At 50.7% G+C, this 115,343-nt stretch carries 105 protein-coding genes and 3 tRNA genes (2 of these 108 cut by a window edge); 58 read left to right on the top strand and 50 right to left on the bottom strand.

Translation table 11 applies throughout. From position 1 onward, the window contains the following. Together METH11B_RS0110220 and METH11B_RS26650 are read left to right on the top strand one after the other, a co-directional pair. Positions 1 to 1,729: the 3' portion of a S8 family serine peptidase gene (locus tag METH11B_RS0110220; protein ID WP_081733785.1), read on the top strand. The gene continues 59 nt to the left of window position 1, outside the view; the window shows 1,729 of its 1,788 coding nt (coding positions 60-1,788); the start codon falls outside the window, past its left edge; its stop codon occupies positions 1,727 to 1,729. A gap of 282 nt (positions 1,730 to 2,011) precedes the next feature. Then, positions 2,012 to 2,779 (top strand): HAD family hydrolase, encoded by a 768-nt coding sequence (locus METH11B_RS26650; protein ID WP_036277314.1) that lies wholly within the window; start codon positions 2,012 to 2,014, stop codon positions 2,777 to 2,779. Positions 2,780 to 2,792: 13 nt separating this feature from the next. Here METH11B_RS26650 and METH11B_RS0110210 read toward each other — a convergent pair whose 3' ends face one another. Genes METH11B_RS0110210 through METH11B_RS0110195 form a run of 4 tightly spaced genes read right to left on the bottom strand, consistent with a single transcriptional unit; the run spans position 2,793 to position 6,816 of the window. Continuing rightward, the gene (locus tag METH11B_RS0110210; protein WP_026601952.1) at positions 2,793 to 3,974 is read right to left on the bottom strand and encodes a molybdenum ABC transporter ATP-binding protein; all 1,182 of its coding nucleotides are present in this window, start codon (positions 3,972 to 3,974) and stop codon (positions 2,793 to 2,795) included. Between the two features lie 56 nt (positions 3,975 to 4,030). After that, the gene (locus METH11B_RS0110205; protein ID WP_026601951.1) at positions 4,031 to 4,459 is read right to left on the bottom strand and encodes a TOBE domain-containing protein; all 429 of its coding nucleotides are present in this window, start codon (positions 4,457 to 4,459) and stop codon (positions 4,031 to 4,033) included. A gap of 56 nt (positions 4,460 to 4,515) precedes the next feature. After that, on the bottom strand, positions 4,516 to 5,283 hold the full coding sequence (modA, locus tag METH11B_RS0110200; RefSeq protein WP_026601950.1) for a molybdate ABC transporter substrate-binding protein: 768 nt from the start codon (positions 5,281 to 5,283) through the stop codon (positions 4,516 to 4,518). 36 nt (positions 5,284 to 5,319) lie between these two features. Next, positions 5,320 to 6,816 (bottom strand): alginate export family protein, encoded by a 1,497-nt coding sequence (locus tag METH11B_RS0110195; protein WP_026601949.1) that lies wholly within the window; start codon positions 6,814 to 6,816, stop codon positions 5,320 to 5,322. A 320-nt stretch (positions 6,817 to 7,136) separates the two neighbouring features. Here METH11B_RS0110195 and METH11B_RS0110190 point away from each other — a divergent pair, with 320 nt between their 5' ends. From METH11B_RS0110190 to METH11B_RS0110175, 4 genes are all read left to right on the top strand, one after another. Continuing rightward, entirely contained in the window at positions 7,137 to 7,886 is a 750-nt protein-coding gene (locus METH11B_RS0110190) for a TOBE domain-containing protein (RefSeq protein ID WP_026601948.1), read from the top strand. Between the two features lie 253 nt (positions 7,887 to 8,139). Next, on the top strand, positions 8,140 to 8,715 hold the full coding sequence (locus METH11B_RS0110185) for a hypothetical protein (protein ID WP_026601947.1): 576 nt from the start codon (positions 8,140 to 8,142) through the stop codon (positions 8,713 to 8,715). 36 nt (positions 8,716 to 8,751) lie between these two features. After that, positions 8,752 to 9,060, top strand: a complete 309-nt coding sequence (locus METH11B_RS0110180; RefSeq protein ID WP_020483003.1) for a rhodanese-like domain-containing protein — start codon at positions 8,752 to 8,754, stop codon at positions 9,058 to 9,060. A gap of 10 nt (positions 9,061 to 9,070) precedes the next feature. Further along, on the top strand, positions 9,071 to 9,778 hold the full coding sequence (locus METH11B_RS0110175) for a dinitrogenase iron-molybdenum cofactor biosynthesis protein (RefSeq protein WP_020483002.1): 708 nt from the start codon (positions 9,071 to 9,073) through the stop codon (positions 9,776 to 9,778). Positions 9,779 to 9,880: 102 nt separating this feature from the next. On the opposite strand, the gene METH11B_RS0110170 is transcribed toward METH11B_RS0110175, so the two are convergent. Continuing rightward, complete coding sequence (locus METH11B_RS0110170) at positions 9,881 to 10,528, bottom strand: DUF2959 domain-containing protein (RefSeq protein WP_026601946.1); 648 nt, start codon at positions 10,526 to 10,528, stop codon at positions 9,881 to 9,883. A 380-nt stretch (positions 10,529 to 10,908) separates the two neighbouring features. On the opposite strand from METH11B_RS0110170, the gene METH11B_RS29450 reads away from it, so the two are divergent. Next, entirely contained in the window at positions 10,909 to 11,070 is a 162-nt protein-coding gene (locus tag METH11B_RS29450) for a hypothetical protein (protein ID WP_197026946.1), read from the top strand. 229 nt (positions 11,071 to 11,299) lie between these two features. Here the strand turns inward: METH11B_RS29450 and METH11B_RS0110165 are convergent, their stop codons facing one another. Beyond that, positions 11,300 to 12,610: a replication-associated recombination protein A gene (locus tag METH11B_RS0110165; RefSeq protein WP_036277309.1), complete on the bottom strand. Its 1,311-nt coding sequence runs from the start codon at positions 12,608 to 12,610 to the stop codon at positions 11,300 to 11,302. 88 nt (positions 12,611 to 12,698) lie between these two features. Here METH11B_RS0110165 and accA point away from each other — a divergent pair, with 88 nt between their 5' ends. From accA to METH11B_RS0110080, 17 genes are all read left to right on the top strand, one after another. Further along, the gene (accA, locus tag METH11B_RS0110160) at positions 12,699 to 13,673 is read left to right on the top strand and encodes an acetyl-CoA carboxylase carboxyl transferase subunit alpha (RefSeq protein ID WP_020482998.1); all 975 of its coding nucleotides are present in this window, start codon (positions 12,699 to 12,701) and stop codon (positions 13,671 to 13,673) included. 67 nt (positions 13,674 to 13,740) lie between these two features. Next, on the top strand, positions 13,741 to 15,069 hold the full coding sequence (gene tilS, locus METH11B_RS0110155) for a tRNA lysidine(34) synthetase TilS (protein ID WP_026601944.1): 1,329 nt from the start codon (positions 13,741 to 13,743) through the stop codon (positions 15,067 to 15,069). A 31-nt stretch (positions 15,070 to 15,100) separates the two neighbouring features. Then, positions 15,101 to 15,295, top strand: a complete 195-nt coding sequence (locus METH11B_RS0110150; RefSeq protein WP_026601943.1) for a hypothetical protein — start codon at positions 15,101 to 15,103, stop codon at positions 15,293 to 15,295. A 2-nt stretch (positions 15,296 to 15,297) separates the two neighbouring features. Beyond that, positions 15,298 to 15,495: a hypothetical protein gene (locus METH11B_RS0110145; protein ID WP_020482995.1), complete on the top strand. Its 198-nt coding sequence runs from the start codon at positions 15,298 to 15,300 to the stop codon at positions 15,493 to 15,495. 13 nt (positions 15,496 to 15,508) lie between these two features. Then, the gene (locus METH11B_RS0110140) at positions 15,509 to 16,981 is read left to right on the top strand and encodes a diguanylate cyclase domain-containing protein (RefSeq protein WP_026601942.1); all 1,473 of its coding nucleotides are present in this window, start codon (positions 15,509 to 15,511) and stop codon (positions 16,979 to 16,981) included. 128 nt (positions 16,982 to 17,109) lie between these two features. Continuing rightward, positions 17,110 to 18,738 carry a CTP synthase gene (locus METH11B_RS0110135; protein ID WP_026601941.1) on the top strand — a complete coding sequence of 543 codons (1,629 nt, stop codon included), beginning with the start codon at positions 17,110 to 17,112 and terminating at the stop codon, positions 18,736 to 18,738. A gap of 2 nt (positions 18,739 to 18,740) precedes the next feature. Beyond that, positions 18,741 to 19,574 (top strand): 3-deoxy-8-phosphooctulonate synthase, encoded by an 834-nt coding sequence (kdsA, locus tag METH11B_RS0110130; RefSeq protein ID WP_026601940.1) that lies wholly within the window; start codon positions 18,741 to 18,743, stop codon positions 19,572 to 19,574. A gap of 9 nt (positions 19,575 to 19,583) precedes the next feature. Continuing rightward, entirely contained in the window at positions 19,584 to 20,867 is a 1,284-nt protein-coding gene (eno, locus tag METH11B_RS0110125; RefSeq protein WP_026601939.1) for a phosphopyruvate hydratase, read from the top strand. Positions 20,868 to 20,985: 118 nt separating this feature from the next. Beyond that, positions 20,986 to 21,255, top strand: a complete 270-nt coding sequence (locus tag METH11B_RS26645) for a septum formation initiator family protein (RefSeq protein ID WP_026146944.1) — start codon at positions 20,986 to 20,988, stop codon at positions 21,253 to 21,255. Positions 21,256 to 21,258: 3 nt separating this feature from the next. Further along, entirely contained in the window at positions 21,259 to 21,954 is a 696-nt protein-coding gene (gene ispD / locus METH11B_RS0110115; protein ID WP_026601938.1) for a 2-C-methyl-D-erythritol 4-phosphate cytidylyltransferase, read from the top strand. Beyond that, positions 21,951 to 22,424: a 2-C-methyl-D-erythritol 2,4-cyclodiphosphate synthase gene (ispF, locus tag METH11B_RS0110110; RefSeq protein WP_026601937.1), complete on the top strand. Its 474-nt coding sequence runs from the start codon at positions 21,951 to 21,953 to the stop codon at positions 22,422 to 22,424. The genes ispD and ispF overlap by 4 nt, the downstream gene beginning before the upstream one ends. A 120-nt stretch (positions 22,425 to 22,544) precedes the next feature. Next, the gene (locus METH11B_RS0110105; protein ID WP_026601936.1) at positions 22,545 to 22,856 is read left to right on the top strand and encodes a hypothetical protein; all 312 of its coding nucleotides are present in this window, start codon (positions 22,545 to 22,547) and stop codon (positions 22,854 to 22,856) included. A 173-nt stretch (positions 22,857 to 23,029) separates the two neighbouring features. Continuing rightward, on the top strand, positions 23,030 to 24,067 hold the full coding sequence (gene truD, locus METH11B_RS0110100) for a tRNA pseudouridine(13) synthase TruD (protein WP_026601935.1): 1,038 nt from the start codon (positions 23,030 to 23,032) through the stop codon (positions 24,065 to 24,067). A gap of 110 nt (positions 24,068 to 24,177) precedes the next feature. Further along, positions 24,178 to 26,328: a type I secretion system permease/ATPase gene (locus METH11B_RS0110095; protein WP_026601934.1), complete on the top strand. Its 2,151-nt coding sequence runs from the start codon at positions 24,178 to 24,180 to the stop codon at positions 26,326 to 26,328. A 1-nt stretch (position 26,329) separates the two neighbouring features. Continuing rightward, complete coding sequence (locus METH11B_RS0110090; RefSeq protein ID WP_026601933.1) at positions 26,330 to 27,688, top strand: HlyD family type I secretion periplasmic adaptor subunit; 1,359 nt, start codon at positions 26,330 to 26,332, stop codon at positions 27,686 to 27,688. A 21-nt stretch (positions 27,689 to 27,709) separates the two neighbouring features. Next, positions 27,710 to 28,357, top strand: coding sequence for a response regulator transcription factor (locus METH11B_RS0110085; protein WP_026601932.1), 648 nt, complete (start codon positions 27,710 to 27,712; stop codon positions 28,355 to 28,357). A 32-nt stretch (positions 28,358 to 28,389) separates the two neighbouring features. Next, positions 28,390 to 29,682, top strand: coding sequence for a TolC family outer membrane protein (locus tag METH11B_RS0110080; RefSeq protein WP_026601931.1), 1,293 nt, complete (start codon positions 28,390 to 28,392; stop codon positions 29,680 to 29,682). A gap of 160 nt (positions 29,683 to 29,842) precedes the next feature. Here METH11B_RS0110080 and METH11B_RS0110075 read toward each other — a convergent pair whose 3' ends face one another. From METH11B_RS0110075 to METH11B_RS0110055, 5 genes are read right to left on the bottom strand one after another with little or no spacing between them, the layout of a single operon-like run. Next, positions 29,843 to 30,055 (bottom strand): formate dehydrogenase subunit delta, encoded by a 213-nt coding sequence (locus tag METH11B_RS0110075; protein WP_020482981.1) that lies wholly within the window; start codon positions 30,053 to 30,055, stop codon positions 29,843 to 29,845. A 3-nt stretch (positions 30,056 to 30,058) separates the two neighbouring features. Beyond that, complete coding sequence (gene fdhD / locus METH11B_RS0110070) at positions 30,059 to 30,898, bottom strand: formate dehydrogenase accessory sulfurtransferase FdhD (RefSeq protein WP_026601930.1); 840 nt, start codon at positions 30,896 to 30,898, stop codon at positions 30,059 to 30,061. A 14-nt stretch (positions 30,899 to 30,912) separates the two neighbouring features. Further along, complete coding sequence (fdhF, locus tag METH11B_RS0110065; RefSeq protein ID WP_026601929.1) at positions 30,913 to 33,765, bottom strand: formate dehydrogenase subunit alpha; 2,853 nt, start codon at positions 33,763 to 33,765, stop codon at positions 30,913 to 30,915. A 22-nt stretch (positions 33,766 to 33,787) separates the two neighbouring features. Next, positions 33,788 to 35,332: a formate dehydrogenase beta subunit gene (locus tag METH11B_RS0110060; RefSeq protein WP_026601928.1), complete on the bottom strand. Its 1,545-nt coding sequence runs from the start codon at positions 35,330 to 35,332 to the stop codon at positions 33,788 to 33,790. Beyond that, the gene (locus METH11B_RS0110055) at positions 35,332 to 35,808 is read right to left on the bottom strand and encodes a formate dehydrogenase subunit gamma (RefSeq protein WP_020482977.1); all 477 of its coding nucleotides are present in this window, start codon (positions 35,806 to 35,808) and stop codon (positions 35,332 to 35,334) included. Before METH11B_RS0110055 ends, METH11B_RS0110060 begins: the two co-directional genes overlap by 1 nt. Before the next feature lie 238 nt (positions 35,809 to 36,046). Here METH11B_RS0110055 and METH11B_RS28500 point away from each other — a divergent pair, with 238 nt between their 5' ends. Further along, the gene (locus tag METH11B_RS28500; RefSeq protein WP_081607912.1) at positions 36,047 to 36,238 is read left to right on the top strand and encodes a (2Fe-2S)-binding protein; all 192 of its coding nucleotides are present in this window, start codon (positions 36,047 to 36,049) and stop codon (positions 36,236 to 36,238) included. 86 nt (positions 36,239 to 36,324) lie between these two features. Here METH11B_RS28500 and METH11B_RS0110050 read toward each other — a convergent pair whose 3' ends face one another. From METH11B_RS0110050 to METH11B_RS0110030, 5 genes are read right to left on the bottom strand one after another with little or no spacing between them, the layout of a single operon-like run. Next, entirely contained in the window at positions 36,325 to 37,296 is a 972-nt protein-coding gene (locus tag METH11B_RS0110050) for a peptidylprolyl isomerase (RefSeq protein WP_020482976.1), read from the bottom strand. 14 nt (positions 37,297 to 37,310) lie between these two features. Beyond that, positions 37,311 to 37,574: a BolA family protein gene (locus METH11B_RS0110045; RefSeq protein WP_020482975.1), complete on the bottom strand. Its 264-nt coding sequence runs from the start codon at positions 37,572 to 37,574 to the stop codon at positions 37,311 to 37,313. Then, positions 37,571 to 37,873, bottom strand: a complete 303-nt coding sequence (locus METH11B_RS0110040) for a YciI family protein (RefSeq protein ID WP_026601927.1) — start codon at positions 37,871 to 37,873, stop codon at positions 37,571 to 37,573. Before METH11B_RS0110040 ends, METH11B_RS0110045 begins: the two co-directional genes overlap by 4 nt. After that, entirely contained in the window at positions 37,873 to 38,415 is a 543-nt protein-coding gene (locus METH11B_RS0110035) for a septation protein A (protein WP_026601926.1), read from the bottom strand. The genes METH11B_RS0110040 and METH11B_RS0110035 overlap by 1 nt, the downstream gene beginning before the upstream one ends. 27 nt (positions 38,416 to 38,442) lie before the next feature. Further along, a complete protein-coding gene (locus tag METH11B_RS0110030) occupies positions 38,443 to 38,772 on the bottom strand; it encodes a hypothetical protein (RefSeq protein WP_155931108.1) in 330 nt (109 codons plus the stop codon). A gap of 112 nt (positions 38,773 to 38,884) precedes the next feature. Here METH11B_RS0110030 and METH11B_RS0110025 point away from each other — a divergent pair, with 112 nt between their 5' ends. From METH11B_RS0110025 to METH11B_RS0110010, 4 genes are all read left to right on the top strand, one after another. Beyond that, positions 38,885 to 39,190, top strand: a complete 306-nt coding sequence (locus tag METH11B_RS0110025; RefSeq protein WP_020482971.1) for a DUF1244 domain-containing protein — start codon at positions 38,885 to 38,887, stop codon at positions 39,188 to 39,190. Further along, on the top strand, positions 39,187 to 39,918 hold the full coding sequence (locus METH11B_RS0110020; RefSeq protein ID WP_026601924.1) for a class I SAM-dependent methyltransferase: 732 nt from the start codon (positions 39,187 to 39,189) through the stop codon (positions 39,916 to 39,918). Before METH11B_RS0110025 ends, METH11B_RS0110020 begins: the two co-directional genes overlap by 4 nt. A 62-nt stretch (positions 39,919 to 39,980) precedes the next feature. Then, on the top strand, positions 39,981 to 41,705 hold the full coding sequence (locus METH11B_RS0110015; RefSeq protein ID WP_026601923.1) for an SPOR domain-containing protein: 1,725 nt from the start codon (positions 39,981 to 39,983) through the stop codon (positions 41,703 to 41,705). Positions 41,706 to 41,707: 2 nt separating this feature from the next. Continuing rightward, on the top strand, positions 41,708 to 42,607 hold the full coding sequence (locus tag METH11B_RS0110010; RefSeq protein ID WP_020482968.1) for a 5'-nucleotidase: 900 nt from the start codon (positions 41,708 to 41,710) through the stop codon (positions 42,605 to 42,607). Here the strand turns inward: METH11B_RS0110010 and METH11B_RS0110005 are convergent. Continuing rightward, positions 42,585 to 43,991: a hypothetical protein gene (locus METH11B_RS0110005; RefSeq protein WP_155931107.1), complete on the bottom strand. Its 1,407-nt coding sequence runs from the start codon at positions 43,989 to 43,991 to the stop codon at positions 42,585 to 42,587. The genes METH11B_RS0110010 and METH11B_RS0110005 overlap by 23 nt on opposite strands. 204 nt (positions 43,992 to 44,195) lie before the next feature. Here METH11B_RS0110005 and lnt point away from each other — a divergent pair, with 204 nt between their 5' ends. Beyond that, entirely contained in the window at positions 44,196 to 45,752 is a 1,557-nt protein-coding gene (lnt, locus tag METH11B_RS0109995) for an apolipoprotein N-acyltransferase (protein WP_331280411.1), read from the top strand. A gap of 42 nt (positions 45,753 to 45,794) precedes the next feature. Further along, complete coding sequence (locus METH11B_RS0109990) at positions 45,795 to 47,303, top strand: alkaline phosphatase (RefSeq protein WP_026601920.1); 1,509 nt, start codon at positions 45,795 to 45,797, stop codon at positions 47,301 to 47,303. Positions 47,304 to 48,894: 1,591 nt separating this feature from the next. Here METH11B_RS0109990 and rimI read toward each other — a convergent pair. The 12 genes from rimI to METH11B_RS0109925 form a co-directional block, all read right to left on the bottom strand. Then, positions 48,895 to 49,449 carry a ribosomal protein S18-alanine N-acetyltransferase gene (rimI, locus tag METH11B_RS0109980; RefSeq protein ID WP_020482961.1) on the bottom strand — a complete coding sequence of 185 codons (555 nt, stop codon included), beginning with the start codon at positions 49,447 to 49,449 and terminating at the stop codon, positions 48,895 to 48,897. Next, positions 49,430 to 50,260: a uracil-DNA glycosylase gene (locus METH11B_RS0109975; RefSeq protein ID WP_026601919.1), complete on the bottom strand. Its 831-nt coding sequence runs from the start codon at positions 50,258 to 50,260 to the stop codon at positions 49,430 to 49,432. Before METH11B_RS0109975 ends, rimI begins: the two co-directional genes overlap by 20 nt. 13 nt (positions 50,261 to 50,273) lie before the next feature. After that, a complete protein-coding gene (locus METH11B_RS0109970) occupies positions 50,274 to 51,818 on the bottom strand; it encodes a 2-isopropylmalate synthase (protein WP_026601918.1) in 1,545 nt (514 codons plus the stop codon). 279 nt (positions 51,819 to 52,097) lie between these two features. Continuing rightward, positions 52,098 to 53,069 carry a glycosyltransferase family 2 protein gene (locus METH11B_RS27805; RefSeq protein ID WP_026601917.1) on the bottom strand — a complete coding sequence of 324 codons (972 nt, stop codon included), beginning with the start codon at positions 53,067 to 53,069 and terminating at the stop codon, positions 52,098 to 52,100. 235 nt (positions 53,070 to 53,304) lie between these two features. After that, on the bottom strand, positions 53,305 to 54,174 hold the full coding sequence (locus tag METH11B_RS26635; protein WP_026601916.1) for a hypothetical protein: 870 nt from the start codon (positions 54,172 to 54,174) through the stop codon (positions 53,305 to 53,307). A gap of 170 nt (positions 54,175 to 54,344) precedes the next feature. Beyond that, on the bottom strand, positions 54,345 to 55,229 hold the full coding sequence (locus tag METH11B_RS26630) for a hypothetical protein (RefSeq protein WP_026601915.1): 885 nt from the start codon (positions 55,227 to 55,229) through the stop codon (positions 54,345 to 54,347). Positions 55,230 to 55,501: 272 nt separating this feature from the next. Next, on the bottom strand, positions 55,502 to 56,353 hold the full coding sequence (locus tag METH11B_RS0109950; RefSeq protein WP_026601914.1) for a CHAD domain-containing protein: 852 nt from the start codon (positions 56,351 to 56,353) through the stop codon (positions 55,502 to 55,504). A gap of 3 nt (positions 56,354 to 56,356) precedes the next feature. Further along, a complete protein-coding gene (gene pssA / locus METH11B_RS0109945; RefSeq protein WP_020482954.1) occupies positions 56,357 to 57,097 on the bottom strand; it encodes a CDP-diacylglycerol--serine O-phosphatidyltransferase in 741 nt (246 codons plus the stop codon). Positions 57,098 to 57,181: 84 nt separating this feature from the next. Further along, the gene (locus METH11B_RS0109940) at positions 57,182 to 57,961 is read right to left on the bottom strand and encodes an outer membrane protein OmpK (protein WP_026601913.1); all 780 of its coding nucleotides are present in this window, start codon (positions 57,959 to 57,961) and stop codon (positions 57,182 to 57,184) included. A 67-nt stretch (positions 57,962 to 58,028) separates the two neighbouring features. After that, positions 58,029 to 59,045 (bottom strand): ketol-acid reductoisomerase, encoded by a 1,017-nt coding sequence (ilvC, locus tag METH11B_RS0109935; protein ID WP_026601912.1) that lies wholly within the window; start codon positions 59,043 to 59,045, stop codon positions 58,029 to 58,031. A gap of 32 nt (positions 59,046 to 59,077) precedes the next feature. After that, a complete protein-coding gene (ilvN, locus tag METH11B_RS0109930; protein ID WP_020482951.1) occupies positions 59,078 to 59,569 on the bottom strand; it encodes an acetolactate synthase small subunit in 492 nt (163 codons plus the stop codon). Beyond that, positions 59,569 to 61,305 carry an acetolactate synthase 3 large subunit gene (locus METH11B_RS0109925; RefSeq protein WP_026146943.1) on the bottom strand — a complete coding sequence of 579 codons (1,737 nt, stop codon included), beginning with the start codon at positions 61,303 to 61,305 and terminating at the stop codon, positions 59,569 to 59,571. Before METH11B_RS0109925 ends, ilvN begins: the two co-directional genes overlap by 1 nt. A gap of 153 nt (positions 61,306 to 61,458) precedes the next feature. On the opposite strand from METH11B_RS0109925, the gene METH11B_RS0109915 reads away from it, so the two are divergent. Further along, positions 61,459 to 62,148: a 4'-phosphopantetheinyl transferase family protein gene (locus METH11B_RS0109915; RefSeq protein WP_026601910.1), complete on the top strand. Its 690-nt coding sequence runs from the start codon at positions 61,459 to 61,461 to the stop codon at positions 62,146 to 62,148. A gap of 264 nt (positions 62,149 to 62,412) precedes the next feature. Continuing rightward, positions 62,413 to 62,829 (top strand): hypothetical protein, encoded by a 417-nt coding sequence (locus tag METH11B_RS0109910; protein ID WP_026601909.1) that lies wholly within the window; start codon positions 62,413 to 62,415, stop codon positions 62,827 to 62,829. Here METH11B_RS0109910 and METH11B_RS0109905 read toward each other — a convergent pair. Continuing rightward, the gene (locus METH11B_RS0109905; RefSeq protein ID WP_026601908.1) at positions 62,826 to 63,533 is read right to left on the bottom strand and encodes a response regulator; all 708 of its coding nucleotides are present in this window, start codon (positions 63,531 to 63,533) and stop codon (positions 62,826 to 62,828) included. The two genes, METH11B_RS0109910 and METH11B_RS0109905, sit on opposite strands and share 4 nt — an antisense overlap. Beyond that, positions 63,530 to 64,882, bottom strand: coding sequence for a sensor histidine kinase (locus tag METH11B_RS0109900; protein WP_026601907.1), 1,353 nt, complete (start codon positions 64,880 to 64,882; stop codon positions 63,530 to 63,532). The genes METH11B_RS0109905 and METH11B_RS0109900 overlap by 4 nt, the downstream gene beginning before the upstream one ends. Positions 64,883 to 65,076: 194 nt before the next feature. On the opposite strand from METH11B_RS0109900, the gene METH11B_RS0109895 reads away from it, so the two are divergent. Both METH11B_RS0109895 and METH11B_RS0109890 read left to right on the top strand, forming a co-directional pair. Next, positions 65,077 to 65,529, top strand: a complete 453-nt coding sequence (locus METH11B_RS0109895; protein WP_026601906.1) for an SRPBCC family protein — start codon at positions 65,077 to 65,079, stop codon at positions 65,527 to 65,529. Beyond that, positions 65,526 to 66,038: a DUF2380 domain-containing protein gene (locus METH11B_RS0109890; protein WP_036275779.1), complete on the top strand. Its 513-nt coding sequence runs from the start codon at positions 65,526 to 65,528 to the stop codon at positions 66,036 to 66,038. Before METH11B_RS0109895 ends, METH11B_RS0109890 begins: the two co-directional genes overlap by 4 nt. Before the next feature lie 71 nt (positions 66,039 to 66,109). Here the strand turns inward: METH11B_RS0109890 and rpsI are convergent, their stop codons facing one another. The 8 genes from rpsI to def all read right to left on the bottom strand — a co-directional run bounded on the left by rpsI (position 66,110) and on the right by def (position 73,788). Further along, the gene (gene rpsI, locus METH11B_RS0109885) at positions 66,110 to 66,499 is read right to left on the bottom strand and encodes a 30S ribosomal protein S9 (protein ID WP_020482942.1); all 390 of its coding nucleotides are present in this window, start codon (positions 66,497 to 66,499) and stop codon (positions 66,110 to 66,112) included. A gap of 15 nt (positions 66,500 to 66,514) precedes the next feature. Then, a complete protein-coding gene (rplM, locus tag METH11B_RS0109880) occupies positions 66,515 to 66,943 on the bottom strand; it encodes a 50S ribosomal protein L13 (protein ID WP_026601904.1) in 429 nt (142 codons plus the stop codon). A 73-nt stretch (positions 66,944 to 67,016) separates the two neighbouring features. After that, positions 67,017 to 68,378: a sigma-54-dependent transcriptional regulator gene (locus tag METH11B_RS0109875; RefSeq protein WP_026601903.1), complete on the bottom strand. Its 1,362-nt coding sequence runs from the start codon at positions 68,376 to 68,378 to the stop codon at positions 67,017 to 67,019. Further along, entirely contained in the window at positions 68,375 to 70,531 is a 2,157-nt protein-coding gene (locus METH11B_RS0109870) for a sensor histidine kinase (protein WP_026601902.1), read from the bottom strand. The genes METH11B_RS0109875 and METH11B_RS0109870 overlap by 4 nt, the downstream gene beginning before the upstream one ends. Further along, positions 70,513 to 71,040 (bottom strand): DUF4390 domain-containing protein, encoded by a 528-nt coding sequence (locus tag METH11B_RS0109865; RefSeq protein ID WP_026601901.1) that lies wholly within the window; start codon positions 71,038 to 71,040, stop codon positions 70,513 to 70,515. Before METH11B_RS0109865 ends, METH11B_RS0109870 begins: the two co-directional genes overlap by 19 nt. A 13-nt stretch (positions 71,041 to 71,053) precedes the next feature. Further along, on the bottom strand, positions 71,054 to 72,349 hold the full coding sequence (gene rsmB / locus METH11B_RS0109860) for a 16S rRNA (cytosine(967)-C(5))-methyltransferase RsmB (protein WP_026601900.1): 1,296 nt from the start codon (positions 72,347 to 72,349) through the stop codon (positions 71,054 to 71,056). Further along, positions 72,346 to 73,272, bottom strand: coding sequence for a methionyl-tRNA formyltransferase (fmt, locus tag METH11B_RS0109855; protein ID WP_026601899.1), 927 nt, complete (start codon positions 73,270 to 73,272; stop codon positions 72,346 to 72,348). Before fmt ends, rsmB begins: the two co-directional genes overlap by 4 nt. A gap of 12 nt (positions 73,273 to 73,284) precedes the next feature. Continuing rightward, the gene (gene def / locus METH11B_RS0109850; protein ID WP_020482935.1) at positions 73,285 to 73,788 is read right to left on the bottom strand and encodes a peptide deformylase; all 504 of its coding nucleotides are present in this window, start codon (positions 73,786 to 73,788) and stop codon (positions 73,285 to 73,287) included. 282 nt (positions 73,789 to 74,070) lie between these two features. On the opposite strand from def, the gene METH11B_RS0109845 reads away from it, so the two are divergent. Genes METH11B_RS0109845 through topA form a run of 4 tightly spaced genes read left to right on the top strand, consistent with a single transcriptional unit; the run spans position 74,071 to position 79,070 of the window. Next, positions 74,071 to 75,102 carry a LysM peptidoglycan-binding domain-containing protein gene (locus METH11B_RS0109845; protein WP_026601898.1) on the top strand — a complete coding sequence of 344 codons (1,032 nt, stop codon included), beginning with the start codon at positions 74,071 to 74,073 and terminating at the stop codon, positions 75,100 to 75,102. Between the two features lie 56 nt (positions 75,103 to 75,158). Next, a complete protein-coding gene (dprA, locus tag METH11B_RS0109840) occupies positions 75,159 to 76,256 on the top strand; it encodes a DNA-processing protein DprA (protein ID WP_026601897.1) in 1,098 nt (365 codons plus the stop codon). 8 nt (positions 76,257 to 76,264) lie between these two features. Continuing rightward, positions 76,265 to 76,732, top strand: a complete 468-nt coding sequence (locus METH11B_RS0109835; RefSeq protein ID WP_020482932.1) for a DUF494 family protein — start codon at positions 76,265 to 76,267, stop codon at positions 76,730 to 76,732. A 16-nt stretch (positions 76,733 to 76,748) separates the two neighbouring features. Continuing rightward, on the top strand, positions 76,749 to 79,070 hold the full coding sequence (gene topA / locus METH11B_RS0109830; RefSeq protein WP_026601896.1) for a type I DNA topoisomerase: 2,322 nt from the start codon (positions 76,749 to 76,751) through the stop codon (positions 79,068 to 79,070). Between the two features lie 2 nt (positions 79,071 to 79,072). Here the strand turns inward: topA and METH11B_RS26625 are convergent, their stop codons facing one another. Continuing rightward, entirely contained in the window at positions 79,073 to 79,531 is a 459-nt protein-coding gene (locus METH11B_RS26625; RefSeq protein ID WP_026601895.1) for a DUF192 domain-containing protein, read from the bottom strand. A gap of 69 nt (positions 79,532 to 79,600) precedes the next feature. On the opposite strand from METH11B_RS26625, the gene METH11B_RS0109820 reads away from it, so the two are divergent. From METH11B_RS0109820 to METH11B_RS0109715, 19 genes are all read left to right on the top strand, one after another. Then, positions 79,601 to 79,684, top strand: a tRNA-Leu gene (locus tag METH11B_RS0109820). A gap of 108 nt (positions 79,685 to 79,792) precedes the next feature. Beyond that, positions 79,793 to 81,088 (top strand): trigger factor, encoded by a 1,296-nt coding sequence (gene tig, locus METH11B_RS0109815; protein WP_036275775.1) that lies wholly within the window; start codon positions 79,793 to 79,795, stop codon positions 81,086 to 81,088. 46 nt (positions 81,089 to 81,134) lie between these two features. After that, the gene (clpP, locus tag METH11B_RS0109810) at positions 81,135 to 81,740 is read left to right on the top strand and encodes an ATP-dependent Clp endopeptidase proteolytic subunit ClpP (protein ID WP_197027017.1); all 606 of its coding nucleotides are present in this window, start codon (positions 81,135 to 81,137) and stop codon (positions 81,738 to 81,740) included. Positions 81,741 to 81,843: 103 nt separating this feature from the next. Beyond that, positions 81,844 to 83,121, top strand: a complete 1,278-nt coding sequence (gene clpX, locus METH11B_RS0109805) for an ATP-dependent Clp protease ATP-binding subunit ClpX (RefSeq protein WP_020482927.1) — start codon at positions 81,844 to 81,846, stop codon at positions 83,119 to 83,121. 174 nt (positions 83,122 to 83,295) lie between these two features. Continuing rightward, the gene (lon, locus tag METH11B_RS0109800; protein WP_026601893.1) at positions 83,296 to 85,713 is read left to right on the top strand and encodes an endopeptidase La; all 2,418 of its coding nucleotides are present in this window, start codon (positions 83,296 to 83,298) and stop codon (positions 85,711 to 85,713) included. Between the two features lie 207 nt (positions 85,714 to 85,920). Further along, the gene (locus METH11B_RS0109795; RefSeq protein WP_020482925.1) at positions 85,921 to 86,193 is read left to right on the top strand and encodes an HU family DNA-binding protein; all 273 of its coding nucleotides are present in this window, start codon (positions 85,921 to 85,923) and stop codon (positions 86,191 to 86,193) included. A gap of 13 nt (positions 86,194 to 86,206) precedes the next feature. Then, positions 86,207 to 86,282, top strand: a tRNA-Val gene (locus tag METH11B_RS0109790). A gap of 6 nt (positions 86,283 to 86,288) precedes the next feature. Beyond that, positions 86,289 to 86,365 (top strand) — tRNA-Asp (locus tag METH11B_RS0109785). 98 nt (positions 86,366 to 86,463) lie between these two features. Beyond that, a complete protein-coding gene (locus METH11B_RS0109780; RefSeq protein WP_036275772.1) occupies positions 86,464 to 88,332 on the top strand; it encodes a SurA N-terminal domain-containing protein in 1,869 nt (622 codons plus the stop codon). A gap of 360 nt (positions 88,333 to 88,692) precedes the next feature. Next, a complete protein-coding gene (fabV, locus tag METH11B_RS0109775) occupies positions 88,693 to 89,883 on the top strand; it encodes an enoyl-ACP reductase FabV (RefSeq protein WP_036275769.1) in 1,191 nt (396 codons plus the stop codon). A 157-nt stretch (positions 89,884 to 90,040) separates the two neighbouring features. Further along, positions 90,041 to 91,897 (top strand): peptide-binding protein, encoded by a 1,857-nt coding sequence (locus METH11B_RS0109770; protein ID WP_026601890.1) that lies wholly within the window; start codon positions 90,041 to 90,043, stop codon positions 91,895 to 91,897. Positions 91,898 to 91,912: 15 nt separating this feature from the next. Next, positions 91,913 to 92,989, top strand: a complete 1,077-nt coding sequence (locus METH11B_RS0109765; RefSeq protein WP_026601889.1) for an ABC transporter permease — start codon at positions 91,913 to 91,915, stop codon at positions 92,987 to 92,989. Further along, positions 92,982 to 94,163, top strand: coding sequence for an ABC transporter permease (locus METH11B_RS0109760; protein ID WP_026601888.1), 1,182 nt, complete (start codon positions 92,982 to 92,984; stop codon positions 94,161 to 94,163). Before METH11B_RS0109765 ends, METH11B_RS0109760 begins: the two co-directional genes overlap by 8 nt. Next, positions 94,160 to 96,133: an ABC transporter ATP-binding protein gene (locus METH11B_RS0109755; RefSeq protein WP_026601887.1), complete on the top strand. Its 1,974-nt coding sequence runs from the start codon at positions 94,160 to 94,162 to the stop codon at positions 96,131 to 96,133. Before METH11B_RS0109760 ends, METH11B_RS0109755 begins: the two co-directional genes overlap by 4 nt. A gap of 33 nt (positions 96,134 to 96,166) precedes the next feature. Further along, the gene (locus tag METH11B_RS0109750) at positions 96,167 to 96,646 is read left to right on the top strand and encodes a hypothetical protein (RefSeq protein WP_026601886.1); all 480 of its coding nucleotides are present in this window, start codon (positions 96,167 to 96,169) and stop codon (positions 96,644 to 96,646) included. A 445-nt stretch (positions 96,647 to 97,091) separates the two neighbouring features. After that, positions 97,092 to 97,415: a hypothetical protein gene (locus METH11B_RS0109745; RefSeq protein ID WP_026601885.1), complete on the top strand. Its 324-nt coding sequence runs from the start codon at positions 97,092 to 97,094 to the stop codon at positions 97,413 to 97,415. 594 nt (positions 97,416 to 98,009) lie between these two features. After that, complete coding sequence (locus METH11B_RS0109735; RefSeq protein ID WP_026601883.1) at positions 98,010 to 98,333, top strand: hypothetical protein; 324 nt, start codon at positions 98,010 to 98,012, stop codon at positions 98,331 to 98,333. Between the two features lie 1,091 nt (positions 98,334 to 99,424). Next, positions 99,425 to 99,613 (top strand): transposase, encoded by a 189-nt coding sequence (locus METH11B_RS30165; protein ID WP_081733784.1) that lies wholly within the window; start codon positions 99,425 to 99,427, stop codon positions 99,611 to 99,613. A 131-nt stretch (positions 99,614 to 99,744) separates the two neighbouring features. Then, entirely contained in the window at positions 99,745 to 100,824 is a 1,080-nt protein-coding gene (locus METH11B_RS0109715; protein ID WP_081733783.1) for an acyltransferase family protein, read from the top strand. Positions 100,825 to 101,414: 590 nt separating this feature from the next. Here METH11B_RS0109715 and METH11B_RS0109710 read toward each other — a convergent pair. The 10 genes from METH11B_RS0109710 to METH11B_RS0109665 all read right to left on the bottom strand — a co-directional run. Beyond that, positions 101,415 to 102,809, bottom strand: coding sequence for a sigma-54-dependent transcriptional regulator (locus METH11B_RS0109710; protein WP_036277287.1), 1,395 nt, complete (start codon positions 102,807 to 102,809; stop codon positions 101,415 to 101,417). 91 nt (positions 102,810 to 102,900) lie between these two features. Further along, positions 102,901 to 104,325, bottom strand: a complete 1,425-nt coding sequence (locus METH11B_RS0109705) for a sensor histidine kinase (RefSeq protein ID WP_026601878.1) — start codon at positions 104,323 to 104,325, stop codon at positions 102,901 to 102,903. 61 nt (positions 104,326 to 104,386) lie between these two features. Continuing rightward, on the bottom strand, positions 104,387 to 105,355 hold the full coding sequence (locus METH11B_RS0109700; protein ID WP_020482915.1) for a PIG-L deacetylase family protein: 969 nt from the start codon (positions 105,353 to 105,355) through the stop codon (positions 104,387 to 104,389). Between the two features lie 135 nt (positions 105,356 to 105,490). After that, the gene (gene mprF, locus METH11B_RS0109695; protein ID WP_026601877.1) at positions 105,491 to 108,073 is read right to left on the bottom strand and encodes a bifunctional lysylphosphatidylglycerol flippase/synthetase MprF; all 2,583 of its coding nucleotides are present in this window, start codon (positions 108,071 to 108,073) and stop codon (positions 105,491 to 105,493) included. A 24-nt stretch (positions 108,074 to 108,097) separates the two neighbouring features. Continuing rightward, positions 108,098 to 109,450 carry a virulence factor family protein gene (locus tag METH11B_RS0109690; protein WP_036277285.1) on the bottom strand — a complete coding sequence of 451 codons (1,353 nt, stop codon included), beginning with the start codon at positions 109,448 to 109,450 and terminating at the stop codon, positions 108,098 to 108,100. Between the two features lie 37 nt (positions 109,451 to 109,487). Then, complete coding sequence (locus METH11B_RS0109685) at positions 109,488 to 110,363, bottom strand: alpha/beta fold hydrolase (RefSeq protein WP_026601875.1); 876 nt, start codon at positions 110,361 to 110,363, stop codon at positions 109,488 to 109,490. A 68-nt stretch (positions 110,364 to 110,431) separates the two neighbouring features. Further along, on the bottom strand, positions 110,432 to 110,809 hold the full coding sequence (locus METH11B_RS0109680; protein WP_020482911.1) for a hypothetical protein: 378 nt from the start codon (positions 110,807 to 110,809) through the stop codon (positions 110,432 to 110,434). Positions 110,810 to 110,848: 39 nt separating this feature from the next. Continuing rightward, on the bottom strand, positions 110,849 to 112,312 hold the full coding sequence (locus METH11B_RS0109675; RefSeq protein ID WP_231499608.1) for a carbohydrate porin: 1,464 nt from the start codon (positions 112,310 to 112,312) through the stop codon (positions 110,849 to 110,851). A 5-nt stretch (positions 112,313 to 112,317) separates the two neighbouring features. Next, positions 112,318 to 112,644: a P-II family nitrogen regulator gene (locus tag METH11B_RS0109670; RefSeq protein WP_020482909.1), complete on the bottom strand. Its 327-nt coding sequence runs from the start codon at positions 112,642 to 112,644 to the stop codon at positions 112,318 to 112,320. A gap of 9 nt (positions 112,645 to 112,653) precedes the next feature. Continuing rightward, positions 112,654 to 115,343, bottom strand: partial view of an efflux RND transporter permease subunit gene (locus METH11B_RS0109665; RefSeq protein WP_026601873.1) — the 3' portion only. 379 nt of this gene lie beyond the right edge of the window; the window shows 2,690 of its 3,069 coding nt (coding positions 380-3,069); its start codon lies beyond the right edge, outside the window; it ends in the stop codon at positions 112,654 to 112,656.

The raw sequence follows: 115,343 nt of genomic DNA, 5'->3' as shown, positions 1-115,343 counted from the left end.
TTATGGGCAAGCATTTTCTAATACTGCAACCAATTTGCCGGCCGGCAAAGCTTGGAAATTCGGACAGATATTAGTCCAGCCCAAAGCTGGATTGCCTGACGCCGAGTTTAAAAAAATTCTACGTTTCAATGGCAGTGGTATTGCTGAAAAAATCGGTAGTTCGGCTATTCATATCATTAATGTCCCTGAAAATGCTGAGGCTGCTGTGGTGCGAGCCTTGTCAAAAAATCCCCATATCGAGTTTGCTGAATTGGATATGGCTGTGCCACTAAGTGCGGTTCCCAACGATCCACAGTTTGCCAATGCTTGGCATCTATCAAAAATTCAGAGCCCTAACGCATGGGATGTATCAAAAGCAGATGGAATTACCATTGCCATTCTTGATAGCGGGGTGGATGGTTCACATCCCGATTTAGCGGCACATATGGTGCCTGGCTGGAATGCGGTAGATAGTGGTTCGGTCACTGCTGATGTCAATGGACATGGTACCGCCGTAGCGGGTGCCGCCGCTGCTGTTACCAACAATGCCAGTGGTGTGGCAGGCGTAGCGTGGAACGCCAAAATCATGCCGATCAGAATTACCAATGATGCCAGTGGTTATGCATATTGGAGTGACGTAGCACGAGGCTTGAACTGGGCCGCAGATAATGGTGCCGACGTCGCTAACCTTAGCTACGCCGCAAGCGATAGCGCCACGGTAGCTTCAGCTGCCCAATACATGCGCAGTAAAGGCGGTTTGGTATTGGTGGCTGCCGGCAATGATGGTTTGGACCCTGGGCTTGCAGATAGCGTAAATCTGATTGCTGTTTCCGCTACAGATACTAACGATGTGAAAGCAAGCTTCTCGAATTTCGGTAAATACATTGATGTTGCCGCACCGGGCGTATCCATCGCGACGACCAATAAAGGCGGCACTTATGCTGCTTGGTACGGTACTTCGCTCGCCACTCCTGTTGCCGCTGGTGTTGTCGCACTGATTCAGGCGGCGAATCCGAAACTTACGCCTGACAATGTCGAGAAAATATTGAAAAGTTCTGCCGATAAGGTGTCCGGTGTTAATTTTGACTTGAACTACGGCTATGGGCGAATCAACGCGGCTAATGCAATAAAGACAGCTATCAATACCATTTCGGTGGATACTCAGGCACCGACAGCGGTTATTACGTCGCCAAGTGCCGGTAGTGTGGTTAGTGGATTGGCCTCTGTAGCGGTGTCCGCTAGTGATAATGTGTCCGTCAGCCAAGTCTCGCTGTTTGCCAATGGCAAGCTGGTCGGAACCGACGGTGTCGCGCCTTATCAATTTAGTTGGGATACCGGTAGTCTAGCCAATGGCAACGTTAGCTTAACTGCTGCCGCAATCGATTCGGCTGGAAATACTGGTTCATCTGCTGTCGTGACTGTCAGCGTACAGAATCAAAATGCTACCGGCGGCACTACTGGCAATACAGCCACTGCTGATTTGATCGCACCCACGGTTAATATTTCTACCCCAGTGAACGGCGCTAAAGTCAGTGGTTTGGTCGCGGTTTCTGTTGCGGCAAAAGATAATGTCGCAGTTGCCAAGGTGCAGATTTATATCGATACGAAGTTGGTTGCTTCCACGACCAGCAGTAGTTTGAGTTATAACTGGAACGCCAAAAAAATCTCAGCAGGCAACCATGTTATCAAAGTGATTGCAACGGATACATCGGGTAATTCAGGCGTTGTCAGTATACAAGTGACTAAATAAGCTTATCCGTCAGTAGATTCGTATCGCGTACTTCCGGCGCAATATTTGCTCAAACTGCTGGCATACAGCAAAATCGACACGGTCCAGAATCGGACCAGTCCAAGGCGAGCGCTGGTAGTTTCGCAACTATATACGCATTATAGTCTGCGCGGTGTTGACTCTAGTTTCGATTATTGCGAGTGGCGCGATTCCCGCCGGGTTTTGCGATGCAATCCAGATTATCCGCCGCTTCATCCGTTACAATACCGCCCATTTCCCGTGACTCCGGATACCCCTATTTCAATGAACGATTCAATTATTTATGCGCTGGATTTTGATGGCGTTGTCTGCGACAGTGCGATTGAAACCGCGATCACCGGCTGGAAAGCCGGCACTACTATTTGGAAAGACATGCCTGACGAGGTACCTCAGGCTATCGTTGAGCAGTTTCGCGAAGTGCGGCCGATTATCGAGACGGGGTACGAAGCGATTCTGATTATCCGCCTCATGTATTTGGGCAAGAGTACTGCCGCTATTTACGCCAACTACGCCGCTAAAGTGCAAAGGATGCTGGACGAAATCCATTTAAGCATCGACGATTTGAAAAAGCTGTTCGGCGAAACCCGTGACAATTGGATTGCCAGTGATCGTGCCGATTGGATAGCCAAAAATCCCTTGTATCCCGGTGTTGCCGAAAAGCTGCGTGACTTGGGACAACGGCATTTTTGGTGCGTGATTACCACCAAACAAGAGCGCTTCGTGAAGGAAATCCTTAGTGCCAACCAGATTGAATTGGCCGATGAACGAATTTTCGGGATGGACCGCAAACTCGGCAAACCGGAAATCCTGAAAGGTTTAAAAGCCCGGCATCCGGGCCAGCCGATTTATTTTACCGAGGATCGCCTGCCTGCTCTGGAAGGTGTAAAAAAACACCCGGAGTTGGCCGATGTGAAATTATTCTTCGCGCTATGGGGTTATAACCTTGCCGCAGACCACGCCGTTGCAGCCGCGCAAGCAATCGTACTACAGCAGTTAGACACTTTTCTCAGCGACAGTTTGGGCGCCGTATAGGCGGATACCGAGTTCAGTAACGGTATTCCAAAACACGGCTGGTGTCGGCGCCGGCATGGTTCAAATAGTAGTAGCCGTCACCGTGGCTGACGATGCGTTGGTAGGGTAGGGTGTCCAGTTCGGCCAGATAGACGATGGCGTGAGTTTTAATCAGGCAATACACCACGTCGCCTTCCCGCAACGCCATACTCTGGCAGGCCCCCGGCGTAATTTCCACCAATAAGGTCCCACCACAATCGACTTGCACGATCAGGCTTTCGCCGCTAGGGATGATTGCGCAGATCCGGCCTTTTAGCTGATTCTGAATGGAGATGCCGTCGATGTAGGCCCGAGACAGGGCGATGTCGTTGGCGCGGATCGATACCTGGCTCTGGCTGCCGATTGCAAACTGCGGGCGTAGCGGCAAGGCCAGCGGCAGACCGAAACTATCCGCCATACTGCAACCTGCCTGGACATCGTGATTGCGAATACTGATCGGCAGGATGTTGTCGATTTGGCGGATACCCAGATAGCGCAAGATACCTTGTTGTTTAGCCACTTCGCGCAAAGAGCCGCTGCGCAGCACCTGGCCGTGTTCCAGCACAATCAACTGGTCGGTCAATTCCAGAATTTCGCCCAGCGACTGGCTGGCATACAGTGCCGGCAAACCGAATTCGTCTTGCAGGCGTTTCAAAATCGGTAGTAGTTGCGAACGGTAACCGTGGCCGATGGCGGCGAAAGTCTCGTCAAGCAATAACAACTTCGGCGATTTCAGCAGCGAACGGGCCAGCGCCACCCGCTGGCGTTCACCAACCGATAACCGTTCGATAGGCTGATCCAGATTGGCGCCCAGTTCCAGTAAATTGATTAAATAGTCCGGTTTGAACAGTCGGCGCTGTTTGAGGGTGCGGTAATAGGCGGCGGTTAGATTGTCGCGCACGGTTTCCGTGGCGTCGGCGCAATCGCTCTGCAATACCGCGCCTATCGGCCGTTGTTCGCGCGGCATCACGATACCTTTACGGCTATCGAACAAGATTTTGCCGTCCAGCGCAATATGTCCGCTTTGCGGCTGGATGGTGCCGGCGATCAGCCCCAGTAAGGTGCTTTTACCTGCGCCGGATTGTCCGAACAGGCCGACGCTGATGTCGCCGACCGATAATTGCGTGCTGAGGTCGAAATGACCGCGACGCAGTTTGACATTCATTTCCAGCAGCATGACCACCTCCGGTGGTTAAAGTCGACCCGGTCTGGTTGGCCGGGCCGATCACGATATTAACCCTGCACGCCGAGAATCACCGCGCCGGCTTTGAATACCGCGGTGGCAGTTTGGCCTTTGCGTAGCCCCAAGGTTTCCACGCTATCGTTGGTGACAGTAGCGGCGATTTTGTCGCCGCCGGGCAGGGCAATATCCACTTCAGTGTTCACAGCGCCCGCCTTAACGTCAGTGACCGTACCTTCCAATTGGTTACGCGCCGAAATCCGATAACCGCCGAAATCGGTGACGACGATGACTTGCGGCGCTTTTACCAACACGATGACTTTCTTGCCGGTTTCTATCGCCAAGGTTTCGACGGAGTCTTTGGTAATCGAGGCGACGATGGTTTCGCCACCTTTCAAACCGACATGCACTTCGGCGTTGACTGCGCCGATGGTGACTTCCGTGACGGTGCCGGAAAATTGGTTACGTGCGCTTGCTTTCATGATAATTCCTCTTGATTGGATGGGAGCGCCCTTAACATAAAGGGTTTGAATAAACGTTAATTTGCTGCGGGTAAGGCATAGCCATATTTTTCTATGATGGCCAAAGCCGGCGGCGTTTTCAGAAAAGCCAGCAAAGCTTGCGCGGCCGGATTTTCGGCACCGGTTTTCAGCAATACCGCGTCTTGCAGGATCGGGCTATGCAGGTTTTCCGGCACGATCCAGCCGGAGCCCGCGCCGACTTTGCCGTTGTTGATCACTTGCGATAAGGCCACAAAACCCAGTTCGGCATTGCCGGTACTGACAAATTGATGAGTTTGAGCGATGTTTTCGCCTTGTACGAACAAAGGTTGCAGTTTTTCCAATAGGCCTTGGTTTTTCAGGACCTCCACCGCCGCCGCACCGTAGGGCGCCAGTTTAGGGTCCGCCAAGGCCAGATGCTTGAAGTCGCCCTTGCTCAAGATTTTGCCTTGCTCGTCGACATAGCCGGGGTTGCCGGACCACAGTACCAATTTGCCGATGGCATAGGTAAACCGGCTACCGGCCACGGCCAAACCTGATTGCTCCAGTTTTAACGGGCTTTTATCGTCAGCCGATAAAAACACTTCAAACGGTGCCCCGTTCTCAAATTGGGCGACGAATTTGCCGGACGAACCGAACGACAGCTTGGCACTATGGCCGCTAGCTTTCTCGAACGCCTCAGCGATCTCGGTCATGGGTTTGGTAAAGTTGGCGGCGACCGCAACCAGCGTAGTCTCGGCCTGCGCAAACGCGCTCGACAAAAGCGATAAAGCTAAAATTATCCGATTTAAAGCGATAAACGACATGCTATTTCTCCTGAATGATAAGCTGATCGGTAGCGGCTAAAACCGTAATTGGCTCTGCACGTAAACATAATCGACGTCGTCTTTAATAGTCGGTGCCGACGGCGCTCTTTTTGCAAATTCGCCCTTGAACAAATGCGCCCAGCCGGTTTCGAAATTCAAACTGCTGTTAAAATCCCAACGCGCGGTCAATTCCAATTGTTGACCGACGAAATCACCGCTCCGACCGCCGGTATCTTGCAAACTGGCCGTGGTCCAACTGTCTCTGTCCGATGCCAGCCAATAAAAACGGTGACTCAGTCCAAGCTGCACATCGTTGCGCGGCGCGGCAGCGATGCGGTAGCCGGGCGTACTGATATTGCTGCGGGCGAACGCGCCATACATACCGGTCGCGCCGAACTCGAAGCGTCGGGCACCGTACAAGGTGTCGAAGCGCTGGTCTTGATTGTTGTTAGGGTTTTCATCCCCGCTGGCATAGTCGTATTCCAACGCGAAACGCGGAGACCAAGGGGCGTCGAAGGTATAGCCGACATCGGCGTGCTGGTACCAGGCGGCGTGCTCCAAATCGCGGCCATTGCTGGCGGCAGTACTGGAACGGACGGTGCCTAGCTGGCCGATGGTTTCGGTTTGAAAGTCGAAATTGGCCTTCTTGGGCTTCAGATAAAAGCGCACGCCGGGTGTGAAGTAGCGGCGATTCCGGGTGGGATTGCGGATGCTGTCGCCTTCGTCGAGATGGTATAGATAAACTTCGCTATTGATATTCCAGGCCAAGTTGTAAAGCTCCAAGAACCCGCCGGAAAACCAAGTGTGGGTATCTTCCTCGTCGAACTCGTGGACCTCGTTCAGAATGTCCGCAGCGGCGGTCGGATAGCGGTTGACCGGCATGGTCACAAAGCCGGTAAATTGCCAAGAATCGTAGTCCAACAGCCTCAGCTTTATTCCGGTAAAGCTGTTGATATCGTTGCGCATCGCATTGCGGGCAATTAAGCGGCGACTGCCCAGATTTAGCGTTTGCCGGCCGGCCACAATTTCAGCGCCGATACCGCTGTAAAACAGATTTTGATCTGCCCACGCGGCGTAACCTTGAATGAAGTCCGCAGTGTCGGCGTGGGTGTTATTTACGCCGGAACCGCTATCGGCGCCCAGCGCGCGGGCATCCAGAAACTCGGTACCGAGCCTTAACTTGCCCAGATTGGCTTGCAGCCACAAATCGGTTTGCAAGGCAATCTGTTGATCGCCGCCTCTGCCGTTGGCTTTAAAGCTGCCGTCCATAGTCTCATAGCGGGTGCGCTGTTCCAGTGAGGCGGATAGCCACTTTGGCAAATTCAGCGTGTCATGTAGATTCCAGACCGGCTTTTCGAATTTATCGTTGCCCAGCAGGGCATCCGGCATCTGACTGGAAAAGGCGGCCATGGGTGGCTTGCTGTAGGTTTTATTTTCCGCGGCCTCGCTAGCGTCAATGTAAAGATTATTCGCTGTGATCGCACTCAGTGCCGTGAGAAAAGATGCTTTGCGATAACGGTTTTTGGGGGCCATGTTTCACCTATTAAGCCGGTTAAATGCGCTGGGTTTATGATAATGTCCTGGCTTTTGTCTGATTTTGCTATGGTGTTTCATTCCTGCCAGGGAGTGTTGGCAGTCTACTTTTCGTTATGTACGAAAGTAAATAACGAAAAACAAAAATAACTTATTTCAATTGGGGAAATAATGGTAGTCGGCAGTTTATTTTTTAAATAGGCCATTAAAAAATTAGATAGATAAATTGAATAATGTCTACAGCAGAGAAAAATCCAAACAGACCAGAGCCTCCTTGGCTTGAAGGCGAATTACGCCTAGCCGGCATATTGGACAATCGCATGATTAGCTTGCTACGGGCAATAGAACAAAGCGGTTCGATCAATCAAGCGGCCAAGCAGGCCGGATTAAGTTACAAGGGCGCATGGCAAATGATAGAGCGGGCAAATAATTTGGCTCCCAAGGTTTTAATAGCCACTGCGACGGGTGGCAGCAAGGGCGGGGGGACCACGCTAACAGCGGCGGGTTTATCCTTACTGAAGTTATTCACCCGCCTAGAGGATCAGCATCGCGCCCTTTTGCAGCAACTGAATCAAAGCTTGATCGACGATCCGGATGTAATGCTTTTGTTGAAACGACAGGTGATCAAAACCAGTGCCAGAAACCAGCTGTCCGGAACGATTGCCAGGATCAACTCTGGTTCGGTAAACGCCGAAGTGTTTGTGTCTTTGAAGGGTGGAGAGCAAGTAGTTGCCAGCGTGCCGCTGGCAACGCTTGTAAACTTGGAGCTTAAGGTAGGCGGCGACGCAGTGGTGCTGGTCAATGCGCCGGACATTTTGGTATTGGCTGATGATGGTGGATTGCATCTGTTTTCGGCGCGGAATCGTCTGGCTGGCCGCGTGATTCGCATTCATTTTGATGGAGTGGATTCTGAAGTGATCATCCAGCTACCCAGCGGCGAAACTATTGCCGCGACTATTACTCAAGCGAGTGCCGAGGTTCTTGCGCTAAAACCAGGCGTCAATGCGGCAGCGGTATTTAAGAGCAATGCCGTAATCCTGGCTGCACTGATGCCTGCCGGTGACTGTTAGCTAGCCCGATAAAAATTTCGTTATAAATCCTACAAATCTTAAATAAGCATCATTCGATAATTGTCGTGTTTACTACATTGTCGGGCTGTGCCGCTGCCAAACGGCATATTTCTACGAACTATTCTCATCAAAAAACCAAGTAAAAACCTTATCAACCATGGCTTTGATGTGGTTTTAGTCGTCCTGGCAAGTGTTTTGCTTGCAAGCTGTTAACTACTTTTCATTCATTACCTTTCATTGGGGATTTAAGCAAATGCTACTTGAAAAATACGACAGCCAAGGGCTTTTATGGATTACCACCTTAGTCGGCAAAACCAGCACTGCCGGGCTTTCCGCGTTTCGCGGCGACTTGGTGTTAGTGGAAGGTGAGTTGCGTGAAGGGTCGACGAATATCCGTGACCGGAAAACCCCGGAGATGGTGATTAATCAATCAGCGATATTGGCCGATGCCGACAAGATTTTGTTCATCAACGGCCTGTTTTTCCAATTGGAAGACTTGCCGGTATTTGTCGAAAAATATAAAGAAGCGTTGACCCCGGAAACCGTCACCCTGTTTTACGTGCAAAACATCGCTAAGCCGATGCAAATCGTTTTAGATGGCGTTGTTTTCAATTTATTGCCGCATCAGGAAGGTATGATCTGGAACTTGATGTTGGAAGAGCTATATATCGAAAAATCCGATCTGAAGGGCCAGTCCGGCGAAGACAAGGTAATCACCGCATACGAGGCGGCTAAGGGCTATAAAATCAAAGCCGAGCCTATTAGTCTGGAGGCTGCTCTGTCGCAAACTATCGAAGTTAAGAAAGATTTAGCCGGTGGGCCGGTTTAGGGTTGGCGTCTTGAGCCTGGTGAGGGTGTTAGTGCTATGAAAAATTTCAAAACTATCTCCACGGCCGATTCCGAACAGCTAATTGCGGAGCAGCAACCGATGATTCTGGATTGTCGCGATCTTAAGGATTACCGGGCTGGGCATATTGAAAATGCCATGCATGTCCACGAGCAATTACGCGATTCGTTGCTGAAAAAAGCCGACAAGGCCAAGCCTTTGCTGATCTATTGCTATTACGGGCATGCCAGCGAGCATTTGGCTGAAATGTTCGGTGATTTCGGTTTTCAACAAGTCTACAGCTTGGCCGGCGGCTATGCCGACTGGAAAGAACAGCACAAACTTTAAGGGTGACGCTATGGAACAATTATCACGAGATCTGGCTTTGCGTATCGCATTGGCTTCGCGGATTTTGCCGGGAGTGGATGTGCCGAAGTTGATCGGTGTGTTGCACGAGAAAGTCGGCTCGCCGCTGGACGACGAGAAACTGAAGTCGATTACTGTCACCAACCTGAAGACCGGCATCGGTAGTCTGGATGGCGAGGAAGACGGCGAAGATATCGGCATCGGTCTGGAAAACATCAAGCTGGCGGTCAGGTATTTGTGGGGCGAGGAAGAGGAAGACGAAGGTCTGCCGGAGATTATGCCTTACAAAGACGGCGATATTCCGGAATCGATTCGGGTGGCGATTGCCTCCAATAGCGGTCAGCTATTGAATGGGCATTTTGGTTCCTGCATTCGGTTTTTGGTCTATCAATTGTCCAAAAGCGATATGCGCTTGATCGACATTCGCTCTACTGTGGAAGCCGATAGTGCGGAAGACAGAAATCTGTTCCGGGCTAATATGATCAAGGATTGCCATGTGCTGTTCGTGCAATCCATCGGCGGACCGGCGGCCGCGAAAGTGATACGTGCGGATATTTATCCGATCAAGGAACCCGATGTTATCGACGCGGTGGAGAAACTCACCGAGTTTCAGAAAGTGTTCGATGCCGCGCCGCCTTGGATGGCGAAAGCCCTCGGTAAAAGTGCCGAGGAGCGGAAGCGGTTTGCTCATCAGGAATAAGATTCGAAAATCGTGCATCTTACCCTCTCCGTTGAGAGGGTAAGTTTTCGGTTCTAAAATTGTCTGCCTTTGCTTTAATCAGAATAGCTTGGTGGAGAAGCGCTATTGCTTTTCCATAGTCTTGATAAACCCGTCCGCCTCATTAATCGATTTTTCCATTTCCACTACCAAGGCCGATACATCGGATTTAACCGAGTCCAACTGGCCTTTTAGCGAGGCGATGGCTTGAGCATTCAGGTTGTGTTTTAGATAGAGCACCTGATCGCGAAACACGCTGAGCACTGGCTCGATTTTGGTTTCGGCTTTGCGCATTGCCTCAATCAGTTGTTGATAGTGCGCTTTGGTGGCTGTCAATTTTTGCTGACTATTCCGTCTTAGCGAGGCATTACTGTATTGGCTTAGTTCGGTTTCCCATTCGCTGAACAGTGCGCTGGAGACGTCTTCTATGTCGGCGATGCGTTTGTTAACTTCCTCGGCCTTTTTCACGCTGGCCTCATATTCACCGTTAAGTTTGTTGTAGGTGGCTTCCAAATCGCCGCCCTTAAAATTAGTCATCACGGTGAATTGTTCGAGTGCCGATTTAAATTGTTGCTTGGTTTCTTCCTGGGTATCGCGGGCTTTTTCCACGCGATGCACCATCACTTCACGTTTAGGGATGCCGATTTTCTCCAGGCCGCTGTAATACGCGCTGGAACAGGCGGCTAAGCCAAACGTCAACAAAAACAACATAAAACGCGAACTGTATTTCATAAAAGCTCCTTGGATGGGTGAGCGCATTATAAGCTGGAGTCGGTGTAGTTCAACTTGGCTTGGTCGCTGGGTTCTTGGCAGGTAGACAGCGCGCGAGCATTCGATTGTGAATAGATTCACATATTCGGCATTGGGTTTTAAAACGCAATAAACATAGACAAGCAAACTCCAGAGTTAATCAGGGTTACAGCGGATATCAATAATATCTAAAGTTAAATAATGCGAGTGCTATTCAAAATTTATCTATTGCCAGTGGCGGATGATCCGATTTTGAGTTTTACTTAAGCCACGTTTTCGAACAGGGCTTTGAAGAAGTTTTGGGATGATTTAAAAAATTATTAACAGTTTTAATTATTATTTTTTTATATTAGGTGGCGCAAATGAACGAATTAAAAAAAGACATGTTTATTGGTTCTGTATCGTTTTTAGGTATAGTCGCTTTTGTTTCAGGACAGTTTATATTGTCAACAATGATGTTTGGGGTGGCAGCAGTATGGAGCACGATTTTATTAAATAATCGTGCGCAAGCAGTTAAGAGTTGAAAGTTTTCTCCTATAGTCAGAGACTTGCAAACGATCTTCCATCATGCGTTTGCTTCCATGCTCCCATAGATTCCTTGGTTTATGGGAGTTTTTTTTGCCCGCTACCATAAGCGCAGAGCGAATCAGTTAATTCCGCTATCTATATATTCCAGTTATAATCGAGTTTTTAATGGTGTTTTGCTGTAGTTAAAATTATAGCCGCCAAAAGATTGCATCCAGTTTTCAATTCTTATAATTTCCGCAGGAAATTCAGTTTCTCTTTTATTTTTATTTCCAAACCACGTTCCGCCGGAAAATAATACTGCCGGGCTTTTAACGATTCCGGGAAATAGTTTTCGCCGGCGGCATAAGCATTTTTTTCGTCATGGGCGTAGCGATAGTCCGCACCGTGTCCCAGTTCCTTCATTAATTTGGTTGGCGCATTGCGTAAATGGATGGGTACTTCCAGCGAGCCGCAGTTGCGAGCGTCCGCCATGGCGGCTTTGTAGGCCACGTAAACCGCATTGCTTTTCGGCGCGCAGGCCAGGTAAACGATGGCTTGCGCCAGCGATAGTTCGCCTTCGGGGCTGCCCAGCCGCTCGTAAGCGTTGGTAGCATTCAACGCCAATTCCAGGCCTCTCGGGTCGGCGTTGCCTATGTCTTCGGATGCCATCCGAATAACTCGGCGGGCGATATACAAAGGATCGCAGCCGCCGTCCAGCATTCTGGCAAACCAGTACAGCGCGGCGTCCGGGTCGGTGCCACGTACCGATTTATGTAAGGCAGAGATTTGATCGTAGAAAATATCGCCGCCCTTGTCGAAGCGATTGGCATGGCCCAGCAGCACTTCGTCCAATACTTCGCGATTCACGGTTTCCCGGCCGTCGATGTTTTCCGCCAGATCGGCGGCGATTTGCAGGATGTTTAAACAGCGGCGGGCGTCGCCGTCGGCGGCTTTGGCGATCATGGTCAACACATCCGCGTCGATCTGCAAATTGCGGCTACCCAGTCCGCGTTCTGAGTCAGTCAATGCATTATTTAACAAGGCCTCCAGATCTTTGGTCTCGATGCTGCGCATCACGTAGACCCGCAGTCGGGACAGTAAGGCGTTATTCAACTCGAACGAAGGATTCTCTGTGGTGGCGCCGAATAAAATAATCGCGCCGCTTTCGATGGGGGCCAACAGCGAATCCTGTTGGCTTTTGGAAAAGCGGTGAATCTCGTCGATAAACACCACCGTATTCAGATTGCGGCTCTGTTTGACTTCTTCCGCCTCGGCTACCGCCGCCCTGATTTCTTTCACGCCGGCCATCACCGCCGACAATTCGATGAAATGGCAATGCGCGCTGGCGGCGATGATTTTGGCCAAAGTGGTTTTTCCGACTCCGGGTGGCCCCCAAAATACCAGCGAGTGCGGCACGCCTTGTTCGATAGCCACGCGCAGCGATTTGCCTTTGCCGAGCAGATGCTGCTGACCGATGAAATCGTCCAGCGTAGTTGGCCGCATTCTGGCCGCAAGCGGCGCATAGGCGGTATTATCAAAGGCGGTAGCATTCTTCATTTGCAGGGGCTCGGTAAAACAAATAGGCAATGACGGCATTTTTCATTAGAATTGCCGGCCATTTTATTGATTCTAATGCCGGATTGACATGGATTTAAAATTCTTAGATTTCGAACAGCCGATTGCCGAACTCCAGGCCAAGATAGAAGAGCTGCGTAAGGTAGAGCTGGACAACAATTTCGACATTTCCGAAACCTTGAAGCAACTCGAACAGAAATGCGAGAGTTTGACCGAAAGTATTTTCGCGGATTTGTCGGACTGGCAAATATCGCAATTATCCCGCCACCCTGGCCGGCCGTACACCTTGGATTATATTGATCTGATATTCACAGAATTCCACGAGCTGCATGGCGACCGCTCCTATGCCGACGATCCGGCGATAGTCTGCGGGATGGCGCGTTTGCTGGGACAGCCGGTGGTGGTGATCGGGCATCAGAAGGGCCGGGATACCAAGGAAAAAATTTATCGTAATTTCGGCATGCCGCGTCCGGAAGGTTATCGCAAAGCTTTACGCGTGATGAAGTTAGCCGAGCGTTTCAAGCTGCCTATCATCTGTTTGATCGATACTCCGGGCGCTTATCCGGGTATCGGCGCCGAAGAACGCGGTCAAAGTGAGGCTATCGCCCGTAATCTGTTCGAAATGTCCAAACTCCGCACGCCTATTATTTGCACCGTGATCGGCGAGGGTGGTTCTGGTGGGGCGTTGGCTATTGGTGTGGGTGATAGATTATTAATGCTGGAATACAGTACATACGCGGTTATCTCTCCGGAAGGTTGTGCCTCGATTCTATGGAAAAGCGCCGATAAAGCCCAGTTGGCGGCGGAAGCGATGGGGATAACCTCGGACCGCGTACGTGAGCAAGGTTTTCTGGATGAAGTGATTCGCGAGCCAGTGGGTGGCGGTCATCGCAATTTCGAAAAAATTGCCGCCAATTTGCAGGACGCATTGTCCAGGCACCTTAACGATCTTCAGCAACAGGCGGAAAACATGGATTTACTGCTGGAGAGACGTTATCAGCGCATTATGCGTTTTGGTTCGTACATCGAAGAGCCGGTTAAATAAAACTGTCAGTCATAATTAGTTGATCAACAAAAGGCCGAGTCAAATCGGCCTTTTTTGTGAGTAAACCATGCCCGATCTCAATCCGCAGACTATTGCTGCTCTATTGCCTGCCACGTGCCGGAAAGTGTTCGTCGCCTATAGCGGCGGTTTAGACTCGACTGTGCTGCTGGATTTATGCGTGGGCTTGCCGGCGCTCGCCGGCAAGGTCATCGCCGTTTATGTCGATCACGGCTTGCAAGCTGAGTCAGCGGGATGGGGCGAACATTGTCGCCGGCAAGCAGAAAGCTTAAGTGTGGATTTTGAATTGTTAACGGTAGATGCGCGGGCCTGTAACGGCGAAAGCCCGGAAGCTGCGGCCCGCGAAGCGCGCTATCGGGCGCTGCGGCAACTATTAGCTGTCGACGATATTATCCTGCTGGCCCAGCACCGCGAAGATCAGATGGAAACCTTACTGCTGCAATTGTTTCGAGGCGCCGGCGTGTCAGGCTTGGCCGGCATGCCGATTTCCAGTGCGTTTGGGAACGGACAACTGCTGCGGCCACTATTGGATGTGGCTAAGGTCGATATCCAGCGCTATGCGCAACAGCGCGGTTTGCAATGGGTGGAAGATCCCAGCAATCAAAGCAGCGATTTCGACCGCAATTACCTGCGTAACGAAATTCTGCCGGTGTTGAAACAGCGCTGGCCGGCGCTGGATAAAACGGTTGCGCGTTCGGCTAAGCTCTGCGGCGACGCGGCGCAGATGATAGAGGCTTGGGCGAAGCAGAACTTGCCGGCGGCTTTCCATCCCACCGATGGCAGTTTCGATATCGCCGATTTATCAGCGATCACGGCGACGCAGCTGAACTGTCTTTTGCGGCACTGGTTGGGATGCATGGGATTGAAGCCGCCGAGTCAGGCGGTGTTGCAAACGCTAGTCAATCAGTTAATGGGCGGACGTGCCGATGCATTGCCGCAAATTTATATTCAAGGCCATTCCATCCGCAAATATCGGCAAAAATTGTATTGCATCCCCGAGCTCAATCTACGAAAGGACACTGAAGCAAAGTGCTGGGCGCAAGAACAGGAGCAAATATCTTTAAGCAATGGCTATGTGTTGCGTAGAAATTCAGCATCGGTCGGGTTATCTAAAGATTTATGGCAGAATGCAATAGTGACGGTGGAGCCACGGCGCGGCGGCGAAAAGCTTAAATTGCCTGGTCGGGTCGGTCATCATGGTTTAAAAAAACTCTACCAGGAAGCAGGGGTTCCGCCTTGGGAAAGAGATATTCGGCCATTGATTTATTTGGATGGTAGTCTGGCTGCGGTAGCAGGCTTATGGATTGCGGAATGGGCTTGGCTTAGTGCGGTGGACGCTTGTTACCAGTTGGATTGGCGCGCATCCGAAAGCATGTAATGATAGCTAACGAAAACCGATAGGAGGTGTCATGTTGATGTTTCCCGAGATACTCCAGGCCATGATCGTGGGCATGATGATCGCGATTCCGGCGATCTTGATCTATAAAAAAGCCGGTCTAAATCCGGCGTGGGCGGCATTGGTGTTTTTGCCGGTCTTTGGATTGCTGATCGTGTTTCTGCAACTGGCTTTCAAAGAATGGCCGAATGCAAAAAAGGAGGGCTAGTCATGGAACTATTTTTCGTGTTGTTGCCGGCATTCATGCTCTTTTGCCTTTGGCTGGGCTATCGAATTTTGGAAAAAGCCGGATTCGACGGGCGCTGGACGCTGGTTTTGTTGGTGCCGGTGCTTAATGTCATCATGATTTGGGTGTTTGCATTTAGCTCGTGGCCCAAGTTACAAAATGGCGTAGACCAGGGTTTTTAAGCGGCATCCTGAAATGACCGAAAAGACCCGCGGCAAACTTCCGGCGATTTTCATTCCGGTGGTGTTATTCATCGTGTTTGATGCGGTGGCGCTGGGGCTTAATTTTTGGATTTCCGCAAAGCTGGAAAAGAGCGCGGTGGCTATTAATTTATCCGGCCGCCAACGCATGTTGTCGCAGCGGATGACCAAATCTTTGCTGATGTTGCATGTCGTGCAAACCAATACGGAAAAGCTCAGCGCTTTTAGCGAATTTTCCAATGCTGTCGACTTGTTCGATAAAACCTTAGGTGGTTTTTTGCAAGGCGGTATGACCAGTAGCGGTGATGGCAAACCGGTTTATCTGGCCGCCGCCGATGCCCCCAATACGCAAATGATTATCGGCTCGGCGTCCCAGCTCTGGACGCTGATTCACAAACGCCTATCGCCGGTTGAACAGGGCGGTGCCGGGGTTGATGCCGAGATTTTGCGGCCGGCACTGAATGCTTTGTTGATGCATAACTCGCAATTGCTGGGTTTGATGAATGAGCTGACTACCGCATTGGAGCAGAACGCCACCAAGGAAGTGTTTTATCTGCGCAGCTTGCAAGCCAGTTTGCTGTTACTGGCATTGCTGAATTTTGCCTTGGTCTGCAAGCGCTTGCTGGCGCAAATCAAGCAATCGCAGGGCAATGTGCAGGCCTTGCGCAATATCATCGATTCCATCGAGACCGGTATCGTGTTGTATGGTCGTGACGAATGTGTACGTTCCGCCAATAAGACTGCCAATCAGTTGTTCGGATATAGCGATCAGGCTTTGATCGGCAAGCCTTTAAAAGAATTGATTATTGCGGACAATGTCCGAATGCTGGGGTTGCGGCGCGACAACTCCACCTTTGTTGCGAAAATCAACACCCAAACTCTGTTCGAATTTAACGATCAAATCAGTATGTGTACGATTACCGATGTCAGCGAACAGGAGCGCAAGGAAAAGCAGTTAATGTATCTGGCGTTTCACGATCAGCTCACCGGTTTACCCAATCGCGGTTTGTTGGTCGAGCGTTTACGGCAAGACTTACTGCGCGCTAAGCGCGATTCGACATTTTTGGCAGTATTGTTTCTGGACTTGGACGGTTTCAAGATTGTGAACGATGAAATGGGCCACGATGCCGGAGATGAGTTATTGCAAGCCGTGGCCCGGCGTTTCGAGCAATGTTGCCGTGAAGTCGATACGGTTGCGCGCTTGGGCGGCGATGAGTTCGTATTCGTGCTGACCTCTTTACACTCGGTGTTGGCGGCTAAGCAAGTCGCGCAAAATGTGTTGAAAGCTATCAATCAAGTATTTTTAATTCATGGAAAGACCGTCAAAATTGGGGCCAGTATCGGCATTGCCATGTATCCCACCGATCATTCCGAAGCTGAATTGTTGATTAAATGTGCCGACGATGCGATGTATTTGGCCAAGCAACGCGGCAAAAATCAGTTGGTGTTTACTGCCGAATGTCGTTGATGTTTTTCAATTATCGAGATCCCAGCTCAGCTTGCTTTGGCAATTAAAAAGGCAATTGCACCATAAAACTGTTAGAATTTGCCGCTTTTCGACCCCCTTGCTATTGCTTAACAGGGCGCCAAACGTTCATGACAAAATTCATATTCATCACCGGCGGAGTGGTTTCATCCTTGGGAAAAGGGATAGCCGCTTCATCGTTGGCAGCCATCTTGGAAGATCGCGGCCTCAAAGTCACTCTCACCAAGCTCGATCCCTACATCAATGTCGACCCCGGCACCATGAGCCCGTTTCAGCACGGCGAGGTGTTCGTGACCGAGGATGGCGCGGAAACCGATCTGGACTTAGGCCATTACGAGCGGTTTTTAAAAACCACGATGGCCAAGAAAAACAACTTCACCACTGGCCAAGTTTACGAGCAAGTCTTGCGCAACGAGCGCAAAGGCGAGTATCTGGGCGCGACGGTGCAGGTCATTCCGCATATTACTGACGAAATCAAACGCCGTGTTTATGCCAGTGCCGAAGGCACTGATGTGGCCTTGATCGAAGTCGGCGGTACCGTAGGCGACATCGAATCCTTGCCGTTTCTGGAGTCCATCCGGCAGATGGGCGTGGAGTTAGGCCGCGACCGGGCTGTATTTATCCACCTGACTTTGGTGCCTTACATCAAGTCGGCCGGCGAGATTAAAACCAAACCGACGCAGCATTCGGTAAAAGAACTGCGCACCATCGGTATCCAGCCGGATATTCTGATTTGTCGTTCCGAACAACCGATCCCGGCCAGCGAACGCAAAAAAATCGCCTTGTTTACCAATGTCAACGAAAAAGCGGTTATTTCCGCGATTGACGCCGACACCATTTATCGCATCCCGCTATTGTTGCGCGAGCAAGGTTTGGACGACATCGTCGTAGCCCAGTTACGTTTGGATGTGCCGCCAGCTGACTTGTCGGCTTGGGAGAAAGTGGTCGATGGCCTCACTCACCCGACCGATGAAGTCAATATCGCCATCGTCGGCAAATATGTTGACCACACCGATGCTTACAAATCCTTGAACGAGGCTTTGATTCACGCCGGTATCCACACCCGCCACAAAGTACAGATCACTTATATCGACTCTGAAACCATCGAAGCTGAAGGCACCGCAAAGCTGAAAGACGTCGATGCGATTCTGGTACCCGGTGGTTTTGGCGAGCGCGGTGTGGAAGGCAAAATTTCCACGGTGCGTTTCGCCCGCGAGAACAAAATTCCTTATCTGGGCATTTGCTTGGGCATGCAGTCCGCAGTGATCGAGTTCGCCCGCGATGTGGTCGGTTTGGAAGGCGCGCACAGTACAGAATTTCTGCCGAATAGCCCGCATCCCATTATCGGTTTGATTACGGAATGGATGGATGAAGCAGGACAATTAAACGTGCGTGACGAAGATTCCGACATCGGCGGCACCATGCGCTTGGGCGCGCAAAAATGCCGTTTAAAATCCGATTCGTTGGCATTCGAGTTGTATCAGAAAGACGTGATTACCGAGCGCCATCGTCACCGTTACGAATTCAACAATCAGTATTTGAAACAGTTGGAAGCCGCCGGCATGCGCTTCTCCGGTAAATCACTGGATGGCCGCTTAGTGGAAATTATCGAGCTGCCGGATCACCCCTGGTTTTTGGCTTGCCAGTTCCATCCCGAATTTACCTCGACACCGCGTAACGGTCATCCGTTGTTTTCAGGCTTTGTGGAAGCGGCCGCCAAACACAAGAAACAAGGTTAAACATGCAATTATGTAATTTCGAAGTCGGCCTGGATAAGCCGTTTTTCCTGATCGCCGGCACCTGTGTGATCGAAAGCGAACAAATGACCATGGATACCGCCGGTAAATTGAAAGAAATAGCCGACGAGTTGAATATTCCGTTTATCTACAAATCCTCGTTCGACAAAGCCAACCGTTCTTCATTGGGAAGTTTTCGCGGTCCGGGTCTGGAAAAAGGTTTGCAGATCCTGGAAAAAGTGAAGCAACAATTGCATGTGCCGGTTTTGACCGACGTCCATGAAGATACACCGCTAGAAGAAGTTGCGGCGGTGGTCGATGTGCTGCAAACACCGGCGTTTTTGTGCCGCCAGACCAATTTCATCCAAAGCGTCGCCGCTTTGGGCAAGCCGGTGAATATCAAAAAAGGCCAGTTTTTAGCGCCGTGGGATATGGCCAATGTCGCTGCTAAAGCCAAAGCCACCGGCAATCAGCAAATCATGGTTTGCGAGCGCGGCGTGTCGTTTGGCTATAATAATTTGGTTTCGGATATGCGTTCGTTGGCTGTGATGCGCGACACCGGTTGCCCGGTGGTATTCGACGCCACTCATTCCGTGCAGTTACCGGGCGGGCAAGGCAATGTTTCCGGCGGTCAGCGCGAGCATGTGCCTGTTTTAGCGAGGGCGGCAGTGGCAGTGGGCATTGCCGGACTTTTCATGGAATCGCATCCCAAACCGGAAGAAGCGTTGAGCGACGGCCCCAACTCCTGGCCTTTGCACCGCATGAAAGAATTATTGGAAATGTTAGTAACGATAGACCGGGCTGTTAAATCCACCAGCCTGATTGAAACCACTCTATAGGGCAAAATAATGGCAAGAATAGTAGACGTAAAGGCAAGAGAAGTTCTGGATTCACGCGGTAACCCGACCGTTGAAGCGGAAGTGTATTTGGCATCCGGCATCATCGGTAGTGCGATGGTGCCCTCCGGCGCATCCACCGGCGAACGCGAAGCGATCGAATTACGCGACGGTGACAAAGCTCGGTATTTGGGTAAAGGTGTATTGAACGCCGTTAACTTCGTCAACACCGAAATTCGCGAAGCGGTCGTCGGTATGGATGCCAACAACCAAGCCGCGTTGGACGAAAAAATGATTGCCTTGGACGGCACCCCAAGCAAAAGCCGCATTGGTGCCAATGCCATCTTGGGCGTTTCCATGGCTGCCGCGCGCGCTGCTGCACAAGAAGCCGGTGTACCGTTGTACAAATTCCTGAACAAATCCGGCGAATTTATTTTGCCTGTACCGATGATGAACATCATCAACGGCGGTTCGCATGCTGATAACAGCGTTGATTTGCAAGAGTTCATGATTCTGCCTGTCGGCGCGCCAACCTTTCGCGAAGCGATCCGTTACGGTGCGGAAGTATTCCACAACCTGGCTAAAGTATTGAAAAGCCGCGGTTTAGCGACCACTGTGGGCGACGAAGGCGGCTTTGCGCCTAACTTGTCTTCCAACGAAGAAGCCATCGAAGTGATCCTGGAAGCGATTGAAAAAGCCGGTTACAAAGCGGGCGTTGACATCTATCTGGGTATGGACGCTGCTGCTTCAGAATATTTCGATGACGGTAAATACGTGTTGTCTGCGGAAAATCGCAGTTTCAACTCCACAGAAATGGTCGATTTCCTGGCAGCGTGGGTTGATAAGTACCCCATTATCTCCATCGAAGACGGTCTGGACGAAAACGATTGGGACGGCTGGAAATATCAAACCGAAAAATTGGGCGGCAAAATCCAGTTGGTCGGTGACGATTTGTTCGTGACCAACCCTGCTATCCTGAAAGAAGGTATCGAGAAAGGCATCGCTAACTCCATCCTGATCAAAGTCAACCAAATCGGTACCTTGACCGAAACCCTGGCGGCTATCGATATGGCTGCTGCTGCCGGCTACAGCGCGGTAGTTTCTCACCGTTCCGGCGAAACCGAAGACACCACCATCGCCGACTTGGTGGTCGCGACCGGCACCGGCCAAATCAAAACCGGTTCATTGAGCCGTTCCGATCGTGTTGCCAAATACAACCGTCTGATGAAAATCGAAGACGAGTTGGGCGACAAAGCCAAATACGCCGGCCGCAGCGCGTTTAAAATGCTGAAATAAAAAGCGTAGGTTGGGTTAGCCCTAAGCGGTAGCGAAGGGCGTAACCCAACGCGTTGGCATTAAATGTTGGGTTACGCTCTGATAGAGCTAACCCAACCTACATTGTTGAGAATTCGCTATAAAAACGCTCATCGCCATCATCATCCTATTAATCGTTCACTTCCAGTATCGGTTGTGGCTAGGTGATGCCAGCGTCTCGCAGATTAGCGATTATCGGGAACGTCTCGACACCCTGACCAAGGAAGCCCAGGAAAAAAAGGAACGCAACGATTCCCTGTATGCCGAGGTGCTGGATTTGCGCCGTGGCTTGGAAACCATCGAAGAGCGTGCCCGCTATGAATTGGGCATGATCAAGGAAAACGAAACCTTCTTTCAAGTGCTTGAGTAGAGCATGAATCAAATTCTTAGATGCTGGGCGGTAGTCCCGGCAGCCGGCGTCGGCAAACGTATGCAAGCCGACCGCCCTAAACAATATCTACCGCTGGCCGGCAAAACCGTCATTGAACATACCTTAAATCGCTTATTGCAATCCGGTGCGTTTCAAGCCGTGGCTGTCGCTATATCGATTGAAGATCCGTATTGGCCGGAATTAGACGTATCCAAACATCCTGATGTGATTACCGCACCGGGCGGCAAGGAGCGGGCTGACTCGGTGCTGTCGGCGCTGAAAGCTTTGCAGGGCCAAGCCGCCGAGGACGATTGGGTGCTGGTGCATGACGCCGCACGACCCTGTCTGACGGCTTCTGATATTCATCTGCAAATCGACACGCTCAAAAACGATGAGGTCGGCGGCATTCTGGCGCTGTCTTCACACGACACGCTGAAACACGTCGACGGCGACACCATTACCGCAACGATAGACCGCAAACATGTCTGGCGGGCGTTGACGCCACAAATGTTCAAATACGGCATGCTGCGCGACGCTTTGCAGCAAACCGAAGGCAATCCGGCCGTTACCGACGAGGCCAGTGCATTGGAATTGTTGGGCTACAAACCCAAAATCGTCGAAGGCCGACCCGACAACATCAAAATCACCCGGCCCGAAGATCTGGCGCTGGCGCAATTCTACATGGAGCAACAAGCATGATCCGAGTCGGTCAAGGTTACGACGTCCACCGTTTCAACGACGGCGATCACATCATATTGGGCGGTGTGAAAATCCCCTATGAAAGAGGTTTGGAAGCCCATTCCGACGGCGATGTGGTGCTGCATGCCTTGGCTGATGCAATTCTCGGCGCGGCAGCGTTGGGCGACATCGGCAAGCATTTTCCGGATACCGACCCCGAATTCAAGGGTGCCGACAGCCGGGTATTGCTACGCCACGTCTACAAAATTGTCCAGGAAAAAGGTTACAAGCTGGTTAACGCCGATGTCACTATCATCGCCCAGGCACCGAAAATGCTGCCGCACGTGCCGGCTATGCGTGCCAATATCGCTGCCGACTTGGCCGTGGATGTCGATTTCATCAATGTCAAAGCTACCACGACTGAAAAATTAGGCTTCGAAGGCCGCAAGGAAGGCATCGCGGTGCAGGCGGTGGTGTTGATAGAGAAATAAAAACGTTGCCAGCGTTAGATCACGAGCGATACCGCGATACTCGACCATCTAGTGTAATCTTGAAAATTGCACCATACGGCATCGATTAGGATTACTGTCTTTAGTATTGATGCTCGGTAAATGAATGAATTGACAATGAGTCTAAATGACACAATAAGCGAATTTATCGCCTATGGCTTTGAGCGTCATGGCGTAGGATTCGGAATTGTTCTTTTTGGCACCGCTATGCTTATTAGTTCCGGGATGATTCCTTGGTTAAGCGACAGGCAAAAAAGAGGAGTCAGAGGGTATTTAGACGCTCAAAATGACTCACGCCCGCCAACCAAGGAGGAAGAGTTTTATCACTCGAATTTTCTTACGTTTAAAGCCGGTATTTTCATTGTTGCCTTAGACGTTTTTTTTATCCTTTTTCAACCGAAGCTAATTTTCTGAACCTATGGATTGAAAGCGATAATCCATGTAGGTCATGGTGCGAGTAGCGTTCCCTGACAATTTCACATTCGGAATGTCACCTCACCACTCGGCAACCGTTCCTGCGTTGCTCTACCTCCTGCATCCATGCAGTCGTATCGCGGCAACATGACCTACGATATTTTATAAGCCTTATGACAGATTTTAATTTACCCGAATGGCCCTACGCGTACGGCGGACCCTCAGGTACCGGAGATATCAAAACCGAGCCCGAGGATTTCGTAGTCGAAGAAGTTCTATCGTTCGAGCCGGAAGGCAGCGGCGAGCATATATTCCTGCATATCGAAAAAATCGGTGAAAACACCGAATATGTCGCGCGGCAGCTGGCTCGTCATGTCGGGGTCAGGCAGCGAGATGTCAGCTATGCTGGTCTTAAGGATAGACACGGCCGAACGCGGCAATGGTTTAGTGTGTGGTTGCCGGGTAAGGACGATCCGGATTGGTCAGCTATCGAAACCGAGCATTTGCAAGTGTTGCAAACGGTCCGCCACGCCCGAAAACTAAAGCGCGGTGTTTTGGCGGGCAATCGATTTAACTTGCTGATCCGAAATTGGACGGGCGACCAAGAAAGCACCGAAAAGCAACTGCAGCAGATTAAAGCCCAAGGCTTTCCCAATTACTTCGGACCGCAACGTTTCGGTCATCAAGGCCAAAATATCAATCGCGCGCTGGCCATGTTTGCCGGTGCCAAGGTCAAGCGGGAACAACGCTCTTTGTATTTATCGGCAGCGCGCTCGTATTTGTTCAATCTGATCTTGGCGCAGCGCGTCGAGCAAGCGAATTGGCATCAAGCATTGAATGGCGATGTATTCAAGCTTGACGGCAGTAATAGCTGTTTTACCGGCGATAGCGACGACGCCAGTCTGTCGGCTCGCGTCGAACAGGGTGATATTCATCCCACCGGGACCATGTGGGGCCGTGGCGGTAAGATTGCCACAGCTGAGGCTGGTGCGATAGAAGACGCCGTGATTGCCGCTAACGCATCCATAGCCGACGGATTGCTTGCGTTTGATCTGGAAGCTGATCGACGCGCTTTACGCACATTGCCGCAAGATCTGGAGTGGCAGTGGCTGGATAATCAACTCAAGTTGAGCTTCAATTTGCCCGCCGGTAGCTATGCCACCGCCTTGTTACGGGAAATAATTGGCGGTGCATCTGGTGCCGGTGATTGAATTTGCTTTGATAAAAATGCTTTTTGGGTTGTAATCGCATCAATTTATAATACTTAAGTACAATAGCGCCTAAAGCGTTATAAAAATCATAACTTCTACTTACATCCTACATGCCTGATAGCGGCCAGATATCCGGACCAGCAGATTCCACGTTTGACGATCCTCTATTGTTGGCTTTGCTATCGGTCTGCAAGTTGTTACATATTCCGCAAACTGCAACGGCCTTGGTAGCCGGACTGCCCTTGGTCGAGAATAGATTGACGCCCGGTTTGTTCGTGCGCGCCGCTGAACGCGCTGGTTTGACCAGCCGCTTGTTGCGCAGACCCTTAGAGAAAATTTCCAATTTGGTATTGCCGGCAGTGCTGTTGCTGAAAGACGGTAATGCCTGTGTATTGCTTGCCAAGAGCGGTGAAAACTATACGGTAGTGTTGCCGGAAACCGATAGCGGCGAGAAGACCGTTAGCGCTGCGGAGTTGCAAGCTAGTTACAGCGGTTCGGCTTTTTTCGTGCAGTTGCAGCACCGCTTTGACGGGCGCACTGCGGAATCGGCTGTACCGAAGGTCAAACATTGGTTTTGGGACGTGCTTTATAAGTCCTGGCCTATCTATGCGGAAGTGCTGGCGGCCTCGTTATTAATCAATCTGTTCGCTTTGGCCGCGCCCTTGTTTTTCATGAATGTTTATGATCGCGTGGTACCGAATCACGCGCTGGAAACGTTGTGGGTACTGACTATAGGTGTGCTGATCGTGTTTGGTTTCGAATTGGCGATGAAGCTGCTACGAAGCTATTTTATCGATGCAGCCGGCAAACGCGCCGATATTATTTTGTCGGCGAATATTTTCGAAAAACTGATGAATATTCGTATGGAAGCCCGGCCGCCATCGGTGGGTGCTTTTGCAAACAACTTAAGCGAATTCGAATCCTTTCGTGAATTTTTGACCTCGGCAACGCTGGTGACACTGATCGATTTGCCGTTTTTGTTTTTGTTTTTACTGATCATTTATAGTGTCGGCGGCAATTTGGCCTTGATTCCATTGGCGATTTTACCGTTAGCAATGTTGATTGGTATCGCCTTGCAGGCGCCATTGAAAAACACGATCAACGCCATGTTCAAATTCGGCGGTGAAAAAAATGCCACGCTGGTGGAAGCGTTGTCCAATCTGGAAACGATCAAAACGGCCGGCGCGGAAGGACAATTGCAGCGCCGTTGGGAACAGAATGTCGGCGAAATCGCCCGGCTGGGCTTAAAGTCGCGGTTTTATGCCGGCTTGACCGTCAATTTGACCGCATTTTTGCAGCAATTGGCATCGGTGTTGGTGGTGGTGGCCGGCGTCTACCGGATTACTGATGGTGATTTGACGACAGGCGGCTTGGTGGCTTGCACCATGCTGACCTCGCGGGCCTTGGCTCCGGTCGGGCAGGTCGCGGCACTATTGACCCGTTACCATCAGGCGGTGACCGCCCTGGGGTCGTTTAACCGAATGATGGCTCTACCGGTGGAACGCGAGAACGGCAAGGACTATTTGCATAGACCGCGCTTTAACGGCGAGATTGAGTTCAAGCAGGTTCGCTTCAGCTATCCGCAGCAGCCGGTCAAGGCCTTGGATGGCATATCGTTTAAAATCAAGGCCGGCGAGCGCGTGGGTTTTATCGGCCGAATAGGTTCCGGCAAGAGCACGCTGGAAAAATTGATGCTGGGTTTGTACCAGGCTCAAGAAGGTTCGATCTTGATAGACGGCACCGATATTCGCCAAATCGATCCTTCCGATTTACGCCGGCAAATCGGCTATGTGCCGCAAGATATTTCCTTAATGTTCGGTAGCGTGAAGGACAATATCGTTTTGGGTTCGCGCTACGCCGATGATGCTGCGGTGTTAAAGGCGGCGGCGATTGCCGGCGTCGATCAGTTCGTCAGTAAACATCCCGCCGGTTTTGATTTGCAAGTGGGCGAGCGCGGCGCATCCTTGTCGGGTGGGCAACGGCAAAGTATTGCGCTGGCCAGAGCCTTGCTGTTGTCGCCGTCGATTTTTATTATGGACGAGCCGACTAATGCGATGGACAACAGTAGCGAAGAAGCCTTTAAACAGCGGTTTGCCGCGCAATTGGGGCAACAGACTCTGATACTGGTCACGCATCGCATGTCGCTGCTCAGCTTGGTGGACAGGCTGATCGTGATGGACGGCGGGCATATGGTCGCAGACGGCCCCAAGGAACATGTGCTGGAAGCCTTGCGCCAAGGACAGATCAAGGTGGCTATCTAATATGTTGAAAAAAATAGCCGAGTGGCGCGCCGAGCATCGGTATCGAGCCGAAGATCAGCGTTTTTTAAGCGACGTCAACGCCGCTAATCTTTACGAATTACCCTTGCAAAGCCATTTGATCCTGTGGTTTGCCGCGGCTTTTGTTGCGGCATCCTTGGTTTGGGCCGGGTTTGCCAGCTTGGATGAGGTTACGCGCGGCGAAGGTAAAACCATACCCTCCAGTCAAGTGCAGGTGGTGCAGAACCTGGAGGGCGGTATCGTTTCGGAAATATTGGTGCAAGAAGGTCAATTGGTGGACAAGGATCAGGTTTTGCTGCAACTCGATCAAGTCCGTTTTGCTTCCTCGTTTAAAGAAGCCAAGTTAAAGTATTACGAGTTGTTGGCAAATACCGCGCGCTTGAATGCCGAAATTAACGGCACGCCTTTGGCAATTCCGGAAGAGGTTATGAAGAATGCACCGCAAATCGCCGACAACGTCAGGCAATTGCTGGTTTCCAAGCAGAACGAAATAAGATCGAATAGCGACATTTTTGCCGAGCAGGTGCGGCAGAAAGAGCAGGAAATTATCGAAATTCAGTCGAAAAGCGACCAATTGGCGCGTAGCTACAAACTTTTGCAGGACGAAGTAAAGATGTCCGAACCGTTGGTGGCTGATGGGGCTATGTCGCAAGTTGAATTACTGCGCTTACAACGTGCTGCTAATGATTTGAAAGGCGACTTGAATTCCGCAAATTTGGCGATGCCGCGGCTACGTTCGTCATTGGACGAAGCGCGCAACAAATTGGCGGAGATCAAGATTCGCTATAAAACCGAAGCGTTGAAAGAATTGAACGAAGTGAAGGCGGAACTGGATCGCACATCCGAATCTGCTGTAGCTTTGGAAGATAGAGTTAGCCGTACCAGAGTGCTGTCGCCGGTAAAAGGCACGGTAAAGCGCATCAAAGTGGCTACGGTGGGCGGTGTCATTCAACCCGGCATGGATTTGCTGGAAATCGTGCCTTTGGAAGATCAGCTGTTGATTGAAGCGAAAATTCGGCCGGCGGACATTGCTTTTCTTCGCCCTGGGCAGAAAGCTGTGGTAAAACTAAGCGCTTATGATTTTTCGATCTACGGTGGCCTGGAGGCCTCTTTGGAACACATCAGCGCCGACAGCATACCCGGCGAGAAGAAAGATGAGGACAGTTACTATTTGATTCGTTTGCGCACCGCTAAAAACTACCTGGAAAAGGGCGGCGAACGTTTGGAAATTATTGCCGGGATGACCGCGGAAGTTGATATTTTAACCGGAAAAAAAACAGTGCTTGATTACCTCTTGAAGCCGATATTGAAAGCCAGGGATAGGGCTTTAAGAGAACGATAACTCATAACAACAATTACATTTGTGGCTAACATACTGATTTATTCCAATAATCCTCAGCTGACGGCGCAGTGGACTCATGCGCTGATCGCGGGATATAACGTTAGTATGCTGCACAGTATCCGCAGCGAATATACCGCCGATGCAGTGATTTTCGATGCAAAAAAACTGGATGACGATGCCGGTTTGTTAACGGTTTTTGCCAACAAAAAAGTCCGTTTCCTGGTCATCGGCTCCGATTGGCCGGAACATAAGCAGATCGAGGTGCTGATTAACGGTGCCGCCGGCTATTGCGAACAGTCCGAAGCATCGGAGCTTTTAATGCGTGCGGTAGCTTGTATTTTGGCGGGTGATATTTGGATTCGTCGGGCCTTGGTGCCCAAGGTCATTGGTGTGTTGACCAGTGCCAGACGTACACAACTTACGCCTAGTACCGTCGATACCGAACTAAAGCTAAAGCAACTGGCCAGTTTATCCGCGCGCGAAGTGGAAGTGGCGGACATGATACGGCAGGGTGAAAGTAATAAGCGTATTGCTTTTGCTATGAATATTTCCGAGCGGACTGTAAAAGCGCATTTATCGTCGATTTTTAGGAAACTGCATGTCGACGACCGCTTAAGACTAGCCATATTGTTAAAAGAAATCGACCAATATCAGAGAGGAATGTCATGAGAGTCAGCAGGAGTTTGAGTTTAGGAATAGCCATGCATTTGGCCTGTGTATCAAGCAGTCAGGCGTTGAGTTTGCAAGAATCTATTCAGAAAGTGTTGGATGAAAATCCCAAAATCCAAGCTGCCAAATCAGAACGCCGCGCAGTTGAAGAGGAAATCGGTCAAGCCAAGGCCGGTTATTTTCCAACTGTGGATGTCACAGCCGGCATCGGCTGGGAAGAATCGAATAACCCTACCACCCGTGGCCGCGGTGACGGATCGGTTTTTTATCATAGAGAGGAAGGGGCGATTCTGGCCAGGCAAATGTTGTTTGATGGTCTGGCTACTCCGAATGAAGTGGAGAGGCAGGAAGCTCGGACCGACTCTCGGGCTTACACAGTATTCGGCCAGTCGGAAATAACCGCGCTCGATGGTGTTGAAGCCTATATTAAGGTGTTGCGGCGTCAGGAGTTGTTGAATCTGGCTAAGGAAAATCTGCAACGCCATCAAGGTACCAACGATCAAATCAAACTGCGTAGCGAACGCGGCGTCGGCAAACGGGCGGATGTCGACCAGTCAATGGGCAGGGTAGCCTTGGCGGAAAAGAACGTGTTGTCCGAAATCGGTAATTTGAAAGATGCCGAGACCAGTTTCTTGCGAGTCATCGGCATATTGCCGGAAGGTATTCAACCGATTCAATCGCCGGGAACCGCGCTACCCCAATCGCTGGATCAAGCGATAGAAGAAGCGTTAGCCGATCATCCCATTCTGAAATCTGCTAATTCAGATATCGATTCGGCATTTGCCCAACATGCTACGGCTATGGCCCCCTATTTTCCGCGTTTTGATATTGAGGCCGGCGCCAGTCATAACTACAACTTAGACGGTATCCGCGGCACCAATTCCGATATGACGGCAATGTTACGTATGCGCTATAACATTTTTAACGGCGGCAAGGATATAGCTCGCCGCGAGCAAACCGCGCAGTTAATCAATCAGGCCAAGGATATTCGCGATAATACGCATAGGCAGGTGATTGAAAGTATGCGTTTGTCTTGGGTCGCTCATCAAACCGTGAAGAGCCAGTTGGAGTTTTTTAAACAACACGTCGATTCCAGCGAAAAGACCATCAGTGCTTATCAGCAGCAGTTCAATATTGGTCAACGGACCTTATTAGATTTGCTGGATACCTTCAACGAGGCTTATATTGCTAAAAGCTCGTATATCAATGCTAAATACGATGAGCTGTTTTCGCAATTTCGAATTTTAGCGAGCAAGGGCCAACTGAATAAATATTTGGGTACGACTTTGCCATCCGAAGTTCAACCGCTTAGTTCCGCTGACTAAGGCGCTCAATCATTAATAGTTAAGGCTATGTAGAGATTTAGACTTCCCCCAAATGGGATCCTATTGGGGGGGAAGTTATCAATTAGGCTGATGACCAGTTTAGAGCGATGGTCGATAAACTGATTCAATAAGTACGAGTAACCGATGCATTAGCCCAGAGTTACTTGGCAATACGCAATACGGCTTCCGACACTATTTCCATTAACTCTTTACCACCTTGTTGCACATATTCGACAATCGCTTTACGCATGCGCGGTTCCCAAAAGTTTCGGATATGTTGTTCAACGCCCTTAATGGCCAATTCCCGGTCGGGTTCGGATTTGAAAAAAGCGCCAATGTTGTTGGCCATTTTAATGAGGTTATGGTTATCCATGTTTTATGCGGCTGATTCTTGGTAATGTTGTAAACGATGAGGGTGAGTGTAGATCATATGATTTTCGTGGCGGGCGAAGCCAACCAGGGTCAGTCCGCACTCTTCCGCCAATTGAATTGCTAACGCGGTAGGTGCCGAGATGGCTGCCAGCAAGGTGATGCCAACACTGGCCGCTTTTTGTACCATTTCATAACTGGCGCGGCTGGTCACCAGCAGCCAGCCATTTTCAAAATCGCAGTTGGCCTTGGCTAATGAACCGATCAGTTTATCCAGTGCATTATGACGGCCGACATCTTCCCTTACAGTAACGATGCCGCGTTCCGGGTGCAGCCACGCTGCCGCATGGACCGCACCGGTCAGCATATTCAGAGATTGCTTTTGCGCCATATCGGCGAAACCGCTGCTTAATAGCGCTGCATTCAGCGCTAAACCTTGCCCCACATGATGGGGACGCCGAATGGCTTGCTCCAGGGTGGTGGCTCCGCACAAACCGCAACCGGTTCTGCCGGTCATGTTTTTTCCCTTGCCGTGCAGTTTCTCAAAACGCTTTTCAGGAATCGTCATTCTAACTTCCACTCCTTTGGAGCGTTGTACGACGCGTACCGACTGCAATTCCGACGTATGGCCGATGATTTCTTCGGTCAGACTGAAGCCCAATGCAAAATCTTCTAGATTGAGAGGGGTCGTCAGCATCACCACGTGCGGAATGGTGTTGTAAACCAACACCACCGGCACTTCTTCAGCGACATAATCCTCTTTCGCGGTGTGAACTGGGCCGCGCCAGCTATCGAACGTACCGGTTCGATAGCTGGTCCAGCCCAGTTCGCTTGAGACTGCATCCATAAGGCGGTTGCTACTTACTCGTTGACCGCGATGCGGTTTTCCAGTAGAGACAACTGATTGTCGGAAAAGTCTTGGTATTCCTGTTGCCATGCCGAAGTTTGTGCAACTTTGGCGACATGTACAGCGGTGACTTTGTATTCCGGACAGTTGGTTGCCCAGTCCGAGTTATCGGTGGTGATGACGTTAGCGCCTGAATGTGGGAAATGGAACGTGGTGTAAACCACGCCAGGCTGCATGCGATCAGTAATCAAAGCGCGCAACACGGTTTCCCCGGAACGGCTTTTCACGCCGCACCAGTCGCCATCGCTAATACCCAGTACTTCAGCATCGTGTGGATGCAATTCCAGACGATCTTCCTCGTGCCAGGCGACGTTTTCCGTGCGGCGAGTTTGGGCACCGACGTTGTATTGCGACAAGATCCGGCCGGTAGTCAGAATCAACGGATATTTGCTGCTGGTACGTTCTTCGGTAGCGACATATTCGGTTAGCATGAAGCGGCCTTTACCGCGCACGAAGTGGTCGGCGTGCATAATCGGCGTGCCATCGGGTGTTTCGTCATTGCAAGGCCACTGTATGCTGCCCATTTCGTCGATTTTTTCGTAACTGACACCGGCGAATTGCGGTGTCAGCGCCGCGATTTCGGCCATGATTTCCGAAGGATGGCTGTAATTCATCGGATAACCCAGGGCGTTCGACAAATCCTGGGTTACTTCCCAGTCTTCCTTGCCACCCAGCGGGGTCATCACTTTACGAACCGGCGAAATCCGGCGTTCAGCATTGGTAAACGTGCCGTTCTTTTCCAGGAACGAGGAGCCTGGTAAAAACACGTGAGCAAATTTAGCGGTTTCGTTCAGGAAAATGTCTTGTACGACCAAGCATTCCAATTCACGTAGCGCGTGATGTACGTGGGTGATATCAGGATCGGATTGAGCGATGTCTTCGCCTTGTACGTACAAGCCTTTGAAACTACCGTCGATAGCGGCGGCAAACATATTCGGGATACGTAAGCCGGGTTCTGAGGACAGCGCCACGTTCCAAGCAGTTTCAAACTGAACGCGAGTTTGCGAGTCGGAAACATGGCGGTAGCCGACAAACTCGTGCGGGAACGAACCCATATCGCAAGAGCCTTGGACATTGTTTTGTCCGCGTAGCGGGTTGACGCCAACCCCATCGCGGCCAATGTTACCGGTTGCCATTGCCAGATTAGCGATACCGATAACTGTTGTTGAACCTTGGCTATGTTCGGTCACACCCAAGCCGTAATAGATCGCGCCATTACCGCCCGTTGCGTACAAGCGAGCCGCTGCGCGCATGGTTTCGGCGGGTACGCCGGTTAATTCGGCGACGGCCTCAGGTGAATGTTGGGGCAGCGCAACAAAGGTTTTCCATTTATTGAACGACTCAATATCGCAGCGTTCCAGTGCGAATTTTTCATCCGCCAAGCCTTCGGTGACAATGACGTGAGCCAATGCGGTGACAACCGCAACATTGGTGCCGGGGCGAAGTTTCAGATGGTAGTCGGCTTTCACATGTGGGCTATTGCTAACCAAATCGATACTGCGCGGATCGACCACGATCAGTTTCGCGCCTTGGCGTAAGCGGCGTTTCATCATCGAACCGAAAACCGGGTGGCCGTCAGTCGGATTGGCGCCGATTACCATAATCACATCGGACTGCATCACCGAGTCAAAGGTTTGGGTGCCGGATGATTCGCCAAAAGTGCTTTTCAAGCCGTAGCCGGTCGGCGAATGGCAAACGCGGGCACAGGTATCGACATTGTTGTTACCGAAGCCGGCACGGATTAATTTTTGCACCAGATAGGTTTCTTCGTTAGTGCAACGCGAAGAGGTAATGCCGCCGATTGAGTCTTTGCCGTATTTGGCTTGGATCCCCTTCAATTTGGTGGCGGCAAAACTGATCGCTTCTTCCCAACTGACTTCGCGCCAAGGATCGGAAATGTTTTCCCGTACCATAGGGGTGGTGATACGGTCTTTGTGCGTGGCATAACCGAATGCAAATCGGCCTTTGACGCAAGAGTGGCCGTGATTGGCTTGGCCGTTTTTATCCGGCACCATGCGTACCAGTTGTTCGCCTTTCATTTCGGCTTTGAATGAGCAACCGACACCGCAATAGGCGCAGGTGGTGATGGTGCTATGTTCCGGAACACCGTGGTCGATTACCGATTTTTCCATCAGTGTCGCGGTGGGGCAGGCTTGCACGCAAGCGCCGCAGGATACGCATTCGGATTCCATGAATGGCTGATTTTGCCCTGGAGAGACTTTGGAATCGAAGCCGCGGCCGTCGATGGTCAATGCGAAGGTACCTTGTACCTCTTCGCAGGCACGGACGCATCGTGAACAAACGATACATTTTGCCGGGTCGAAGCTGAAATAGGGGTTGCTGGTGTCTTTTTCGGAATCCAGATGATTCTCGCCGTCGAAACCGTAACGCACTTCGCGCAAGCCGACTTGGCCGACGGTATCCTGCAATTCGCAATCGCCGTTGGCGGCGCAGGTTAAACAGTCTAAAGGATGATCGGAGATGTATAGTTCGGCAATGCCGCGTCTGATGCTGGCTAGCTTGTCGTTCTGGGTACATACCTTCATGCCTTCTGCCACCGGGGTAGTACAGGAAGCCGGATAGCCGCGCGCACCTTCGATTTGCACCAGGCACATCCGACAAGAACCGAACGGATCCAGGCTATCGGTGGCGCACAATTTAGGAATGCTGATCCCCGCTTCGGCGGCGGCGCGCATCACGGAACTGCCGGCATTGACAGTGACCTTGTGGCCGTCGATTTCCAGAGTGACTTGATTTGCAGACGAACTTGCGGGAGTTCCGTAATCTATTTCGTTATTGTCAGACATGTTTATCTCCTGGTAATCGCGATCAGGCTTTGGCGGATTGTAAGCCAAAGTCTTCAGGGAAATGATTCAGCGCGCTTAACACCGGGAAAGGTGTCATGCCGCCCATTGCACACAAAGATCCGTAAGTCATGGTGTCGCATAAATCGCGCAACAACACGGTGTTTTTATCCTTTTGCACGCCCTCGACGATACGGTCTATTACTTCGACGCCACGTGTTGATCCTATCCGGCAAGGTGTGCATTTGCCGCAGGATTCTTCCACACAAAATTCCATTGCATAACGCGCCATGTCGGCCATGTTGACGGTATCGTCATGAACCACTATGCCGCCATGACCCAATACCGCTGAAATGGCCGCGAAGGCTTCGTAATCCAGCGGTGTATCGAACTGGCTCTCATGCAAATAAGCGCCCAGCGGTCCGCCGACCTGTACCGCGCGTATCGGTCGGCCGCTCGCTGAGCCGCCGCCGTAATCGTAAAGCAGCTCGCGCAAGGTCATGCCGAAAGCGACCTCAAACAGACCGGGGTGCTTGATATTTCCAGCCAGTTGCAGAGGTAGCGTACCGCGTGAACGGCCCATGCCGTAGTTTTTATAATATTCGCCGCCTTTGTCCAGAATCACAGGAATCGAGGCCAGCGAAATGACATTGTTGACGATGGTAGGTTTACCGAACAGGCCGACGATAGCGGGGAGTGGTGGCTTAAAACGTACCAATCCACGTTTACCTTCCAGGCTTTCCAACAGGGAAGTTTCTTCGCCGCAAATATAGGCTCCGGCGCCGCTGCGTACTTCCAGGTGGAACGTTTTTCCGCTGTTTTGGATGTTTTCGCCCAAATAACCGTTTTTGTACGCCGCTTCGATAGCTTGATTCAGCGCAATCTTAGCGTGTGGGTATTCGACGCGCAGATAGATATAACCTTGAGTAGCTCCCACCGCGAGGCCGGCTATGGTCATGCCTTCGATCAAAACGAAGGGGTCGCCTTCCATGATCATTCTGTCGGAAAATGTACCAGAGTCGCCTTCATCAGCGTTACAGACAATGTATTTTTGATCTGCCGGGGCGTTTAGCACTGTGTTCCATTTGATGCCGGTCGGAAACGCGGCGCCGCCACGACCACGCAGGCCCGAGTCAGTGACCTGTTTGACGATTTCGGTGGCTTGCAAAGCCAACGCATTTTTCAGGCCACGGTATCCATCGTGAGCCAAGTAGTCGTCGATGTTGACCGGGTCTGTTAGGCCGACGCGGGCGAAGGTAAGACGATTTTGATTTTTGAAATAAGCTATTTCTTCAATGTTGCCTAAATAAAGCGGATGTTGCTTGCCATCCAGCAGCCCGGCATCGAGTAAAGGTGCCACATCTTCCACTTGCACGGGGCCATAGGCAACTCTGCCTTGGCTGGTTTCGACTTCGACGAGGGGCTCCAGCCAGAACAATCCGCGAGAGCCGTTGCGGACGATTTCAGCTGATAAGCCTTTGCTGCTAGCTTGCTGTTCCAATGCCTTGGCAACTTGTTCAGCACCCAGGGAAAGTGCGGTGGAATCACGGGAAATAAATACGCGTGTCATTATTTGGCACCTTTATAAGTGGCTAGCAAACGATCAAATTTTTCAGTTGTGACGCGACCCATCACCTCGTCGTCTATGGTAATTGATGGCGAACAAGCGCAGTTACCTAAACAATAAACAGGTTCTAGTGAAAAAATTCCGTCAGCTGTGGTTTCGTGAAAGTCGATGCCAAGCTGTTGTTTAACATGGGTTTCCAGCGCTTTACCGTTCATTGCTTGGCATGATTCGGCCCGACAAATTCGTATTGTGTGCTCTCCGGGCGGAGTCTCCCGAAAGTAATGATAAAAACTAATAACCCCGTGGACTTCCGCTTGGGAAAGATTGAGCGACTTGGCAATGTCTACTACGGCGGCCGGCGGGATGTAGCCCAGAGTGTCCTGAATACCATGCAAAATAGGCAACAGATTACCCGGCATTGCTTGATGAGTGTTCAGTATTTCCAACACGGTGGGTTTTTGGGTTTGATAGTCTTGCATCATTGGCTCTGTAATAAATGACGAAAAGGTTATCGTCCTATTTAATCATGAACAAACCTGGGTTTGCAATTCGGGTTCGTGCCTGAATCCCGCGTATTTCCTAAGCAAAGCAAGGTAATTGCAACATCCGACTCTGATTAGTTTGGGAAGTTCGCGTGGAAAAAATGTGATGGTGGATGCTTTACTTTTAAATGATAATTGTTATCATTAATGCGCATATGAATTAAGTGAGGGTGTTATGTACGTATGTGTGTGTAAAGCGGTCACCGATAGACAGGTTACGCAGGCAATCAGTCAAGGTGTATGTAATCGCAGACAGCTGATGCAGTGCACGGGTGCGGGTGGTGTATGTGGAAAATGCACGGCCAGTATTAAAGCTTTACTGGATGAAAATACGCAGAATCGGAAGATGCAAGCTCAAGCGGCATAGTTATTTAGTTAGCTGAGCTTATAGGGATATAAGACGTATGTTGCAAAAAAACAGGGCGGTTGGACCGCCCTGTTCTGTATGGCGCGTTATTTAGCTGTAGCCGCTGGTTCGGTGGGTTTTACGTCTGCGTTTGGTGCGGCGCTGGCTGGTTCGGCCGGAGTGGCCTCAGCAGCAGGTGCTGGTGCAGCCTGATCAGCCGGTTGAGCCTCTTCTTGCTTTGGTGGTGTCGGCGGCAGTAAGACTTCAACTTTGGCGTTTTTGCGCAAATTTTCGATCATGGCTTGCGCTTTTTGGCGCTGTAACATTGGGCGAATTTGTTCTTTAACTGAATCAAACGGCGGTGGTGTTAGCGCTCTGGACTCTTCGCGCAGGATCACATGCCAGCCAAACTGAGTTTGCACGGGTTGTTTGCTGAATTTGCCGTTTTCCAGCGCAACCACGGCTTCAGAGAAGGGCGGGACCATGCGATCAGCGGTAAACCAACCTAAATCTCCACCTTCGGAGCCCATCGGGTCGATGGAATGTTTTTTAGCCAGCGCGGTAAAATCGCCGCCTTTTTCCAGTTCTGCGATCAGTTTTTTTGCTTCGTCTTCGGTTTTAACCAAAATGTGGCGGGCCTTGTATTCGCTGCCCATATTAGCCATTTTGGAGTCGTATTCCGCTTTGATTTCTTCGTCGGTGACTGGGTTGGCTTTCAGGTAGTCTTGTAGGGCCGCTTGCGACAATAAGGAGTTTCTAACGGTCGCCATCCGTTCGATGACTTCCGGCGATTTATCCAGTTGTTTTTGTACGGCTTGCTGAATCAACAATTCGCGTTGAATCAGTTCTTCCAATAGCTGTTCTTTTGGGAAGGTTTGGCCTTGGCTGCGTTCTGCAATTTCTTTTTCCAAGGTTTCCAAGGTTTTCTTGCTGATATAGGTGCCGTTAACCGAAGCAACCGCGTCCTCTTTGCTGACAGTCGGTGCCGCTGGTGCGGACGCTTCCTTGGCTTTTTCTTCGAAGCAACCGGGTAACAGTACGCTACTGGCTAGTATCAGGGGAATAAGTTTCAGTTTCATCTTAAGAATTTCCTTTAGCTGTTTTCAGAGGGGGTTAAAGCGTTAATGCCCAGGGCATGGATTTCATCCTTCATCATGTCGCCCAAGGCCTGATAAACCAGCTGATGTCTTTGCACCAGGGATTTACCTTCAAATTGAGTGGATATGAGAGTGACATGGAAATGACCGCCACCTTTGTTACCGGCGTGGCCGGCGTGTGCGGCGCTATGGTCGATGATTTCGATTAATTCTGGCTTAAAAGCTTCTTCCAGCTTCTGTCTGATATGGTCGGCTGTCATTGGGGAAATACTTGTTTGAAAGGTTTAACGGTAACACGAGCATATACGCCCGCGGAGATATAAGGGTCGGCATTGGCCCAGTCTTGGGCGTCCTGCCGACTGGCAAACTCGGCAACAATCAGGCTGCCGCTAAATCCGGCATCGCCGGGGTTTTCGCTATCTATCGCAGGATGCGGCCCGGCCAATACCAAGCGGCCTTGGTTTTGCAATATAGTTAATCGTTCCAGATGCTGCGGACGGGCGGCCAAACGATTGCTCAGGCTGTCCGCGACATCTTCGGCCATGATGGCATACAACATTACTCTTTAGCCTCTGGTGCGGGAATAAACTTATACAAGAACACTATTTGTACGGCAATAAAAATAAGCATCAGGCCGGGAACGCCGAAAGTTTTAAAACTGACCCAGTCGTCGGTGCTGTAGTTCGCCATCACGTATAAATTTAAACAGCCGACCCCGATAAAAAACATGGACCAGCTCAGGTTAAGGCGTTTCCAGATACGATCCGGCAATTCGAGGTTTGCGCCCATCATGCGTTCTATAAAAGTTTTTTTGCCGACGAATTGGCTGACCAAAAATGCACCGCCGAACAGCCACTCAATAATGGTTAGTTTCCACTTAATGAATTGCTCGTCCTGTAAATATAGTGTCGCACCACCCATGACCAAAATTAATCCCAGTGTAATCCACTGCATGGTTTCCACTTTGCGATAGAGCAGCCAATAGCTGATGACCTGCACAACCGTGGCGGCGATTACGACGGCAGTGGCAATGTAAATGTCGTACAGTTTGTACGCGACAAAGAATAGAACGATAGGGAAAAACTCTAAAAGCGGTTTCATGATTGACGTTTAAAGATGGGAGGGAGGTTAGACGTAAAGATCGATACCGGAAATGATCTCGGCAACCCGGTTTTGGGCGGGTTGATTGCGGTTTTCTGTGTAGGCGTTCAATGCTTTCAAGGTACGCGAATTACTTGGTTGGTCGTTATTGCTTACTGTCAGCCCGTTGTCCGCCAAAGCGGCCTTGATTTGAGCGGTTGACGAGGTTTTAGGTAAATCAGGATTCTGCCGAGGTATCCCGGTCTCGTCGCTATTAGGCTTTTGCTTTTGTTCAAGATTATTATCCGGCCGTACGGCTCTCGGCTGGTTATAGCCGACCGGATAAAAAGCCAAGGATGAACTGTGTATTGTGTTCACAAAGCGCGATTAGAGCCCAAGTATCAATTACTTCATTGTAGAATCTTTGGGTGCAATTGTACATGAGCCTAACGGCTTTGCTGCTAAAATGCCGGTTTTAAAGGAGGATTTCATGATTCAGTCCAATAACGTCGAGCTGGAAGCGGCGGCTTTCAGGCAACTACTAGCCCATTTACAACAGCATACCGAAGTGCAGAATATCGAACTGATGGTGCTCGCTGATTTTTGCCGGAATTGCCTGGCTAAATGGTATGCAGCCGCCGCCGCAGAACGCGCAATCGACATTGATTACGAGCAAGCACGGCAGATTGTCTACGGCATGCCTTACAGCGAATGGAAAGATAAATATCAACGCGAAGCCACTCCGGAGCAACTGGCAGCGTACGACGCAAAACAAAAACTGAAAGCGCAATCATGACGGAAGAAAAACCCTTCGATGCGATGTTCTCCAGCGTGATTGGTCAAGAATATCAAATGCTCAACTTGATATGCCCATTTGCGACGGAAATGAGCCGCTTAGTTGGTGAAATGGTTGGCGATTACTGTGAAAAGCAGAGCGCTCCCCAGACAGTGGTTGAACTTGGTGGCGGTACTGGTATCACTACGTTGGCGATCCTGTCTGCCGCGGATAACCTAAGTATATTAAGTGTCGATAACGAACCCACTATGCAAAATCAGGCGAAGCAGAGTTTGCGGGACTGGGTCGCAGCAGGCAGATTGTGTTTTTCCGGCGAGGACGCCTTGACGGCATTACAAGCATTGGCGAGCGACAGTGTCGATATTTTGGCGTCGGCATATACTTTGCATAATTTCCATTGCGATTACCGCCGTCAAGTGTTGGTCGAAATATATCGGGTGTTAAAGCCGGGTGGAAAATTCGTCAACGGCGACCGTTATGCCTTGGATGATGTCAGCGCGCATACCCGCAGCATTCAGCAAGAAGTTGGCGGTTATTTTAAGGTGTTGACCGAAATCAACCGATTGGATTTACTCGAGCATTGGATAGTCCATCTGTTTAACGACGAGTCGGAAAATCATGTCATGCGCGAATCCGTCGCGTTGGCGCAGATGGCTAAGGCCGGTTTTCGGGACATTGATTTGCAGCAACGCATGGAGGTCAATGCCTTGGTAACTGCGCTTAAATGACACCTTACGGTGCTTGCGAATCAGCATTTGCTGAACTATGTGCGGCTTAAACGAGAAAAAACATGGCTGAATCGACTGGTAGTAAAAACAAAAAAACCTTGGATGCGTTCGCCGACGATCTGGATGCCATGCTGAATATTGGCGACCCCTCCGAACAACAGGTTGGCAAAATAGATGATGACGAAGCCATTGACCGTTTGCTGGTGGGCGACGAGACATTCGAGCCTGAGGCGCAACAGGAGATTGACGAGTTCGCGGATATCGATGAATTGCTGAGTGCGAATGAGCCTAAGGCAGTATCGAGTTTAGCCGACGATATTGATGAGTTTGGCGACGATTTCAACGCCGACATCGGCATTAATCCCGGACGCGAGCAGCAAGTTATCGACGATGAGTTTGCCGATATCGTCGATGCCGAAAATCAGGGGAACCCTTTAGATTTGCCGGTTGATGATGTATTTGAAGAAGTAGCGGAGTTAGAGCGGGTCGGTCAAATCGACGATTTCCCCGAAGACACCCCGGTCGCCGCAGTGGGTTTGGCGGAAACTGCGGTGGACGAGCTGGAGAATATGGCCGAAATAGACGAGTTTTCCGATGATGCCGAGTTGGCTGGCGGCAATGCCGATTTTCTGATTGCGGATTTCGATATTTCGGCTGATGACGAATATGCACCGTCGGCACCGCCAATCGTCGATGATTTTGCCGATTTGGAAGAACCCGATAACAGCGTCCAAGCAAGTGCGCCGGAACCGGAGCCGGATTTGGATCAGATATTTGCGGCAGCGGTCAGTGAGCAAAATAACGAGGAAGAATTAGTTGTCGTCCAGAGCAATGAGCCCGAAATAGCGCCGATTGCCGACGCGGTCGAGCAAGTTCAAGCGGCCCCAGTTCCGCCTATACAAGTCATCGATCATAGTAGCGAAATTGCCGCGTTGAATCGGAATATCGTCGACCTCAAAAAGCATCAGCAGCAGATGCGCCACGATCTGACCGAGGCGGCGGGTAAAAATGAGCTGCTTGGTTGTTTGGATAGTCTGGAAAGCGTACAGACCGAACAGAAGAAAACCAAGCGGGCCTTGGATGCCTTGGCGGCTAAAAAGCCGGTAGCTGCCTATGTGGCCAATGGCATCGCAGTGGCGGCGCTGCTGATCGGTACCGGATTAGGAATACAAGGCATGATCGCCAAGTCGCAAGTCGGCGAGTTGGTCACCATTATTGGAAAATTACAGGAACAAGTGAATGCTGCGCCTGCCAGCGATGCAGCGGACAAGGAAATGTTGCGCAAACAGTTAGACGAGTTGACGGTGAGCAATGGCGTGATGGCCACTCAGATTGCGGAATTAAGTAAGGCGGGGCATGCTGATACTGGTGCGGCAAAAGCGAACGGCGATCAGGCCAAGCCTTCTGCCGAAATCGGCAGCCAGATCATGCAAATCGGCGCTGCGATAGAAGCTTTGCAGAACAAGGTGAGCGCCTTGGAAAAAGGTCGAGCGGTAGCTGCTGCGCCGGCCCCTAAGCCGGAGAAGAAAAAGCCGGTACCGGTCGAGGAAAATTGGGCGGTCAATTTAATAGCGTTTAAACAGGATTGGTATGCCAAGAGCAAGGCCCAAGAGTTTGCGGGCAAAGGCGTGCCGGCCAAGGTAGTCAAAACCGAATCCAAGGGCGAAAACTGGTATCGTTTGTTTGTGGACGGTTTTAAAACCCAGTACGAAGCGGCGGCTTATGCGGCGAAAATCAAGAAAACCCTTAATCTCGATTCGGTGTGGGTTACCCGCAATAAAGAATAGCCATGGATAATCAGAAACTTGTGGTTGCAGTATCGTCCAGAGCCTTATTCAATCTGGATGAATCGCATGCGATTTTCGAAACCCAGGGCAAGGAAGCCTTTTGTCGTTATCAGATTGAGCACGAAAACGAAATTCTGCCGCCGGGTTTTGGATTTTCCTTGGTGAAGAAGTTTCTGGATATTAACAAAGCTTTTCCCGGGGCGCCGTTGGTGGAGATTATCCTGCTGTCGCAAAATAGCGCGGATACCGGTTTGCGTATCTTTAACTCGATTAATCATTACGAACTGGCGATTAGCCGGGCGGCGTTTACTAGCGGCGTTTCGCCTTACGAATATATTCCGGCTTTTGGCGCGCATTTGTTTTTGTCGGCCAATGGCGAGGATGTCAGAAAAGCTCTGGCTGCCGGTTATGCTGCTGCGACCATCGTCTCCGGCGCCGTAGCCAATCCGTCGCCGCAGTTGCGGATTGCTTTTGATGGCGATGCGGTGCTGTTTTCCGATGAATCGGAGCGGATTTATCAACAACACGGTTTGGCGGCTTTTGCCGCCAATGAGCGCAACGAGGCGCATAAGCCCTTGTCCGACGGACCGTTGAAAGAGTTTTTAAGTGCTTTGCACCGCATTCAAACCCATTTCGATCAAGATTTGTCGCCGATTCGCACCGCCTTGGTCACCGCACGCGCCGCACCTGCTCACGAGCGGGTCGTTAGAACCTTGCGGGCTTGGGGAATTAGAATTGATGAAGCCTTGTTTTTAGGCGGCATGCCCAAGGGGGCGTTTTTAAAAGCGTTCGGGGCTGATATTTTCTTCGATGATCAAAAAGGCCATTGCGATTCCGCAGAGTCCCATCAAATCGCTGCCGCCCACGTCCCGCATGGCGTCACAAATCAACACCGACCTTGAAGCGCACTAACCAAGGGGTGCTTTCCACGCAAGCTTTCAAATACAAGGTGTTGCCGTACAGCAGATTGATTTTACTGCCTACCGTGTATTTGCCGTTGGCTAACAACACCTCGGGGTGCTCGGTTTCCATCCCGATGACTATGGCTTTCTGGCTGTTGCTGTCGCCGGCATTTTCGATGTCGTGGATTGTAATGTTGCCGATAATGGGTTCCAGCAAAATTAGTGTTACATCTTCATATAGCGTTTGCTGGCGAACTATCACCACTTTGGCGGGCTGCTGCTCGCGACACAGTAAGCCAATATCACCGGTTGAACAATTGGGCGCGGGGCTTTCCGCCACCAGGAATTGTTTGCTGACGTTGCGTAGCAGACTCAGACTAGTGCCGTGTTCGGGGAAACTGACAATGCTAGCATTGAGCGGTTTGTAGAAACTTTTTTCATGTTCCAATGGCACTAGAGACATATCGCGGGCCAGGGACCTACCGCGCGACAATTGCGAGCTAAGGTTCATGATTTTCGATAATTTTTCTTCGCCTTGCAGATGGGCGCTGACCGCAACGAAGCCCTCGAGTAAGTGTGCAGGCATCGGCGGGCCGATTGCCACCGATGCGAAAATATTGCTGTATCCTGTCAAGTGCAAAGCCAGTTTGGTCTGCATGTTTGAATTCAGTTCGGTCTCGATTTCGCCAAGTTGCAAGGCATGGCCGAGTCTCAGGCAGCTGATGTGCACGGAGCCGCGCGGCAATGTACTGTTCGTGCGCGGTATTGGACTTGGTTCGCTGCCCAGATTCCAAAAAAAACCGCTATCCGGATTGGCAGTTTTGCTGAGCTCCAGGCGATCTTGATGCCGATTAACCAACTGAAATAATTGACTGATTTCAGTTGTTGAGTATTGGTTGGGTTTGCTGAGTGCAAACAATACGTTGCGTTTAACGACTGCTTCAATGGTGCTTTGTAACTTAAACTCCTGAAGTTTGGAAGAGATCGGTTTTTTTAACAGTTGCAGTTCAACAGCTATGGTGTAAAGCAGGCCGCTTTTTTTCCACAAGGTTGTAGACGGCATTTCGTAAAACAGCGCCGTGCTGCGCAGACAGTACCCAACGAGTTGCAAGGCATAAAATATCGCTTGTTGGTTCAGCAATGTATCGAGTTGTTTGGTCTCGACAGTACGACAAAAAGCCAGGCTCAAATGTCTGAGTAACTGGATGGCTAGTTTCGCAATTTTCAGCGCTTTGGTGTTGGTGGCTAGGTCTGTTTCGGAACGCGCCGCGTTGGTTAAACCATTGGATAAATGCAATGTCAGTGGCGTTAAATTGACGAGTATCGGCAACACGTTTGCGGCTGGGGCGTTGCTGCGAGTCAGTTGTTTAAGGACCAGATTCAACTGATTTGCAGCGTTCGCCGCCGGCAACGCGCTTAATGAATTTATCCATGCGCCGAGGGACTCCGTTGACAGCTCAAAAGGCAGTGATGCGTTATCGGTCATGTACTTGCGAGTTAAGTTGTGTTGAAAACATTACCTCAGTTTAGTTCAGATTGGCGGCTAAAGGCAGCTGCCAATTTTACGAAACCCCGGCGGCTGCATAAAATGCCGATTCCATCGAATAAACACAGCAGAGTAATGACGCGAATATTGAATTGTAAATGGGAACTTGCCGCACCGGTTTTTGGGATATTGCTCACCATGGCCTTTGCTCCATACGATTATGCCTACGCCGCAATCGGTGCATTAGTTTTCATTTACTGGGTTTGGCAGCGGCAGATGCCGAAGAGGGCGGTGCTTAGTGGTTATTTGTTCGGTTTGGGTTTGTTCGGTTCAGGTATTTGGTGGACGTATATCAGTATTCACGATTTTGGCGGCGGCGACCCGTATAGCTCGATAGCGCTGACGGCTTTGCTGGTAGCAGTTTGGGCTTTGTTCCCGGCCTTGACCGGCTGGTTTATCGCCAAAACCTCGATGTGGTCCGGGGCATGGCTACGTATAACGGCTGCCGCTGTCGCTTGGGTGGCGGTCGAGTATTTTCGCGGTTATTGGTTGTTGAATGGTTTTCCCTGGCTGCAAATTGCCTACAGCCAACTGTCTACGCCTTTGGCTGGTTATGCCCCACTGACCGGGGTTTATGGGGTCGGGTTTTTGTTGGCTGTATCGGCTTTTTCGTTAGTCGAGATATTGCGTGGCAAATTGCCGGCATTGCCGGGGCTGCTGGTTTTAGGATTAATTTGGGCGGGCGGTGGCTATTTGCGAACCGTGTCGTGGACTCAAGCCGCTGGCGCGCCGATCAAGGTAACATTGGTGCAAGGCAATATTGGCCAGGATCAGAAATGGCAAAAAAATCAGAAACTCAACACGCTCAGACTTTATCAAGAGCTCACAGAACAGCATTGGGATTCTGATGTAATCATCTGGCCGGAAACCTCGATTCCGGCCTTTCTATCGCAAGTGAAAGAGTTCTACATCGATCCTCTGCAAACTGCCGCGCAAGCGCATGGAGTTGATTTGGTTGTTGGGCTACCCAGCAGCGGGCAGGGTAAGGAGTATTACAACAGCGTCATGACCTTGGGCGAAAATCAAGCCCTTTACCACAAAAATCACCTACTGCCTTTTGGCGAATATTTACCGCTTCAGCCGTTATCGGGCTGGGTATTGGATAAATTGCAAATACCTCTGGGCGATTTCGCTGCCGGTGGCGACCGGCAAACGTTGTTGACGGCGGGCGGTCATGCGTTTGTCACTACTATTTGTTATGAAGATGCCTTCGGCGAGTTGGTTGCCAGGCAGGTTGCGGATGCCGGCTACATCGTCAATATGACCAACGACGCCTGGTTCGGCGATTCGTCGCAGCCGCATCAACACATGCAAATGGCGCAAATGCGGGCGCTGGAAACCGGCCGCTATTTGGCACGAGCCACCAATACTGGTGTGACCGGGTTTGTAGGTCCGGACGGTGCATTACGTAAGCAGGCGCCTTTGTTTACTACGACTACTTTAACCGATTATATAGTGCCGATGCGTGGTCTTACGCCTTACGTCATCTTGGGTGATAAAGGTTTTTTCGGGGTGTTGGCCGTATTGCTGCTGGTGACGTATGTCTGGCATCGCAAGTTCGGTGCGGGTATTTCCAAACAAGGCGTTGAAGCCGTTTAGAACTGTGGCGATTGATTTAGAAAACATTCCTCAGAAGTACTTATGATCCCTACGCGCTGTAAATCCGCAATCCTGATTGGCACACTGGCCTTTGCGGTCGGAACATCCCAGGCTGAACCTGCTTTAGAAACGCCTGCATTCTGGTTGGAATCTGGGCAAAACCGCATCAAGGCCGCTGAGCAACTTAAAGCCAATAAAGCATTCGCCAAAAACGTGATTCTATTTGTCGGCGACGGTATGGGCATCGCGACTATTACCGCGGCGCGTATTCTGGAGGGGCAGCGTAAACCGGGCAATCGTGGCGGAGAGGAGAACTCATTGAGTTTCGAAGCTGCGCCGTATGTGGCGTTATCGAAAACCTACAGCGCCAATCAGCAAACCCCGGATTCCGCGCCGACCATGTCAGCCATCATCACTGGTGTGAAAACCAACGATGGCGAATTGTCGGTGGGGATGCAGGTGGCACGCCGGGAAAAAAGCGCAGATGTCATCAATACCTACAAGGTGAAAACCTTACTGGAACAGGCCGAGGAAAAAGGTCTATCGACTGGCGTGGTTTCTACTGCCCGAGTCACGCATGCCACTCCGGCTGCTTGTTACGCCCATACCTCTGAACGCGATTGGGAGTCTGATGCGCAAGTTCCTGAGGGCGCCACAGTTCCCGATATTGCCAAGCAACTCCTGGAGTTCGAATACGGTAACGGCCTGGAAGTGGCTTTGGGTGGCGGGCGTAGCATGTTTTTGCCCGAAACGACGCCGGACCCGGAAGATAGTGACAAGTTTGGTAGCCGCAAAGACGGTGTTGATTTGACCCAGCGTTGGCTAGCCCAATATCCGCAATCCGCCTACGTTTACAACAAAGCCGGCTTCGACGCCATAGACTCTAAGCAAACCGAGCATTTGCTGGGACTGTTCGAGCTTTCGCACATGGAATACGAACATGACCGGCTTGGCGACAAGGGTGGAGAGCCGTCTTTGACCGAGATGACCGAAAAAGCCATAGATATATTGTCGAAAAATAAAAAAGGCTATGTGCTGATGGTGGAGGCGGGCCGTATCGATCATGCCCATCACGCCGGTAATGCCTATAGAGCCTTGACGGAAACAATCGAGCTATCTAATGCGGTGCGCAAGGCGCTGGAAAAAACCAATCCTGTAGATACTTTAATCGTCGTTACCGCCGACCATAGCCATACCTTTACTATCGCCGGCTACCCGCAACGCGGAAATCCTATCATGGGCTTGGTAAAACAAACTGGCGAAACCGGTTTTGCCAAGGACAGCAACGGTCTGCCGTACGCTACGCTGGGATATGCCAATGGCCCGGGCTATCGAGGCCAAAACGGCCGTCCGGATCTAAGCGTTGTCGATACTGCGCATCCCGATTTTCTGCAGGAAGCCGTCGTCCCGCTGGGTAGCGAAACGCACGGTGCCGAAGATGTGGCGATTTTCGCGTTTGGCCCCAAAGCGCATTTATTTCATGGAGTACAAGAGCAAAGTTACATCTATCAGGTGATGGCGCATGCTTTGAAGTTTAAGGCCGGGCGGTAAAATCTCACCAATTGTGAATATAGGGGTCTCAGCGCAAATTTAAGCTAAAGATAAGGCATTAAGACCGTGGTACTTGTTAAGCGTACGAACCGAGCTATGTCGGCAAATTTAAAAATTCATGGCAAATTACCGTTTGGCCGGATTTGCTTGGGCCATTAATAATGAAATCTTAATTTGCACATAATCTAGATTTAAGGAAGTTTGAATAAAGTAACGACACACAAATCTAGCTTAGACGGTTATAAGGAAAAAATTATGGACAATATAAAAGCGATACCAATAGCCAGCCATGCCGACAGCAATTATTGTGACCACCCGACCTTGACCATGGAATTCGCCTACGGGTCGCCAACCGGGAGTTTCATCTGTATGGAATGCGGGCGACTGTTATCTAAATCGACGGTCCGACAGGCAGCATTCGTCCCAAATGCTGTGCCAATAAAAACCATGCAGCCGTTAAGATTGCCCGTGTTTATAGTTTAGATACGCTCACGAGAAAACCACAATCACAAAAAAGCCGGGTTCTGTTCCCGGCTCTGCTTATCTAAATGACAATTCAGTGAGTTTTTGAAAGTTAATTATTCTGATTTAGTTGAATTGAATAGGCTTATCTTCCGATCTGAACGTCACGCCATGCCTCAACGGCGAACTCCGCCAATTCTTTGATTATTCCAACTATGAATAACGCAAGACCATAAGTAAGTCCGGCGAGTATCAGCACTGCTAGTATTTTCATAAGACCTCCCAAAAGCTATCGGCTGGTCCGATTCTGCCACCTTTTTTCTAAAACTCAACAGTGTTTTGGTCGCTCTCGTAGACGGTGTGCTTCTAAAAAAATAGACAAAATCTTCCAAAACAGAATCTTGATTCACTTTCTTAAAGTCAATTAAATGTTATCGATTTTGTCATTTGAACTGCCATATCTTGGTGGTGTCTCTGTGTTCGCGCAATCGAAGGATTTGTTCATCAGCTTGAATGGGTTGCCAGATTAGCCCTTTGCAGTGGCGGATCGCCGTATTGGACAAAGATAAGCGATCTTTTCCGTTACTGACCAAAAATGTCAGGTGACTGTCACTTATGGCAATACTGCGCTGACAAAAAATAGTCTTATCTACGCAGATCGTTCGAAGAGGCGAAGGCCATTCCGTGTTCAGAAAATGGTGTGTTATTTGCTTTGTAACTATTGCCAAATGCTAGCGACATACATTCCGGTACAGCCAGATACTCGTTTGACCAGTGTTTGTAAGCTAACGAATTCAATTGTTTATGAGACTTGAACAAGTTTTTGCTTTTATAGATAAACTGCACATTAGGGAATTACGATGATAACTAAATTCGGCAAATCCAACTCGCTTAAAACCCGTGATGCTGGTTTTCAAGCAAACCCAATATATCTTTACGAAATTGACCTAAGGGTCCAAACAGCAAATTGGTTGAAGCAAGGGCCTCAGCAATTGCAAAATAGAGTGAAAAAGTATCCGGTTTTATAACTTGGTAAACGCCCGATGTACTGCTCTAATCGGGTCAGTTACCGTCTCTAAGGAATAGTTGGCGGGATAATTGAGGCCGACAGGGAATAGACATAATCCGGCTACAGCATAGGAACCAGATCCAACGCAAACATAATTGCGTCCTCGCGACCATTTTTCGCCGGATAATAATTCTTACGGGTGCCGATTTCGCGAAAGCCGGTTTGTCGGTACAAATTGATGGCGCCAGGATTGCTGGGGCGCACCTCGAGGAATATTTTCTCGGCGCGAGGCCTGGCGTATTCAATTAAGTGTTCCAACATTTTGCGGCCGGCTCCCTGCCTTTGAAAGACAGGGTTGACGCTGATGTTCATAATGTGTGCTTCGCCAGCCGCAACATTGATGATGCAGTAGCCTACTATGTTGTCATCCGGCGCTTCGCAAACCCAACTGGTGTAAGTCATCGTGCGGAAACAATCTTTAAATATCCCTTCCGACCAAGGGAATTCGTAATTTAACTCTTCGATCTTCAGGACGCTAGCCAAATCGGCATGGTCCATTTTGCGCATGCGCATTAAGTCTTTGCTATCTACCGAATCGGGAAACACCTTGGCGTAAAACTCACGGTCCGCATCGTAAATCACAGCATCTTTCAATTTATGTAACAGTTTCCACATGGTTCAATTTTTCTAGTTTTTGATAGACCGACAGTGCAAATTGCAAGTCGCTCCAGGCCTTGGCTTTTTCCAGCAATGAACGTAATAAGTAAGCCGGGTGGTGAATGACAATTAAAGGGATGTTGTGCAACTGATGCTGGACCCCTCGCAATTTTGCCAGAGGTTGTTGCGTGTCGAGCAAATTTTGTGCGGCAATGCGGCCTACAGCCAAAATAATTTTTGGCTGTATCAATTCAATTTGCTGCTGTAAAAAATTTTTACAAGCGGCAACTTCCTCTGTTTGCGGATCGCGGTTGTTCGGCGGTCGACATTTCAGCATATTGGCGATGTAGACTTCTTCGCGCTTTAAGCCAATTGCCCGCAGCATTTCGGTTAAAAGTTGGCCAGCCTTGCCGACGAATGGCTCGCCTTGTAAATCTTCGTTCTGCCCTGGCGCTTCGCCGATCAGCATCCAGGTTGCTTGCTTATTGCCGACACCGAATACGGTTTGGGTGCGGGTTTTACACAGCGAGCAGGCTTGGCACAAAGAAACCTCGTGTTGCAAGTCTCTCCATATTTGATCGTTGGCGTGGGATGATGGCGATGAAACGGAATGTCGCGGAGTTTCGGCATTAACGGTTTCGATGACGCTTGATACCGTTTGCTTGGAGAACACATCTTGCCGGCCTTCAGGTTGTTCAAGCCGTTCTACGTTTTCGACTGGATTTTCAAGATAAACGGCCGCTCGCGGAATGACGACAGGTTGATGCCTAGGTAGCCAGACATCAATGCCCATCGCTTCCAAATATTGCAAGCGGGTCGCGTTATCCATGGTGGCTCAACAATCAGACATCGCCTTTTTGCGGATGCTGACGTTGGTCGGGTGTTTGCAGTTTGTTAACCGCGTTAATGTAAGCCTTGGCCGAGGCGATCACGATGTCGGTGTCGGCTCCGGAACCATTAACGATACGGCCGGCATTTTCCAGTCTCACTGTTACTTCACCTTGAGCATCCGTGCCGGTGGTGATGTTGTTAACCGAGTACAGCGCTAAAGTCGCTCCGGTTTTCACCAAGCTTTCTATCGCTTTCAGGCTTGCATCCACCGCACCGCCGCCTTGTCCGCTGCCGGTTACTTCTTTACCGTCGACGCGTATCGTGACGGTGGCGTTAGGTACTTCGCCGGTTTCTGAACACACTTTTAAAGCTACCAACTTGATATGCTCGTCTTCCGCTTCGAAACCTTGTTCAGAAATCAAGGCCTGCAAGTCTTCGTCGAAAATATCGTGTTTTTTGTCTGCGAGTTGTTTGAATCTGAAAAATGCGTCGTTCAAATCCGCTTCGCCGGCAAAGTCTACGCCCAGCTCCGCCATCCGGGTTTTGAACGCGTTACGTCCGGAATGTTTGCCCAATACCATGCGGTTGGTGGTCCAACCCACATCCTCGGCGCGCATGATTTCGTAAGTCTCCCGGTTTTTCAATACACCGTCTTGATGAATCCCTGATTCGTGGGCAAAGGCGTTCGCGCCGACGATGGCCTTGTTAGGCTGCACCGGAAAGCCGGTAATGGATGACACGAGCTTTGAGCAGGTGACAATCTCACGCGCATCCAAGCCGGTATCGCAACCAAAGAAATCCTGCCGGGTGCGCACGGCCATCACGATTTCTTCTAAAGAGGCATTGCCGGCGCGTTCGCCCAAACCGTTGATGGTGCATTCCACCTGCCGAGCGCCATTCATTACCGCGGACAAGGAATTGGCAACCGCCAAGCCCAAATCGTTGTGGCAATGTACCGAGAAGATAGCCTTGTCGGAATTGGGAATGCGTTTGATCAAATTGGCAATGGTCGCGCCGAATTGCTGAGGCATGCTGTAGCCGACCGTATCCGGGATATTAAGCGTCGTCGCTCCGGCATCGATCACTGCTTCCAAGATACGGCACAAGAAATCTTCTTCCGAGCGGCCGGCGTCTTCTGGGGAGAATTCGACGTTGTCGGTGTATTGACGGGCACGCTTCACCGCCCGAACTGCGTATTCGATCACCTGATCAGGCTGCATATTCAACTTCTTTTGCATATGGATCGGCGAGGTGGCGATAAACGTATGGATTCGCGAGCTTTTCGCGCCTTTCAAGGCTTCGCCGGCTCTGTCGATGTCTTTATCCAAGGCCCGTGCCAAACCGCAAACTGTGCTGTCTTTGATTGCATCCGCCACTGCTTGGACGGCTTCGAAATCGCCTTGGCTGGCTGCCGGGAACCCCGCTTCGATCACATCAACTTTCATCCGCTCCAGCGCACGGGCGATGCGGACTTTTTCATCGCGGGTCATGGAGGCGCCAGGGCTTTGCTCGCCGTCGCGCAAAGTAGTGTCGAATATAATTAATTTATCTTTCATGAGAACTCCGATCATGAAATGTTCGGCGCTGAGGCCGAGAAACAGAAAAGGGTTGTATTATTTAGATGAGGATAGAGTGTGCCCCTCAGGGCAGCAATCTTAAAGACAGGCCGAACAACCGTGTGCCAATGGCTGGCATGGGAGCTAAATTTTTATGATAAACGATTATCTGATTGTTCATGGCTGGAAACTATACTTGATTGCCGACTGACGCTCAAGTTTGCGATGCTGTGGTGTAAGCTATTTTACCTTTTTGTTTCGTTCAGAGGTCTGAGCAGGTTACTTTTGTTCTTTAGAGCATAAACTTAATCCCCAGCTATATATAGCATGCGCTAAAAACTTAATCTGAAGAAAGTGAATGCCGTATCGGAAACTAGTCAGCATGGTTCTAACCGCTAGTAAACCCTGGTTTTGATTGATGTACTCCCAACTCAAATCTTGAGCGGATTGGATGTAGTTGAGCCTGATCAGTTTAGCTAGATCAGGTCTGACATTCCGCTTAATCAGTTGTTTTTTTATTTCCAGATTGGATAAAGAGTGATCCACCCGGCGGCGGGGCTGAGACGAGTATCCCTGGCCGGCGCTGCGTTGCAGGTACAAACCCTCTGTCACTAATCCGCATTGGCCATTCAGCGCAGCACGCAAAGCCCAATCGCAATCCCAAAGTAGGCAATCTTCTTGATATAGGCCGATTTGCATAACCTGTTCCCTGGCTGCTACCGGTCGTTGAAACGCCATAGGGACCCGTTTTAGTAAAGCTTTGAATAGACGGTCTGCGTCAAATTCCAGCAGGGTTTCCGTAACCTGCGTTCCAGCCAGATCTGCCAATATTTTGTTCATGGCGTCAGTGTAGGATTCGTGCGTCCATTTTGAATTTGGGCCGAACCAGGCGACGCTCATGAACAGCGTGTTAATTTCTGGATGTTTTTGTAAAGTTGAAACAGCTTTTTCTAAATAAGTCGGCGCGTAAAGGTCATCGTCGTCCAGAAACGCAATATATTTGCCAGAAGCGGCTTTGATGCCGGTGTTTTTCGCTGCGGCTCCCCCCAAAGAGCTTGGGTGCCGCAAAACTTTAACCTTCGTTCCGAATTTTTTCTGGAGTTGGGCGGGGTTTACCGGAGGGGTTGAGCAGTCGTCAATGACAATGGCCTCCCAATCCGCTAAAGTCTGATTGACTACGCTGCTTATGGCTTCGTCCAAAAGGTCGGGGCGGTTGTGGGTAGGTATGATAACGGTAACTAAGCAGCTCATAGCGTTGATTAGGCCGATTAAATTACAAAAGGTTTATCGGAGATATTATGATGCATAAGATGAATCAAATTAATGTTGGCAGTTTTGGCTATTGTAACTTTAAGTCGGTGATTCTGTCGCTTATTATGTTTAAGTAGTATCGCATAGTGCCAGTAAGATAAATAGGTTGTTGGAACTAATGGGAGTTAAGAGGTACTTTGTTCGAGAAATGAAAACAGATAGGCACTACGATAAATTAGACGGATTTTTGAGGAAGCTTTATTTTTGAGTAATTTTTAACAATAGTGCAGGCTTCTCGGAAGTTTAGGTGCTGTTTTGTTGAAAGATATTCGTTCATTAGCACGGATTCTTTTGCAGTAGAATACGCAGCGCCCTGCGGTCTTAGGCTATGCTGTACAGGAGTCGCATCGATAATTCCCATGGTTTTTCCCGATGAACTCACCTTTATTGGCCAAACGAGGTCATATCCCCATCCCATTGGGCTTTCAAGATCAAACGGTAGTAATTCATTTACAATTGATTTATGCATGCTAAATAGCGGGCCAATTTCAACAAAATGTGTTTCGCGTGCATTTAGCCAAGGCCTGGAAACAACAAATGTATTATCAGCTGTACTGGTTCTTGTGCGGGCGGGTTGAGCCAAACAAAAGTTTAAATGCTGTTGCCATCCGATAAAAGCATCGAGAAAGTTATCGTCAACAAAAATGTCGTCATCGGTAAAGACAAGATAATCGTATTTGCTTATGTCAACCTCTTCTAGAATTTCATTTAATATCGTAAATTTTGGTTTAAGCTCAAATATCTGCTTAACCAGCATTAGGTTGGCATGGTTTTTATATTCGGTTTCGTTGGCTTTTGGAGAGTTTTTAGGGTTCAATGATACCCAGATTTGATCAACAGCACATGCTGTTGATTGATTAAACGCATTTATCAGGTGATTAAATGTGTTTTCTCTGTATTCTAAATATATTCCTAAAATTAGTACCTTCGGTTTGTTTTTAGGCGCATGTTGTATTTTTAGTGGTTTATGATGGGTAGGGTACCGCATCAATATTTGGGAAATTTTGATTTTTAAATAGCATTTAATTTCGTTTAAATAGTTCACGAATAATTCCTTGGGCCGTCAGCTAGTTGCGAAATGCTATTCTGAAGGAGGTTAGCCGAGCTAAGTTTTCAATTGGAGAAAGGAAAATTATATTCTTATTGAATAAGATCCTTTGCGCTGGTTTGGATAGCCAGCATTTCGCATTATTCCGCCATTGCTGAATTGCGGACTTAAAATATTTTTCGCCTATGAATATCCCAATAAAAGCGCTTCAGGCGCATGAAATAAAAGGGGTAGAACAGAAATGTTTTGCAGCGGATTAACGGAGCTGAGATTAGAGTAAGCCAGTCTTCTAAGGCTTCAGGCCATAATAGTCCCAAGCTTCTGACACCACCCGGCGGCATCTCGATGCCGCGCTCGCGCTTAAATTCCTGCCAAATCTCTATGCCTTTATTGACCGGCTCCACTTGATCTATTTTTCGCGGTTTTTGTTCCAGCCATTCGTCCGGATTTACGCAAGGTACTGAATCAATTACCGCCACTCCGGTTTCGCGCTCTTCATCAGTCAGAAGGTGTAAATACCACCAATCAGTTCCGAAGGCTATTAAACCCGGGTCGTAAGTTGCCATAAAGCGATCCAGAATAGGTTTAGAGAACAATGGCACGCAGTTTTCCACGAAATTGGTAAGCCTCGCAAACCTGAAATGGTTTGCTTTTGTGACTTCATGGCTTATTTTGCCGACGCTCAAGAAACCAGGTTGTAGCAAGACGAGCTTGTAGCGTTCTAAAATTCGGAATAACTGGCTAATTTGGTTGGCGCTTAATTCTATATCGTCGTCAAGTACGAATATTGCCCGATAGTGGTTGAGTAGCTCTCCCCAGCAGTTATATATATCATGTAGATTTGGATATTTGCCGCCTTTTCGCTCGTTGTAAAAATCAGCAACGCTCCGGTGATAATCGCTTTCGCCTTCGTATTGAGTAACCCATAAGTCGAAATTTTTTTTGCCCGTGACCCATTTTTTAATATTGGATCGGTGACCGGCTGAGGTGTAAACCAGATAGGGTGACGACGGAACACCAATTTTTGGTGAGTTTCTATCATCTGATGCCATTGAAACCGCCTCTAATATTTCGTAATGCCACGTTATGAACTTTTTCTTGTTGATTTTGAGTGTTTAAGTTTGACGGAGTTAGTTTTCTCGGCAGCCGCTGATTGTCCTGAGGCAATGATAAAATATAAATCCAATTGATAGTAGATTTAATGGCTCGCACTATTTGTCCAGCCACATTGTCTTTCAATGGCTTACTAGAAAATTCTTTATTTCTGGCAAATCAGCTTGCCATTGGTGCCAATAAGTACATCGACAATGAGTATAGCTAGTTTCTAAGCGGATTCAAAAACCCAGTTTCTGTCATTTTGGGTCGCATGCCGAAACGTCAAAATCTCCGAACAGCATGTCATAAATGAGTCGATCATCTCTTGTTGTTGCCGTCGATAATACTGCTCTATTGCGGTGGGTATCTGATGTTGAAAAAATAGCTCAAGTGTTTGCAACATTACCACAGAGTTTTGAATATCGCCCATGCGATTTAACTGGCTTTTCAGCAGGCTTAAGTCCGTTTCAGTCACGGCGGAATCAATGGATTGCGTTGCGAAAAGCGTGTAGCGCAATTTCTTAACGGCGATGCGTAGATGATGAATACTGGCAGGAATGGCGGGGTCCAGTGCTTCATAGCGATTTATCACCATGCCATAAATATCGTCAATGGCGCTTGATACGGCCAGTTCAAGATCGATGTCGGCGGTTTGAGTTTTGAAGTATTTGCCAGCTTTTTTCAGCTTGCGCCGCAGTTTTGGTTGGTACAAGCTGGCAATGAACGACTGGTTTTCCAGCAATAAGCGCTGTTCGCAGCGATGCATGTGCGCTAAAAACGGCTCTAGCTCGGGAAGGATAGGCAGGGACTTGGCTGATTCGAACAGCATCACCTGAGTGTCGCGCAGTTGGTCGAAGCCGTCGAGCTGTTTTTTCAGGGATTTGCGAATTCTTAGCAGCGTGGTCTGCGGTGCCAGGGTTTGCAGCAATTCGATCAGCGCCAGTAAGCGCCGGGTACTGACACGTAATTCGTGGACGTTATCTTCGTTGGCGCTTTGGCGGCAGGCTTTCAACCGTTTGCGATATTGGCGCCAGTGTCTTTCCAAGGCGTCGAGCAACAGTTTGCCGCCAGTATTTTGCATCCGCTAACTTTTACGACTTTGCAGCTTACGTTTGCGCAAAACCAAGGTGACGATGGGGCCGGATACGGCATAGCCGACCGATAACAGAAACAGCATCCGCTGCGGTTGCGCCAAGATGAAGCTGATGACCAGCATCGCGATGATGGCAACGATGAATGGCACTTTGTTTTTAAAATCGATTTCCTTGAAGCTGGAGTAGCGGAAATTGCTTACCATCAGCAAGCCGGTGCTGATGGTAGTCAGCAATACCAAGTATTTGATATTTTCCACGTCGTAACCATTCTCCACGCAGAACCATAAGCCGCCGGCTAAAATAGCTGCCGCCGCTGGGCTTGGTAGGCCTTGAAAGTAGCGTTTATCGGCCACCTCGACTTGCGTATTAAAGCGTGCCAGCCGCAACGCGCCGCCGGCCATGTGCACAAACGCGGCGAACAGGCCCGCTTGGCCCATGCTGGATAGGGTCCAAAGATACATCACAATAGCCGGAGCGGCGCCAAACGACACCATGTCGGACAAGCTGTCATATTGCACGCCGAATTCGCTTTGGGTGTTAGTCAGGCGGGCAACTCGGCCGTCCAGTCCATCGAGCACCATCGCGATGAACATGGAAATTGCCGCTGTTTCGAAGCGGCCGTTAATCGCTGACGTGATCGCATAAAATCCGGCAAACATGGCGCCTGTGGTGAACAGATTGGGCAGTAGGTAAATGCCACGATGACGCGTAAGCGGTTGCTTCTTGATCATAATGTGTCTACAAAGGTTGAAAAGTTGGCGGCATTGTACATGCTGAATATGACAGCTGCTTAACTAAATACCGGGCAATTGGCATCAAAATTTCCACAAAAGCAAGGCTTGCGGCACGTTGTCGTGCAGGCCTTTAATGCCGTATTTATTGTGCCAGTATTGATATTCGATGCCCAGATACAGATGGCTACGATTGCCCCATAAGTCGCCAATATCGAGTCTTAGCTGCGGTTGAGCCAAAGCTTGGCGAGAGGTACCGTGGTTGCGGCCGATGAAATCGGCAAAGCCTTCGAAACTCCACTTCGTGCCGACGATCTCGAAAGGCAGTTTCCACACTGGCGTGATTTGCCAGGATGTGCCTATGTCTGCTGTTTCGGTAACGCGTTGGCGCAAAAAGTCCACATTGAAATAGTCAAAACCTGGCAGATTGAAATCAAGGGTAATGCCGTACAGCCACGCCCGAAAACCACTGCGTTGGCTGTTCATATTTTCGCCCAGGTTAATGCCGCCAGTAACGCCAAAATCCTTGAATATGCCGTATGACAGGTCCAAGCCGGTGATTTTGCCGAGACTGAAAGTACTATAGGCTTCGCCGTAGAGATTGGTTTGCGCGGCTTGGCCGGATTCGGTAAACAGCGTATCCATGAAGAAGAAGTTGCGGCCGTAAGCCCAGCCGTGGGCGTGGGTGACGGTGGTAATGGACTGGCTGACGTCGTTGGGGTTGAAAGGTTCCTGGTAGTTGCCGCCATGCAGATATTGAATCTCACTGTTGCTCCACTGCAAGAATTCAGCGGAGCAGGGTAGTGCCAAGGTCGCAATTATGATGCCGAGATAAAGCTGGTTGAAGCGAGAATGATCAGGCATTTGGCAAAATCCTACGGGCAAAAAAAAAGCCCATCGTATAGATGGGCTTTAATCCTAGCCGATAAGCTTAGTTTTTGCTTTTATCGACGATTTGATTGGCTTTAATCCAAGGCATCATGCCCCGCAATTTGGCGCCAACGACTTCGATAGGATGCTCTGCATTCAGGCGGCGTCTGGCAGTCATCTCAGGGTAGCCGGTTTGGCCTTCCAGGATAAATTGCTTGGCGTATTTACCTTGTTGAATGTCTTCCAGGGCTTGTTTCATCGCCCAACGGCTTTCTTCGTTGATCACTTTCGGGCCGGTGACGTATTCGCCATATTCCGCGTTGTTGGAGATCGAGTAGTTCATGTTGGCGATGCCGCCTTCGTACATCAAGTCTACGATCAGTTTCAATTCGTGTAAGCACTCGAAATAGGCCATTTCAGGTGGGTAGCCCGCTTCGGTCAGTGTCTCAAAACCGGCTTTGACCAGTTCCACCGCGCCGCCGCACAATACCGCTTGTTCGCCGAACAAATCGGTTTCGGTTTCGTCGCGGAAGGTGGTTTCGATAATGCCGGACCGGCCGCCACCGATAGCCGATGCGTATGACAAGCAGATGGCTTTAGCCATACCGGACGCATCTTGATGAATCGCGATCAAATCGGGAATACCGCCGCCTTTGACGAATTCTGAACGCACGGTGTGGCCTGGCGCTTTGGGGGCGATCATGATCACGTCCAGGTCTTTACGAGGCACGACTTGGTTATACAAAATTGCGAAACCGTGCGCGAATGCTAGAGCAGCGCCTTCTTTGATGTTTGGCTCGATTTCTTCTTTGTACAGTTTGGATTGAAACTCGTCTGGGGTCAGAATCATCACCACGTCGGCGCCGGCGATGGCTTCTGGTACGTCTTTTACAGTCAAGCCGCTGGCTTGAGCTTTGGCGACTGACGCTGAATTGGCACGCAAGCCGACGACGACGTCAACGCCTGAGTCTTTCAGGTTGTTGGCGTGCGCGTGGCCTTGTGAGCCATAGCCGATGATGGCTACTTTTTTGCTTCTGATAACAGAAAGGTCGGCGTCTTTATCGTAATAAACTTGCATAGGTTTTCTCGTTGCTGGGTAAATAATAAATGTTACAGGTGTAAGCCTTTTTCGCCGCGGGAGATGCCGGTCGGGCCGGAGCGCACCACTTCGATGATGCTGCCTTCTTCAAAGCCGTGAATAAAAGCGTCCAGTTTGCTGGATTGGCCGGTCATTTCCACCACATAGCTGTTGGCGGTGACGTCGATAATCTTGCCGCGGAAAATGTCGACCATGCGTTTCACTTCCTCGCGCGTGTCGTGGCTGGTTTTGATTTTCACCAGCATCAATTCCCTTTCTATATGCGCCGATTCCGCCAAATCGATCAATTTCACCACGTCGATCAACTTATTCAGCTGCTTGGTGATTTGTTCGATGATCTCGTCGCTGCCGCTGGTGACCAATGTCATCCGCGACAGACTTGGGTCTTCGGTCGGCGCTACGGTCAAGGACTCAATGTTATAGCCGCGCGCGGAAAACAAGCCCGCCACGCGCGACAACGCGCCGGATTCGTTTTCGATCAGGATAGAAATGATGTGCCTCATTATGACAACTCCCTGTCTACCGGGGTGCCGGGTGCGACGCGCAATTTCATGTCGTGATGGCCTTTGCCTGCTTCAATCATAGGGTAAACGTTTTCGGTACGGTCGGTGATGAAATCCAGGAATACCGTTCTGTCTTTCAAGGCGAACGCATGTTCCAGGGCGCCGCGCACGTCTTCGGGTTTTTCGATCAGCATGCCGACATGGCCGTAGGCTTCTGCCAGTTTGACGAAGTCGGGGATGGTATCCATATACGATTGCGAATAACGGCTCTCGTAGGAAAACTCCTGCCATTGCCGCACCATACCCATGTAGCGGTTATTCAGGTTGATAATCTTCACCGGCGCATGGTATTGCAAGGCCGTGGACAGTTCCTGAATACACATCTGGATGCTGGCTTCGCCGGTAATACAGGCGACATTGGCTTCCGGAAACGCCAATTTCACACCAATTGCAGCCGGCAAGCCAAAGCCCATCGTGCCCAAGCCACCGGAGTTGATCCAGCGCCGAGGTTTATCGAAGTGATAATACTGCGCTGCATACATCTGGTGCTGACCAACGTCTGATGTCACATAGGCTTCGCCATGAGTGACCTGATACAGCTGTTCCACCACATATTGCGGTTTAATTACCTTGCTGTTGCGGTCGTATTCCAGGCAATGTACATCGCGCCAGCTTTGAATCAGCTGCCACCAGGATTCCAATGCCGATTTGGATGGTTTGATTTTGCTGTCTTTGATCAGCTCCAGCATCTGTTCCAACACCGGTTTTACATCGCCAACAATCGGCACGTCCACTTTAACGGTCTTGGATATGGAGGCCGGATCGACGTCGATATGGATAATCTTCGCGTATGGACAAAACTCAGCCAACTTACCGGTCACTCGGTCGTCAAACCGCGCGCCGACCGCCAGAATGACGTCACTCTCGTGCATCGCCATATTGGCTTCGTAAGTACCATGCATGCCCAGCATGCCGACAAATTGTTTGTCGGTAGCTGGATAGCCACCCAAGCCCATCAAGGTATTTGTGATCGGATAACCCAGCAATTGGGTCAATTCGGTCAGCTCTTTATGCGCTTCACCGAGAATCACGCCACCGCCGGAATAAATCATCGGCCTTTGCGCGGTCAGCAACATTTCTACCGCCCGCTTGATCTGGCCCTTATGACCTGTCACCACGGGGTTATAAGAACGCATGCTGATCTTTTTTGGATACTTATAGGGCACCTTGATGTTCGGATCGGTCATGTCCTTGGGTACGTCGACCAACACTGGGCCAGGACGACCGGTGGTCGCCACGTAAAAGGCCTTTTTCATGGTTTCGGCCAGGTCGTTGACGTCTTTGACCAGGAAGTTATGCTTAACGCAGGGCCGGGTAATACCCACCGTATCGACTTCCTGGAACGCATCGCTGCCTATCACCGGCGACGGCACTTGTCCCGAGATGATCACCATCGGAATCGAATCCATATAGGCTGTGGCAATGCCGGTGACGGCATTGGTTGCTCCTGGTCCCGAGGTCACCAGCACCACGCCGGGTTTGCCGGTCGCGCGCGCATAGGCGTCAGCTGCATGGGCCGCCGCTTGCTCGTGTCTGACCAGGATATGTTTCACTTCGTCTTGATGGAAAATGGCATCATAGATGTGCAATACAGAGCCACCCGGATAGCCAAATACAAATTCGACACCTTCATCTTTAAGACATTGGACAAGTATATGTCCGCCACTGAGTTCCAATTTTACGTCCTCAAAAAACTAATCGATCGGGGAAATGCAGATTTTACAAAAAAGGTTGGATAAGCTACTGTTTTTGACCCTTTTCGTCAAGGAAAACCAAGGGTTTTGCTTGGGATTGTTAGTAAATAGATAGGTTTATACAGTAAGAGAGAAATGGTGAAACAGTATTTTGTCGATGTTTGGCATGGGGATATGCGCGTACCGGCAACGGCGTTGCGACAATTGACCGGATTGTTGACAGATGACGAGAGATGCAAAGCAGAGGTATTCAAGTCAGCCTTATTGCTGGACCGTTACCTTGCGGTGCGCGGTTTTTTGCGGCAAATTCTGGCTGGCTATCTTGATGTAGAGCCATCTTCCCTGGTGTTCGAAACAGGGCATTATGGCAAGCCTGCTTTGATTGGCGGTGCGCTACATTTTAACCTTTCGCATAGTGCCGATACTTTATTATTAGCGGTTGCAGATTTCGCCGATATTGGTGTCGATATCGAGACCTGTAGGCCGCGGCAGCGTCTCGATAGGCTGGCGGAGCGTTGTTTTTCCCATCAAGAATATCAGGATTGGTGCCAATTGTCGGTGGATGCTCGGTTGGAGGTGTTTTACCGACTATGGACCAAAAAAGAGGCTTTCGTCAAAGCGGTGGGTAGGGGAATTGCTTTGGGAATAGAACAATGCGAATTTCAATTGGAAAAGGGCGGGCAGTTGCTAGCCATTCCGCCAGAATACGGTTCGGCAAACACTTGGCTGGTTCACGAATTAGACGTTGATGATGCTAGTCGCGCGGCGCTAGTCACGCCGGCATGTTATTACAATTTGCGGCTGTTAGCGCTGCCAATAGATTGAGTTTTTCGCATCAATGAGTGGTCCGGCTTTTGCGTTTAGTCCATTGTCGCGTCTATCGTTGTTGGGTATGCTGATTATGTGGGCTTTACAACAAATACCCGTTCCAACTCTTAATGCCGCCAACTCAATTTTTAGTAACGCATTGCCCTTGATTTGTCATTAACCGTTGATTGTCGGCCTGACTTGAGCTTCTTAACTGTAAAGCTGGATATTGGAATGGTATTTGCTGAGTAGACTAAAAACGGGTTACTTAGAGAGGTTGATATGACTATACACATTGCATCCATGATGCCGGACCGCGCGCTTGACGAGAGTGTCATCGCCAAAGCCATTATCAAAACCGCCGTCGATTTGGCAAGGTTCCGCGAGGAGCCGATTCAAAAACGGGCGCCGATTCTGGATTTGATATTTTTATTACCCAGCCGCCAGGAAAAAGCCGATTTCGAAGGTTTGCGTTTGCATTCGTTTGATAAAGCCTCGCAGACGTTGCGGATAGAATGTGCCGTACCGGAGAAAATGGTGGCATCCACTCACGCTGAGCGCTTTGTGGTCGCGGTGATCATGGACGCCATCGACGCCGCTGCCGAGTTTTTCACCGAGCAGCGCATATTGTTTGACGCGGCGGGCCATTTGGCGTTGGCGGAAGCGCTGGAGGCACGCGAACAATATGCGATCAATTAATTGATAAGTGGGTTGGTCACTGGTGCGAGGGTGGCTTGCGCCGGATCCGCCAAGTCCAGCAAGCTAAGCACATTGAGTTTGATTGCTAACCGGGTTAACTCGATGTCGCTGTTCACCCCCAGCTTGTTTTTGATCAGGTAATGACAGTTGGCAACGGTTTTAGGGCTGATATTCAAGGTTTTGGCAATGGCGCCCTGGCTGTTGGCTTCGACCAGCAGTCGCAGAATTTCGAATTCTCTGGCCGTTAAACTATTCAGCGCCGTGGATTCATTGCCGAGTTTTTCCAACGCCAACGCTTGGGCGATGTCGGTGCTGAGCGTATGCCTGCGAAGGTAGATGTCCCGTATCGCCTGCAACAGCAGATCCGGTGCACTGCTTTTCGTGACATAACCCAAGGCGCCGGCGCGGCAGGCTTGGCGGGCAAAGCTGGGATTTTGATGCATGCTGAATACCAGTATCCTGGCTTTGTTGTCGCGCTGTTTGATTCGTCCTATCAATTCCAGGCCGCTTAAGCCGGGCATGGTTAAATCGGTAACCACCACGTCGGGTTGGCATTCCTTGTAGAGGCGATAAGCGTCGACGCCGTTCGCAGCTTCAGCAATGACCTTCAGGTCCGCTTGTTTGCTGATTAAGGAACGGTAGCCTTCCCGGACTATGGCGTGATCGTCTACCAGCAAAATATTGATAGTGGTTTGCTTATTCATTCGGCGCTCTCCGGCTGCTCGATTGGCAAGCGGGCTTGGATTATCAAGCCATGCGGCTTGGCCAGGTGCAAAGAAAATTGGCCGTTTAAGGCGGCTACGCGTTCACGCATGCCCAGCAAACCTATGCCATGGTGTGCAGCAAACGGCAAAGCGATGGCGTTGCCGTCGTCTTGTATGGTAATCGATGCCTGAGTGCCGTCGACTGTTAGGGTAATAACGGCTTGGCTGGCAGAGGCATGTTTGGCGATATTACTGACGGCTTCCTGGGTGATGCGAAACAGACTGATCGCCAGCGGCTCCGTCAGCATTCTGCAATCGCCGTTGATGTGCAGGCTGTAGTGCGTTTTACCTAGACCGTTCCAGCTAGTTATCAGGCTACGCAGGCTGGCGTCCAGGCCTAATTCTTCCAATTCCGTCGGTCGTAAGCGCGTCAATAAGCCACGCAAGCTGTTTTGCATGGCTTGCGTAAATCGGGAGATTTGTTCAGCTTCTGTGACTAGCTCCGGGCATCGTTGTTGGGCGGTTTGGGAGATGCCGGCCGCAACGGCGTGGATTGCAGTCAGACATTGGCCTAATTCGTCGTGAAGTTCTCGCGCCAGATAGCGGCGTTCCTCTTCTTGCAAGTTCATCAACATCACTGCCAGTTTTTGCCGTTCCGCTAAGAGTTGTTGCTGGTTTTCGGCGAGTCGGTTGATTGCTGTCGCGGTTTGTCGCCATTCGAGTAAGTCGAAATTGGGTAGCCGGAACGCCAAATCGCCCGAGCTGAGCCGGTTTAGTCCTTCCACAATAGCCTGAGCCGGGAGCAGGGCGCGGCTGACGGCTAAATAAACCAGCAGGCAAACCGTCGTGATGGTTGCTGCCGACAATGCCAGTAAATCCCGGGCATCATCCCAAGCGCGGGCTATCGACAATTCGGCGCTAACCGAAACCGTTAATACCCCGTAAACCTGGCTGTCGTAGGTTATCGGCCGTTGCCAGTCGAATTCCGGCCCGAAAAGTCGTCGGTATAGCTCCGCAAAATGCTTGGGATAGTGATGAGTGGATAGGTCGATGCCTTTGCAGTAGTTACGCATCGTTTCGCCGTCATTGGCCAGATAACTGGCGCAAATGCCCGGCTCGCTGCCGGTCTGTTTCCATAAATCAAAATCCGGGAAGGGATTGGTCAGTTTTTCCCCGGCACTTACTTTCAATAATTGAAACTCCAGTTGTTTGCCTAGCGCGGCCAAGGTGCTTTGCGCTTGCGCTGCCGATTGTTGCGCGCTGCGCTGCAATACATACGTCAGCGTGGCCAATAAACACAGTAAGGCTACCGCCGTAATGCGGGTTAACAAATACAGTTTTAGATTCATGATCGGTTCGTCGCGCGCTGAAAAGCCGGTGACGGCAGTTTGGCAGGCATTTTAGATAGTTGAGTTGATGCTGAATAGCTTGATGGTAAGACCCGGGCAATTTGCCCGAGTTATTCGGGCAAATTTCGGCTTACCGCTGGCGGCTGCTTGCTTAAGCTGAGATTTTCTAAATCAGCTTAATTGGGAGATCAAAGATGCTTAAAAAAGTGACAGTCAGCAGAACCATGTCTATATCGGCGGAAACAGTATGGGCGGCGATAGCCGGTATCGGCGGTCTGGAACGATGGTTTCCAGTGATTGCCGCTTGTCGTGTGATAGGAAATGGCGTCGGGGCCACACGAATTTTGATTTTGGCAGCGGGCGGGGAAATGACTGACAGGATTGAGCTAATCGATCATGATTGCCGGCGATTTCAATACAACCGCATCGAATCGCCGTTTGCGGTGAGTCATTATTTGGGAACTGTGGCGGTTGGGGAGACGGTTGATGGCGGTAGCGTGGTGGAGTGGGTGGTGGATATTGAAGCGGAGGCTGAAAGCCAAGATCTGCTTGAGTTTGTGCGTCAGGCTATAAGCGACGGCGTGGCTGGATTGGAGCGGGATTTGCTGGCTTCAGCGGCGTCACGTTCGGCGTCGGAGGCTTTATGACTAGCGTTCACTCCATCAAATGTATGTCATTGGCTGCGGCTATTTTCTCCACGCCGGCCAATGCCGTGCCGCAGATAGCGGTTTTGGGTTTCGAATTGAATGACATAACGTCGCTGCCGAACACGCCGGAGGAAATAACCCGCACTTCGAGCATGGCGCCTTTGTTGATGGAAGCCTTGAGTCGGTCAGGTAATTATCAAATCAGAGTTGTCGATGCGGATAGTCAGAAAGTCGCTAACGCTAGTTTCGGTTATTTGTTCCGATTTCACGATTTGGCAGCGGACTTGGGTCGGCGGCAGGGGGCGGATTGGGTGCTGGTCAGTCAGCACAGCAAACCGAGCTTTTTATTTTCGTATCTGTGGGTTTATCTGGTCGACGTGAAGCAACGGGCGGCGGTAGCGCGTTACGATATCGAGTTGAAGGGTAATCATCAGAAAGTCACCCAGCATGGTATCGATACGTTGGCTGGAAAGATCAGGGCTACGCTTGCCGCGTATAGCGTTAAGTAGTTTGGCGGTTGCGACAGGCACAAAAAAAGCCGCTTTGCAGCGGCTTTTTTTTGTTCCCAATAAAGGAACGCTTAACGTTTTGAGTATTGAGGACGTTTTCTGGCTTTGTGCAGACCGACTTTCTTACGTTCAACTTCACGAGCGTCGCGAGTGACGTAACCGGCTTTTCTCAGTGACGGTCTCAAGGTTTCGTCGAAAACCATCAGTGCACGGGTCAGACCGTGACGGATCGCGCCAGCTTGGCCTGATGGGCCGCCGCCGGTAACGATAATGTTGATGTCGAAATCACCGGTTTTGCCCAACAACTCCAAAGGTTGTCTGGCAATCATTTCGTCAGTCTTGCGGCCGAAATATTGTTCAACAGGTTGTTTGTTGATAGTGAATTTTCCTGAACCGATGGTGGCGTAGACGCGAGCGATTGCGCTTTTGCGACGACCTGTTCCGTAGTATTGAGCTGCCATAAACTATCTACCTGCTTAGAATTCTAAAACTTTAGGTTGCTGAGATTGATGATTATGCTCAGAACCTGCGTAAACTTTCAATTTTTTGAACATGGCGCGACCCAATGGATTTTTGGGCAGCATGCCTTGTACGGCGGTGGTGATGATTCTGTCCGGGAAAGTTTGTCTTAACTTACCCAAAGAAGCTGACTTCATGTTACCGACATAACCAGTGTGGTGGTAGTACATTTTGTCTTTTTCTTTGTTGCCGGTAACGCCGATTTTTTCGGCGTTGATGACGATGATGTAATCGCCGGTGTCAACGTGTGGTGTGAATTCGGGTTTGTGTTTTCCGCGAAGACGTCGTGCAATTTCAGTAGCAAGGCGACCTAATGTCTTTCCTTCTGCATCAATCACGTACCAATCGCGCTTAACTTCTGCGGGCTTTGCACTAAATGTTTTCATCTTTGCTTTTTAGTCTGTTGAGGCTATAAAAACCGTGAATTGTACTTAATAGGGGCGTTAACTTCAAGTCAAATTAAAGCTTAATTTTCAGGGAATGGAGTTTTCGGTACAAATGTGTACGCTCCATACCGATCGCTGATGCCAGCTTGGCGACGCTGCCGCCGGTTTTTTCGAAATGATATTCCAGGTAGGATTTTTCAAAATGGTCGCGGGCTTCCTTCAGCGGCAAATTGAAAAACTCCGGTACATTCAGGCCCAGCTTGGGTTGCTCGGCGATCGATCCCAGTGCGGTTTTGACCTCGTCCAACTCAATGTCGTCGCCCGCGCCTAGTATCATCAGACGCTGTACCAAGTTACGCAGTTCGCGCACATTACCCGGCCAGCTGTAATTACGCAAATAATTTTGCGCTGCCATCGAGAAACGTCGGAACGGCAGCTTTTCTTGGGTAACGAAATGATCGACGTAAAAATTCAATAAGCTGGGTACGTCTTCACTGTGTTCGCGAAGCGGCGGAATCTCCAGCGTCACCACATTCAGCAAATAATATAAATCCTGACGGAAGCGGCCGCTGTTGACTTCTTCTTCCAAAGACATGCGGGTAGACGCGACTACGCGCACATCGACGCGCACAGCCTGACTGCCGCCAACCCGCAGGAACGAGCTGGATTCCAGCGCGCTAAGCAAGCGAGTTTGAGTTTCCGGATCCATGCCTCCGATTTCGCCCAGAAATAGCGTGCCGCGATGGGCTTGTTCCAACAAGCCGCGATAAACCCGGCCATTATCTTCGCGGCCGAAAAATTCCACCGCCGAGTTTTCCGGCGAAATACTGCCAACCGATACATCGACGAACGATCCATCGCGCCGCGAACTATTATTGTGTAGGTAGCGGGCGAACATTTCCTTGCCGACCCCGGCTTCACCAACAAATAACACGCGGGCATCGTGTTGCGCCAAGCGTTTTAACTTGTCTTTGGTGCGTTCCACTACTGCGCTTTTGCCGACCGGGTCCACGCCTATCATCAGCTGTTGTTTCAAGCCGGCGTTCTCGCGCTGTAAGGAACTGGTCTCCAGCGCGCGTTCGACGATCAACAATAACTTAGCCAGCGATAGCGGTTTTTCCAGAAAGTCGTAAGCGCCAAGCCGAGTTGCTTCCACCGCCGATTCCACCGAGGCATGCCCGGACATCATGATCACCGGACATAGTGCGTCGTCTTCGCTAACCCATTCCCGCAGCAGGGTGATGCCGTCGCTGTCGGGCATCCAGATGTCCAGCAGGATCAGATTAGGCGGGCGCTGATTTTTCAGGGCTTTGGCTTCCGTGGCGTTTTCCGCCATGGCGACATCGTAGCCTTCATCCTCAAGAATTTCGGACACCAACTGACGAATGTCCTGCTCGTCATCGACCACCAAAATGTACGGTGCTTGCTTATTCATTTAAAGTTCCCAAATTCAAAAACCGGCAGCTGGAGTAAAAACCCCGCGCCGCCATTATAAGACGTATCCACCCAAATCACCCCGCCATGTTCTTCGACGATCTTTTTGACGATGGCCAAGCCCAAACCGGTACCTTTGGCTTTGCTGGTCACATAGGGGTCGAAAATGGTTTCAAGCTGTTCCGCGTTCAGGCCGTTGCCGTTATCGTAGATGCCCAATTCGACATAGTCGGTGTTATTGCGGCTGACTTTGGCGATTTTGATCTCGATGCGGCAGGGGGCCGTGGTGGCCTCTTGGGCGTTTTTTATCAGATTGTGTAGTACTTGGCGCAGGCTGACCGGATCGGCTTCGACCAGTACTCTGTTGCTGGCGAATGCCGTGCTGAAAATGATGCCGGACGGCAGGTATAAGGCCATGACTTCCTGAATCAGATCGACCAGATTGATTTTTTCCACCTGTTTCTTGGATGGGCGGGCGTACTCGGAAAAATCGTCCACCATCCGCTTCATCGCTTCCACTTGCTGGACGATGGTGCGGGTGCCGCGTTGCAGAAATTCGGCGGAACCGTCCTGTAATTCCTTGGATAGCTTGTGCTGCAAGCGTTCGGCCGACAGCTGGATCGGCGTCAACGGGTTTTTGATCTCATGCGCCAGACGTCGCGCCACTTCGCCCCAGGCTGCGTTTTTTTGCGCCTGAATCAGGTCGGTGACGTCGTCGAATACCACGACCGCGCCGGTTCGGGCACCGTGCTGCGAGAACAGCGGCGTACCTCGGCACAACAACTCCTGGCGGCCGTTGGGGCCGAGAAACACGATGCGTTGCTCCCAGATGTCGTCGGCTTTTTCCAGCAAGCTTTGGATCGCGTTCAATACCTCGGCCAGTTCGCTGTGCATGGTCGCCAGGGTTGGCAACGTCTCCCCAACAAAATGGCTGACCGGGATGTGCAGAATCCGGTAGGCGGCTTGATTGGCGGTACGGATGTAAAAGGCCGCGTCGAAACTGATTACGCCGGCGGTCAGATTGGCGAGTATGGTTTCCAAATAGGCGCGCTGGTTTTCCACCTCCAGGCCGGCTGCACGGGTTTCGTCACGGGAGCGGGCGATACGGCGGGTCATCTGGTTGAAGGATTCCACCAGGAAACCCAGGTCGTCCTGATTCATTACCGGCAGCTGCTGTTGATAATCGCCATCGGCGACTGCTTGCGTACCTTTTACCAATTCTTTTACTGGCGCGACGATGTTGCGGATACTGATAAACGCTACCCAAATGGCCGCCAGCAGGCTGAGCAGTAACACCAGCAACAGGATCAACGAGAAGCTGGTTTTCAGCGAGTCGCGCAGGAAATTCATCTCCTGATAACGAATGAAGGCAAACTCTATCGAGTCGGCCAGGTCGGTCACCCGCACCGGAATCGGAAACAGCACTTGCAAAAACCGGCTTTGATCGGCTTCGATAGCGACGATGATGCGTACCAGCATTTCATCGTTATCGCCGGGGTCGAAAGCAAAATATTCCTTATTCTGCCTCAGCAGCAGCCAGATTTGCTCGTCGGGCAGATGCGGCAAAATATCGCTGGGATTGACGCTGCTGGACGCTAATACCCGACCTTGATTGGAAAATACCGCAATTTCCAGCGCCCCAGAATCTGCCCACAGCGAGCCGACTTCCATGGCAATCAAGGCTTCCGATTTGTCGCGGAGTTGATCGGCCATTTGCTTGGTTTGCTTGATATGCCAGTTCATGCGTTGATTCAGTGAGGATTGGCTCAACTCCAAGGCATCGTCCATGGCCCGGTCGATTTCAACGTTAAACCAGCTGTCTATGCCTTGATGCAGGAATTGCACGGAGAAATAAAACACGATGGCCGCTGGCGCCAAGGCCAGCAAGACGAACAAGGACACCATGCGCGTGGTCAGTCGAGAGCCGGCCTCCTTTTTCTTTAATTCCCGCACCAACGAATAGGCGTTGAACGCGACCAAACCCAGCAAAATCACCGATCCCAGCGTATTGATGACCAATAGCCAGGAATACATTTCGCCGAGTTCCGATGATTCCTGGGTGGCGCTGCTCATCAATTGCAGCGATAGCAATACGAAGCCGAACAGCAGAATAATGGTGGCGCTGGCCGGTAATTTTATTTTTGAATGGGCCATGTGTGCCAGGCGCTAGAAAGAAACCAGTGGTTATCCAGATAGGCGACCGGACGCAGCGGTATCGGTAGCTGCTCGCGGTTGAATTGAGTTTTTACCGCCAGCAGGTAAGGTGTGCCGGCTGTCACGCGTTCGGCGGGAATTGGTGTGCTGTCATGCACGGCCGCCATGAAATTCATTGCGGCGCTCAAGGTTAAAAACATTTCGCTGCGATCGAACGGGGTTTGCACCACATATTGATTCAGCAAGGCATGGAATTGCAGGCTGTACGTCAGTTTGTGTTTATGGATTATCGTGTCCCACAACGCGCCGGGCTGGCGTAGTTCTATCGTTACGTCCCAGGTTAAGCGCACACCTTTGTGCAGCGCTTCCTTGGCAGTCGGGCTGAGCCGATAATCGATATGAGCATGCACGTCATAACCGCCATCGACATGTTCCAAATCGGCATATTCGATGCGCGCGGAATAATCCCCGGCTTCAGCCACGCCTGGCGCAATTTGCAGGCAGATCATCAATGCCCAGCACCTAATCGGCTTTATGAAGCTTGGCATAATAAAAGCCATCCATTTGCCGGTCGCCAGTGATGATTTGCCGGCCGTGTGGCCGCGCAATGCTCCAGTGCGCGTCGATATGAATTTCGCTGGCGTCAGTGTGTTCGGCAAGGAATGCGGCGATTTGCGCTTCGTTTTCCTGTTTCAATACAGAGCAGGTGGCGTAGAGCAAGATGCCGCCAGGTTTCAGCAGCTGCCAGGCGTTAGCAAGTATCCTGGCTTGCAGAGCTTGCAAAGCGGCAATGTCGTCCGCGCGGCGCAGCAACTTGATGTCGGGATGGCGGCGGATCACACCGAAGCCGGAGCAGGGGGCGTCCAGCAGTATCCGATCAAATTGGCGGTTGTTAGCCCACGACGCCGACTCACTGGCGTCGGCGGCCAAGGTCTCGGCGTGCAAGTTTAAACGCTGTAAATTGTCGGTCACCCGTTGCAGACGCTGTTGATCGATATCGACCGCCAGCAGTCCGGCCAAGGCCGGTTGGCGCTCCAGAATGGCGGCGGTTTTGCCGCCCGGCGCGGCACATAAATCCAGCACCTGCTGACCAGGAAGCGCGTCGAGCAGTTCCGCCGCCAGTTGCGCGGCCGTGTCTTGTACCGATACGCGGCCTTGGCTAAAGCCCGGCAATTGCTCGACGGCCAAGGCTTGGTCCAGCCTGATCGCGGTTTCGCAGCAGTCTACCAATTGCGCAGCGATACCTTGCGCTGTCAGATCGTCTACGTAGGCGGCTCGGCTACCTTGCAGCAGATTGACGCGCAAAGCCATCGGCGGCGCTTGATCGTTGGCGTGCAGGATTTTTTCGTAATGTTCCGGCCAGTCGTGCCTGAGCAAATCAATCATCCAGCCCGGATGATTGTAGCGGGCCTGACTGTCCGCGGTACAGGCTTGTTGCAAGGTTTCGGCGTCGCGTAAATATTGTCTGAGTATCGCGTTAACCAAGGACTTGGCCCAGGGTTTGTGGCTGGTGGCGGCTACAGTTTCCGAAACGGCGGCGTGCGATTTAACCCGCATGTGTTGCAGTTGATACAAGCCGATTAGCAGTAAGGCTTTAATGTCGCCGTCTTTTTGCTTGAGCGGTTTGCTGAGCAGGCGGCCCAGCATAAAATCCAATGCGTAATAATGACGGATTACCCCATAGCACAAGGCTTGGACGAAAGCCCGGTCTTTGATGTCCTTGATTTTGGGTAGGCCATGTTCCAGGGCGGCGGTCAGCGATTGGCCGTCGCTGAGGACGTGCGCGAGAATCTGTGCAGAGCAGCCGCGCAGATTCATAGGCCTAGGATGACGCGGTCGGCCGTATGGGCATTCATAAAATCTTTGCCGGCGATGCGTTTACCGCCGGGAAGTTGTACTTCCAGTAGGCGCAGCACGCCGTTACCGGTCGCTACGTCCAGAGCGTGTTCTGCGCAACTGATGGTGCCGGGGGCTTGCTCAGCGGTTTTATCGAGCACCTGGCTGCGCCAGACGCGCAACACTTGGCCTTGATAGAGAGTTTGTGCCACCGGCCAGGCGTTCAGGCCACGTACTTGACGATCCAGTTGTACAGCGGAGTTTTGCCAGTCCAAGTTCGATTCCTGCTTTTCCAGTTTGTGGGCGTAAGTGACTAGGGACTCGTCTTGCGGTTCGGCTTGCAGCGACCCATTGGCTATCTGCTCGACCACTTTAACCAGCCCTTCGGCGCCCATGTGCGCCAATTGATCGTGCAGGCTGCTGGAGGTGGCGTCGGCACTGATTGGGCATTCGGCTTTATAAAGCATGTCGCCGGCATCGAGTTTTTTTACTACTTTCATGATGGTGATGCCGGTTTTAGCGTCGCCCGCCATAACGGCACGGTGAATCGGCGCCGCGCCGCGCCAACGCGGCAGTAACGAGCCATGAACATTAATGCAGCCCTGCTTGGGAATGTCCAATACCGCTTGCGGCAAAATAAGGCCGTAAGCCACGACGACCATTAAATCAGCATTGAGCGACGCTAATTGCGCAATCGATTCGGGGCTTTTGAAGTTTTCCGGCTGATAAACCGGGATATTGGCGGATATGGCCAGTGCCTTGATCGGGCTGGCGGTCAGCTTGCGGCCGCGTCCGGCTGGCCTGTCGGGCTGAGTATAAACCGCACAGACTTGATGCCGCGAATCCAGCAGGGCCTGCAAGGTGGGAACCGCAAAATCCGGCGTACCGGCAAACACGATTTTCATGAGATGTCCTGATTAGCCCTGCGACTTGTGAATTTTATCCAGCTTGGCTTTAATGCGGTTGCGTTTGAAGGCCGAGAGATAATCGACGAATAACTTGCCTTCCAGATGATCCATTTCGTGTTGAATGCACACCGCCAGTAATTCGCTGGCCTCCAATTCAAAACTTTCGCCGTCGCGGTTTAGCGCCTTGACTTTAATATGTTCGGCGCGGCTGACTTTTTCGAAAAAGCCGGGTACCGACAGGCAACCTTCCTCGGATTCTTCAACACCGTCGCGCTCGATGATTTGTGGGTTGATCAGGCAGATCGGTTCGTCTTTGTTCTCGCTGACGTCCATCACTATAACGCGTTTATGCACGTTTACCTGAGTTGCGGCCAAGCCTACTCCCTTGGCGGCATACATGGTCTCGATCATGTTGTCGACCAAGGTCTTGATGCCGTCATCGACTGTGTCCACCTCGGCGGCGACCGTCCGCAGCCGTTTATCGGGAAACTCCAGAATTGTAAGAATACTCACCCATTACTCCACTTGCTAACTGTAATAGTGGGATTTTATCCGAAATTGCCCAGGGTTTGAACGTGAAGACTAAATAGGGCTGGGTTTAGGTTGGATCGGCTCGTGCTGGCATAATGCCCGAATTAATCTAAACTGTGCGGCAAATCGATGGTTGGTTTTTTACGCATTTGTTTCAATTTGGGCTAAGCGGCATGCACCAGATATTGACGCTTGCCGATTTTGCGTTTGGGCGCTTCGTCCGGCGGATTTTGAACGGTTTTATAAGCTCTGGCAGGATAAATTATGTTTTTTCGCGCGATACTGGGAATACTAATACCACTGGTTTTTGCCGCAGTGGCTTGGGCCGATGAGCTGAAAATAAACCCCAATCATCCCGATCAGTACACGGTTGTTAAAGGTGATACTTTGTGGGACATTTCCGGGAAGTTTTTACAGCACCCTTGGGAATGGCCGCAGCTATGGCATAACAATCCGCAAATCAAGGATCCGCATTGGATATACCCGGGCGACACTTTGTACTTTTCTTATGTAAACGGCGTGCCGCGTCTGAGTTTGTCGCCGGACGGCAATGACGAAAAACTGTTGCCGCGAGTGCGCGAGTCGGAGATTGATCAAGCCATTAGAATGATCCCCAGCGATGCCATCGTGCAATTCTTGAATTCGCCGAAAGTCGTAACAGCGGAAGAGTTGCAGCACGCACCTTATGTCATCGGGTTTGTCGGCGAACATTTGATCGCCGGCGCCGGAGACGGGGTTTACGTCAGGGCCATCGAAAACCCATCCGGCTTGGGGTATACCATTTATCGAGCAGGCAAGGCCTATGTCAGTCCGGTTACCAAGGAAATTTTAGGTTACGAAGCGCAATACATTGCTGATACCACGCTACAGGAACCGGGTGATCCGGCCACCTTGCTGATTAATAAATCCGATATGGAAATTCAACGCGGCGACCGCTTGATGCCTACTTCGGAGGGAGAGTTAGCTTTAAATTATTTTCCAAGGCCGCCTAAACATCAGGTGGTGGGCAGCATCATTCAAGTGAAGGGCGGCGTGTCGCAGATCGGTCAACACGATGTAGTGGTCATTGACAAAGGTACTGCCGACGGTTTGGAGGTGGGGCACACCTTGGATGTGTATCGTAAAGGGCATGTCATCGTTGATAGGTATCAATCTCAGGAAGCGGTGGCGGTGAAAATGCCGGACGAGCTAGCTGGTGTGTTGATGGTGTTTCGGCCGTTCGAACGCGTCAGCTATGCGTTGGTGATGCAGGCAACTGCCGCGATGCATACGTTGGATAGAGTGCAGACGCCCTAATGGGATATCTGTCATCAGCAGGCTTTAACTCGCTCTGGATTGCCGTTTAAGCTGTTTTGGAATCCGCACTCAATCCGCAAATCAAGTACTGGCTGGCGATGCTGCGTAGTCCCGGCGTCGGCAGTCAGGCCATTCAGCGCTTGCTGGCGCATTTTGAGCCCGAGCAGATATTCTCCGCGTCGCGAGCCACTTTAACTGGCTTGGGTTTCAGCGAGAAATTGATCGACGCTCTGCAAAAACCGGATTGGCAAAAGGTCGAAGACGACATTCGCTGGTTGGAGCAAGCCGGTAATTATGCATTGACCTTGGACGATGCCGACTATCCGGCGCAACTGCGAGAAATCGCCAATCCCCCGCCGATATTATTTGTCAAAGGCAATCCAGCCTTACTGCAAGAGCCGCAATTGGCAATGGTCGGTAGTCGCAATCCGTCGCCGGTTGGTATCAGCACCGCAATTCAATTTGCCGAAGCTTTAGCCGAGGCCGGCTTTACCGTGACTAGCGGTTTGGCTTTGGGAATTGATGCTGCCAGTCACCAAGGTGCGTTAAACGTAAACGGGCAGACCATAGCCGTGGCGGGTACTGGGTTGGATCGAGTTTATCCGGCTTGTCATAAACAGCTGGCTACGCAAATTGTCGAACATGGCGCCTTGGTTTCGGAGTTTCCGCCGGGTACCAATGCCAAAGCCAATCACTTTCCCCGGCGAAACCGAATCATTAGTGGTTTGTGCGTCGGCTTGTTGGTGGTGGAGGCGGCCCAGCAAAGTGGGTCGTTGATTACCGCGCGTTTGGCGCTTGAGCAAAATCGGGAAGTTTTTGCGATTCCCGGCTCGATTCATAACCCTTTGGCGCGCGGTTGCAATGCATTAATTCGCCAGGGAGCTAAATTAGTCGAAACCGCACAAGATATTTTTGAGGAATTAGGTCATTATAATCAAAGGTATATGCGAGCCGAGTCGGAATTGCCGCAGACTTCGCTTGACCTGGAGCAGCAAAATCTATTGAAATTGATTCCGTACAGTCCCACAACGGTCGATACTCTGGTGCAAGATAGCGGTTGGTCCGCGGAAGAAGTTTCCTCGACGCTGCTGGTGTTGGAGTTACAAGGCTACATTGCCGCGCTTGCCGGTGGTGGCTACCTCCGAGTCAAATAAAGGTTCTAATGAAAGAAGATATTTTCGATGTGCTCATTTATCTGTTTGAAAATTATCTGGATGGCGACAGCGATAACTATCCGGATACTGCCGTCATTGCCAGCGAGTTGCTGGATGCGGGTTTTCAGCAGCCTGATGTCAATAAGGCGTTCGATTGGCTGGAGTCTTTAGCCGAAATTGAGAGCATCACACCGGCGGTTTCATCGTCGTTCCGCATTTTTAGCGGTCAGGAAATCTCCGTGTTCGACATGGAGTGCCGGAATTTCTTGATGTATCTTGAGCACAGCGGCATCTTGACGCCGATCAATCGCGAGATCGCTATTGATCGGGCGATGGCCTTGAAAGACGAAAATATTACTCTGGATAAATTGAAATGGATTGTATTGATGGTGTTATTAAGTCAACCCGGCGATAGCGCCGCTTTCTCCCGAATGGAAGACATAGTTTACGATTTGATACCTACTTCTTTACATTGATTTTTCTACGGACAGCATGAGCAAAAGTTTAGTCATTGTAGAGTCACCGGCAAAATGCAAAACCATAGAAAAGTATCTGGGTAAGGACTTCCAGGTATTGGCTTCCTACGGCCACGTCCGAGATTTGATTCCCAAAGAGGGAGCTGTAGATCCGGAAAACGGTTTTGCGATGAAATACCAGGTGATTGATCGCAACCAACGCCATCTGCAAGAGATAGGCAAAGCTATCAAAAACGTCGATACCCTTTATTTGGCGACTGACCCGGATAGGGAGGGTGAGGCGATTTCCTGGCATGTTTTCGAGCATCTGAAAGAAAAAAAGCTGTTAAAAGACAAGGAAGTGCTGCGGGTGGTGTTTCATGAGATCACCAAAAAAGCTGTTACTGAGGCTATCGCCCATCCCACCGAGTTATCTAATAATCTGGTCAACGCTCAACAGGCGCGGCGGGCTTTAGACTATTTGGTTGGTTTTAATCTATCGCCGTTGCTATGGAAGAAAATCCGCCGCGGCTTATCCGCTGGTCGCGTGCAAAGCCCTGCGTTGCGGATGATCGTCGAACGTGAGATGGAGATCGAGGCGTTCAAGACCCGCGAATACTGGTCGCATACCGCTGAAGCCAGTGCGCAAGGGCTGCCGTTTAAAGCCAAATTAACGCATTTCAATGGTGAAAAGCTGAATCAGTTCAGTTTTACCGATGAAGTGCAGGCCAATCAAGTCAAACAAAGCTTGCTGGATGCCGCCGACGGTCAGTTGATCGTTGCCAAGCTGGAGAAAAAGCAACGCAGCAAAAATCCGGCGCCGCCGTTCATCACTTCGACTTTACAACAGGAGGCAGCTCGCAAACTGGGTTTTACCACCAAACGGACGATGATGGTGGCGCAACAGTTATACGAAGGCATTGATCTGGGCGGCGAAACCGTTGGTTTGATTTCGTATATGCGTACCGATTCGGTCAATCTGGCTGAAGAAGCATTGGCCGATATTCGCGCGCTGATCGCCGAAAAATACGGTGCCGATGATGTGCCCAAAGAACCGCGCCGTTTCAAGACCAAATCTAAAAACGCTCAGGAAGCGCACGAAGCGATACGTCCGACTTCGGTGCAACGCTTGCCTGAGCAGGTGAAAAATCGGCTCAGTGCGGAGCAATTCAAACTCTACGATTTGATCTGGAAACGCACCGTAGCTTGCCAGATGATCCACGCCACCTTGAATCAAGTGGCTGTCGATCTGAATTGCGGTAGCGATAAAAACGTATTTCGCGCGACCGGTTCCACGGTGACTAATCCCGGCTTCATGAAGGTGTATCTGGAAGGTGTGGACGATAGCAAGGAAGCGGCGGACGATCAGGACAGTCTGTTGCCGCCGATGGAAGAAGGGCGGCCGGTGGTGTTGAATGAGATTGCAGCCACCCAGCATTTTACCGAGCCGCCACCTCGCTACAGCGAGGCGAGTCTGGTCAAAGCCCTGGAAGAGCATGGCATTGGCCGTCCCTCCACCTACGCGACGATTATCTCGACCTTGCAAAACCGCGAATATGTGACCATCGATAACAAGCGGTTTTATCCGACTGATGTCGGGCGTATCGTCAACAAATTCTTAACCGAGCATTTTACCAAATACGTCGATTACAATTTTACCGCCAACCTCGAAGACGAGTTGGATGCGGTGTCGCGCGGAGAGAAGGACTGGATTCCGTTGATGGACGACTTTTGGCGGCCGTTCACGCAGTTGATCAGCGAGAAAGAAGAAAGTGTACAACGCAAGGATGTCACGCAGGAAAGCATAGACGAGCAGTGCCCGGAATGCGGCAGTCCGCTATCGATTCGCCTGGGTCGGAATGGCCGCTTTATCGGCTGTACCAATTATCCGACCTGTTCCTACACTCGAAATTTGGGTGATGACAACGCCGGTGCCGCATCGGCCGAGCCGGAGGTGGTGGAAGGGAGAGTGTGTCCCAAGTGCGAGTCGACGCTGGTTATAAAGACTGGCAAGTATGGAAAATTTGTCGGCTGTAGTGGATATCCGAAATGTAAGCACATCGAACCTTTGGAAAAGCCTTCCGATACCGGGGTTGAATGTCCGCAGTGCAAGAGCGGAGCGATCCTAAAACGCAAGGCGCGTAGTGGGAAAATTTTTTATTCCTGCTCGGAATATCCGAAATGCGATTATGCCTTGTGGGACGCGCCGGTCAAGGAAAGTTGCCCGGACTGCAACTGGCCGATTCTGACCTTAAAAACCACCAAGCGCCGCGGCACCGAAAAAGTCTGTCCGCAGAAAGAGTGCAAATACGCCACGCCTTACGAGGGTGATCCAGATGACGCAAACGGACCGGCTTGAGTCTAGGGAAGTGCCACTGTTTGCCCGACCTGGATTGCGTGTTTCTCGATAAAGCCCGCTGGCAGTTCCAGTATGTATCTGGCCGCTACTCTGGAATCGTAAATCCGGCACGGATCTCTGGGGCAGGGCTGTAAATTTTTTAACAGCCCTGCAATCCGGCCGTCTCCGGTTAAAAACACCACATCCAAAGCCAGTAAGGTATTTTTCATCCACACTGCGCGCTGAGTCTGATCTGGATACACAAAAAGCATGCCCTGGTTTTCGGCAAGTGTCTGGCGAAACATCAGTCCGTGTTCGCGTTCGCTTTCGTTAGCGGCGATGGCCGCGTAGACGATACGTTGTTGAGCTACAAATGTGATTGGGTTGTTGAAGTCTGTAAACGCGTCTGCTGAAGCCCCAGCGCTGTTGAGTGCCGCAAGAAAAGCAATTCCGAAAATTGTGCGGGAAAGATAAGAGTGCATACGGAGTGTCAGTAATATAAGGTTGTCTTTGAGAGTGCGGCTGATTATAATGCCGCGTTCAATTATTTAGCGAGCGTGGCGAAATTGGTAGACGCGCTGGATTTAGGTTCCAGTGGTAACCCCGTGGGAGTTCGAGTCTCCCCGCTCGCACCATATCCTGCGTTATTCGTAACGATACGACCTTAAGTTCCCCAGATCTAAACATCGCCGGCCGGTCTCCCAAAATATAAAACCGTATTTTTAATTTTTTGAGGTAATGCAATGCAAGTTTCTGTCGAGAAGACATCAGAGTTAAGCCGAAAAATGACTGTTAGCATTCCTGATGCCGTGGTTCAGGAGAAAATGGAAACTCGCTTTAAAAAACTCGCTCGCGAAGTCAAAGTGGATGGATTCCGTCCGGGTAAAGTGCCGGCGAGCATGGTGAAAAAGCTGTACGCCGATAGAGTTAGAAACGAAGTAACCGGCGACTTGATTCAATCGACTTATTTTGAAGCGCTGCAACAACAGGATTTGAACCCTGCCGGTCATCCGCATATCCAGCCTACCGAGAAAGCCGAGGGTTTTGAATACATCGCCGAGTTTGAAGTCTATCCGGAGATCGTACTGGATAGTGTTAGCGAATTGAAAGTGGACCGTCCTTTTGCAACTGTGGAACAGGCCGATGTCGATAACATGATCGAAAAACTGCGTCAGCAAAAGAAAACCTGGAACACTGTCGAGCGCGCTTCGCAGGATGCTGACCGGGTAACCATTCATTTCTCCGGCGTGGCCGATGGCGAGAATTTTACCGACGGTAAGGTCGAAAATTACCAGGTGGAAATCGGCGGCAAACAAATGATTCCCGGTTTCGAAGACGAATTGAAAGGCTTGGTCGCCGGTGCGAGCAAAACCTTTTCTGTGACGTTCCCAGAGCAATACAACAGCGAAAAATTAGCCGGTAAAGTTGCCGAATTTGAGATCGAGTTGGTTAAAGTCGAAGAGCCGGTTTTGCCTGTCGTCGATGCGGAATTTATCAAGGCTTATGGTGTTGAAGACGGCGAAGCGGCAAGTTTCCGTAGCGATGTTCGGGCTAACATGGAGAGAGAGCTGAACCAAGGTCTGAAAAACAAGTTAAAAAATGCAGTGATGGATGCCTTATACGAAAACATCGTGATAGCGATGCCTAACGCGTTGATCGATCAAGAAATTCAAGCGTTGATGAAACCTTATGCCGAACGCGCGAAAAACATGCGTTTGAAATTGGAAGACCTGAACTTGCCTAGGGATGCATTTGAAGGTCAGGCCAAGCGCCGCGTGGCCTTGGGCTTGATTTTGGGTGAAATCATTCAAAAGAATGACATCAAGGTCGATGCCGATAAAGTTCGTGCGGTAATTGATGACATGGCGAAGAGTTATGAGCGCCCCGAAGACGTTGTGAACTGGTATTATGCCGACAAGGCTAGGCTGAATGATGTGCAGCAGATGGTTTTAGAAGATCAAGCTGTTGCATGGATTGTCAGCCAGGCTAAAATCACCGATGTAACAGTTGGTTTTGATGATGTCATGGAAAAACAGTAACGAATGAGGGCTAAACGTGTTTAACCAAAATGTGATGAGCGAAATGATGGCGCCGCAAGCGGCGGGCGGTCTAGTGCCTATAGTGGTTGAACAAACAGCCCGTGGGGAAAGATCGTTCGATATTTATTCCCGTTTGCTGAAAGAGCGGGTAATTTTTCTAGTTGGCCAAGTGGAAGATTACTCGGCGAATCTGGTGGTAGCGCAATTGCTATTCTTGGAATCTGAAAATCCGGATAAAGATATTCACTTGTATATCAACTCTCCCGGCGGCTCGGTGACAGCAGGTATGTCGATCTACGATACCATGCAATTTATCAAGCCGGATGTCAGCACCATGTGCATCGGTCAGGCCGCCAGTATGGGGGCTCTATTATTGGCGGGCGGTGCGCAGGGCAAGCGCTATTGTTTGCCTCATTCCAGGGTGATGATTCATCAACCTTTGGGTGGTTTTCAAGGCCAAGCATCGGATTTTGATATTCACGCTCGGGAGATTTTGGCTATTCGTGATCGATTGAATAAAATCCTGGCTCATCATACCGGGCAACCGTTGGAAAAAATTCAGCAAGATACGGATCGAGATAACTTTCTGAGTTCTCAGCAAGCGGTTGATTACGGTTTGATCGACAAAGTATTAACTAGTCGTATTGCCTGATAAGTGTCGCGTCGCTTCGTCAAGAGTGCGATGTGATTTGAATGTTGGTTTTTGATATATTTCATCGCCATGACGAGGCAATGTATCACGGTGGAGTCTGTCTATGAGTAGAGACAAGAAAGGTAAAGACGATGAAAAACTTCTTTACTGTTCTTTTTGCGGTAAAAGTCAAAATGAAGTCAGGAAACTGATTGCAGGTCCATCCGTTTATGTTTGCGACGAATGTGTGGAATTGTGCAACGACATTATCAGAGATGAGTTGCTGGAAGATGAAATGTCCGTGGCCGGCGGTGCGCTGCCTAAGCCGAAGGAAATCAAGCAAGAGTTGGATGGTTATGTTATCGGTCAGGAAAATGCCAAAAAAATTCTGGCCGTAGCTGTGTACAATCATTACAAGCGCTTGCGCAGCAACAGCAAAAAGAACGAAGTCGAGTTGGCGAAAAGCAATATCTTGCTGATCGGGCCTACCGGTTCCGGTAAAACCTTGTTAGCGGAAACATTGGCTAGATTGCTGGATGTGCCTTTCACCATAGCAGACGCCACCACACTGACCGAGGCCGGTTATGTCGGTGAAGATGTTGAAAACATCATTTTGAAGATTCTGCAAAAGTGCGATTACGATGTGGAAAAAGCGGAGACAGGTATCGTTTATATCGACGAAATCGATAAAATCTCCCGCAAATCCGATAATCCGTCCATTACTCGCGACGTGTCCGGAGAAGGTGTGCAGCAGGCCTTGCTGAAGCTTATCGAAGGCACTGTTGCTTCTGTCCCGCCGCAAGGCGGTCGCAAGCACCCACAGCAGGATTTTTTGCAGGTTAATACTGCGAATATCTTGTTTATCGTCGGGGGAGCCTTTGCTGGTTTGGATAAGGTGATTAAACATCGCACCGAGAAGGGCGGCATCGGTTTTTCTGCGGAAGTTAAAACCAAAGACGACAAACGTAATGTCGGCGAGATCTTTGCCGATGTGCGTTCCGAGGATTTGATTAAATACGGATTGATTCCGGAGTTTGTCGGTCGTCTGCCGGTTATCGCCACGCTGGACGAGTTGGATGAAGCGGCGTTGATTCAAATTTTGACACAGCCCAAAAATGCTTTGATCAAGCAGTACAAGCATTTGTTTGAAATGGAAGGTGCGGAGCTGGAGTTTAGGGATGATTCGTTGGCGGCGATTGCCCGCAAATCCATGGAACGAAAAACCGGTGCCAGAGGTTTGCGTACGATAGTCGAGAACGTGTTGTTGGATACCATGTACGAATTGCCGTCCAACGATAAAATATCGAAAGTCGTGATTGATGAGAACGTCATTTTAGGTAATTCTGAGCCCATTTTGGTTTACGAAGCTGAGCAAAAGCTGGTGGCTTCCGACGCTTCTTAAGTATGGGGCTTTGAGGTATCCTCGCGTTCTCGCGGAGAAATAATCAAATTGAAGGGGGCTTTTTCAATAAAGCCCCCTTTTTTTTGCCTGAAATTAAAGATACTTGTTTTCTGGGAGTTCATCCTCATATAGGATGACATCCAATGTTTTGAGCTGCTCAAGGGAGCAAATGAAATGACCGAGTTAAAAACCAAAGATGAATTAATTCCTGTCTTGCCGTTACGGGACGTGGTGGTCTATCCGCATATGGTGATTCCATTGTTTGTCGGTAGAGGCATGTCGATTGATGCCCTTGATGCCGCCATAAAACAAGACAAGCAAGTGTTGTTGATTGCCCAGAAGCAGGCCGATGTCGATGAACCGGGTTTTGATGACTTATACAGGGTCGGGACCTTGGCCAACATCCTGCAATTATTGAAACTGCCGGACGGTACTGTGAAAGTGTTGGTTGAAGGCAGTCAGCGTTGCTCCGTAACAAAATACCAAGAAGTTGATAATTATTGCGCGGCCAGCGTGGTCGAGTTGAGCGACGAATTAAATATCTCCGAACAGGAAGCGGAAGTTTTGCAGCGAACCGCGATTAACTCGTTCGATCAGTATGTAAAATTGAATAATAAAATTCCGCCTGAAGTGCTTAATTCACTAGCGGGTATCGACGACCCAAGCCGCTTAGCCGACACCATGGCCGCACATATGGCCCTGAAGGTTGAAGAAAAACAGCTGATGCTGGAAATGGTCGATGTCGCCAAACGGCTGGAAAATTTGATGACGTTGATGGAAGGCGAAGTCGATATTCTGGAGATGGAAAAGAAAATTCGCGGCCGCGTTAAAAAGCAGATGGAAAAAAATCAGCGCGAATACTATTTGAATGAGCAAATGAAGGCTATTCAAAAAGAGCTGGGCGAGATGGACGAAGCCAGCAACGAGATTGAAGAACTGGAGCGAAAAATTGCCGCTGCCGGTATGTCCGCCGAAGCCAAAACCAAAGCTACGGCCGAGCTGAATAAGTTGAAAATGATGTCACCGATGTCGGCGGAAGCGACAGTGGTGCGCAATTATATTGATTGGATGGTCAATGTGCCTTGGAAAAAGAAAACCAAGGTTAGGCACGATTTAAAAGTTGCCGAAGAGGTGTTGGAAGCCGAACATTACGGGCTGGACAAGGTAAAAGAGCGGATACTCGAATACCTTGCCGTTCAACAACGCGTTAAAGCGTTGAAAGGGCCTATTCTGTGTTTGGTCGGTCCTCCGGGGGTTGGTAAAACCTCTCTTGGCCAGTCGATTGCACGGGCTACCAACCGCAAGTACGTACGGATGGCTTTAGGCGGGGTTAGAGATGAAGCGGAAATTCGCGGGCATAGGCGTACCTATATCGGCTCTATGCCCGGTAAAATCCTGCAAAATCTGTCGAAAATCAAAACCCGTAACCCCATGTTCTTGCTGGACGAGATCGACAAAATGGCTGCGGATTTTCGCGGTGATCCCGCTTCTGCGCTGTTGGAAGTGCTGGATCCCGAGCAAAACCATACCTTCTCCGATCATTATTTAGAAGTCGATTTCGATTTGTCCGATGTCATGTTCGTAGCTACCGCGAATACCATGAATATCCCGCCTGCCTTGATGGACAGGATGGAAATTATTCGTTTGGCCGGATATACCGAAGATGAAAAAATTAATATCGCCATGCGTTTCTTAATTCCGAAACAGATTAAAAACAACGGTTTGGCGGAATCGGAAATTAATATCTCCGAAGCAGCGGTTAAGGATATTGTCAGATACTACACACGTGAAGCGGGTGTGCGCGGACTGGAGCGGGAAATCTCGAAAATTTGCCGGAAAGTCGTGAAAGATCTGTTGTTGAAGTCCCGTAAAAGCCGCATCGCTGTTACGGAAAAAACTTTGGATAAATATCTGGGTGTCAGGCGGTTTAGTTATGGTATCGCCGAGGACAATGATCAAATTGGTCAAGTGACAGGTTTGGCATGGACCGAAGTCGGTGGTGAGTTGCTGACGATAGAAACCGCGGTAATGCCGGGTAAGGGCAAGCAGCTAGCGACAGGTAAGCTGGGTGACGTGATGAAAGAGTCTATCGAGGCTGCCGTTACGGTAGTCAGGAGTCGTGCCAATATCTTGGGTATCGACAGCGATGTGTTTCAGAAAAATGACATTCACATTCATGTACCGGAAGGCGCGACACCAAAAGATGGGCCTAGTGCCGGTATTGGCATGTGTACCGCGATTATTTCCGCGCTGACCAAAATTCCGGTACGGGCTGATGTGGCGATGACCGGTGAGATCACCCTGCGCGGTGAAGTGTTGCCGATTGGCGGACTGAAAGAAAAGCTGCTGGCGGCGCATCGCGGCGGCATTGCGACAGTGGTGATTCCGGCGGAAAACGAAAAGGATCTCGCCGAGATCCCCGAAAACATCAAACGCAATTTGGCGATTAAGTGTGTCCGTTGGATAGATGAAGTGTTGGAGTTAGCTCTACAGCATATGCCGACCCCAATTGCAGCGATTCCAGTGGCTGAAATAACTGAAACTGCCGCCAGTAAGGCAGAGGTAAAAAAGCCGGGTGTTGTTGCCCATTAAAAGTCGAGTCGGGTCGGCGGAAACCATCAGTGTCGTGGCTTCCGCGGACTTCAGTGCTTGACATCGCTTGCAGGCGATTGATATAAATGTCGGCCTCTCGCACCAGGAGAGGCTGTAAATCGGGTTGGTGGAAAACCGGTTAGCGGGCAAATTCAAACATTTGTTTGCTGAGCATAATTAATACAACGACATCCTAAGGGGAAATAAATGAATAAATCGGAACTTATCGATGCAATCGCCAGTGCGTCCCAGTTAACTAAAGCTGATGCAGGTCGTGCTTTAGATGGTTTTATCAAAGCAGTAGAAGATGCTTTAAAACAAGGCGATTCCGTTGCCTTGGTTGGCTTCGGCACATTCGATGTTAAAGAAAGAGCAGAGCGTAAAGGCCGCAATCCGCAAACCGGTGAAGAGATTACTATTAAAGCCGCGAAAATTCCTTCATTTAAAGCTGGCAAATCTTTAAAAGATGCTGTAAACTAGCCGCTCTTTAGTCGGGTGCTTAGCTCAGCTGGGAGAGCATCGCCCTTACAAGGCGAGGGTCGGGGGTTCGAACCCCTCAGCACCCACCAGACTTTGGAGCGGTAGTTCAGTTGGTTAGAATACCGGCCTGTCACGCCGGGGGTCGCGGGTTCGAGCCCCGTCCGCTCCGCCAAAACAGAAACCTCGGGCCGTATGGTCCGAGGTTTTTTTTTGCCTGTTAATTTTATGGCCTGAAGCATTCGGGTTTAATACTGTTTAAGGACAGCGTTTATGCTTTTAGAGATTAGAGAAAAGGTGCATGGTCTGTTTGCATCGATCATATTGATTTTGATTTGTGTGCTTTTCGGATTGTGGGGCATCCAAAACTATCTTGGCGGCGGTAAAGAAGCGCCAGTGGTGTCTGTCGGAGATAAGGAGTTTTTTCAGCGCGATGTCAGTCAGGCCTATCAGCAATACGCTCAAAATCTGGCAGGGATGAAGTTCGACGAAGAGACGATAAAAAAGCAGGCTTTGCAAAAGCTGGTTCGCGACGAGGTGTTGTTGCAATACGTTCAGGATCAAAACCTGTTGGTTAGCGATGAGACGGCAAGAGATTTCATTCAAACCCTGGAGTATTTCCAAAAAGACGGTAAATTCGATAAGACTCAATACCAAACCATGCTCGGTTCACAGGGTATGTCTTCCGCCGAGTTCGTCAATCGCATCAAAAAAGCCTTGGTTATGGAGCAGTTTCAACGCGCCGTGGTGGATAGCAGCTTCGTGACGCCGGCGGAAATCAATAACTTCTTTAAAATCCAGAACCAAACCCGCGATGTCGAATATGTGACCGTACCGTTAACCCCGGTCAGTCAACAGCCTGGCGAAGAAGAAATTACCGCTTATTACCAGCAGCATCAGGATGCTTATCAGACTCCCGAGCAGGTGGCTATCGAATACGTGGAATTATCGTTGGATAAACTGGCCGCGGAGATTAAACCTAGCGAAGAGCAGTTAAAAGCTTATTACGAAGAACAAAAAGTCCAATTCACCACGAAAGAGCGTAGAAAAATCAGCCATATTCTGTTCGCGTTCAGCAAGGATAAAACGGCTGATGAGCTTGCTTTGCAAAAAGCCCTGAAGGCGAAACAAGATCTGAAAAACAAGGATTTTGCCGCCCTGGCCGCCGAAGTGTCCGACGATAAACTAACCGCGAAAAATGGCGGCGACCTAGGTTTATTCAATGTCGGGGTGATGGAAAAAGCCTTTGAAGATGCCGCTAGCAGTTTAAAACTTGGCGAAGTCTCCGAACCCGTTAAATCGGCTTTTGGTTATCATTTGATTAAAGTCACCGAGTTGATACCGGGTGACGTGAAGCCATACGAAGCGGTAAAAGCAGAAGTCAGCAAGGCTTATCAAAAAGCGCAGGCCGAAGCCAAATTTAACACCTTGGCCGAGAAAGTTGCGGAAGTTAGTTACGAAAATCCTGATAGTTTGGCGGCGGTTGCGCAATTGTTGGGTGGTGCGACCAGCAAGACCGAAGCCTTCACTCGCGCGGCGGGTGAAGGTATCGCTACCGACGAGAAAGTTCGGGCGGCTGCGTTTTCCGAAGATGTGTTAAAAGGCAGCAACAGCGAACCGCTGGAAATTGGCGGTGACAAAGTCGTGGTGTTGCGGATGTTATCGCATCAACCGGCCGCCAGCAGGGACCTCAGGGATGTTAAGGCACAGGTCATTGCCGCGATTCAGCAAGATAAAGCAAAACAACAGGCCATCGCCACTGCCGATAAAATTAAGCAGGAATTGGCTGGCGGTAAAACGCTTGTGCAAATTGCCGAAGCGCTGCATTTGCAAACCAAAAAAATCAATGGCTTGACGCGTACTGCTAGTGATTTGCCGGCGGCCGTCACTCAGGAGATTTTTAGAACTGCCAAACCTAAGGCAGGTCAGCCTAGCGTTGCCGTAATCGATGAAGCTAAGGGCGGTAAATTGGTGGTTAGCGTCAACAGCGTTAACGAAGGCGTAATGTCGGACAGCGACAAGAGCAAACAAGCCTTGATTGCCAAAAACATCTCTACGGCCTTCGGTAAGGCGCAGATGGAAGCGGTATTGAATGCGTTGCAGACTAAAGCCGAGATCGTTATCAATACGCAAAAACAGTAAACCGTAATACGGACCGACAAAAAGGGAGCTTCAAGCTCCCTTTTTTTTGCTTGTTTAAGCGGTTAGTTGATTACCTCAGGTGATTTTGTTACTGATTTTAGGTAGGGTTCCTGAGACGTCCCGCTATTACCGTTGCCCCATGCGGCAATAGCTAGCAGCGTCCAACCTGGATTGGCTTTTAGGCTGACGTTTATTAACATAGCCGCAGAAAGCCGAATACGGTGGTTTTTCGATCCGGAACGTATCGATATTATTTTCCTGTTCGGTCAACTCATGGGATAAACTTTAAAATCTATAACTAAAAAAGCTTGCTGAAGCAGCTCCCGTCTCAATTTTTATTAGCTCGATGTAAGGAACAACATGATTATCAAACCTCGCGTACGCGGATTTATGTGCGTCACCACCCATCCAGTCGGCTGCGAAGCCAATGTCAAACAGCAGATCGACTACGTCAAAAGTTTCGGAGCTATCGCCAACGGCCCGAAAAATGTGTTGATTCTGGGCGCTTCCACCGGCTACGGTTTGGCTTCGCGTATTGTCTCGGCTTTCGGTTCAGGCGCGAAAACCCTGGGGGTGTTTTTTGAGCGCGAAGGGACTGCCGATAAGCCAGGCACCCCCGGTTGGTACAATTCAGCAGCATTTCATAAATTTGCCGAAGCGGAAGGCCTGTACGCCAAAAGCATCAACGGCGATGCGTTTTCCGACGAGATCAAACAAAAAACCATAGCCGCCATCAAACAAGATTTGGGCAAAGTCGATCTGGTGATTTACAGCTTGGCCGCGCCGCGTCGTACCCATCCAAAGACTGGCGTTACTCACAACTCCACACTCAAACCGATCGGCAAAGATTTGGTACAAAACGGTATCGATACCGATAAAGAAGTCATCAAATCCTTCACCTTGCCAGCTGCTACCCAAGAAGAAATCGATAACACCGTCGCGGTGATGGGCGGTGAAGACTGGCAAATGTGGATCGATGCCTTGGAGGATGCCGGCGTCTTGGCGGAAGGTGCTAAAACCACCGCATATACCTATCTGGGCGAAAAAATTACTTGGGATATTTATTGGGACGGCACCATCGGCGCAGCCAAAAAAGATTTGGACAAACGTGTCATCGATATCCGCAGCAAATTAGCTACTTTGGGTGGCGACGCTAGGGTGTCGGTACTAAAAGCCGTGGTTACCCAAGCCAGTGCGGCGATTCCGGTCATGCCCTTATATCTGGCCTTGCTATTCAAAACCATGAAGGCAGAGGGAACCCACGAAGGTTGTATTGAACAGGTCAACGGCTTGTTCCGCGACAGTCTTTACGGTGCCCATCCCAGCTTGGACGATACCGGTCGCCTACGCGCCGATTTGAAAGAATTGCAGCCGCAAGTGCAAGACAAAGTCAACGCTTTGTGGGAACAAATCAACAATGACAATATCAACGAATTGAGCGATTTTGCCGGTTACAAACACGAGTTCCTGAAGTTGTTCGGTTTCGAGGTAGACGGCGTCGATTACGACGCCGATGTCAATCCCGAGGCACCTATCGCCAATTTGCTGTAAAGATATACCCCGGTGGCTAGCGCGGCAGCGAGTCACCGGGTTAAAAAGTATGGACACCTGACGCTTTTGCTTACGGTCAGAACTACTTCGGATAGTTCTGACCGTAAGCAAAAGCGTCGCTCAAGTTTCTGTTTAATTTCTGCGAAACACTGGAAACATGCAAACACAATCAACTACCCGAGACTGGATTCTCTACGCGCTACTCAGTTTGACCATTGTGCTGATCGTGTTGGCGATGTATCAAATCGACCGGCAATGGCTGAAATTGAGCGAAATGCAAGCCGCGCTGTCCGAGCAAGCCAAGGATGTGCGCGAACTGCGCGGGGCGATTGCTTCCGGAGCGATTGCCGCCGCCAACCCTTCCGTGAACGCCACCGCGAGCGGTGATGTCGCCCAGGCCTTTCAACGCGCGCATGCTGCGAGTCGTATGCCGGATTACGCCCAGGGTGACTGGAGCGTGGAAGCCTTCGGCACCAATCTCAAGACCATCACGCCGCTGGTGTCCAGTGATGCGTATGCCTCCAATGTGCAAAGTTATGTGCTGGAGAGTCTGATTACCCGTAATCCAGACACCTTGGAATGGGAAGGTTTGGTGGCTAAGGACTGGACCATCAGCGAAGACGGCTTGGTGATTAGCTTCCGGATGCGCGAGGACGTCAGTTTCTCGGACGGTCAACCGCTGACTGCCGACGACGTGGTATTCAGTTTCAATTTCATCATGACCGACGCCATCCAGGCGCCGCGCGAACGCGCCTATCTGGAAAAGATCAAAAGCGTCACAGCCAACGGCAAGTACGAAGTGGTATTTACCTTCAAAGAGCCGTACTTCGAAGCGCTGTCCTTGGCCGGTGGCATCGGCATCATGCCCAAGCATTTTTACGAACCGTATTTAAAAGAGCCGCAAAAATTCAACGAATCCAAAGGTTTGTTATTGGGTAGCGGTCCTTATCGATTAAACGATCCGAAAAACTGGACGCCGGACAAAGGCAATATCGAACTGGTGCGTAACGAGCGTTACTGGGGCGACGTGCAACCGTCTTACCATCGCATTCTCTGGAAAATCATTCAAAACGATAGCGCGCGCTTAACCACCTTTCGCAATGGCGACATCGATTCTTATTCGGCGCGTCCGGTCGAATACCAAGAGCTGAAAAAAGACCCGCAAATCCAGGCCAAGAGCCAAAACTTCGAGTACATGCCACCGGTCGTCGGCTATAGCTACATCGGCTGGAACCAGGAACGCGGCGGCAAGCCAACCCGTTTTGCCGACAAGCGCGTGCGCCAGGCCATGACCTATCTCACCGACGTCAGCCGGGTGATTAAAGATGTGATGTTGGATTACGCCGAGCCGGCGGTCAGTCCGTTCAGTAAAACCAGCAAACAGCATGACGCGGCCTTACAGCCGTATCAAGCCGATTTGGATAAAGCCAAAGCCTTGCTAAAAGATGCCGGCTATCAGGATAAAAATGGTGACGGCGTATTGGAAGATAAGGCCGGTGCACCCTTTGAATTTCAACTGACCTACTTTCAAGCCAACGAAGACACCAAACGCATGGTGCTTTTATTGAAAGATCTCTACGCCCGCGCCGGCGTCAAGCTAATTCCAACCCCGCAGGAATGGCCGGTGATGTTGGAAAATCTGGATAAAAAAGATTTCGACGCGATTACTCTGGGTTGGACCAGCGGTATCGAAACCGATTTGTACCAAATCTTCCATAGCTCGCAAGCCGTCAGCAAAGGTGATAACTACGTCAGTTACAAAAATCCTGCTTTGGATAAATTAATCGACGATGCTCGCCGCACTGTCGATGAAAGCAAACGCATGCCACTCTGGCAGCAAGCTGAACATATCCTTTACGAGGATCAGCCCTATACCTTTTTGATGCGCCGCAAGAGTCTGTTGTTTGTCGACAAGCGTGTCCACAATCTGCAAATGACCAAACTGGGATTAAACTTCGGCTCCTTGCCGCTGGAAAACTACGTGCCGCTGGCGCAGCAAAAATACAGCCAATAGGGCAAGGATTCGCCGATGCTGACCTATCTCCTGCGGCGCTTGCTGTTGATGATCCCCACCTTGTTGGGAATTACCGTGCTGGTGTTCAGCGTCATGGCCATGTCGCCGGGCGGCATCAGTGCCCAGACCTTGATCGGCGGCATGGACATGAAGCCGCAGGAAAAGCAGGCGCTACTGGATTATTACAACAAACGCTATGGCCTGGATAAACCGGCACCGGTGCAATATCTGCGCTGGCTGAATAATGTCTCACCTATCGGTTTTGTTACCGACGCCCAAGGCCAGCGCGGCGAATTTTCGTTCAGCAAGGGCATGGATTTGGGCACCAGCTTTCAATACGGTCGGCCGGTGTCGGACATTCTGGCCGAACGAATTCCGATCACCTTACTGCTAAATCTAGTCACGTTGCCGCTTACCTATATCATCGCCATCATGGTGGGCATGAAGGCGGCTACCCAACGCGGTAGTGCATTCGATGTCGGCGCGGGTATGTCGATGCTGGCATTGTGGTCGATACCCACCATGCTGGCCGGCGTGTTGCTGCTGGGTTTTTTTGCCAACATCCAGCATTTTCAATGGTTCCCCACCGCTGGCATCAGTAGTCTGGAAGCGCAAGATATGCCCTTCCTGCCGCATTGGGAGGAGGGCGGATTTGTCAGGGGTTTCTTGTTGGACAGAATCTGGCATTTGATTTTGCCGGTGATCTGTTTGTCCTACGGCGGCTTTGCCGCGCTGACCAAATTGACCCGCACCTCGATTCTGGAAAATCTGCATGCCGATTACGCCCGCACCGCGCGCGCCAAAGGTCTGGCTGAGAATGATGTGCTCTGGAAACACGTATTTCGCAACAGTTTGTTGCCCTTGATTACCGTCTCCGCTGGTTTACTGCCCAGTTTGCTGGCCGGCTCCTTGATCGTCGAAAATATTTTTAGCATCAACGGTATGGGTCAATTGGCTGTGGAAGCAGTGAAAGGCCGCGACCGCGAGTTGGTGCTATCGATTACCTGGATCAGCGGTTTTCTGACGCTGATTGGTTATTTGATCGCCGACTTCTGTTACACCCTGGCCGATCCGCGGGTGAGTTATGATTAAGCCTGTGATCAGCCGCGAATCCTTTTCTGCGCGCATTTGGCGCAAAACCCTGGCCGGCGTTGGTGTCAAGTTTGGCTTGGGCTGGGTGGCGCTGTTAGTGTTTTGCGCGGTATTTGCGCCGTTTCTGGCCAACTCCATGCCGCTGCTGATGAGTAAAGATGGCGTGATTTCCGCGCCGGTGTTGGAGTACCTCAGCGTCGAAGATGCCTGGATTTTGGCCAGTTTTTTTATCGCTTTGGCGGTTTATCGGCTTAGCCTGGCTGGTGGCAAGCAGATTTTGTTATTTTTACTGGGCAGTGCCTTGGCTGCCTTAGCGGTTAATATGTTCGTCAAACCACCGGCCTTAGTGATCTACGACGAATTCCGCAGCGCTGCTTATACGCAAGTGGACTGGAAAATCATGCCACCCATCCCCTATGCGCCGGTCGATTACTTGCGCGATTTGGGCAGCAAAGGCCTGGAAGCGCCGTTCGCCACCGAAGGCCATACCCATTGGATGGGCACGGAAGAAAACGGCGCCGACGTATTAAGCCGGATGATCCACGCCTGCCGAATTTCCTTGAGCATCGGTTTGATTGCCTCCGGTATTGCCTTGGCTATCGGGATTGTGGTCGGCGGCTTGATGGGCTATTTCTCCGGTGTTGTCGACATGTTGGGCATGCGCCTGGTGGAGATTTTCGAAGACATTCCGACGCTGTTTCTACTGCTGACTTTCGTGGCCTTCTTTGGTCGCAGTTTGTACATGATGATGGTGATCATCGGCGTCACCGGTTGGTCTGGGTATGCGCGGTACGTGCGCCAGGAATTTTTGAAATTACGCAAACAAGATTATGTGCAAGCAGCAGTCGCCAGCGGTTTACCCTTAAGCTCGATCTTGTTCCGGCATATGCTACCCAACGGCGTCGCGCCTTTATTGGTCGCGGTCAGCTTTGGGGTGGCCGGGGCGATTTTGTCGGAAGCGACCTTAAGCTTTTTGGGCTTGGGTGTGGTCGATGCGCCATCCTGGGGCGCGATGCTGGATCAAGCTGTCAAATCCTCCACGTTTAACTGGTGGATGGCGGTATTCCCCGGCGGCTCTATCTTCATGACGGTGTTTGCCTACAACCTGATCGGCGAGGCGTTTCGGGATGCGATTGACCCGCGCTTGTCGGACAAAGCCGGGGTTAAATCATGAGCCAAGCCCTATTGGAAGTGCGCAATCTGCGCACTTATTTGAGGTCCGGCGGCGGCGAAGTGCGGGCGGTAGACGACATCAGTTTCAGCATCCCCAAAGGCGAAACCTTTTGTTTGGTCGGCGAATCGGGCAGCGGCAAGTCGGTCAGCGCCTTGTCGGTGATTCGCTTATTGCCGGACGGTGTGGCTTCGCATCCCAGCGGCGAGATTTTTCTGAACGGGCAGGACTTGCTAGCCCTGGATGATCCGGGCATCCGTGCCGTGCGCGGTTTACAAATCGCCATGATTTTCCAGGAGCCGATGACCTCCTTAAATCCGGTCATGAGTATAGGCGAACAAATCACCGAGGCCCTGCAACTGCATCATGCCGATATGGACGATGCGGAAGCAACCGAACGGACCATCAGGGCCTTGGAACAGGTGCAAATCCCCAATGCCTCCAGCCGCTTTGCCGACTACCCGCACCAACTCTCCGGCGGTCAACGCCAACGGGTCATGATCGCCATGGCCCTGGCCTGCCAGCCGCAATTGCTGATTGCCGACGAACCGACCACCGCGCTGGATGTGACCGTACAAGCTGAGATTTTGCGCCTGATGCGCAAACTCCAGGACGACACCGGCATGAGCATGTTGTTCATCACCCACGATTTCGGCGTAGTGGCGCAGATGGCGCATTGGGTAGGAGTGATGCAGCAAGGCAAGCTGGTGGAAGTTGGCGCGTGTAAGTCAGTACTGCGCAACCCTCAGCATCCCTATACCCAACAATTGCTGGCTGCGGTGCCGGAAAATCTGGCCAAGCCGGGCCGGGCGGTTAGGTGTGTGAATCCGTCTGCTCCCGAAACCGCCGAATCGCCAAGCGAGGAAGATATCCCTCTGCCAGAGGAGCCCGTCGTAAAAACGGAAGCAGAACCCTCTCCCCCCGGGAGAGGGCAGGGTGAGGGGATGCAAATCGATGCTTCACCTTATTCGCCCCCTCTGTCGGATGAGTTGCTGAGTAAGAGCGATAAAAAACTGCTTTCCGTACTGGAGCGCGCCGGCTTAAGGCTACAGTCAACGCAAAACGTTTCGATGAACTCCCCTCACCCTAGCCCTCTCCCGGAGGGAGAGGGGACTACCAGCTCGGCTCGGATAGATGGGGATAGTCATAAGAGTTCCTCCCAGATAATTGTTAAGGAGGGCGAACCGCTTCTGCAAATCCGTGATTTGAAAGTCTGGTTCCCCATCAAAAAAGGTTTGTTCCGGCAAACCGTCGATTACGTCAAAGCCGTGGATGAAGTATCGCTGGATATTCCGCGCGGCGAAATCGTTGCCTTGGTAGGCGAGTCCGGCTGCGGCAAAACCACCTTGGGCCGGGCGGTGTTGCAATTGGAACTGCCGACTGCCGGCAGTATCCACATCGACGGCCAGGAACTCACCGGCCTGTCCGCGCGCGAACTCAGGCCGCTACGCCGCAAGATGCAGATTGCCTTTCAAGACCCGCAATCCTCGCTCAACCCGCGTTTGCTGGTGGAAACCACGCTAACCGAACCGATGAAAGTGCACGGCATCGGTGCCAATCAAGAACAGCGTATCGAGCTGGCCGGGCAACTGCTGGAAGACATGCAGCTCAGCCGCGAATCGCTGTGGCGCTACCCGCACGAGTTTTCCGGGGGCCAACGCCAACGCATCGGTTTGGCGCGAGCTTTGGCCTTGAATCCGGAGTTTGTGGTGTGCGATGAAATCACCAGTGCGCTGGATGTGTCGGTGCAGGCGGAAATACTGCAATTGCTGCTCGACATTCGGCGGCGGCGGAATCTGACCTTATTGTTTATCACGCATAACATTGGGGTGGTGGAGTATCTCAGTGATCGGACGGTGGTGATGTATAAGGGGAAGGTTGTAGAAGAAGGTTTGACTGCTAAGGTTTGTGGGGCGCCGGAGCATCCTTATACTCAGAGGTTGTTGTCGGCGGTGCCGAGGTTGGTGGTGTAATTGATTTATACGGAAGGGGTAAAAGTCTAAAGTATGTTGATGTTTTTTTTACCTGAAGATCAGGAGCTACTTGCTGCAATTGGAAAAGTGGCACTTCGTCATGAGCAACTTAACCATGTGCTAAAAATGACTATAAGGTCATTTGCTGAAATTACTCCCCAGGAGGTCTTGGATGCTACTCAGTATGAAGGGACTAGATCGCTAAGGGAGCGAATCAAAAAACTAGCTAAAAAACGACTGGGTGAAGGGGAGGCCTTGTTAAAGCTCCAGGCGTTATTGGTTCGTGCAGGGCGGTTAACTGATAAACGTAATGAATTGACTCACAGTGTTTGGTCTCAGGAACTTGATGGCGAAGCCTCAATACAAATAACTCCTGGAAAGCTTCACCCTATTCCAACCGTTGAAGAGTTAGAACAATTAGCTGAAGATATTAAATCGATAACCGATGAATTGATTCACGCCAGATTTGATGGGTACCTTCGACTAGCTTTGGACAATAATCCAGGGCCATAGGATGTGCTGAACAAAGTGAAGCGCATCGGTCGCGCAATCGTTCGTATCATGTTGAATTGCCACGACCTATTTTAATGTCGGGTCTCGGCCCGACAGCCGAGATACTTTTCTTTGCTTGTCCAAAGAAAAGTATCCAAAAGAAAAGACACCCGGATGCCGCTTATACCCTGCGCTCCTCGCTTTTGAACGGGGTTGCCGAAAGGGGCTTCCTGCCCCTTCGGCAACGCGCCGCATCCTTGCGGCGTCCCTACCGGGCTGCTCACTCGGTACATCCCTGTACCTCGCCCTCACGGGTGCTGCGCATGCAAATCGGCTATCCTGCCGATTTGTCCGTTCAAAAGCTCCGGTGCTCGGCGCGGCATACGGGGAGAAAACCATCCCGGTTTCACGGTAGGCCTAGGGGGGGGGCACGGCTTACTGCCAACGAGGATTGTATGGAGTTTTTATGGCTAATTGGATAATTAGCATTATTTTGCTTATGTTGGCCGTTTGGAAGATCGATAGACTTCTGCGATACCGAAATCATGATTTGTTTCTTAAAGAGGTTGGTGGGGACTGGATCGACCGAGGAAGATTGGCGGAAGCTGTCAGGGCCTTCCTTCGTATTGAAATTTTGTTCTTTTCTTCGTTGCCGATAATTCCAGCCATTACATATATTGAATTTTTAAAACCGTATCTTTGGTATGTTTTTACAGTGATTTTTGGGCCTATTTTTGTTGCACATTTGTGGTGGTTGTTCTACTACTCGGCCAGGAGACCCAAAGCGTGATTTAGGCCCATAGGATGTGCTGAACAAAGTGAAGCGCATCGGTCGCGTGATTGTTCGCATCGTGCTGAATTACCACGACCTATTTTAATGTCGGGTCTCGGCCCGACAGCCGAGATACTTTCGCTACGAAATCCATCCGTGGTTTTCGCCCTTCGGGCCAGCCTATCGGCTGTTCAAATTCGCTCCCGGCGAATTTGTGCTTGTCCAAAGAAAAGTATCCAAAGACAAATCCGCTGGGAGCGGATTTGGACGCCATAGGCGCACGAAGTGCGAGCGCCCGGATGGCGCGAGTCAGCAGGCCACCCGGATGCCGCTTATTCCCTGCGCTCCTCGCTTTTGAACGGGGTCGCCGAAAGGGGCTTCCTGCCCCTTCGGCAACGCGCCGCATCCCTGCGGCGCCCCTTCGGGCTGCTCACTCGGTACATCCATAACCTCGCCCTTCGGGTGCTGCGCATGCAAATCGGCTTTCCTGCCGATTTGTCCGTTCAAAAGCTCCGGCGCTCGGCGCGGCATACGGGGAGAAAACCATCCCGGTTTCACTATAGGCCTGGGGTGGGCACGGCTTTCTGCCAACGATGATTGTATGGAGTTTTTATGCCTAATTGGATAATTAGCATCATTATGCTCATGTTGGCCATTTGGAAGATCGATAGGCTTCTGCGATACCGAAATCACGACTTGTTTCTTAAAGAAGTTGGAGGGGATTGGCTTGACCGAAGTAGATTGGCAGAAGCTGTCAGGGTCTTCCTTCGTATTGAAATTTTGTTCTTTTCTTCGTTGCCGATAATTCCAGCCGTTACATATATTGAATTTTTAAAACCGTATCTTTGGTATGTTTTTGCTGTGATTTTTGGGCCTATTTTTGTTGCACATTTGTGGTGGTTGTTCTACTACTCGGCCAGGAGACCTAAAGCGTGATTTAGCCCATAGGATGTGCTGAACAAAGTGAAGCGCATCGATCGCGTGATCGTACGCATAGTGTTGAATTGCCACGACCTATTTTAATGTCGGGTCTCGGCCCGACAGCCGAGATACTTTCGCTACGAAAACCATCCGTGGTTTTCGCCCTTCGGGCCAGCCTATCGGCTGTTCAAATTCGCTCCAGGCGAATTTGTGCTTGTCCAAAGAAAAGTATCCAAAGACAAATCCGCCGGGAGCGGATTTGGACGCCATAGGCGCACGAAGTGCGAGCGCCCGGATGGCGCGAGTCAGCAGGCCACCCGGATGCCTTATTCCCTGCGCTCCTCGCTTTTGAACGGGGTTGCCGAAAGGGGCTTCCTGCCCCTTCGGCAACGCGCCGCATTCCTGCAGCGCCCCTAACGGGCTGCTCACTCGGTACATCCATGTACCTCGCCCTTCGGGTAATGCGCATGCAAATCAGCTATCCTGCCGATTTGTCCGTTCAAAAGCTCCGGTGCTCGGCGCAGCATACGGAATGTTACGGAGCAACAAGAGGTGAAGCCAAAAGCCATCGGTGAACGGCGGCGGAAGTGGTGGAGAACCGGAGTCAGCAGTTTAGCGGACCAGCCGCGCTGTCGCCTGCTGAGCAAATTGACCCATGAGTATCGCCAACTACCCAAGGAATGGCTTGAAGCGGAGACGTTGACCTGTCGTGCATGGGGCCGTCACCTGACAACGGCATGCGGCGTGACGATCAGCGCCAGCCTTGCGGAACGAGTTGAAACGGATGGGCTACGCCTGGAAACGCACGCGCTACAGTTAAAAAAATACCTAAAAGGCGCAAGAAGTGAGATCCCGAGCGGTTCGAAGTAAGCCCGACGCTATATTTCAGCGTTGATAAACCACACGGAAGCCGGAGACAGCGAGTTGGCCTAAGGGGATGCAGCCGGATTTGCGCCACAACCGCCGAATCGTTCTGTTTGGACGAAAAGCGGTGATGTTCATACGGTGATCGCCACGCGCGCGCAGTGGATGGATGTCGTCATAGGCAATTTACTTTCATCCGGCCGAGTCATACTGGTTAAACTGTGGCATAACATGAATACCCTTTGGTTATTTGGTTTTCTGATGGCCTTGATCGAAGGTTTCAGCAAACCCTTGGTGGTGTTTTGGATAACGCACCGATTCACAACGCCAAGAAACTGAAACCTTATTGGAATTTATTGGAGGAAAACGGCATGCGATTTTATTTTCTGCCGCCCTACAGACCAGAGCTAAACCGGATTGAATTGCTATGATATAAAATCAAATACGAATGGCTGTTTTGTAAAATATTTACTCCCAATGAGCTTGAAAACGCTATAGATGAAATTGGACATGGGCTTGGCTAAAAAGACATGTTAACCTTTTGCAAGGTGCTTATTTAATAATGGATAATCGATATAGAAAAACTATTGTTTCTCACCACTCTCTGAGAGGGGTCGCTGCAGTATTGGTTGTGTTTTTTCATATTAGGGAAATATCTTACGATAAAGGCGCTGCTCTTGATTCAGTAACCAGTTTTTTTAGTATGGGGTATTTATGGGTAGACTTTTTTTTTATTTTAAGTGGTTATATTCTTTCTTATGTCTACGCTTCATTGTTTTTGCTTGATTACAAGAGTAATTTGATTAAATCTTTTTACGTTGCACGCTTCTCTAGAGTTTATCCTCTTCATTTTTTTACACTTATTTTATACCTTTTTTTAGAGTGGTCCTTTTACTCTAATCGGCCTGAAGTGGTTGGTATGCCGGGTGTAAGTTTTGAAAGCTTAGTTGCGAGTTTGCTTTTAATTCAGGGCTGGAGCTTATCTGATTTGACATTGGCACCCTTGAATAGTCCTGCCTGGAGTATTAGTACGGAGATGGCTTGTTATTTGCTGTTTCCTTTTATAATAAAATGGCTGCGGTTCAATATATTTTTTGTTGGCATGATAGTTGTTAGCTTATCTGTTGCGTTGTATTTAATATATTATGGTGAGAAAGACGGTTTTGTTGTTATTCGTTGCTTTGCAGGTTTTATGTTGGGTATTTTCATTTTTATAGTATATAAGGAAATTCCGGTTACTGACTATAGGGTAGCTACGAGCTTGCAGCTAATAGGTGGGAGTGGCGTATTGTTTGCGATGCATTTTAGCTTAAGTCACTCTTTGGTTATTGCTTCCTTTGGCTTGTTATTGTATTCAACAGCGAGTGATTGTGGCTTCCTAGCAAAACTGTTAAATACACGAATATTTGTGCTTCTTGGTACGCTGTCTTATTCGATTTACCTCAATCATTGGATTATTTATAAGGCATACTTGTTTTATGGCGTTTATGTTTTTGGAGCGCTGTCAAGTAACTATAGCCCTATGAATGTTTCAATACTAAAGTATTTTTCTTTGATGTTCGTAATATTCGTGCTCTCATTTATAACCTATCGGTATATTGAAATTCCAGCTCAAAAGTACCTTAAAAGGACGCTTCAATAAAGCCGAGTAGGGCGGGCGTGGTTTTTGTGCCCACCCGGGTTGAATGTTCGAGCGCCAGATGTCCGGCATGGGCCGTTTGGTTGTTCGGATTCGTTCCGCGCATACCCATCGGTGGCTATCCTTGCGGTCCTCCGAATGCGTCGAGCTTTTTCTCGACGATTCTCCAAAATAACTCGGGTGTTCTCGCTGAAAGCTCGGGTGACGGCGTAATTTTGTGCAGTCGCCGCGTTCTGAACAAAAGTGTCCGACAAATTTTTTCGAATGTTGCGATTCGTGAGCGCAGTATTCGGTATGGTCTGCCGGTTGCGCAAATTCATCGTCTATTTGAGTCATCCTGGTGCAAAACAGCCGGATTTTGGTTGCATCTGGTGCAAATCTCCCGGCGTGGTATCGGCTCTGAGCCGCATAAATCCAGAAAAATCAAGGAATAGGTTATTTGGCATCAACCTTGCAACACTTAGCTTGTGTTGTTACTCCTACCTGTTCTCATGTGTGGACGTGGCGCTCTGGTTGGTCGAAGTTCTTCGGGCGGTCAGGGCGCATTTTTTTGTCCGCGATAAAGCTATCCCCGCTTAATCAGCCCGCTTCGCTTAAAATTTACATTTCAAATGATACTTCTGCACTCGGTAGCGCAGTGTCTCCCTAGTAGTGCCCAGCATCCGCGCGGCGCCGGTGACGTTGTCGTCGTTGCGGTTCAAGGCTTCTTGGATAATGAATTTTTCCATTTCGTGTAGGCTGATGCTGCCGTCCAGCGGAATGAACACACCTTCCTGATTGACCTTGGCATTATGATGCGCGGCGTTGGTTTGTGGGGTTTGTAATTGCAACCATTCCACCGGCAAATTGTGATCGCTGGACAGCAAAACGCAGCGTTCCAACACATTGTGCAATTCACGGATATTGCCGGGCCAATCGTAACTTTTCAGCGCCTGCCAGGCTTGTTCCGAAATATGGCTGACCCCTTTGGCCGATTTGCGATTGCATTCGGCTATGAATTGCGGCACCAATTGATCCAGGTCCTGTTTGTGTTCGCGCAGGGCCGGCATGCGGATGTTGATCACGTTTAAACGATGGTACAAATCGCGGCGGAATAAGCCTTCGGCGACTTTTTCCACCAAGTCCAGATTGGTGGCGGCGATGATTTGTACATCGATATTAATCTCCGCTTCGCCGCCCACCCGGCGGATGCGTAAATCTTCCACGGCTTTTAACAGCTTGCTCTGTAAATCCAGATCCATTTCGCCGATTTCATCCAGAAACAGCGTGCCGGTGTGCGCTTGCTCGAACAGGCCGCGATGGCGTTTTTTCGCGCCGGTAAAAGCACCGGCTTCGTAACCGAATAACTCGGCTTCCAGCAGTTCGCGCGGTAGCGCGGCGCAGTTGATTTCCACCAGCGGCGCGGCAGCACGGCTGCCGGAATAGTGCAGAATGCGGGCGATCATGCCTTTGCCGGTGCCGGTTTCGCCGCTGACGATCAGACTGGAGAAGGGCACGTTGGCGATTTGTTTCAGCATGGCCCGTAATTGGGTCATGGCCGGGCTGGAGCCGATCAAACTGTCGATGCTGTATTGATGGTTCTGCGAGGCCGTTTGTTGTTCCAGGCGGCGTTGGGCGCGAGCGCTGCGGGCGGCGCCTTCCACCAAGAGATTTAAGCGGTCCAGTGCACAAGGCTTTTCGATAAAGTCGTATGCGCCCAGCCGCACGGCCCGCACCGAATCGGCGACGCTGCCGTAGCCAGTGAGAAATACCCATTCGCTGCTGCCGATTTCCGGTTTAAGTTTTTCCAGCAAGTCCAGGGCGTTGCCATCCGGCAGGTTCATGTCCGATAACACCACCAATGGGTCCAGCGCTTGTCCGCTCAGAAACTGTTCGGCTTGTTGCAAGGAGTGGGCAATGCTGACTTCCCAGCCACCCTTGCTAAAGTAGCGTGCCAATTCGGAGGCTAACAGGGCTTCATCTTCGATTATTAATAGGGTATTGGTCATCATGGTCGTGGCTGGTTTGCGAGTTACGGCATTGTATGCGACTTACCGGAGTTCGCCGGTCCATCGCTGATTTTTGCTCAGGGAAGTCAGTTCAAGTCAAAGGAATACTCAGGCTCACTCGGCCGTGGCCGGCGGCGTCGTTGTCGAGTTTAAGTTGGCCGCTCAGATCTTTGGCGAAACGTTGCACCATGACCAGCCCCAAGCCACTGCCATTTTCCTTCAGGCTGACGAAGGGGCGGATGCCTTGCCGTAAAAACGCCTCGCCAAAGCCGTCGCCGCTGTCGATCACTGTCACCGACAGGCGCTGAGCGTCTTGAGTAATATGCACCTGCACGCTGCCACTGCGGGTGCCGATTGCCTGCACGGCGTTTTGCAACAGATTTAATAGCGCTTGCCGGAATTCGATTTCCGGCAACATCAAGGAACTGTCGGCTTTTCCCTGCACAGTAAATTGGATATTATCGGTTGCCTGGTATTTGAATAGCGTGATCAAGTCGTTGACCACCGCATTCACATCGGTAGGCTGGGCAATTTTGTTGCGATGGCGCGCCGAACTGAGCAGGTCATTAAGGTGGTTGGTCAAGCGTTGCACTTCGCTATGCAATAGACCGATGCGTTGGCGCAGGTCCGGGTCGCTGGCTTCGCACAACAAGTTCTCTAAGGCTGCTTGAATAATCGCCAGCGGATTGCGCAATTCGTGGGCGGTGCTAGCAGCCATTTCGGTCAAGGCCGCCAAGCGCTCGGCTTTGGCCAGGCGCTGGCTTTGCTCCAATAATGCGTGACTGGTTTGTCGTACTTGTTGCTCCAGGCGATTGGTGTAATGTAAATGTTCCTGTTCCAGTTCTATTAAATGGTCGACCAAGTGATTGTAGCGGTCGAATAAGTCGCGCAAAATCGGATCTGCCGTCTCGCGTCTGATAGGCTGCTTAACACCTTCCGCCAGGCCGGATAATAAATCGCGCAGCGCATCCAGTGGTTCCAACACGTTATTTCGAAAAAAATAATGGCCGATCCAAAACAGCAGCAAAGGCAGAATAACGGCCAATTGCAGTTCCAGTTGACTGTCGTCCTCGACGCCGATCAGCATTTTCTCTTCTTCGTTAGTCTGCCGGTCCAGCACTTGCCGAATCATATTCACCGAATCGATTAATGCTTTCGCGTCGCCGTTGCTGGCGGCGGCAAATTTGGTTTGTAAGGTGTTTAGATCGACTGCGGACGCGAATTCAGAGCTTTTATTGTGCGTTTGTAATAAATCCAGCAGCCGGTCTTGAATGTCGTTGATCTGCTCGGCGGCTACGTCAGGATTACTGCGGTGCAACGCCAGTTGCGATTGCAGTTCCAACAATTCAAAAATCGTTTCCTCCAAATAGCGGCCTTTGCCAATATCGGTTTCTATGGTTTGTATCCGCTCGTGATTGCGCCAGGTCAGGCGGCCAATGGCCAGTAACTCGCCTATCACCAGGATGCTCATCACAATCGTGACGAAAATGACCGGACGTAGCAGAAGTTTTAACATGTTCGAGATCTCTCGTTGTTGACGGCCAAGCCAAGTACCGCGTTGTGGGGTGCATATCCGGTCAAATTTTACGCCGACTCAAGGGATGATTATCAAATGTCTTGCGCACCTGCCGCCAATGCGCCAGAACCTGTTCGATACGGTTGCCGTCCTCGGGCTTGAGCAGGGTGAAACACTCGCTGCTGCGCACAAAGGCCGACAGAAAATCGCCCATGATGCGTTGTTGGGTTTTGTACTCGGCCAGCGCAGCCCGCTTCAAGTTGATTTGCACGGACGACAGATTGACGCAAGCCCGGCTATGGCCGCGCAGCGGCAAATCAGCGGGCAATAATAGCGGCTGGTCGCTCCAGTCCTGCGGCATGCCCCAGTTGGAACCGGTCGGCCAGCCGTGCTGCCAGTGAATCAAATAGGCGAGTAATTTCGGTTGCGCGCGGTGAACGGGATTTTGTAGCAGCCATTTATGTACTGCAAGCAAGGTAAACATGCCCAGTCCGGCGTGGTCGGAGTCGTTTTCCATCACATCGGGAAAAGCGATGATCGTGGGTTTGGTGTCCTGCAGAATGGCGACTAGTTCGTTCAGCAAATCCTGACCGTCTTGGGCAAAGCCGCGATCTTTGGCGTCCCGGTAAGGCACGTGGTCAAAGCCGGTGAATTCGGAGCGCATCGGATTATTACGCCGCCAATGCGACACCAGTGCTGAATAAATGCTGCCGTCCGAGAACCCCAATAAATCCAGATGCACAAAGCCCTTGCCTAAAACCTCGGCGGCGCGCCGCGATTCTTCCAGACGTTTTTCGCCAAAGTCCAGATAGTCTGCCGCCGATGGGTTACGTTTGCCGCTGTCCTGCATCACCGCGCCGACATAAGCATCGCCAGACGTCACTACCGTCGAACGCACGCTGCCGCCCTGTTGTAATACCTGCTGGATCAGGCCGGCAGAACTCAGTGTTTCGTCGTCGGGGTGTGGAGCCAGTACCAACAGGCGCTCACCTTTACCGATTTCCATAGTCTGTTGCGCAACTGCAGACATAGGCGTTGCCAGCAATAGCAGGCAAATACATAGGTAGCGTCTGTGACAAGATGAATGCATTGAGACTCCTTGATGTTTCTGGTTTCTGGGGTGTCAGGCCGGTTGTGACTACGGGCAAGGACATTTGTTATATGACTACTTGCTAAAAATACCTTGCCAACCGCGGGAGATCAGGCGGGTGATGATCATTAAAATAAACGGTAGCGAAATACCGGTCGGCGCCGCCAAGTAGCGCGGTTGCCAGGTTGGGGCAAATTTAGCCTTGTATTCGTAAAGCCCTTCAAAATTGTAAAAGTGATCGCCCAAGTCGAAAATGGTGGTGCCGATCTTATGCCACAACGGTGCCAAAGGACGGCGTTCCAGCCCGGCTAGTGGTGCCATCCCCAGCGAGAACCATTGGTAATTTTCCGCCTTGCCCCACATCATCAGCTCGGCGAACAGAAAATCCATGATGCCTTTCGGACTTTCCGGATCGTAACGCATCAGGTCGATGGATAGCTCTTGTCGATTGTGGGTTTGCCAGAGATTGGCAAACGCTTGGATCTGACCGGATGGGTCTTTGATCACCGCGACATTGGTAAGTCGAATGTAGGATTCAGCGAAAAAGCCTAGCGAAAAACCTTTCTCGCGGGTGTTTTTGTGCGTCAACCAGGCAGCGGAAATATGTTTCAGAATTGGCAGGGCGGCTGTGACTTCATCACCCGTGAGAATTTCGAAGCGATAGTCCATTTTGCCAAATTTATTGCGGGCGCTACGCTGAGAATCGCGTTGTTTGCCTTGCAAGTTGAAAGTAGTCAGGTCCACCCGGGCTTCCTCGCCTAATTTGAACAAGGACATGCCTAAATCCAAATAGTAAGGCAATAAGCTTGGACCCACTTGATAGAACACGGCTTTCGCACCGTGTAGATTGGCCTGTTCGTGGAATTCCCACAGCAGATCTTCAATGGCGGACGGTTCGCCGATGGGGTCACCCATTGCGATCCAGAACTGGCCGGTGGTTTGATACATAATGAACGCGTTGCGTGGCGGGTTCCACAGCAGATACTTGTCCGCCAGTAACGCCAAAAAGCCGTGGGTATCATCGCAGTGAGTCAGTAGATTCCTTACTTCATCGATTTCCTCGGCCGTCGGTTTTTCCAAATCCTCCGGCGGAGCCACGCTGAGTAAACGCGACAGCCCATAAGACACGCTCACCACGGAGATCAATAACAAGGCCCGCAGAAATCGAGGTGCGTCGTCTTCGTAGGAAAACTGCCACCATAATTCATTGGCGTATTCGACATCACGATGAGCGAAAAATCCTAGCCAAGTTGAGCCTGCCAGGACCATTATCACGGTGGCTATCCAGGAGGCCGAAAACGACATGCGCAACAGCGACGAGCTACGTTGGAAGTGATTGCGTGTTGGCAATAACAACAGCATGATCATTGCCAAGACCAGTGCTTCCGGCCAATCGAATCCTTTCAGCAAGGAGGCGATAATGCCCATTCCCAACAGCATCAGGCTGCCGAACCACGCGGCATCAATCCGCAACCAAATGCCTCGCGCCAAAAACAGCAGCAGTAAACCGATTAAACTACCGGCCAGATGCGAAAACTCCACAATAGGCAATGAAATTGCATCGCGTAACCAATCCATGACTTCTGAGTTGGCGGGGATGGAGCCGGAAACGATCAGGAGGCCGCCGGCTACCAATAGCAGGAGTGAGTAAAGAGGTGGCAAGATCGCACTAAGAATCTTGCTGATCAAATCACTGCTTTCAGCTAGAAGGCTACTTCGGCTGTATAGTTCGTAGCCCAGCAAACCTACACCCGCCAGTAGCAGGGGGACGAAGTAGTAAATGACCCGATACAACAATAAGGCGCTGATCAAAATCAGATGCTGATCCGTTGCTTCAACGTCCGCCATCAGCCACAGAAATGCGCTTTCAAACACACCTATACCGCCCGGAACCTGGCTAATGACGCCCATCACCTGGGCCACCACGAACACCACCAGGAAGGCGCCGAAATCAATGTCCACCTGGTTTAGCAACAGCACCCACAACACGAGCGACGACAACACCACGTCGATACTGGCGACCAGGGTTTGCCAAAATGCCATTCGGGGTGAGGGCAGATGTAATTCGAAACCTTTAATCAATAAGGGCTTACGCCATAGAAAAACCCCACCCCAATAGGCTAGCAAACTAATCGCGCAAATCAGACTGACCCAATGAATGGCCGATGGTTCTTGAATAGTGCTGGATAAATAGTGAGGCAATATCAAGCTGCCCACCAGGCCCAAGGTCAGCGCGCCCAGCAGATAGGTCACTGTCTGAAACAAGGAAATCTTTAAAATGTCCCAGCCGTGCACGCCCCACCCGGAGTAAAACCGATAGCGGATCGAGCCGCCAGAGGCCCAGGCATGGCCGGTGTTATTGCTAATCGCGTAACTTAATAAAGCCGCCGGGATCATCTTTCCTAGCGGAATTAGGCTATGCCCGGTGAAACGTAATGCCAGCCAGTCATAACCGGCCAATACCAGATAGTTAATCACGGTCAGTAGCAAAGCGGCACCGATGATAAGCATCGGTGTGGTTTTCAGTGTGGTTAGAATGTCGCTTAGATCGTGCATGGCTAACTGCCGATGAACGATGTAAAGCGCGCAGGCAAATAAGGCCACCGGCAGCCAATGGCTGATCCACTGTAAGAAGTGACTTAGGCTTTTGCGAGTCATGGGCTGTTATAAGTTGGGATGAAATCAGTGGATACCATGCTGTTGGTAAACGTCCAGAATTTGCCGGGTCAGCTTTGGGTAATCTTGGTCGAAATGGTGGCCACCAGGCAGTTCCAGAATGCGGGCATCGCTATTGGCCAAGGCCGTACAGGCGGTCTCGGATTTTTCGTCTTTGCCATAAATACACAAAATTTTCTGTTTCGGCAGCTTTATCAGTTCCGGTGCCAAAGCGTGTTCCCCGTCGCTTTGCCCGAGCCAGCCGGTCACGTGGATTTCAAAATCGGCGTGGTCAGCCAATGCCAACAATACCAGCAGCGATACGCTGTTTTGATCGGGCGCGGACAGGCGATTGTATATTGGCGGCAAAACGTCGGCGCCAAACGAATATCCAGCCAGAACAAAAGACTTTACGCCCCAGTTTTTTCGATAGTACGCCATGGTGGTGGCCAGATCGGCGGCGGCCTGTTCCGGCGTTTTATGCTCCCAGAAATAGCGTAAGACATCGACACCGACTACCGGATAATTTTGCGCCGCCATCTCGCCGGCGACGGTTCTATCCAGGTCGCGCCAGCCGCCGTCACCGGAATAGAACAGCGTCACCGTATCGCTGGCTTTGGCGGCAGGCACTTCCACCACCGGCATTGGTGGAGACGCCTGACTGCTCTGACCAATCGCTGATTTGACTGCCTCGATCAATAAGTTGTCCAACGGTGTGTCGTAAGCGGCAATTCGGGTATCGACATCGCCTAATGTCCGGATAAACACTGCGGTTTCGTCAGATGGTTGATCGGTCCACACTGATCGCCAGTTGCCTTTGGGGGCTGGCGCGGAAATCAGCAAGCCTTGCTGATTCTTCTGCGAGCTGCTTAATGGTGGGCATAAGTCTAAATCAGCCGGTAACATCACCGAAAAACCGATAGAAAGATTGATGGTTTCATTCCCAATAGGGTCTTGAGCATTCAGAAACGGTAACAATGCCGCTTCGGCAACCCCCGCAACTATTAGTCGGTTAATCGCTGGGCGAGGCAGCTGTTTTATCAAACCATTAATGGAAGTGGCGATAAAGTGGCTATCCAGGCATTCCTTATTTTCAATATGAAATCGTTTAAAGATCGTGGCGGTATCAATGACGGCCGCAGTTACGCCGGTTGCCGCCAGTCGCTGTGCCAAGGCTCTTGGGGGATACTTTTGGCTATCGACAAACACTATTCCCATACCGTGAGAGTTCCAAAGGGGTTCGGCGACATTGATATCCCCGAAACCTTCGGTAGTGAGCTGTTTTTCTACAAGCAGCGGACTTTTTTGAACACTTAGCCAGACACCTGCCGGCATGAGACCTAAAGTCAGAAACACCAAGAGTACTCTTTTGATTTTCATAGTCTGACCCATTAAAAAGCGCTTAAGGCATAGTGCATCATTGGTTTAAGTCCAAGAATGATGCAATTAACTGGTTAACCTGGCGTGCGTGAGTAACCGGTGCCGCATGGCCCGCGCCCAAGACAATTTCTATTTTTGCTCTTGCCAACATTTGCGCCAATTCGCCAGAGTGTGGGAGATCGATAATGTCGTTTTCGCCGGCGATGACTAAGGTCGGCGCGGTAATTTCCTGCAAATCTGTATGCTTGAGTTGCGGTGCCACACGCCACAGGGCTTTAATCTCCGCTTCCAGAGCCGGGTGGTTTTCTCCCGCGCCAGACCACCAGCCTCGTAGCCAATCGAGTAACTTATGTTGCGGTGGGCTTATTGCATCAACTTGAGAGTTGTCGGATGCCTGGATTACACCAGAGGGGTGGAAATTGGCGCTTATCGCGATGATTTTTCCCACGCGTTGCGGGGACTCCAGACCCAATATCAGCGCAATAATGCCGCCATCGCTCCAGCCAACAATATTGGTACGTTGAATACCGAGTCGGTCCAACACCAACAAGGTGTCTTCCGCAAAAACCTGATATGTCAGCGCAGAATGGCCGGGTGTCGACTCGCCGTGGCCACGCGTATCGATCAGTATTACACGTCGGCCCGATTCTACCAGCCAGGGTATCTGCGAAAACCAGCTGAGTTTATTGCTCAAGCCGCCATGCAGTAACAGGATGGGCTCGCCCTGACCGTAAGCGACATAACGAATTTGGGCGCCCTGATTTTCAATGTCGCCACTGACCGTTTGGGTGCTGGTAGTCGCTTTCCAGATTAGGTAATTTAGAAAATTTCCCGACATCGGGCTTAACCAAATCCAAACGGAGAAAAAAAAGACCAGTAAAAATACTCCGCTCATCTGCAATATGCGCTTCATTAAAATTGTTGCCTCACATTTGAGGTAGCCGGATCTCTTGGTTTGTCGCGTCTTTGAGCTAATCAGGCTTATATAATCTTGCAACTGATTAATGCATCCTCATTAAACTCGTAAATGGCGCACAAACGGTGGTAGCCATCGGCAATGATCACTTTGCCATTTTGTGAATCTCGGACCAGTAGTAAAGGGGAAAGACTTTTCTGTTTCCGGATCTTCTTTATATCCTTCTCTACGTGCGAATTGCTGACGCCCAATAATGACAGCTGTGAAGCCCTGAAGAGGTCCTTGGCCTTGAATTGCACCACGGCAGCGCCTCTTAATCGGGCTATCATCTCGGCTACCTTGTCGTCGCTGTAAAGAATGCTGAGATAAGAGCCGGCTGCCGGGTAATCATGTTCTTCGACATCGGGCAACCAATGAATCTCTGTTGTGTTTGTTTTAGGCATGACTAATTCTCCGGGGCGGACTGTGTTGAGCGGGCTAGACTAAAACTCAAAATGCGCCCTGACACCATACACATCGACAGGTCCGCGATCCGCGTTGTAAGCGGGGTTGGCGATGTGCTGGTAATCAAGCGTCATCCAGGCGGACTGCAGCAAGCGCAGTTTGTAATAAATATCCACTACTTGTTCGGGCCGGTAACGCAGATTGCCGTCGCCGATAAAACCGTCCACCCCGCCCAGGCGTAAATACTCGGCATGGCCCGCGGAAATCCAGCTCGTGGCATAGGCGATCCCCAGTGCGTCGTAATGTCGGCCCCAACTCTCGCCGCCGATTAACGTGCCAAACGATAGCGAGCGATCCGCCGAGGTATAGGAATACACTTCGGTTTTGCCGTCGCTGACCATGCCGCGTAAAAACACGCCGACACCATCAACCAACTGTTGCTCCATGTTGATGCCTATGCCCATTTTGACGTTGGCTCTTCGCACCCAGCACAGATCGGGGGCGCTGCTATTAGCCGAGTCGTAGTTAAAGCTGGTGCAATTCGCGGCGTTTTGCGCCGGATTGGCTTGGTAGGCGGCGATGGCATGGTCCCAGCGCCCCATGCGTTCGCGGTTACGATAGGCCAATAGCCTGATCGCACCCGGTTGCTTAAAAAGTTCATGGCGATGCTCAAGCTCCGCTTGATCGCCGTAGTATTTGAACAGCCGAAAATCCAGCGGTAAGTCGTTTGGATTTTGCGGGGTGGCGAAGCGGCCCAGGCGAAAGGTCCAGTCGTCAAAATAATATTCTGCCGCCAAGCCTACACTGTAACCTCGGGCATCGGCGGCAAAATCGTATGCGGCATTGGTTAGAAAGGCCATGTTTAGAAACTGCTGGCGCAAATCGGCGGCATAGCTGTTTTTATCGAAAATATCCAGGACACTGAGGTTGCCGCCGGCAATGACCAAGCGCTGGCTATTAAAACTGCCGGCCAATTGCATGGGCCCGGAGCTCACCGAATGGCTGTCGCCACCCAGATTGAAAGTCTGTTTTAAATAGAAACGCGATTTATACCAAGTCGCGCTGACCGAACCGGATTTTTGCAATTCAAAGTTTTGGATGCTGCCGCCGAGACCTTTTAAGTCGGACAAGGGCAGTTCGGAAATCATCTCCGGCGCTAGATAAATTTCACCGCCTTGCCAGGCTTTCAAGCCGAAATACGCCGTGACTGTGCCGGTGAAACTGCGCTCGGCATTCGGCAACAACGAATGCGGCGTACCATTTAGGTTGGTGTATTGAGCCGGGAAGGCCGGTTTCCAGCTGGAAATATAAGTGGCTTGGCCATAAGCATTCCAGCGCTCGTCGACCGTATCGTGCAGAGCGTGGTCGGCCAGCAATTGCATAAACGAAAAGTTAGCGTCTTCCCCATCAGATGGGTGTTCCGTGGCTTCAGCGTTGGCAAAACTAAGTGTTAGCGCCAACAGCGCGCCGTAGGAACATGTCGGGAGAGATAGATGGCACATAGGGTTCAGCCTAAATCCTTGTCCCGCTCGCCGCTGCTGACGCGGCCGCCTTCCAGCGCGTCCAGGATGTACACCTTGCCGTCGCCATGATGCCCGCTGTGGGCGCTACGCATGATGGTCTCGAAAATAATCTCCACTAAGTCGTCCGGCGCGAAAATCTCCAGGCGCTTTTTCACGAGAAACGGCTTGTAGTCTTGACTGTGCTCCGTCCGCTCGCGGCCGAAGCCTTCGCAATCCACGATCGACATCCCAGGAAAGCCCGGTATCTCCATCAAGGCCATCGTGATCTGGCTGAGCTTGTGCGGCTGCACATAAGCGCGAATTTCTTTCATAGTAGTCCCCTAAAGCTCGTCAGGTTCGGCAAAGTAACGATATAGCGCGGGTAGCAGGGTCAAGGTCAAAAGGGTGGCAGTGATCAATCCACCGATAATGACGATGGCAAACGGCTTGGCGGTCTCCGAGCCGACGCTGGTCGATAACGCGGCGGGCAGTAAACCCAGCATCGCCATTAAGGCAGTCATCACCACCGGCCGCAAGCGGCTCACCGAGCCATTGACAATCGCGTCATGCAATTTTTGGCCGTCTCGGCGCAGCTTGTTCAATTGTGATACCAGAATCACCCCATTTTGGACGGCAATCCCAAATAGGGCAATGAAGCCAACCGCCGCCGACACGCTCAGGTTGATACCGGTTGCTAATAAAATCAGCAAGCCTCCGATCATGGCGAACGGCACGTTCATCACGATCAGCAAGGCATTTTTGATCGACATGAACGCCCAGAACAGCAACACGAAAATGAGTCCGAGACTGATCGGTACGATCACAGACAAGCGTTTCATCGCCCGCTGCTGATTCTCGAATTGGCCGCTCCAGACGATGTTATAGCCGGGCGGTAAATCAACTTGCGCTGCCACTTTTTGTTGAGCTTCGGCGACGAAGCTGCCCTGGTCGCGGTCGATCAGATTACATTTGATGGCAATCCGCCGCATATTGTCTTCGCGACTGATACGGGAAGCGCCTTGATTGATTTTGATGGTGGCCAGCTCCGAAATGGGGATGCGCTGGCCGCTTGGGGTTTGCACCGTCAAGCTTTCCAGATTGGCCACCGAATTGCGGGCGCTATCCTGGTAACGCAAAGTGATGTCGAAGCGGCGTTCGCCTTCCAGAAATTGCGATGCCGCTTTGCCGCCCATGCCGATTTCCATCACCCGCTCCACGTCGGCGACATTGATGCCGTAGCGCGACACCTTGGCCCGGTCGATATCGACGATGACTTGCGCCAAGCCAGCTTGCTGTTCGGCGGCGACGTCGGTGGCGCCTTGAATGCCGGCCAGGATATGGGTGACTTGATCGGCTCGGTCTTGCAAGGTTTGCAAATCGCTGCCGAAGATTTTGATGGCGATTTCACCTTTTACGCCGGAAATGGCTTCTTCGACATTGTCCTGAATTGCCTGGGAAAAGTTGGTGAGGATGCCCGGAAAAATCGCCAGCGCTTTATCCATGGCCTGTACCAAATCGTCTTTTCGCTTATAGCGCCAGGTATCCTTAGGTTTCAGATCGATCAACACCTCCAAGTTATTAAAACCTTTGGGGTCGGTGCCGTCTTCCGGACGTCCCAATTGGGTGATGATGGTTTTGGCTTCCGAAAAGGTTTCCAGGGTTTCGCGCACCTGTCTTTCCAATTGTTTGGCCGTGGTTAGAGACACCGGCGTCGGCAGGGTGATGGTGAGCCAGATATTGCCTTCGTCAAGTTTGGGCATAAACTCGGTGCCTATCAGTTTCACCGACATAAAGCTCAACACCAAGGCGGTGATGGCGGAGATAAATACTGCCCGCGCATGGCGCAATACCCATTCCAGCAACTGACGGTAACGAGTTTCCATCGCGTGCACCAGCGGATTGTGTTGCTCAGCCAGTTTCGGACCCAACAGATAGGTCAGCATCGCCGGTACGAAGGTCAGACTGAACAGCATGGACGCTACCAAGGCAAAGCTCAGGGTATAAGCCATCGGCGAAAAGATTTTGGCTTCGACGCGCTGGAAGGTAAAAATCGGCAAAAAGGCGATGATGATAATGGCTTTGGAAAATAGGATGGGGCGGCCCATTTCGGTGGCCGTGGTGAGTAGCGATTGCCGCAAATGCCGGATGTCGGCATTACGTTGCAAATCCAGCGTCACTTGCACCATCACGGCTTCCACCAGCACCACCGCGCCGTCGACGATGATGCCGAAGTCGATGGCGCCTAGCGAAATCAGGTTGGCGGAGATGCCGCCGAGATCCACCAGGATGAACGCGAACAGCAAAGATAAGGGAATAATCAAGGTCACCAGCAGCGCCGCGACAAAGCGCCGTAAAAACACCAGCAAGATGATCAGGATCAAGACCGCGCCTTCGATCATGTTATGTTCGACGGTATGGATGGTATGTCCGACCAGCTCGGTTCTATCGTAAAACGGCGTGATTTTCACGCCGGGCGGCAAGCCGAAGTCGTTGAGTTCCTGGACTTTCTGTTTCACGCCATTCAGCACATTCACCGCATCACGACCCTTAATTAAGAGCACGATGCCTTCAACCACATCATCGCGCTGATTCATGCCGACCATGCCATTGCGTGGTTGCGGCCCGACGCTGATATCCGCCACATCTTTGATGCGCACCGGTACGCCGTCGTTGGTAGCGACGACAATTTCGCCGATTTCCTCCGCAGACTTCAACAAGCCGGTACCCCGCACCACCAAGGCTTCATCGCCGTGTTCTATGTAGCCGCCGCCGGTATTGGTGTTATTGGCGGCGATGGCTGCGAACACTTGGTTGAGATCGACGCGATAATTTTTTAAGCGGTCGGGTTTAGCGGCGACTTTGTATTCTTTCACCCCACCGCCGAAACCGACGACATCGGCAACCCCCTGTACCGAGCGCAGCCGGGGTTCGATGATCCAATCCTGCAAGGCGCGCTGCTCCACTAACGGTAGATTTTTCGCATCGATCACGTAACGCAAAATCTCGCCGACGCCCGTCGATAACGGCCCCA

The organism is Methylomonas sp. 11b (genome assembly GCF_000515215.1).
GTDB lineage: Bacteria > Pseudomonadota > Gammaproteobacteria > Methylococcales > Methylomonadaceae > Methylomonas.
The sequence above is the reverse complement of the archived record's forward strand: the minus strand, read 5'-3'. Positions and strand labels throughout refer to the sequence as shown.

What these genes read in the sequence shown, in the direction of transcription:
- METH11B_RS0109900 (WP_026601907.1), bottom strand. Translation starts at nt 64,882, where the DNA reads ATGAATCTAAAACTGTATTTGTTAACCCGCATTACGGCGGTAGCCTTA.
- topA (WP_026601896.1), top strand. Translation starts at nt 76,749, where the DNA reads ATGAGCAAAAGTTTAGTCATTGTAGAGTCACCGGCAAAATGCAAAACC.
- fdhF (WP_026601929.1), bottom strand. Translation starts at nt 33,765, where the DNA reads ATGTCTGACAATAACGAAATAGATTACGGAACTCCCGCAAGTTCGTCT.
- METH11B_RS0109690 (WP_036277285.1), bottom strand. Translation starts at nt 109,450, where the DNA reads ATGAAAATCAAAAGAGTACTCTTGGTGTTTCTGACTTTAGGTCTCATG.
- METH11B_RS0109875 (WP_026601903.1), bottom strand. Translation starts at nt 68,378, where the DNA reads ATGAATAAGCAAGCACCGTACATTTTGGTGGTCGATGACGAGCAGGAC.
- METH11B_RS0110185 (WP_026601947.1), top strand. Translation starts at nt 8,140, where the DNA reads ATGCTACTTGAAAAATACGACAGCCAAGGGCTTTTATGGATTACCACC.
- METH11B_RS0109715 (WP_081733783.1), top strand. Translation starts at nt 99,745, where the DNA reads ATGGATAATCGATATAGAAAAACTATTGTTTCTCACCACTCTCTGAGA.
- METH11B_RS0109760 (WP_026601888.1), top strand. Translation starts at nt 92,982, where the DNA reads ATGATTAAGCCTGTGATCAGCCGCGAATCCTTTTCTGCGCGCATTTGG.
- METH11B_RS0109705 (WP_026601878.1), bottom strand. Translation starts at nt 104,325, where the DNA reads ATGTTAAAACTTCTGCTACGTCCGGTCATTTTCGTCACGATTGTGATG.
- pssA (WP_020482954.1), bottom strand. Translation starts at nt 57,097, where the DNA reads ATGATCAAGAAGCAACCGCTTACGCGTCATCGTGGCATTTACCTACTG.
- METH11B_RS0110015 (WP_026601923.1), top strand. Translation starts at nt 39,981, where the DNA reads ATGGCTGAATCGACTGGTAGTAAAAACAAAAAAACCTTGGATGCGTTC.
- fdhD (WP_026601930.1), bottom strand. Translation starts at nt 30,898, where the DNA reads ATGGATGCAGTCTCAAGCGAACTGGGCTGGACCAGCTATCGAACCGGT.
- ispD (WP_026601938.1), top strand. Translation starts at nt 21,259, where the DNA reads ATGAATCAAATTCTTAGATGCTGGGCGGTAGTCCCGGCAGCCGGCGTC.
- METH11B_RS0109940 (WP_026601913.1), bottom strand. Translation starts at nt 57,961, where the DNA reads ATGCCTGATCATTCTCGCTTCAACCAGCTTTATCTCGGCATCATAATT.
- METH11B_RS0109670 (WP_020482909.1), bottom strand. Translation starts at nt 112,644, where the DNA reads ATGAAAGAAATTCGCGCTTATGTGCAGCCGCACAAGCTCAGCCAGATC.
- METH11B_RS0109700 (WP_020482915.1), bottom strand. Translation starts at nt 105,355, where the DNA reads ATGTCTGCAGTTGCGCAACAGACTATGGAAATCGGTAAAGGTGAGCGC.
- METH11B_RS0109835 (WP_020482932.1), top strand. Translation starts at nt 76,265, where the DNA reads ATGAAAGAAGATATTTTCGATGTGCTCATTTATCTGTTTGAAAATTAT.
- truD (WP_026601935.1), top strand. Translation starts at nt 23,030, where the DNA reads ATGACAGATTTTAATTTACCCGAATGGCCCTACGCGTACGGCGGACCC.
- METH11B_RS0109915 (WP_026601910.1), top strand. Translation starts at nt 61,459, where the DNA reads ATGGTGAAACAGTATTTTGTCGATGTTTGGCATGGGGATATGCGCGTA.
- ilvC (WP_026601912.1), bottom strand. Translation starts at nt 59,045, where the DNA reads ATGCAAGTTTATTACGATAAAGACGCCGACCTTTCTGTTATCAGAAGC.
- METH11B_RS0110020 (WP_026601924.1), top strand. Translation starts at nt 39,187, where the DNA reads ATGACGGAAGAAAAACCCTTCGATGCGATGTTCTCCAGCGTGATTGGT.
- fabV (WP_036275769.1), top strand. Translation starts at nt 88,693, where the DNA reads ATGATTATCAAACCTCGCGTACGCGGATTTATGTGCGTCACCACCCAT.
- METH11B_RS29450 (WP_197026946.1), top strand. Translation starts at nt 10,909, where the DNA reads ATGAACGAATTAAAAAAAGACATGTTTATTGGTTCTGTATCGTTTTTA.
- rpsI (WP_020482942.1), bottom strand. Translation starts at nt 66,499, where the DNA reads ATGGCAGCTCAATACTACGGAACAGGTCGTCGCAAAAGCGCAATCGCT.
- METH11B_RS26625 (WP_026601895.1), bottom strand. Translation starts at nt 79,531, where the DNA reads ATGCACTCTTATCTTTCCCGCACAATTTTCGGAATTGCTTTTCTTGCG.
- METH11B_RS0110060 (WP_026601928.1), bottom strand. Translation starts at nt 35,332, where the DNA reads ATGACACGCGTATTTATTTCCCGTGATTCCACCGCACTTTCCCTGGGT.
- lnt (WP_331280411.1), top strand. Translation starts at nt 44,196, where the DNA reads ATGCCGATTCCATCGAATAAACACAGCAGAGTAATGACGCGAATATTG.
- METH11B_RS0110145 (WP_020482995.1), top strand. Translation starts at nt 15,298, where the DNA reads ATGGAACTATTTTTCGTGTTGTTGCCGGCATTCATGCTCTTTTGCCTT.
- METH11B_RS0109970 (WP_026601918.1), bottom strand. Translation starts at nt 51,818, where the DNA reads ATGAAAGATAAATTAATTATATTCGACACTACTTTGCGCGACGGCGAG.
- METH11B_RS0110175 (WP_020483002.1), top strand. Translation starts at nt 9,071, where the DNA reads ATGGAACAATTATCACGAGATCTGGCTTTGCGTATCGCATTGGCTTCG.
- tig (WP_036275775.1), top strand. Translation starts at nt 79,793, where the DNA reads ATGCAAGTTTCTGTCGAGAAGACATCAGAGTTAAGCCGAAAAATGACT.
- METH11B_RS0110170 (WP_026601946.1), bottom strand. Translation starts at nt 10,528, where the DNA reads ATGAAATACAGTTCGCGTTTTATGTTGTTTTTGTTGACGTTTGGCTTA.
- METH11B_RS0109755 (WP_026601887.1), top strand. Translation starts at nt 94,160, where the DNA reads ATGAGCCAAGCCCTATTGGAAGTGCGCAATCTGCGCACTTATTTGAGG.
- METH11B_RS0110210 (WP_026601952.1), bottom strand. Translation starts at nt 3,974, where the DNA reads ATGCTGCTGGAAATGAATGTCAAACTGCGTCGCGGTCATTTCGACCTC.
- METH11B_RS0110190 (WP_026601948.1), top strand. Translation starts at nt 7,137, where the DNA reads ATGATTAGCTTGCTACGGGCAATAGAACAAAGCGGTTCGATCAATCAA.
- METH11B_RS0110050 (WP_020482976.1), bottom strand. Translation starts at nt 37,296, where the DNA reads ATGAAACTGAAACTTATTCCCCTGATACTAGCCAGTAGCGTACTGTTA.
- METH11B_RS27805 (WP_026601917.1), bottom strand. Translation starts at nt 53,069, where the DNA reads ATGAGCTGCTTAGTTACCGTTATCATACCTACCCACAACCGCCCCGAC.
- METH11B_RS0109845 (WP_026601898.1), top strand. Translation starts at nt 74,071, where the DNA reads ATGTTTTTTCGCGCGATACTGGGAATACTAATACCACTGGTTTTTGCC.
- rimI (WP_020482961.1), bottom strand. Translation starts at nt 49,449, where the DNA reads ATGTGGAAACTGTTACATAAATTGAAAGATGCTGTGATTTACGATGCG.
- rplM (WP_026601904.1), bottom strand. Translation starts at nt 66,943, where the DNA reads ATGAAAACATTTAGTGCAAAGCCCGCAGAAGTTAAGCGCGATTGGTAC.
- METH11B_RS0110095 (WP_026601934.1), top strand. Translation starts at nt 24,178, where the DNA reads ATGCCTGATAGCGGCCAGATATCCGGACCAGCAGATTCCACGTTTGAC.
- METH11B_RS0110140 (WP_026601942.1), top strand. Translation starts at nt 15,509, where the DNA reads ATGACCGAAAAGACCCGCGGCAAACTTCCGGCGATTTTCATTCCGGTG.
- METH11B_RS0109685 (WP_026601875.1), bottom strand. Translation starts at nt 110,363, where the DNA reads ATGAAGCGCATATTGCAGATGAGCGGAGTATTTTTACTGGTCTTTTTT.
- METH11B_RS0109765 (WP_026601889.1), top strand. Translation starts at nt 91,913, where the DNA reads ATGCTGACCTATCTCCTGCGGCGCTTGCTGTTGATGATCCCCACCTTG.
- METH11B_RS26650 (WP_036277314.1), top strand. Translation starts at nt 2,012, where the DNA reads ATGAACGATTCAATTATTTATGCGCTGGATTTTGATGGCGTTGTCTGC.
- ispF (WP_026601937.1), top strand. Translation starts at nt 21,951, where the DNA reads ATGATCCGAGTCGGTCAAGGTTACGACGTCCACCGTTTCAACGACGGC.
- METH11B_RS0109680 (WP_020482911.1), bottom strand. Translation starts at nt 110,809, where the DNA reads ATGCCTAAAACAAACACAACAGAGATTCATTGGTTGCCCGATGTCGAA.
- modA (WP_026601950.1), bottom strand. Translation starts at nt 5,283, where the DNA reads ATGTCGTTTATCGCTTTAAATCGGATAATTTTAGCTTTATCGCTTTTG.
- METH11B_RS0110055 (WP_020482977.1), bottom strand. Translation starts at nt 35,808, where the DNA reads ATGCAAGACTATCAAACCCAAAAACCCACCGTGTTGGAAATACTGAAC.
- METH11B_RS0109780 (WP_036275772.1), top strand. Translation starts at nt 86,464, where the DNA reads ATGCTTTTAGAGATTAGAGAAAAGGTGCATGGTCTGTTTGCATCGATC.
- METH11B_RS0109745 (WP_026601885.1), top strand. Translation starts at nt 97,092, where the DNA reads ATGGCTAATTGGATAATTAGCATTATTTTGCTTATGTTGGCCGTTTGG.
- METH11B_RS0110165 (WP_036277309.1), bottom strand. Translation starts at nt 12,610, where the DNA reads ATGAAGAATGCTACCGCCTTTGATAATACCGCCTATGCGCCGCTTGCG.
- mprF (WP_026601877.1), bottom strand. Translation starts at nt 108,073, where the DNA reads ATGACTCGCAAAAGCCTAAGTCACTTCTTACAGTGGATCAGCCATTGG.
- tilS (WP_026601944.1), top strand. Translation starts at nt 13,741, where the DNA reads ATGCCCGATCTCAATCCGCAGACTATTGCTGCTCTATTGCCTGCCACG.
- ilvN (WP_020482951.1), bottom strand. Translation starts at nt 59,569, where the DNA reads ATGAGGCACATCATTTCTATCCTGATCGAAAACGAATCCGGCGCGTTG.
- METH11B_RS0109710 (WP_036277287.1), bottom strand. Translation starts at nt 102,809, where the DNA reads ATGACCAATACCCTATTAATAATCGAAGATGAAGCCCTGTTAGCCTCC.
- METH11B_RS0110040 (WP_026601927.1), bottom strand. Translation starts at nt 37,873, where the DNA reads ATGTTGTATGCCATCATGGCCGAAGATGTCGCGGACAGCCTGAGCAAT.
- METH11B_RS0109735 (WP_026601883.1), top strand. Translation starts at nt 98,010, where the DNA reads ATGCCTAATTGGATAATTAGCATCATTATGCTCATGTTGGCCATTTGG.
- METH11B_RS0109905 (WP_026601908.1), bottom strand. Translation starts at nt 63,533, where the DNA reads ATGAATAAGCAAACCACTATCAATATTTTGCTGGTAGACGATCACGCC.
- METH11B_RS0109795 (WP_020482925.1), top strand. Translation starts at nt 85,921, where the DNA reads ATGAATAAATCGGAACTTATCGATGCAATCGCCAGTGCGTCCCAGTTA.
- METH11B_RS0110025 (WP_020482971.1), top strand. Translation starts at nt 38,885, where the DNA reads ATGATTCAGTCCAATAACGTCGAGCTGGAAGCGGCGGCTTTCAGGCAA.
- METH11B_RS0109990 (WP_026601920.1), top strand. Translation starts at nt 45,795, where the DNA reads ATGATCCCTACGCGCTGTAAATCCGCAATCCTGATTGGCACACTGGCC.
- METH11B_RS0110205 (WP_026601951.1), bottom strand. Translation starts at nt 4,459, where the DNA reads ATGAAAGCAAGCGCACGTAACCAATTTTCCGGCACCGTCACGGAAGTC.
- METH11B_RS0110105 (WP_026601936.1), top strand. Translation starts at nt 22,545, where the DNA reads ATGAATGAATTGACAATGAGTCTAAATGACACAATAAGCGAATTTATC.
- fmt (WP_026601899.1), bottom strand. Translation starts at nt 73,272, where the DNA reads ATGAAAATCGTGTTTGCCGGTACGCCGGATTTTGCGGTTCCCACCTTG.
- METH11B_RS0110035 (WP_026601926.1), bottom strand. Translation starts at nt 38,415, where the DNA reads ATGAAACCGCTTTTAGAGTTTTTCCCTATCGTTCTATTCTTTGTCGCG.
- METH11B_RS0110135 (WP_026601941.1), top strand. Translation starts at nt 17,110, where the DNA reads ATGACAAAATTCATATTCATCACCGGCGGAGTGGTTTCATCCTTGGGA.
- eno (WP_026601939.1), top strand. Translation starts at nt 19,584, where the DNA reads ATGGCAAGAATAGTAGACGTAAAGGCAAGAGAAGTTCTGGATTCACGC.
- rsmB (WP_026601900.1), bottom strand. Translation starts at nt 72,349, where the DNA reads ATGAATCTGCGCGGCTGCTCTGCACAGATTCTCGCGCACGTCCTCAGC.
- METH11B_RS0109895 (WP_026601906.1), top strand. Translation starts at nt 65,077, where the DNA reads ATGCTTAAAAAAGTGACAGTCAGCAGAACCATGTCTATATCGGCGGAA.
- METH11B_RS26630 (WP_026601915.1), bottom strand. Translation starts at nt 55,229, where the DNA reads ATGGCATCAGATGATAGAAACTCACCAAAAATTGGTGTTCCGTCGTCA.
- METH11B_RS0110150 (WP_026601943.1), top strand. Translation starts at nt 15,101, where the DNA reads ATGTTGATGTTTCCCGAGATACTCCAGGCCATGATCGTGGGCATGATG.
- METH11B_RS28500 (WP_081607912.1), top strand. Translation starts at nt 36,047, where the DNA reads ATGTACGTATGTGTGTGTAAAGCGGTCACCGATAGACAGGTTACGCAG.
- METH11B_RS0109675 (WP_231499608.1), bottom strand. Translation starts at nt 112,312, where the DNA reads ATGTGCCATCTATCTCTCCCGACATGTTCCTACGGCGCGCTGTTGGCG.
- clpX (WP_020482927.1), top strand. Translation starts at nt 81,844, where the DNA reads ATGAGTAGAGACAAGAAAGGTAAAGACGATGAAAAACTTCTTTACTGT.
- lon (WP_026601893.1), top strand. Translation starts at nt 83,296, where the DNA reads ATGACCGAGTTAAAAACCAAAGATGAATTAATTCCTGTCTTGCCGTTA.
- METH11B_RS0109890 (WP_036275779.1), top strand. Translation starts at nt 65,526, where the DNA reads ATGACTAGCGTTCACTCCATCAAATGTATGTCATTGGCTGCGGCTATT.
- METH11B_RS0109950 (WP_026601914.1), bottom strand. Translation starts at nt 56,353, where the DNA reads ATGCAAAATACTGGCGGCAAACTGTTGCTCGACGCCTTGGAAAGACAC.
- METH11B_RS0109910 (WP_026601909.1), top strand. Translation starts at nt 62,413, where the DNA reads ATGACTATACACATTGCATCCATGATGCCGGACCGCGCGCTTGACGAG.
- METH11B_RS0110045 (WP_020482975.1), bottom strand. Translation starts at nt 37,574, where the DNA reads ATGACAGCCGACCATATCAGACAGAAGCTGGAAGAAGCTTTTAAGCCA.
- kdsA (WP_026601940.1), top strand. Translation starts at nt 18,741, where the DNA reads ATGCAATTATGTAATTTCGAAGTCGGCCTGGATAAGCCGTTTTTCCTG.
- accA (WP_020482998.1), top strand. Translation starts at nt 12,699, where the DNA reads ATGGATTTAAAATTCTTAGATTTCGAACAGCCGATTGCCGAACTCCAG.
- METH11B_RS0110090 (WP_026601933.1), top strand. Translation starts at nt 26,330, where the DNA reads ATGTTGAAAAAAATAGCCGAGTGGCGCGCCGAGCATCGGTATCGAGCC.
- METH11B_RS0109750 (WP_026601886.1), top strand. Translation starts at nt 96,167, where the DNA reads ATGTTGATGTTTTTTTTACCTGAAGATCAGGAGCTACTTGCTGCAATT.
- METH11B_RS0110080 (WP_026601931.1), top strand. Translation starts at nt 28,390, where the DNA reads ATGCATTTGGCCTGTGTATCAAGCAGTCAGGCGTTGAGTTTGCAAGAA.
- METH11B_RS0109770 (WP_026601890.1), top strand. Translation starts at nt 90,041, where the DNA reads ATGCAAACACAATCAACTACCCGAGACTGGATTCTCTACGCGCTACTC.
- METH11B_RS0110075 (WP_020482981.1), bottom strand. Translation starts at nt 30,055, where the DNA reads ATGGATAACCATAACCTCATTAAAATGGCCAACAACATTGGCGCTTTT.
- METH11B_RS0110010 (WP_020482968.1), top strand. Translation starts at nt 41,708, where the DNA reads ATGGATAATCAGAAACTTGTGGTTGCAGTATCGTCCAGAGCCTTATTC.
- METH11B_RS0110180 (WP_020483003.1), top strand. Translation starts at nt 8,752, where the DNA reads ATGAAAAATTTCAAAACTATCTCCACGGCCGATTCCGAACAGCTAATT.
- METH11B_RS0109975 (WP_026601919.1), bottom strand. Translation starts at nt 50,260, where the DNA reads ATGGATAACGCGACCCGCTTGCAATATTTGGAAGCGATGGGCATTGAT.
- METH11B_RS0110195 (WP_026601949.1), bottom strand. Translation starts at nt 6,816, where the DNA reads ATGGCCCCCAAAAACCGTTATCGCAAAGCATCTTTTCTCACGGCACTG.
- METH11B_RS0109870 (WP_026601902.1), bottom strand. Translation starts at nt 70,531, where the DNA reads ATGGCCCATTCAAAAATAAAATTACCGGCCAGCGCCACCATTATTCTG.
- clpP (WP_197027017.1), top strand. Translation starts at nt 81,135, where the DNA reads ATGGCGCCGCAAGCGGCGGGCGGTCTAGTGCCTATAGTGGTTGAACAA.
- METH11B_RS0109865 (WP_026601901.1), bottom strand. Translation starts at nt 71,040, where the DNA reads ATGATCTGCCTGCAAATTGCGCCAGGCGTGGCTGAAGCCGGGGATTAT.